Consider the following 115,343-nt stretch of genomic DNA (forward strand, 5'->3'; position numbering starts at 1 on the left):
TATTTTATCGTTTGAGTCAACTTACCAATAGTAACTCATATTTTAAGATTTGTAAACCTCGTTTGATGATTTTCCAAACCAAGTTTTCTGCATAAATCCTAAATTGGCGGCCTTAACGACGTTCAATAATTTCATCAACTGGCAGGCGATAACTTGGCTCAGGTTTATTATCACTGTAACCAACGGTTATCAAAAGCTCTGGACGAAAACGTTTATCAATTTCTAGAATATCATTAGTTAATGACTTATCAAAACCAAGAATGATATTTGAAGAAATATCCTGGTCGGTCAAAGCAAGAACTAAATTCATAGCAACAATACCAGCATTTAAAGCAAGGTATTCACCTTTACGTTTTTCATCAAAATCAGCATAGCGAGCAGGCAAAGTTTCCATGTAATAACCAAGCTTAGTATTATCCAAAGACTTAACACCGATACGCGCGATTTTGCGTGAACGTTGAACCAAATCTGTATCCGTAAAGAGCGCTACAACATACTGAGCTTCTTGGACTTGTTTTTTATTAATCTCTGGAAGATCTTTAGCAAGTTCTTCTTTTTTATCTTGGACAACCACAAACTTCCAAGGTTGAATATTATTTGCACTAGGAGCTAAAGTAGCAATCTCAATAGCTGTGCGCAAATCCTTGTAATCTACAGGTTTGTCATTGAAAGTTTTGACGGCATGGCGCTTTTTGTTCAATTCTAGAAATTTCATTAAGCGACCCTCCTTTTTAAATTTTATGCTTCTTTATTTTATCATTTTTTGAAAGAGTTTACAGCTATTTTGCACGACAGCTACTTTGAAATTTCAAAGTAAAAAGACCAGAACTGTGGCTCTAGTCTTTAATTCTCCTAATCAGAATATAAGCTACTGTTACTATCCATGATAGGATATTAACAACTATCAAGGGTTTGAACCATGCACTGATATGATAAGTAATCGTTAAGGTATTTTTACCTGCTTTTTGCATGACAGTTGGTGTTCCAATACCAGATAGTGTGTAATCTTTATCACTTAATTTCTTACCATTAAGGGTTAATTGGGTATCTTTGTATTTGACTACCGGAATAATTGCCCAGTCACTAACATCTGCAGTCCATGTCAGAGTTAGTTTATTATCACCTTGGGTCTTTTTAAAAGCACCTGTATGACCCAGAACAAACTCTTCATACAAAACATACTTGTTATCTTTATTTGATTTATTGGTTGGCAAGTAATCAGGTGTTGATTTTGACACAATATCTAAGAGTTTAAATTTGTCTGAATCATAGAAACTCGCCCTAACATCTGCTGGATTACCCCAGATAAAGGTATGTTTTTTACGCTGAATCGGATGCTTGGTATTGTAATACTCATCTATTTTTTCCATTTGCAATTGTGATAACTGCGCAAGGCTTAAGACATTAACCACAAGCAATCCTAAAGTTACGAATTTCGACCATTTCTTATCAAAATAGCGATCTAAAACAAGTGCTGTCGCTAAAAGTAAAAGCACAGTAGCTGGTACAAAGAAACGGAAAGGAAATTGGATCAAATTTACCAATGGCAAATTCAACTTATTGACGGTATACCATGGGAAAATACTAGTTGATAGAACTAGAAAAAGGAAAAATGCTCCCGTGACAACACGCAGCAATTGATCAAAATGTCGCCAATGTCTAAATGAAAAGTACAATTGGTATAAAAGTACTAAAACAAGAGCTTTTGGCGTTAATAACCATTCTATACTGCGTTGGTTAACCGTCATAATATATAATTTTGAATTGATGAAAGGTTCTACTAGACTATTATCCTGACCTACATCAATCAGCGCCGCCCATACATTTGCTGTTAACAAGAGACTAAGTAAAACTGCCTGAACTCCTTTAACAAAGACTTCTTTTTTTTCATCAGATTTGAGAAGTCCGTATAAATAAAAGGGCAAGTAAGCAACGATGAGCAAGAAACAGCTGAGCATGTGCACTTGCATCATAACCGCAACTGATATCGCTAAGCGCAGCACTCCTACTTTTTTAGTCCTAATAAAGTCTATAGCTGGAATTAAACACCAAGGCATAAAAGCCGCACCCCAACTTGAAAAACCTTGCCTAAAGGTCCAGTATTGAACAGAGAAGGTCATCATGTAAAAGGCAGCTATTCCTAAGGCAATCTTTGGCTTAACAGAAGCTCTTTTACTCAAGTGATACATTGAAAAGCCAGCAATCACACTCAATAAAAAGCGTGATAACAATTGATAGGTATACCAATTACGACTAAGAAGGACTAAAAGCCCCTGAAAGTAAGCAAAATAAGGGCCATACAAAGCATTGACAATTCGTCCTGAACTGTAAAAGCCATACAACGACATGAAATAACTAAAATTGCCAGTCTTAATTTGCATAGCTGTCTCATAAAATCGATTGTAGTGAAATAAGAAATCACTACCAGCAATAACACCTCGAGACATTAATTGGGGAAGCAATAATAAGACAGCAACCAGGACAATGACTAGACTTGGAAGCCATACATGCTTTTGACTTATCTGAGAGAGGCCTTGCTTCATTTTTTTAAACATGCGTATCTCCTTAAAAAATCCCTATCCATGTTAGCACAGTTTAAAATAGATTACAAACAGAAATAGAAAACTTTCATGAAATTTTCTTATTTATATCCAAGAGTACCCTTCATTTCTTGCGAAAATTATCCCAAAATCTGATATCCTGCTTCTTCTAATACTCGGAGTGCGCTTTGAAAATCCGTTGTTTTCGTTAAAATGTAATCCGTGTTATAAGTCGAAATGGCAAAGATACCAATATTATTTTCTGCTAAAAGACTTGAAATTTTTGATAAAATGCCAATCAAAGAAAAGTCTAAAACACCCTCGATTCGAAAAGCTGACCAAGTCTTATCAACTGTCAAAGCATTTTCAGGGACAAGTGCAATCGGACAAACAAGTGATTTTTCGTCATCTGTTGCCCCAGTAAAAACAAATGGATTTTCCAGATTGACTTGTGAATAATCCTCAACTTGGCAAACAGCAAATTCTTCAGTAATCGGTTTAATGGTTAGCATTGACAGCTTCCTCCTTGTTTAATTTTTCTTTAATCGCAGTTGCGACATTTCGTGGAATGCCACAATTAATGATATCTTCCACGTCTGCTTTTTGAATATTTGGCAAGCTCTTGAAGTGTTTCATGAGTAATTGCTTGCGCTTTGGACCAAGTCCAGCAATGCCATCGAGTTTTGATGAGAATGAATTTTTAGAGCGTAATTGACGGTGGAAGGTAATAGCGAATCGGTGAACTTCATCTTGAATGCGTTGAAGCAAGAAGAATTCTTCAGAATTTCGTGGCAATTCAACCACTTCTAAAGGATCTCCAAAGAGTAATTCGTGCGTTTGGTGTTTGTCATTTTTTTGCAGACCAGCGATTGGAATATCAAGACCAAGTTTATTTTCAATGACATCACGCGCCACATTGACCTGACCTTGACCACCATCGATGATAATCAAATCTGGTGGTGTCAATCCATCTTTCATCACGCGACTGTATCTGCGATAAATGACCTCACGCATACTGGCGTAATCATCTGGCCCCACAACAGTTTTAATCTTAAATTTGCGGTAATCTTTCTTACTTGGTTTCCCATTAACAAAGACAACCATCCCAGCAACAGGGCTTGTTCCTTGAATATTTGAGTTATCAAAAGCCTCAATGCGAACTGGTTTTGGAATATTGAGCAATTCACCGATATTTTCAATGGCACCATGTGTTTTACGGATATCTTTTTCTAGCAAATCAAATTTTTGTTGTAAGCTAACGCGAGCATTCTTGATAGCTAAATTAACCAACTGCTTCTTCTCACCACGTTGTGGTTTGATAATGTTTGTATCAACAACGGCTTTAACCAAATCAGCATCAATATCTTGTGGAATAAAGATTTCTTTTGGAACAAAGTGCTTGCTATCACGGTAAAATTGTCCCACATAGGTCAAGAAATCCTCTTCAGGGTCATTGTAGTAAGGAAACATATTGACGTCACGTTGAATGAGTTTTCCTTGGCGAACAAAGAATACCTGAACACACATCCAACCTTTGTCGACATAATAACCAAAAATATCACGGTCCATCATATCTTGGTTCATGACACGTTGTTTGGTACGAAGTGTTGAGATAGCTTGCAGTAAATCACGGTATTCTGCTGCGCGCTCAAATTCCATAGCATCTGCTGCTTTTTGCATTTTCTCCTTAAGTGCATCAACGATTTTATTATCTTGCCCATTTAAGAAATTCTTGACATCTTGTGCCATATTCACAAAATAATCATGGTCTACACGGCAAATGGTATGGGCTTTACATTGACCAAGATGGTAGTAAAAGCAAACTTTATTAGCTGGGTTTGTACATTTTTTAAACGGAAAAATACGATCCAAAAGTCGCTTAATTTCTGTTGCCGCCCCAGAATCTGGATAAGGACCAAAATACATAGCACCATCTTTTTTGATTTGACGGGTAATCATCAAGCGTGGGTACTGTTCATTCACTGTAATTTTGATAAATGGATAAGATTTATCATCTTTAAGCTTGATGTTGTACTTAGGCATATTTTCTTGAATCAAATTGATTTCAAGAAGAAGAGCTTCCGTATTTGATCCAGTGACGATGTATTCAAAGTCTTCAATTTCAGAAACCAAGAGTTCTGTCTTAGTATTGTGGCTACCATGAAAATAGCTGCGCACTCGATTTTTCAGATTCTTAGCTTTTCCGACATAGATAATCTTGCCATTTTTATCTTTATGGATATAACAACCAGGACTATCTGGTAGTAGCTCTAATTTATGTTTTATCAGTTCATTCATGCCTCTATTATAGCAGAATCACTTTTTCATTGCTTGTTAGGGAATTTTGAGAGCCAAAAACCACCTGAATGAGCTCTACAGGTGGTTTTTGCTGTATTAGGATAATAAAAGGAGAGCTAATTAATTATTTGGGACAAAAACGAGGTGTTCGTTGACAAATGCATCGAAACCAAGTTCACTCAATTCACGACCATAGCCTGAATTTTTAATGCCTCCAAATGGGATTTCTGGGTGTGATGTCCAACCAGAATTGATAAATGACATACCAGTTTCAATTTTGGCAGCCACTTCTTTAGCATGGTCAAGATTTTTAGAAAAGATAGTCCCACCAAGACCATAGCTTGAGTCGTTTGCAAGCTCAATGGCTTCTGCTTCGGTGTCCACTTTATAAATTGAAGCAACTGGACCAAAGATTTCTTGGTTGTAGATTGGATTTTCTTTGGTAATATTTGTTAAAACGGTTGGCATGACAAAGTTTCCTGGGTGGTCAATTGGTTCATCACCATAAACGACTGTCGCACCATTTTCCTTGGCTAGCTTGATTTGATCAAGAACTTCTTCTTTGGCAGCTGCTGATGACAATGGTGCTAAAGTTGTCGCTGGGTCCATTGGGTCACCCCATTTTGCTGACTTAAAGTGTTTAACCACCGTATCGACAAATTTGTCGTAATTTTCTTGTCCGACAACGATAAAGCGTTTTGATGACGTACAAACTTGACCAGCATTGTAAAGACGAGCAAAGAAGACTGTCTCATCAAGCAAGTCAAAATCAGCATCTTCTAGGATAATAAAGGCATCATTACCACCAAGTTCCATAGATGATTTTTTGAGATTAGCCCCTGCTTCTGCCGCAATTGAGGCACCTCCACGTTCAGAACCTGTCAAACAAACACCAACCACACGTGGGTCTGCGATTGCTTTTGAGACTTGGTCGTAAGACAAGAAAAGATTCTTGAAAGCCCCAACTGGAGCTCCTGCTTCCAAGACCAAATCATCAAAAGCTTGAGCTGACGCAGGACAAATTGACGCGTGTTTTAGAATCATTGGATTTCCAATCATGTAATTCGGAGCAAAAACTCGCATGATTTGATAGAATGGGAAATTCCATGGTTCAACAGCTACCAATACACCAGTGGCTTGCTTAATGTAATAAGCATCACCGTTAATATTTTCTAGCGGACGAGGTTTGAGAAATCCCTCAGCCTTGTCAGCGTAGTAATCCGCAATTTCTGCACAAAGTTCGACTTCGCCTTTAGCTTCCGTGAAAAGTTTTCCCATGTCTTTTGTCATGACTTCAGCATATTTATCGACGTCACGGCGAAGCAGATCAGCAATCTTATGCAATTGTGCTTTTCGCTCTGCTAAGCCACCTTCAGCACGCCACATCTTATAAAGCGCATGCCCATTTGCCAAAGCAGCTTCTAAGTCTGCATCAGTCGCATTATCAAAGCTTTTAAGAACTTCGTTTGTGTAAGGATAAGTTGTTTTGTATGCCATAATATCTCCCTTTCTTGCTTTTTTTAGCTAATAGCTTCGCTATTTATTATGAGCTTTAAGCAAGTCCATATGAGTCCATTATAGCACTCTAGGAAACGTTTTCAAGAAATAAGTGCATTTCTCAAAAATAAAAAAACAATGCTTGAAAAATGCTAAACATTGTTTCTTTTTCACCTTTTACCAAATGCCTAAAATATGTTGCATCAAAAGACTTACGCAAGTAATGGCTACCCAGCAGGCTGCACCGACGCCAATTGCTTGTCCACCTGTCTTGATAAGTTTAATAGGATTCGTATTAAGCCCAATAGCTCCCATCGCCATGACAATGAAGAATTTTGATAGTACTTTAAGCTGGTCAAAAATCATAGTATCAAAGCCAAGAGCACTTGCAAGTGTTGTGACAACTGAGGCTAGCAAGAAATAAAGCACAAACATCGGAAAGGCTCTTTTTAGACTGAACGTCTTCTCAGAAGCTCCGCCATTTTTCGACGCTTTATAAGCCTGATAAAACGACAAACCAAGCGTAATTGGAATAATAGCGAGCGTGCGTGTCAACTTAACAATGGTCGCCCCTTCAAGGGTATTCGAGTGATGAATGGCATCCCATGCCGCTGCAGTCGCTGTTACAGATGAAGTGTCATTGACAGCTGTCCCCGCAAAAAGAGCAAAACCATGATTCGTAAGACCAAGCATATCACCCAATGTTGGGAAAATAAGCGCTGCTAAAATGTTAAAGAGGAAGATAACTGAGATACTCTTAGCCACTTCTTCGTCTTTAGCTTTAATAACTGGCGCTGTCGCTGCAATAGCTGAACCACCACAAATCGATGAGCCAACGCCGACCAAGGTTGCTGTATTAACGTCTAACTTCAACCATTTTTGCAAGCAAAAGGCTATAATCAAAGACGTCGCGATTGTCGAGATGATAATCGGCAACGACTGTACACCAACTTTGACAACTTGCATCAAATTAAGCCCAAAACCTAGTAAAACGACTGCTGTTTGCAAAATGTATTTTGAAGTAAAGGCAATGCCTTTAGCTGTTTTATCGCGTTTCTGATAGAAACTTCCCACAAACATGCCCAGTAAAATAGCAAAGACTGGTGCACCGACCAAAGGAAAGGCTTGCCCTAAGAACCAAGCTGGCACAGCTAAAATCGCGCAAAGAATCACTCCTGGCGCTTTTTTCTGAATTGTTAACATAATGAACTCCTTTTCACGTCACTCATTATAGCGCGCTCAATCTATAATGTAAAATTATGATTTATTATGATACAATAACAAATAATGATTGCAAAGGAGATTTGTCATGCTTGATTATCGTGTGTTTACTTTTATGAAAGTCTGCGAAACGCTTAATTTCACCCAAGCCGCAAAAGAACTGCATATCACTCAGCCTGCTGTCACTAAGCATATCAAAGCTTTGGAAACCGAATATCAAACCAAACTCTTCACGTTTTCTGGTAAACAATGCCAGATAACACAAAGTGGCAAAGAACTGCTTGATTTGCTGACTACCATGAATACTGATATTCAGCATTTTAAGACACAGCTCAAGCAAGATTTGCAACCGCTAAATTTTGGGGCTACTTTGACCATTGGCGAGTATGTTTTGACTGATTCTTTAGTGGATATTTTGGCAAATCACCCAAACTTTCAAGTCAAAATGCTGGTGGACAATACCGAGACACTATTGAAGGCTATTGATAATGGGCAGATTGATTTTGCCTTGATTGAAGGTTTCTTTTCAAAAGAAAAGTATGATTTTCTGCCTTATCGCACAGAACCTTTTATCGCTGTCGCTTCTCCCGACTCACCCCTAGCAAGCGGTAGCTATTCTTTAGAAGACCTACTAGCCTATCCTATCATCGTTCGCGAGCAAGGGTCTGGAACACGTGAAATGCTTGAAATCACGCTCAAGGAAGCCAACCTGACTATTTCAGATTTTCGCAAAATCACCGAAATTGGCAGCCTCAATACCATTTGTGAGCTGGTCCAAAAAAATCTAGGGATTAGTTTTGTCTACCAAAGCGTGGTTCAAAAAGAAATTTCAGCAGGCAAACTTAAAAAAATTGCTTTGGATATTCCTGCCATGAGCCATGATTTTACCTTTATTTGGCGCAAAAATAGCCACTTCAAATATCATTATCAAGATGTTTTTAAGCTCTTCTTCTAATTTTTTAGCTTGATAAAAACGCTTTTTTAACGTAAACTATATAGTTATATAGCCTATGTTAATTTTAGAAAGGGCAATTATGCACTCTACACTAGATATTACAGAACTTTATCAATACGGCGAACGTGTGACCTTTAAAAAGGGAGATAATCTCGCACAATCCGTCGCTGGCGAAACAAGCAGTGATATTTATATCCTATCTTCAGGCATTTGTGCTCTTTCATCTATTTCTTGCGATGGTAGAGAAACAACCTACCTTTACTTTAAAAAGCAACAATTTGTCGGCTTCGTGCCATTGATGAACACGCTACATTTGAACTATTACGGGAAAAAATCGTTTTCAATTGTTGCTAAAACGCCTTGCGTGGCTTACCGCATTTCTAATCGTCAATTTCAAGAATTGTTAGGCTTTCCTTCAGTTGTTAGCCTGATGTTAAATACATTGACAGAAAATCATATTTATCTCATGGAACATTTTCACAGTAGTAAAAATGAACCCGCTTTGGTCCAATTTTGCCGCTTCTTACTTGATCAGGCTGAACCGTGTGAAGCTGGTAATCTAGCCTTAAACACATTCTTTACCTATCAAGAAATCGCCTGCTACCTAGGCATGCACTCAGTAACCATTGCACGAATGGTAAAAGCACTTCGCGCTGAAGAAATGATTGAAAAAACAGGCCATCAGATTCATATTATAAATCCTGATCAAATGGCAAAACTAATCACTGAAGAACGCAAAATCGACTATTAAAGATAAAAGCTAGAAGTTTCAAACTTCTAGCTTTTTGTTTTTATCGTAATAATTTTAACAATTCTTGATAGTTGTGGACGGTGTAGGTAGGGTTGGCTGCGGTGTGGTTGGCTTTTTTATCTGGGTTATACCAGACAGTATCGATGCCAGCATTATTGCCACCTTGGATATCCGCCAGCAAATTATCACCAATCATCAGTGCTTTATCCTGATTAAATCGTGAAATGGCTCCAGAAATCGCATCATAAAAACCTTTATCTGGCTTTTGAAAACCAACTTCATCAGAGATAAAGACGTGTTCAAAATAATCTTTAATTCTTGAATTGGCCATACGACCAGTTTGAATCTTGGTAATGCCATTTGTTGCACCAAAAATGCGGTAACCTTCTTGATTTAGCTGGTCTAAAAGCTTATCTGCACCTGGAAGAATCTGACCTTGTTGGCTAAGAAAATCTTGATAGCGCATGGCAAAGGCATGACCATCAACCTCGTGCCCAAAATGGGCAAATAAACGAGAAAAACGCGTGTCAACTAACTCTTTCTTAGTAATCTTTTTCAGACTTAAATCATTCCAAAGTTTACGATTCATGGGAATATAAACTTCTTTATAAGTCTCAACATCACCCACACGCGCTTCTGTCAAAAGCTCTGTCAAAGCAACATCTTCTGCCGCGTTAAAATCAAGCAAAGTATGGTCCAAATCAAACAATAAATCACGATAAATCACAGATCTTCTCTCACTTTCTTCTATCCAATTGACCCAATTTCTTAACAACAACAGCTAGAAAACTCCCCATAACCCCTAATCCGACAACTGAATACGTCATGGTAAAAATCTTTCCAGCCGCTGTGACGGGATAAATATCCCCGTAGCCAATCGTTGTTAAAGTTGTAAATGAAAAGTAAAGGGCATCTAAATAAGTAAAATGTTCTACGTGTGCATAAAAAAGTGTCCCACTAAGCAATAAAACAGCTGTGACACCTGCAATTCCCCTGGTTTCATCATCCTTAAAGAGTGACCATAAGACACGCAATGTCCGACGCATTTGCAAGAAAAAAGTAATCATGACGTCTCCTTTACTAACGACCCTTTTTTAAGTCAGTAAGATTTGACTTCATTATATCACACATCGCATCTCAAGACACATTACTACTGATAAGCAGCAATCTCTTCTTCTCGTAAAACGCCGTCTTCCATGACCAACAATCGGTCACAATAAGCAACTAAGCGTCTGTCGTGTGTAACCATTAAGACTGCTTTATTCTTTTCTTTGGCTTCATCGGCTAGAATTTTGACAACTTCCATAGCTTTTTCGGTGTCTAAACTCGCTGTTGGTTCGTCAGCCAAAATAATAGTCGGATCATTGTACAAAGCTCTGGCAATAGCCACTCGTTGCCTTTGTCCGCCTGAAATTTCCTCAGGGTATTTGTTTGCGATATCAGTGATGCCAAGCTGAGCAAAAAGACTATCAATCGACTCACGTTGCTTTTCCTTATCCACCTTATCAACCAAACGTAGCTGGTCTTTGATTTTTAAAAATGGCACTAAGTTTGAAGCTTGCAGAATAAATCCAATCTGGTCAAAACGCATCTTAGCACGCGCTTTTTCCTTTTTCTGGCTAAAAGCTTGGCCGTTCAATCTCACTTCACCTTGTGACGGTGATTGCAGCCCACCGATAATGGTCAAAAAAGTACTTTTTCCAGAACCTGACGGGCCAATCACTGCGACAAATTCACCTTTGTTAATCGTCAAATTTGTCTCTTTCAAAGCTTCAATTTGCTCTGGGCCATCTTTGAAATATTTTTTGATATTGATTAATTCAATTGCTGTCATAATTATCTCCTAACCGATTGCCTTTAAAGGGTCAACTTTGACAATGCTTACCACTGAGAAAAGGGCACCAAACACAGCGATAAGAATCATCAGCACGCTGATGCCTGCAAAGAAAATGGGATTAATCTGGAAAGGCACACTAGTTGGCAACACTAAAGCGCTAGCCATTGTCACCAAAAGCCCTAACCCAACTGCCAAGAGTGCCAGAATGAAGGTCTGTGCGAAAACCATTCGTGACAGATAGCCGTTAGAAATGCCTTGAGCTTTTAAAACGCCAAAAATTTCTTTCTTCTGAAGGGTCAAAATGTAGATAAAAATCCCAATCACGATAGCAGCGATGACGATTAAAAAGCCAATCATGAAAGAAAAGGTCAGATTTTGAGCTTTATAACCTGGAAGATTCTCGATGAAGCTTGCTGTGGTCATGCTTTCAAGCCCTTTTGGAACTTGATTAACCTTGCCACGAACCACAAGGGCACTGATGGTAGCAGCTTGGCTATTATCACCGAGAATGCTTGTCAGTGTGTCCTTGCTCAGATACAAAACAGGTTGCACATTAAAGCTAGCCTTGTCCGTAAAACCAGTGATGGTCAACTTTTTGCCACTATCTCCAAGAGTAATCTCATCACCAATCTCTAGTTGATAAGCTTTTTTCAAACTACTATCTGCGACAACTTGTCCAGTTTTTGAGAAAATCTTTCCATCACTAAGCTTTGGGCGTAAAAATTCATCTGACTTAATGGCAAATAAATTGACATTCACCTTCGACTTATCATTAGCTTTTATGGTCGCTGAAGCTTGTGTCAATTCAGCAGTTTGGTCTGCCTTGACTTCATCTGCTAAGGCTGTAGAAAAGCGTGACAAACGTAAATTTTTATTAGCTTGTTCGCTTAAGATAACATGGTCAGCTTTCCAAGAATCAACCGCCGAGCGATTGGTCTGGGCTAAACCATTAGCCAAGCCCGTCAGGAAAAAGACCAAGTAAGCAATCAAGAAAATCACTCCAATCACTAATCCATAACGCAACTTCGAGTGTTTCATTTCATTCCAGGCTAAAAACATAACTGCCCTCCTCTATTTCGAATACTGTAAGCTTACTATGATTTTCAAGTAAAGTACATTAATTTGATTGCAAATTTTACCGCTTTCATGAAAACGTAAGCGCAGCAAGGGTTAGGAAAAAAGCACCTCAAAATGAGATGCTTTCTAAATCTTTATTTCCCTTCCAATCGTTCTTTGAGTTTTTCGACAAAGAGGTAGGCCGCAGGGCAGAAAAGGGTGTTTTTAATGGTTAGATTATTGATTTGATAGATTTTTTTGCGGTCTGTGTGTGGGAATTCACGGCATGCTTTTGGTCGGACGTCGTAAATGGTGCAAAGGTTGTCATCGCCTAAAAATGGACAAGGCATTGATTGAAAGACTTTGTCGCCGTCTTCATCCACGCGCAAATACATGTCTTCAAAAACGCCTAGTTTCATGCGAAAGACTTTTGAAATGCGTGTAATATCTGCTTCTGTAAACAGAGGACCTAAGCTTTTGCAGCAGTTAGCACATTTTGTGCAATCAATCTCGTTAAAAACTTCTGTGTGAATTTCTTGAGTGATTTTATCAAGATTTTTAGGAGCTTTTTTCTTGAGTGTTGCTAAAAATTTGCGGTGTTCTTTTTGTTTTTGTTGAGCTAGTTCATGATAACGTTCAATGTCAATATCTGTCATTTTCATACTTTCTAATTTGTCAATTTCAATCAGGGAATATTATAGCACAAATAAAGTCTCCGGTGGAGACTTTATTTGTGAGCCTAGAACCTAAAAAATAAATTGATTGATCAGCGTAGCTTCAACAAAGCCACGCGCTCTTGTTCTTTTATCTCTTGAATAAATCTGTCAAATTCTGCTTTTGCTGCTCTGCTATTTTGCCCAGCACCTTGAAAATCAATAAGCAAATGGTCAAGAAATACGGGATCTGTGCCTTTTTGCCGATAAATATTTCCTTGGAAAAAATATTTGCCAGTCTTTTTATCAATGGCAACTACCGACGAGCGCCAACGCGCTTTGTACTGATTATCTGGTTTCCAGCTGATTTTTAACTGCTGACCAAGATAATACCAGCCCATCACTTGAAGGTTAACCTGCCGCTGTCTTATCGGATCTTTATAAAGACATTGCAGAGCATTAGCACAATTTTCAACGACTGAAAAAGGGTGAAAATCTTGAATGCCTTGATAATCATCGTAAGAGATGGTATTGTCAGAATCATCTGAGTGAAAAAGCGCCGAATGCGCATCACGAAAGGGATCATAAACATCATCTAGGTTGGCTTTCTTGCCAAAGCACAACCAATCAATGCTTGCCTTATCGTAATACATCACGTAATCCTTCAGCAACTTTTTACCGCTTGGCACCTGCAAAATCTGAATTGTCTCACGCGCTTTAATCGGAACAGACATCATGGCATTGTAAAGCTGTGATTTTGTAAATACCTTAATACGTTTTAATTCCTTGCTATAACCTTTTTCCGAGCGATTAAGCACGTAAAAATCAGCCGACTCATCCAATTTAAAAACAATAACAAATTGTAAATTTTTACGTTTTTGATCTATTCTAAAAATCGGTGTGGCAAACTGCGAATCATTTTTAAAAAGCTTTAGAAAATGCCCCGCCTGCACCATTCTGATATGTTTATATTGCGTCATAAAATCTAGTTTAACATGACATAAGGAAATTGTCACATGCAAAAAAACGCCCAAAAATTCTTGGGCATTTCTGTATGAATGAGATTGTTAGTGTTGATAGTATGATAATAAAAATTTTTACAAAGTGTTGTAATCGTCGTCGCTAACGGCTTCTAGCCAAGTATTTGACGTATTTTCGCCAGGAACTTCCACTGAAATATGGCTAAACCATGAGTCTTTCTTAGCACCGTGCCAGTGTTTTGTATTGGCTGGAATCACAATAACTTTACCCGGTTCAAGACTGACAGCTTTCTTACCTTCTTCTTGATACCAACCTTGACCTGCGGTACAAATCAGAATTTGACCGCCACCTTTGTCAGCCTTGTGAATATGCCAGTGATTTCTACATCCCGGCTCAAAGGTTACATTTGCTAAATGAAGAGGTGAGTCAGCATCAACCAAGGGATTGAGGAAAGAATTGCCATCAAAATATTGTGCGTATGCGTCGTTTGCTTGCCCTTTTCCAAAGACATTTTCTCTATCAAAAAGTTCTTTATCTGTCATCGATTTCTCCCTCACTTAATCTTCGTTCCAAACTTCTTTTGCAAGATTGAAGACTGCCCAAGCTTTTGGCCAACCTGCGTAGAAAGCTACGTGTGTGATAACAGCAGCAATCTCAGCTTTGCTAACACCGTTAGCTTTGGCATTTTGAAGATGGTGTTTCATAGAACTATCTGTAATGCCTTGCGCCATCAATGCGACAACTGTAATGATACAGCGTGTTTTTACATCAATATCGCTATTATTCCAGTTCTCACCAAAAAGTACGTCATCATTAAAATGCGCAAAATCTGGTGCAAATTCACCCAATTGGTCACGTCCTGCGGTTTGTTTAATTGTCATTGTTTTTCCTTTCTTAATAGGGTTTATACTGCCATTATACGCTTCTCGTTTTTAATAACAAATACTTATTTGACATAGTGTTTTATGCCTTTTAAGCATAACTTAAATTTTAACTGAACTAATCATTTTAACTGTTTCAGGGTCAGCATGTGAGAAGAATTGGCTTTCTCCCATATCAAGTTTCAAAATTTCTGCCATGTCATCATCTGTTAAGACAAAGTCAAAGACATCAAAATTTTGTTCCATACGATTTTTATGAACTGTTTTAGGAATGACAATAACATCACGTTGAATCAAGTAACGTAGGGCAACTTGCGCAGCTGATTTATGATATTTTTGTCCAATCGCAACAAGTGTTTCATTGGTAAAGAAATCATTGCGCCCTTCCGCAAATGGTCCCCAAGATTCGATTTGAACGCCATATTCGTCCATTGTTTTGCGAGCATTTAATTGTTGATTGAAAACGTGCGTTTCAACTTGGTTAACCATTGGAGTGACATCCGCAAAAATAGCCAAATCTGCTACGCGGTCTGGTGCAAAATTGCTGATACCGATTGCTTTGATTTTACCAGCTTTGTAATATTCTTCCATGGCACGATAAGCACCATAATAATCACCAAACGGTTGATGTAAAAGCACCAAATCAATGTAGTCTGTTTGAAGTTTCGCTAAAGAAGCATCAAGAGAAGCTTTGGCTTTTTCATAGCCATAATTGCTAATCCAAATTTTAGTTGTGATGAAAAACTCTTCACGCGCAATACCAGACTTGCGGATAGCATTTCCAACAGCTTCTTCATTCATATAAGCTTGAGCGGTGTCAATTGAGCGGTAACCAACCGAAATCGCATCACTAACCACGCGCTCACATTCGTCAAGGTCTGGCACTTGATACACACCAAATCCTAAAATCGGCATTTTAACGCCATTTGATAATGTTTTGTATTCCATTTGTTACTCCTCTTTTTTCATACCACTTTGATCCTCAAACAGAGATTTTTCTTTAGTTAAGATTATTTTTTTATAATTTTCAATTTTGTAATTCATGCGTTTAAGGGTTGTTTCAAGTTCTTCAATGCGAGTTGACAACTTTTCACGTTGTTCTTCTAGAAGATGCATACGTGCTTCTTCTGTCCCTTCTCCTTCTTCAACCAAGTTCATATACTCAATCAAAGATTCCACACTCATCCCAGCTCGTCTAAAACAACGAATAAATTCAAGGGCTGCAATATCTTTCTCTGAAAAATCACGAATACCAGATTTATTACGTTTAACACGCGGAAGTAAGCCGATGCGTTCATAATAACGAATCGTATCAGCTGAGACTCCTGTTTGTTCGCTTACTTTTTTAATGTTCATAGGTCATCTCCTTTCTAACTTTACTTCAGTATATACCTTGAAGTTAACTCTAAGTCAAGAAAAAAGATATTGAGAAATGAGATTTTGTCGTTACCGATACAGTCCTAGACTTGTATTGACGTACATCTCAGGTTGATCAATGATTTGTTTAACAAGCGTTACAATGGCTTTGCGGGAAACATCATGACCATAGAACGTTTCACCTTTTTGTGTAATTTGACAAGTTGTATCCTGCCCATTATCAAACCAGCCAGGACGTAAAATCGTGTAGTCTAGATTTGAGTTTTCAACTATATCGGCCGCTTCACGGTATGGGCGTAAAATTGGCGCAACAACTCCTTTGGGTTCGCCGTCTACTTCTCCATAAATCCCCATAGATGTTACAAAAATGAGTCGTTTAACATTGTTATATGTCATACTCGACACAATTTCAAACGCCATTTTTGGTAAGTCACCTGACAGAGCAACAAAAACAATATCTTGATTAGCAAGAGCCTGATCTAAGTCTGTGCTTGACGTCGCTGAGCCAGAAATAGCTTTTTCATTGCTATAAAGTGATAATCTATCAACGTGACGTGAAAATAAAGTCACGTTATAATTTTTGTTGTTTTTCAGTTCCTCACGTAAACTTCTTCCGAGTGAGCCTGTTGCTCCAATAATTGCTACATTTGTCATAAAAATTCCTTCCTTCTAATAAGTGCTTGCTGTCTGTTTGATGATTTTCCACTTACCATCAACATTTTCAAATTCCATTTTAATTTGCAGACGCCAAGTCGATGGACCTGCTCCCCAAATTCGTGCTTTAACACGACTTTGTCCGATAAGACTGGCTGTATTTCCATTTATTTTGATATTTTTTATCGCATCTTCCTGCCAAGAATAGTAAATCATGTCTCCAGTATAAATCTGTTCTAACCACTCAGTAACTGGCTGAACATAGCCTGTCATATGTATTAGTACGGTATCTGGTTCCAAAAGTTCTGCTAGTTTTTTTGTATCTTTTGCAACCATTGCATCGTTAACTTGACGATATAGTTGTTTTAGGATTTCTTCTGTCATTTAACCTCTCCCTTCTGCCATACCTGTTTCTGTATTTGGATTAAGTGGTCCATAAAAGTAAGAAGCTGTTGCGCCACCGTCAATCAAAAATGTTGAACCTGTGATAAACTGCGCACGTTCACTCATGAGTAATTCAGCAACATCAGCCACTTCGTCTGCTGTTCCTGGACGACCAGCTGGGGATTTGGCAAACATATTTTTGTAAAAATTTCTCCGAATGCCATTGAATTCATCGATCGCAAGAGGTGTTACGATAATTCCTGGTGCAATGGCATTCAATCTCGCGCCATGTTCTCCCCAACGAACAGCTTCGTACATGGTACGTTTTTCATTAGCACGTTTGGCAAGTTGATAAGCGTGAAGAGTATTTTTAATCTTATCTTCTTGAAGAAAATCAAGTTTCAACAATTCTTCGCTTGACGTCATAGCAAGTGCTCGGTCCTGCTCGGTAGTCAATGCAGGCATACGATGACCTGATTGGCTAGAAATAGTAACACCAACACCACCTTTTGTGATGACTTTGCCAACTTCTTCCAGTAAAACTGCAGTTCCATAAAGATCAACTTTAAGTACTGTTTCAATCGAAGCTTGCGATGGCGAAACGCCTGCACCATTAACCAAATACTTAATATCACCAAAAGTTTGCGCATAGGTAATCATTTCTTTAATTGACTGACGTGATGACAAATCCATCTCAAATGTTTCGATATCAAATCCAGCTTCAGTCAATGTTTTAGCAATAGCCTTAGCATTATCAAGCGAGCGGTCACCAAGAATAATTTTTTTACCATATCCCATGCGACGTGCAATCGCCATTGAAATTTGTCCTGCTCCGACAACCAACATGACATCGTTTTTCATCATTATTCACCCAGAGCAAATCTCAATTAACTCACTCTGACCTTTCTTATGACTCCATTATAAAGCCTCACTTCTTGCTTAACAATTTTAAAAAGAGGCACTTCGGATAAGTAAAACTTATCTGAAATACCTCTTTGTTTCTATTTATCTTGAAAAGCTTTGACTAGAAACTCTGCCATTGTTTCGACATAATAACCCGAATTATCTTTCTTCCAAAATGCACACATGCGTCGTAAGATTCTTTGACCTTGCTTATCGAGTGATTTATATGTCACTGTCGGCGGAAAGCTAACCCCTTTACCAACTTCAATCGGTAAGTAGCCACGATTACCAACAACAAGCATCTTAGCATCTGTCGGATTAGTGACAAAATGCAAGTCATTCGAAAACCCTAAATAATCATGATAATAAGCACGTTCGGTTTCTTCTTGCTGGCTATCAGCCACCAAAATCAAAGGTTTTTCTACTATATCATCTAATGTTACCTTATCAGATTGAACCAAGGAATTAAACGTTGCCAGCTCAAGACCGAGTGGTAAATCGGCTAAAACAAGATTCATATAGTCATCTGAAAAAGCTCTTCGCTGATCGTTAACCACTAAATCAATTCTGCCAAACCGTAAATCATCATAAAGCTGATCGTGTGTTCCTGTCTTAACCGTTAACTCCACATCAGGAAACTGACTTGCAAATCCTGAAATTGCTTCTTGAATCTCACTGCCTTCATAAGAATACAAATAACCAATTGATAACTTGGCTGACTGCTGATTGGCAATCGACTGCGTTTCTTGACAAAGTTTATCAAAATCAGCAACCAGTGCTAACGATTTTTCATAAAAATAACGCCCTGCCGCTGTCAATTCAAAACCACGATTTTTGCGAACTAGCAGTGTCACACCAAGTTTTTCTTCCAAGTTCTTAATCTGTTGAGAAATTGCTGATTGCGAGATAAAATGTAATTCAGCTGCTTTAGTAAATGATTTTTCTTCAACAACAGATTGAAAGTAGCGAATTTGGCTTAACACATCTATCCTCCCTTTAATATTTAAAGAGGTACCTGATTTCAAATCACTATTTAATCAGGTACCTCAAAAATGTTTTATTTTGATTTTCTATTATTCAAATTAGCTAGCAAACTATTAAAGTCTGGTAAGCTAAAAGGAATACTATCTTTTCCAAAATTACCTAACTTACTGTGTCCGACAAATGCTTCAACAAAGAGCTTTGCGGATTTTGCAAGGAGCATTTTCTTTTCTGTCCCGACTGAGTAGAATGAGGCGATGCTTTTGGCTAATTTTGTAGCAAATTTTCTATCAATGGTCACGTCATTGATGCTATGAATTCCGCTTGACATCAAGGTATCAAAGAGCGTATCAAAAAGCATTTTTAACTCTTGACTTGATAGCTCATCTGTCCATTGTTTAAAGGTTTTTTCAAGATTTTGGCTCAAATCAGTTTGACCTTCGGCTAAAATAAACTGACCCGTTTTTTCATCAAATTGCCAAGTTGTTAAAGCGTGCTGCATAATTCCACTTGCTTGGCTCTTCACTACGATTGGCTTGATATCATTATAAAGCATGACCCCAACAATCGATTCCTCTGGTCGAATAACACAGACACGATCACGAATAGCTAAATAGCCAGGCTCTTTTAAACCAGCCTCTTGCAACCCCGGTGCATCAAGCATGTAGACCTTTTCAATTTGCTGGCGCACGCAATCACTGACATGAGAAACAGCATACAATGCTAAGTTTCCACCCTTAGAATGACCGCTGACGGTAACCTTGCCAGAATGTTCTTCCAAATAACGTTCAAGGTAAGCAACCGCTGCTCGGTGAGCAGGAATTTCTTGAACATAAGTCATCTTGAAATCTTCTTTCCAACCAATCATGGTATCATCTGTCCCACGAAAAACCAGCTGATGATGATTAATCCCAGGTATGCTAAAAACCATGGCTGAAAATTGTCTTTCAAACTCAGAATCAACATCATTGATATAATTTGAAAGACACAGACCTTCAAAACGTCGTGAAGCAACCACTTTTTGAAGCAAACGAATACGATCTGCTGTCACTAAAAAGCTGTGACTAAATTCTTTTTCTCCAGTAACATAAGGCAATAAAACCTCGTGGAGATTAACCATTTTAGAAAAGTCAATCGACTTGTCTAACTCTTCGAAACAAAAGTAACCGAGTTCATTTAAACACAGAATATCTGCTTCATTAAAGGCAAATTCATCAAATGTACGATTGCCGTTATAATCTAAATAATCATTAATTGTTGCCATATTCATCCCCTATACTCTTTTGAATTCTACAGATATTTGCAAAAGGTGTCAAGGAAAAACCAGACCACAATAGCAAGTCATTCTACTTCCGCATGATGCGCTTACGCCATTCCTCGAGCCCAACAATGACAAACGGACACAGTACCAAATATACCCAATGCCAAAAACCTAGACTTGCGGTATTGAATAGATTATGGAAAATTGGTACATAAACCAAAATGACAAAAATAATCAATTCAACAATCAAACCGATATTAATCAAAGGATTACCAAATAATTGTAACTTGCGAATCGATTGATCAGATGTCCGACTATTCATCACCATACCAATTTGACAGAAAATAATAGCACCAAGAGTCATAGTTGTGGCTTCTTGATAAAGTTGACCAGAGCTAGCAAGCTCAGTCAAATGGCCATTATGCAAGAGATAAGTGATAAAGAAGGCACCCATGGCAAGTGCTGATTCAATCAAGCCATACCATAGAAAAGCTTTAATAAGCAATTTTTTATCTAACAAACGATCTGTCAATTTACGAGGAGGTTGATTCATGACACCTAGTTCTGGAGGTTCAACCCCTAAACCAAGCGCGGGAATCATATCTGTTCCCAAATCAACTGCTAGAATTTGCATAACAGTCAAAGGAAGTGGCACAAAACCTCGTGACAAGAGAAAGAAGGCAGATGGCACCGCTTCTGGTGTGTTGGAATTAAAGATGTAGGTCAAGAATTTCTTGATGTTATGGTAAACGGCACGCCCTTCTTCAACCGCATCAACGATGGAAGCAAAGTGGTCGTCTGTTAAAATCATATCCGCAGACTCTTTAGCAACATCAGTACCAGTCAACCCCATGGCAACACCGATATCAGCCTTCTTAAGAGCAGGAGCATCATTGACGCCATCACCTGTTACAGCAACGACTTCGCCCAATTCTTGCAAAGCTGTTACCACACGGTATTTTTGCTCTGGTGCCACACGCGCAAAGACAATCTCACCTTTAAGAGCTTCTTTTAAGGCGTCATCAGACATCTCTTCTAATTCAAGACCTGTTACCACACGCGCATCATCGCCACGCACAATACCGATTTTCTTAGCGATACTAAGAGCTGTCAAACCATAATCACCAGTCACCATGATAATACGGATACTTGCTTTATGGCACTTTTCAATAGCTTCACGAACACCGTCACGTGGTGGGTCACTCATGGCAATCAAACCAAGAAAAATCATATTCTTTTCAAGAGTTTCTTGTGTCCAATCATCTTCTTGACTCAAACGATCACTTTCCAAAGTACGATAAGCTAGCGCCAAAACACGCAAACCATCTCTTGCAAAGGCATCGTTTGCGGCTAAGATACGTGATTGAACGTCTGCAGTCATTTCATGAATACCTGTTTGGTCTTTGTAAAAATGGCAGAGCTCAACCATTTCTTTCGGAGCTCCCTTGGTGATTGACACCAAAGAACTACCATCTACTTGGCTATCAACACGATTAATCGTCGTCATACGCTTGCGCACCGAATCAAAAGGTAATTCTTTCAAACGCGGTGCCCAGTCATTATTTTTCTCTAAGGTTAAGCCAGCTTTTTCCGCCAAGACATTCAAGCAGGCTTCCGTTGGGTCACCAAGTACTGTGTAAGAAGGATTGTCATCATTTGGCGCCAAGACTTGTGCATTGCTACAGAGGTGAGCGAAGCGGACTAAGTATTCCAGCGGTTGATTTTCGACAAGCGCAGCTTTCTTACCATTGCTGTTGCGGATATCACCTTCAGCTGCATAACCAAGGCCAGTCACCTCATATTGACCAGACACTTGCCAGAGGTGATTGACTGTCATGGCATTTTGAGTCAATGTCCCGGTTTTATCCGAGCAAATGACTGAGGTTGCTCCCAAGGTTTCAACTGACGATAATTTTTTAACCAAGGCATTGGACTTAGCCATGCGTTGCACCGCCATTGCCAAAGAAAGGGTTACTGTTGGAAGCAAACCTTCTGGGATAAAAGCAACAATCATCCCAAGGGCAAAAATGAAAGATTTAGCAAAAGGTTCACGAACAAATAAAGTTGCTGCGATAAAGAAGATAACACCTACTGTAATGGCAATGACCGAAATTTGTTTGGTCAAATGGTCCAATTCTTTTTGAAGTGGACTCTTGTCATCAGTCATATTTTGCGTCAAATGAGCGATTTGCCCAAATTGTGTTGACATACCGATTGCAGACACAACCATTTTAGCTGAACCAGATGAAACAGTCGTTCCGGCAAAGACCATATTGTCATACTCGAGAGCTGTTTTTTGCGGGTCAGTATCAGCTTCGCTATTTTTATAAACAGGATTTGATTCACCGGTTAAGGCAGATTGGTTAACCTGCAAATCAGTCGCAAAGATAATACGACCATCAGCTGAGATACGGTCTCCTTCTTCAATCAAGATAAGGTCGCCAGGCACCAATTCTTCAGCTAAGACTTTTTCTTCTTGCCCCTCACGAATAACACGCGCATAAGAAGGCAACATTTTCTTCAACGCCTGGGTTGCTTGACTAGCCCGATATTCTTGAACAAAGCTAAAAACCCCATTGATAATATTAACAAACCAGATAGCAAGCCCTAGTTCAACACTATGAGATAAAATAGCCACCGCTCCACCTACCCAAAGCAAAATCGCCATCAGACTGGTAAAGTTTTTAATAAAGGTCACAATGATAGGTTCTTTTTGAGCTTCTTTTAATCGATTAGGACCATATTGGTTTTGACGTTCTTTAACTTGTTTTCGACTTAGTCCAGAGCTTTGCGTAGCAGCGGCCTGATAAATATCCTTTGCTGCGTAAGTTTCAAGGCCAAGTTGAACATTATTTTTTTGTGTTCTATCAGTCATAACTTGCTCCTCGATTTCTAAAAACGGTTTCACGTTCTTAAGGCCATTATACTACTTTTTAAAAATAAAGAGATAAATGAAGTCAGCTTTTCAAAGCATTTTCAACAGACATTTCATATGTGTACAAAAACATCTTAGACCTATATATCTAAGATGTTTTTGTATTTTAAAAATATACTCTAAATTATTAACGTATCATTCAAAAGATCAAGTAAATTTTCTTCTAAATATAACTCAATGATATGAAAATAAACTTCACCATCATGTATAAATTGGTACTCTTTTACTGGATACTCTGCAGTTGTTAGATTAAAAAAGTTACAGTATTTGCTTATATAAGCCGGTTTTTTTAGGCCAGAAAAAATTATTACTCTCCTGTAATCAATTTTTTCTAAAATTTTACCAATCGGTATTGAACAATTCTGAACATGAAAATCATCCAATTGATTTACTTTATCAGCATCATAAATAACAATACCACCAGCTTTTAATGTTGTAGCTCGCAAGATCAAAGAATCTCCCCAATTATACCGAATAGAATAGTCTCTATCACAAATAATACGTTCTTGAATTATTTCTACTTCAACCTTTTTATTTGTTATTGCTTCTAAAATTGAAGTAGTCGAGCCAGTATTTTGAAATAAAATATCACTAAGAACCTTTTTCAAATTTCTTTTCATTTGCCCACCTTGTTACAACAAAGAACCATTAATTATCAACCTTCTTAAAAGCTCCTGCTTGATAATACAATAGCAACGAAAGAGCAATCATTACTGCTGCAAAAACAGCAATTCCTGAAAATCCTGTAAATTGTTCAAATAAGATACCACCAACAATCCCTGCAATGGTTTCACCCAAATACATCACGGCATTTGATAATGATGAAATCGTACTTCGAGCATTTTCAACAGTACTTTGCAATGTCGTCATAAATAATGGAAAAATAAATCCATTATTCACATAAATAATAGTCAATAATACTTCTGCCATCCAAAAATGATGAACAAATAACAGCGCCACGTAAAGAATAACAAGTGTCATCAGTTCTGTTTTAAATGTTTTTTGTAAACCAAAACATTTAACAATATGACTGCCCAAAAGTGATCCAGCAAGATTACCAGCACCAATAGCAATAATTGCTGTACTAATATTAGCTAAAGACAAACCAAAGCTATGATTAAACCAAGTCGCAATAAAAGTGATTGCTGTAAATGATCCCGTCTGAAACACAAAATAAGCTAAAAGATAAGACACGGATTTTTTATTCGTTAAAACATTTTTATAAGCTACTGTAAAGGAAATTCTGTGTCCTGTTCCAATTTCCAATTTTGGCATATAAAAATTAATAAGAAGTAATAAGACCAAAGAGGCCGCTGAAATGGTAATGAATGGTGCACGCCATGAAATTCCCGCAAGATAACCACCGATTGGAACACCCGCCATTTGAGAAACAGATAAACCAGCAGTTGCATAACCCATCACCTGAACAATATGTTTCTTATCAACCACCACTGGAATCGATGCCCAAACTTGAGGTGTCACAAAAGAGGCACTAATCCCAGCCAAAAAACGAAACAAAAGCATCAAAGTAAATGAATTGGCAAAGCCACACAAAAAAGTTGAAATCGTAAAGGCTAATAGACCATAGACCATCACTTTTTTTCGATCTCTTCCATCTGAAATTGGCCCTGAAACCAAAGCAAATAGAGCATAACCAATAGCATACGCACTAACCATCCAGCCAGAAATTGACGTATCAATATGATAAAGACTAGATAAAGTCGTTAACAATGGAGAAATCAAAAACGTATCTGTTCCAATGATAAACATTGTTAAAAAGAACAAGGAAGCATATTTTTTCATTTTTATAATCACACTTTCTATTAATTGAAAAACAAGCTGATATTATCAGCATCACCCAGCAATCACAATCTCCTCTCACTTTAGTTCAATAGTTCAAAGACTTTTGAAATATTATGTAATATATTACTACTCAAAAGAAATACTGTCAAGATTTATTTTCAGAAAATTAAAAAAGCACTTAATAAATTGACAAATAAAACTTCCGATAGTACAATTTTCGTATGACTATTGAACAATATTCTAACTATAATGATGAAGATTTAATCAAAATTTTTAAAGCCTTAGCTGATCCAGTCAGATTAAATATTCTTCGTATCTTATCGAAGAGAGAAAGTGAGCTTGGCTGTGGTGAAATCGGTGAATTGCTCAATATGAGCAAATCCGCTGTCTCTTACCACTTTAAAACTCTACGCGAGGCTGGCCTAACGATTACCCGAAAAGCTGGGCAAAATAAATTTGTCCGATTAAACCATGACACTCTTGAAAAATACTCATTAACCAATTTAATTAATAATTTATAATAAAAAAACTGGAGTAAACTCCAGCTTTTTTTATGCTTATTCTGCGGCCAAAATTCCTTGTTTTTGAATTTCTCCCAAGAAGAAACGTGCAATTGGACCGACAATGATAAAGTTATAAGGTAAAGCAACAACAAAGTTTGTCAACCAAGTACGACCGTACAAAGCCAAGCTAACATTTGACAAGCCATGACTAAAAATCATTCCATAAAGTGACATGCAAGTTACCATACCAAGAACCATGCAGCCTGACACCGTAAGGATTTTTACTAATTGATGTTTTAAACCACTTGGCAGAATTCCAAATGCGATTTTTTTAGCAATTGGTCCAACAATTAGAGTATCTAAAATAAAAGCAACGATAAATCCTGGAATGAAACCTAAAAAGACATGTTGCCATGAAAAAGCACCTGCAACAACTAAATTCCAAATACTCATTCCAAAAACCATCATTCCACACATCAAACATGTAAACACCATTGCTTCTTTAAAATTACGAGGCATCTTATTCTCCATTCATTTTATATAATCGATTATCGACCCTCAACCTAGGTCGGCGTACAACAATATGTCCTCCGCTAGGATAGTGCCTGAATGGATTTTTTACTCCAACACTTCTCCAATCAACTCCAGTTTACAGTCAACAGGATTCAGTCTACCATAAAAAAATTTTCTTCGTAAGTGATTTTTGCCAAAAAATAAAAGTAAACGTTTTACCTGAAAAATCAATCTAAAAACTAACAAAAACACCTCCTGCAAAAGGGCTGAGCCATTTTACAAAAAGGTGTTTTAAGATGTTATTCACTAATGGCGTTACCTGTGTAGAGTTGGTAGTAACGGCCTTTTTGGGCAATTAATTCGTCGTGGTTACCACGTTCGATGATACGTCCTTGTTCAAGTACCATGATACAATCAGCATTGCGAACTGTTGACAAACGGTGAGCAATGACGAAGGTTGTACGACCTTTCATAAGAGCATCCATACCTTCTTGAACATGAACCTCTGTACGCGTATCGATTGATGAGGTTGCTTCATCAAGAATCAATGCAGGTGGATTTGCGACGGCTGCACGCGCAATCGCAAGTAATTGACGTTGACCTTGAGACAAGTTACTTCCGTCACCAGTTAAAATCGTATCGTAACCATCAGGCAGACGTTTAATAAAGTCATGCGCATTAGCCAATTTTGCAGCATCGATACATTCGTCATCGGTCGCATCCAAACGTCCATAACGAATATTATCCATGACTGTTCCTGTAAAGAGGTGTGTATCTTGAAGTACAATTCCTAAACTGCGACGAAGATCTGCTTTTTTGATTTTACGAATGTTGATACCATCGTAATGAATCTTACCTTCTTGAATATCATAGAAACGGTTAATCAAGTTTGTAATGGTTGTCTTACCAGCACCAGTTGACCCAACAAAGGCAATTTTTTGACCAGGTTCCGCAAAAAGATTGATTTCATGAAGCACCATCTTATCATCATTATAACCGAAAGTTACATCTGAGAAGGTTACACGACCTTCTTGTTTGTGATAAGTGACACTACCATCCTCATGCGGATGTTTCCATGCCCATGTACCAGTTGCTTCTTCAACTTCTTGAAGATTTCCATCAGCATCTTCTTTAGCATTAACCAATTCAACATAGCCTTCATCAACTTCAACTTCAGCGTCAAGCAATTTGAAGACACGGTCTGCACCGGCCATCGCCATAACCACTGAGTTGATTTGTTGGCTGATTTGAGTAATTGGGTTAGTAAATCCACGGTTCAAAGCAAGGAAAGAAACCAAAGTTCCCAAAGTCAAACCAGCATAACCATGAAGTGCCAAAGCCGCACCGAGCATGGCACAAAGAACATATGAAATGTGTCCAATGTTAGCAGATACTGGCATCAAGATATTGGCAAAAATATTGGCATTTGTAGCCGAATGACGAAGTTCTTGATTGAGTTTACGGAAATCTTCTTTGGCACGTTCTTCGTGATTAAAGACTTTAACAACTTTTTGCCCATCCATCATTTCTTCGATGAAACCATTAACGCGACCGAGGTCATTTTGTTGGTCATGGAAATATTTTGATGATTGCGCAGCGATTTTACGAGCTACATAAAGCAAAACAATAACCATAAAAACTGACAAGGCTGACAATGGCACATTCAATACTAACATGCTGACAAAGGTTGTCAAAATAGAAAAGCTAGAGTTCACGACTTGGGGAATACTTTGTCCAATCAATTGACGAAGCGTATCAACGTCGTTGGTATAGATTGACATGATGTCCCCGTGAGCATGCGTATCAAAGTACTTGATTGGCAAGCTTTCCATATGCGTAAAGAGGTCAATACGAATACGACGCATTGTTCCTTGTCCCACATAAACCATCAAACGGTTATAAGTGTAAGTACTTGCTACCCCGATAATTCCAATAATGATTAGTTGGAAAATAGCATGTGCTAAACCAGAAAAGTCAGGATTTTTAGCAGCCAAAAGAGGTGTGACATAACTATCAATCAAGGTTTGCATGAACAAACTAAAACGAACCATACAAAGCGCAGCAATCAAAATCAAGACGAAAACAGCCATGAAACGCCATTTATAATTCTTAATCACATAAGCCAAAACACGTTTTAGTGTGGCTTGTTTGTTCACTTCTTTTTTAGGTTGAGCCATTAGTTATTACCTCCTTCCTCATCAAAATCACCGCTACCTTGTTGTTGAACCTCATTGATTTCACGGTAGATAGCGTTTGTTTGTAGTAATTCATCGTGGCTAGCAAAGCCAGAGATTTTACCATCATCAAGCACCAAAATCTTATCTGCGTGTTGCACACTTGAAATACGTTGTGCAATGATAATTTTTGTTGTTCCTGGAATTGTTTCTTCAAATGAACGACGAATATTGGCATCTGTGGCAGTATCCACGGCACTTGTTGAATCATCCAAAATCAAAACTTTTGGTTTTTTCAGCAAAGCACGAGCGATACAAAGACGTTGTTTTTGTCCACCTGAGACATTACTTCCGCCTTGTTCAATCCAAGTATTGTATTTGTCAGGGAAGCGTTCGATAAATTCATCTGCACAGGCTTGGCGACAAGCTTCCATACATTCTTCGTCAGTCGCATTTTCATTACCCCAACGAAGGTTATCAAGAATTGTTCCTGAGAAAAGGACATTTTTTTGAAGCACTACGGCAACTTGGTCACGAAGAACTTCCAAATCATATTCACGAACATCATGTCCACCAACTTTAATTGACCCAGCATCAACATCGTAAAGGCGAGAAATCAAGTTAGCAAATGATGTTTTCCCTGAACCTGTACCACCGATAACACCGATAATTTCACCTGACTTGATGCTCAAATCAATATCAGAAAGCACTTCTTCACCACCGCCATGTTTGTATGAAAAATGCACGTGGTTAAATTCAATGCTACCATCTGGAACTTCCATCAAAGGAGTTTCTGGATTAACGATGTCAGCTTTTTCATTCAAGACTTCAGCAATACGTTCAGCACTTGCTGTGCTCATTGAGACCATAACCATAATCATTGACAACATCATTAGTGACATCATCATGGCAAAGATGTATGACATTAAGGATGTCAATTCACCTGTTGTCAAACTACCATCAACGATAAACTGTGCCCCAAACCATGACAAGCAAATAATACATGTAAAGATGATAAACATCATGACTGGCACATTGAAGATGATAATTTTTTCAGCTTTTACAAAAAGGCGATAAATATTTTCAGCAGCCTTAGTGAATTTTTTATTTTCATATTTTTCACGAACAAATGCTTTCACCACTCGAATGGCTGAAATATTTTCTTGAACACTAGCATTCAAATCATCATACTTACGAAAGACGTAATTGAAAGTTGTCATAGCCTTACGCATGATAAATAGAAGAGATGCTCCTAAAATCAAAACAGCCGCAAGGAAAATCAAACTCAAGCGGCGATCCACCACAAAACACATAATCATACTAACAATGATTGTTAACGGTGCACGCACAACAATACGAATGATCATTTGATAAGCATTCTGTACATTTGTAACGTCTGTTGTCATACGAGTGACAAGACCAGCTGTACTGTATTTATCAATATTTGAAAAGGCGAAGGTTTGAATATTTTCATACATTCCTTCACGCAAATTAGCAGCAAACCCAGCTGAGGCTTGCGCAGCGAATTTACCAGCCAAGAAACCAGTTGTTAAACCACATGTGGCAAGAACCAACATCAAGATTCCATACTTCATGGCAACAGCCAAGTTCCCAGCTTGTACCCCTTGGTCAATTAACTTAGCAATGACAAAAGGGACTGACATATCGAAGAAAACCTCTAAAGCTGCACACAAAGGAGCAAGTAAAGATGGTGTCTTATACTCCTTGACTTGAGCTAAAAGAGTTTTAATCATTCTCGTCACCTCTTTCTACAACATTATAATAAGCTCGTTCGAGCAATGAATGAAATGTTTCTTGATCTTTATCAAAAAAGCCTCTAATGATATCGTCTTCAGACTCTTCCAAGTGACCACAAACCAGCATAATCAAGTCCAAGCCCTTATCAGAAATACGCACTTTCTTGATACGCTTGTCTTTTTCATCCTGACCTGTAATAACTAATTCCTTTTGTTCCAAACGCGAGATAATCCCAGCCATGGTTGGTTGCGACACTTCAAATTCTCTCTCTAATTCCTTATAAGTACAACAATCCTTGTCATCTTTTAAGTACAACAACACCCAAGCTTGCATAATGGTGATATTATAAGGCTTTAAGAAATTATTCATGTTTTGTTCTAAACGATGCGCAATTCGCTTAACAAGCCAACCATATGGAGCATTTTTAGAATTCATAGTTACCTCCGACAATAAAAAAGCAAGTCCCTAAAAAACATCCGTCAGAATTTGTAGACATTTTTTAAAGTTTGCTAAACATTCCATTTTATTCCATTAATTATTATAAAACTTTAAGTTAAAAAGTCAATAGCCCGCTATTGATTTTTTTAAAATCAAAAAAAGCCTGTTTTGATTCAAAACAGACTATCTTACATTTATCCCTCAACTTTTTCGCTGAGTTCTTCCCATTCTAACATGAGGGTTTCTTGTTGTTCAGTTAATTCATCAAGTTCTTTTTGAAGATCAACAAGTTCTGTTGCGTCATTTGTAGCCAACATGGCTTGATTGATTTCTTCTTCACGCGCCTCAATCTCTTCTAATTGATTTTCGATTTCAGCAATGCGACGTGTGAGTTTGCGAAGTTCTTTTTGATTGGCTTTTTGCGCTTGATAATCATTAGCTGGCGCTTTTTCAACGACTACAGTTGTTTTTTCTTGCGCTTCTTCTTCCTTCATGCGAGCCAATTCTTCCAGCTCTGCTTTTTTCTCAAGGTAATAATCATAATCGCCAAGATAAAGGGTTGAGCCTTCTTCAGAGATTTCAAGCACTTTCGTTGCCACACGGTTAATGAAATAACGGTCGTGACTGACAAATAAAAGTGTCCCGTCAAAATCAATCAAAGCATCTTCCAAAACTTCCTTACTGTCGATATCCAAGTGGTTGGTTGGTTCATCAAGGATAAGGAAGTTATTATTTTGCATTGATAATTTGGCAAGTAAAAGACGAGCGCGCTCACCACCAGAAAGCATGCTAACAGATTTCTTAACATCGTCACCAGAGAAGAGAAAAGCTCCCAGGCGATTGCGGATTTCCACTTCTGGTGTCGTTGAAAAATCATTCCATAGCTCATCAAGGACAGTATTGGTACGTGTTAAATTGGATTGTGTTTGGTCATAGTAACCCACTTCAACGTTAGCGCCATAAGTCGATGAGCCTTTAATAAATGGAATTTGACCCACGATTGATTTAATCAAAGTAGATTTTCCGATACCATTTGGTCCAACAATGGCAATGGCATCAAATTTCTTGACATCAATGTTGATTGGTTCTGACAAGATTTGGTCATCATAGCCAATCGCTGCATCTGCTACTGTCAATACAACATTTCCTGACACTTTATCAGCGTGGAAAGTCATATTAGCTGATTTTTGACCAGCTGTTGGTTTATCCAAACGCTCCATTTTTTCCAATTGCTTACGGCGAGCTTGGGCACGTTTTGTCGTTGAAGCACGAACAATGTTACGTTGAACGAAGTCTTCTAACTTAGCAATTTCTTTCGCTTGTTTTTCATAATTTTTGGCTTCGAGCGCTAATTTTTCAGCCTTCAAATCCATAAATTTAGAATAGTTACCAACGTATCGGTCAAGCGAATGTTTTGTCAAATCAAGCGTCACTGTTGCAACTTTATCAAGGAAGTAACGGTCGTGACTGACAATAATCAAAGCGCCTTGATAGTTGACCAAGTAATTTTCAAGCCAAGCAATGGTTTCAATGTCCAAGTGGTTGGTTGGTTCGTCAAGTACAAGAAGTTCAGGCTTTTCAAGCAACATTTTAGCAAGAGCCAAGCGCGTATTTTGCCCACCAGACAACTCAGAAATCTTCATTTGCCACATCGATTCATCAAATTTGAACCCATTCAAAATGGCTTTGATTTCTGCCTCGTAAGTGAATCCACCTTTAACACGAAATTCTTCTGATAAACGGTCGTAATCCGACATCAATTTATCAAAAGCATCACCTGTTAGCTCTGCCATTTGCATTTCCATCTTACGAAGACGAGATTCCATGCTACGCACATCATCAAAGACATGCAACATTTCATCAAAAATGGTATTTTCTGACTCAAAACGGCTATCTTGCGCCAAATATGACAAACTTAAGTCACGTTTTGTATTGATTTCACCTGATGTTGGTGCTTCTTCACCGACTAAAATTTTAAGCAAAGTTGATTTACCAGCACCATTTCGCCCAACAAGCGCAATACGGTCCTTTTCATCAACTTGAATATTAATATTATCAAATAAGACATCACCCGAAAATGAGCGTTCAATTTTGTTTCCTTGTAAAATAATCATAGTTCTATTTTAACAAATCCTCACTCGTTAAACTAGGATAATATCAAAAAATCTGCCCAAAGAACAGATTTTCGTATGTGTATGCGTTATTGATTATAAATCGATTGAACTTTTTGGATATCGACATCTTGAATGCCATAGTATGAACCTGACGATTGCATGACTGATTCTTCCTTATCATCATGGTCAAGTCCGATAGCGTGGCCCAACTCATGTTCAGCAGTGTAAACAATTCGATTGTGCGTATAACCATAATCATTATCAAGCAAGTAATAGGTATTTAACTTCACATCGACGTGCGTAATCTGATTAGTCAACGCATTTGTCTCAGTTTCAGCTAAACCAGCTGCCTTAGAACTAGCATCCGAATATTCAGTTGCAACAATATCTGCTGAATTCTCATCACTAACCAGAGTAAAAGTAAAAGCCCCCGTTGCATTCCAAGCATTGATGGCTTCTTCATAAGCATTTACCAAAGTTTTATTGGTCGTTTTAATATAAACCGTCGCTGAATTACTTGACCAACGTGCTCCAGAATAATGCGTGAAATCATCAGTCGATAAATCCTTTAAATTCTTAGCAATATCATCTTTATTAGCATCAAAGTACGTAACGACACTATTAGCAATATTTGAAATGGAATTTGCTAACTGAGAACTGCTGTTATTGGCATAATAAAGAAGACCAAAACATAAAATGGCAATCAGAACAATCGTCTTAATAATTGCCCAGAAAAAATTCCAGATAATATTGATTATAAGGCTGGGAATAAAAAAGATAATCTTAAAAATTGTTCTCATACATACCCTTTCTTTCTAGAATTCTAAGCAATAACAAATTACCTCGGGCTTTAGTATAACAAGCCCAGCTTAAAAAAACAAGAAAAAATAAACATTTCGGTACACAACAAAAAAGAAGCTAGTAAAAAAACTAGCTTCAAATTATTTTTATCTCACTTCCATAACGACTGGTAAGATAGCTGGGCGACGTTTGGTTTGGTCGAAGAGGAATTTAGCCACTTCATCGCGGACAGCTCCCTTCAATTCACCCCAGTCAAAACTATCTTGTTCAAGATAGTTTTCAACGGTTTGGTTAACCAGTTCAGCTGATTCACGAAGAATATCACGGCTCTTCTTAACGTAAACAAATCCGCGCGTGTGAATTTTCGCTTTTGATACAATTTTCTTCTCACGTTTATTAACAGTTAGTGCAACAATGAAGATACCATCTTCTGACAAGACTTTACGGTCACGAAGTACGATGTTACCAACATCACCGATGGCATTACCATCAATCATGACATCACCAGCTGGGACGCTTCCTTCATGGTTGAAACCATTTTTACCAAGAACCATGACATCACCACGTTTGACGATGTAGATGTTTTCAGGATACATACCAACTTCTTGGGCCAATTCAGCATGAGCCGCCAAATTGCGGTACTCACCTTGAACTGGGAAAAGGTATTTGGGTTGAAGAAGGTTAAGCATCAACTGCAAATCACGACCGTTGGCATGACCTGAGACATTAAGAGTCTTCGTAATAAGGTTAACTGTACCACCAGCTTTGTAAATCAGATTTTCAACACGCGCAACAGCTGCTTCTTTTGAAAGACTTGGTGTTGTAACGATGTAAACCAAATCACCATCTTTAATTTGAACATAACGGTGACGACCAAGAGCCATTTTGTGCAAACCGTTGATTGGTTCACCCATACGACCAGCTTCTAAGATAATCAATTCGTGATCTTCGTATTTATGCATGTCTTTTGGTTTGATGATTAATTTTTCATCAACCAAACGAAGACGCTTCATGCGGATAGCTGTGCGAACAATATTTTCAGCATCAAATCCAGTCAAGACCACACGACGACCGTATTCAGCAGCTGAGTCAAAGACTTGTTGAATACGCACAAGGTTTGAAGCAACCGCAGCGATAATCACACGGCCTTCAGCGTCAGCAATGGCGCTATCCATTTCAGCAGCAACTTCTGCTTCACTAGCTGTCATTACATGGCTTGTAGCGTTAGCAGAATCAGAAAGAAGGGCAAGAACACCTTCACGTCCAATTTCTGTCAAACGTCCCAAGTCAGTGCGGTAATATTTACGCGCAGCTTGGTCAAATTTGAAGTCACCAGTGTAGACAATATTTCCTTCATCAGTACCAACAACAATCCCCAAACTTTCAGGAACTGAGTGAGTTGTTTTGAAGAATGAAATCGTAGCATCTGCAAATTCAATTTCTGTTTCAGCATCAATAACATGAAAGTTATTGAATTTTTTAACGTTATTGTTTTTCTTAACGAAAAGCTTAGCTAATTCGATAGTCAATGGTGACCCGAATACTGGTGCTTTGAACTCAGATAAAATATAAGGCAAAGCTCCGATGGCATCTGCGTGTCCGTGTGTCAAGAAAATCCCTTGCACACGTTTTTTGTTTTCAATTAGATAATCAAGGTTTGGAATGACTTCATCCACACCAAGTTGCTCATTTTCAGGATACTTCAGTCCAGCATCCAAAACGAAAATTGAGTCATTAACTTCTACCACATAGAGGTTTTTCGCATTTTCACGAACCCCACCTAGGGCAATAATTTTAATATCGCTCATGACGATGTTTTCTCCTCTTTTTTATTTTTTTATACGTGCAACTTAATTGCTTATGAATTTTACTAACGGTCCTTGCCTCCAAAAAGGTTAGCAAGTCGAATTACAGCAATTTAATTGTAACATATTTTCAGAAGATTTTCTTCTTTGTGATTTGGAAAAGTTACTTAAGCACATAAAAAACGCCCGAAGGCGTTTGGTCTATTCGAATAATTGATAGTAATCAGCAATTGCCATTTGTGCTTTTTCCTCTTGATTAAGATCTTTGATGATTTTACCATCTTTCATAACAATCAAGCGATTTCCATATTTAAGAGCATCTTCCATGTGGTGGGTAATCATGAGCGCAGTCAATTGGTCACCCGATACAAATTCATCTGTCAAGTTCATCAAAGACACGCTTGTTTTAGGGTCAAGTGCTGCGGTGTGTTCATCGAGCAATAGCAATTCTGGACGTTTCAGCGTAGCCATCAAAAGGCTGAGCGCTTGACGTTGCCCACCTGATAAAAGACCCGTTGGAGTATCTAAATGTTTTTCAAGACCATTACCAGTTCGTGCCACAAGTGCTTTAAATTCATCTGTGAAAGCATGGATTTTTCGTGGCAAGAGACCACGTTTTTCACCACGGTATTTGGCAATCAAAAGATTTTCTGCCACCGTCATACGCGGTGCTGTCCCCATTTTAGGGTCTTGAAAGACACGCGCAAGATAATTGGCACGTTTTTCAGCAGGCAGATGCGTCACATCTTTTCCAAGGATTGAAATGCTTCCGCTAGTTAACATCAAAGTCCCAGCAATCACATTGAAAAGAGTTGATTTACCAGCACCATTTCCACCTAAAATCGTTAAAAAGTCATGCTCATAAATGGTCAAGTTCACATCATCAAGGATTGTTTTGACCTCATCAAGACCATTATTAACTTGAACAGTTGCATTTTTTAATTCTACAATTTTTTTCATCGTGATAAGGTCACTCCTTTAAAGAATTTATTTTTAAGAACTGGGACCATGAGGCAGATTGCTAGGACTAAGGCGCTGAACAATTTGAGGTAGTTTGTATTGAAACCAAGTGCAATCACACCTGTGATTAAGAATTGATACAAGATTGAACCAACCACAATAGCAATCAAACGTTCAAGAAGGGTTAATCCTGTTGAATAAAGAACTTCACCGATAATAATACTTGCAAGCCCAATAACAATGACACCAATCCCTTTTGACACATCAGCGTAGCCATCTTGTTGGCTAACAAGGGCACCAGACAAAGCAATCAAACCATTTGAAATCGTAAGCCCCATCACTTCCATACGGTCAGTGTTAATTCCGAAACTTTTAGCCATATCACGGTTATCACCTGTTGCAATATAAGCCTGACCAAGTCGTGTACAAAGGAAAAAGATAAGCGCTGAAATCACGATAATCACTGCTAAAAGACCAATAACCAAAAGATTTGTACTATCAGAAAATGGAAGCAATGCTTGCAAAGGTTTGATGTTTAGTAAACCAAGATTGGCGCGTTTCATCACCATAAGCATGATTGAGTTACAAGACGTCATTACCAAAATTCCTGCTAAAAGCGTTGGGATTTTTCCTTTAGTGTAAAGAAGACCAGTAACCAGCCCCGCCACACATCCAGCTAGCATACCAGCTAAAGTGGCTAAAAGCGGATGGGTTCCACCATTCATTAACGTAACGGCAACAGCGCCACCTAATGGGAAAGAACCTTCAGTGGTCATATCTGGGAAATTGAGGATTCGGAAAGTCAGGTAAATTCCTAGACCAAGAATTCCCCACAAAAGACCTTGTGAAACTGACGAAATAATCATATGATGTTTTCTCCTTCTCTCCTAATTTTCATCTGCTTTGACAGCTACTGTTGCTTTTGACAACATGCTATCTGGAATCGTAATGCCAAGTTCTTGGGCTTCTTTCAAGTTAAGGGTTGGGGTACCAGTATTAACGATGTTAACTGGGACGTCTGATACTTTTTTACCAGCAAGTAATTTAACAGCAATCTTAGCTGTTTCAACACCCAAATCATATTGGCTTTGAGCAACTGAAGCGATACTTCCTTGTTCAACCATGGTATCAACGCATGAATAGACTGGAATTTTCGCTGCATTAGCTGAGTTAACAACTGTTGTGAAGGCTGAGGCAATCGTATTATCTTGTGGGACAAAAACAGCATCAACCTTACCAGTCATAACAGACATAGTTGTTTTAATTTCATTCGTTGATGGAACAGCGTATTCAATCACATTGATACCTGCTGCTTTTGCATAGTCTTTAAATTCAGCAACTTGAGATACCGAATTATCTTCACTACTTGCATACAAGACACCGATTGTTTTAGCATTTGGTGTGATTTCTTGAATCATCTCAACAGTTTGTTTGATTGGCACTTGGTTAGAAACGCCTGTAACGTTTCCTTCTGGTTTTTTCAAATTCTTAACCAATTTGGCACCAACTGGGTCTGAAATAGCTCCCATCACAACTGGAATATCTGATGTTGCTGACGCTAAACCTTGTGCAGCTGGTGTGGCAATACCGATAACCACATCGTTTTTTGCATGTACCAATTGTTTACTCATGGTTTGAATCTTGCTTTGATCACCTTCGGCGTTTAAAACAGTGATTTTAGCATTATCTTTGTCATAACCAGCATCAGCTAGACCATCTTCAATCCCTCTTTCAATCTCATCAAGGGCATCATGGGTTACATATTGTAAGATTCCAATTTTAATCTCTCCATTTTTGGCTGACTCATTTTTCGTCTGGTCATAAATCATTGAACCAGCAACTAAAATAACAAGGGCAATAAGTGTTCCAATAAGTGCTTTATTTTTCATCTTTTTCTCCGTTGAATGCTTTATTATTAATTTACTAATGTGTAATCCCGATGAGTCAACTAAAAAGAAAAGCGTCTAGTAAAAACTTACTACACGCTTTTTTATCTTGTAACTAAGATTAGCGCATAGATACTTTTTAGAAGTACTCCAAAAGTCGTATCTATGCCATAACATAAACACAACTTTTACATACGCCAACTTTGCCAACTTGTAAGAGTTTGTGTCATGTTCATATCTTAGCTTCCTCCTGTGTTTTTTAATAATTATAACCTAAATTCTGAAAATTTCAACCTTTTTTCGAAATTTTCTTATTTTTATTCAAAACACAAAAAATTTTTAGTGAAATTCCTAATTAAGATGCTTGATAAAGCTTCTAATAACCTTTGGAAGAGTGTGATAAGAATAAGGTTTATAGAGTCTCTCCTTCCATGTATGAGCACCAATACCGTAGACTCCTAAATCTACAGCAGGAATATCGAGACTCCTGATTGTCTCAACTGGCAAAGGATAAATAGCATCCATCAAAGGAAAATTAGCCTTCAACTTGTCAATGTCTTCTAAGCTTTCTCGCATAGCAAGATAACTTGAATCACTTAAGAATGGGAAAAAGCGTCGCTTCACAAAGTGTTCTTGAGGAAATTCTGCCATCATTTCTTCAAGAGCTCGGTCAACTTCACTACCTAAATCAATATAATTGTGAGGGCAAAACGGTGGTGCTAAAAAGATAATCACCTTTGCTTCATCTGACTGAGTCTTTGCTTCCAAGTAATCAATTAAATCAAAGCCAACTTCTCGTTTATCATAATCTCCAATGCTTTCGAAAAACTTTCTAATCAAAGTTTTGGTATCATACCCTTTTTGTTCTAAGGCATCAAGATATTGGGCAAATGTCATCACATCGATATCATGTGAGATACTGCTGTGAATGCGACTTCTTTCAGAATAGGCTTTAAATCGTTTGCGATAAGTCATTGATAACTCTTGAACCGCTTCTTTGCTTGCTTTCAGCAAAATTTGTAAGACATCATCTGCACTCTTTTCATAAAGAAAAGTATTGAAGTAAAGATTAGCACGCTTGTTAGTTTGTACATTATAGAAGTCTTTACAATCACGTTGAAGCAAGGCAGAACTAGGTAAAATGTCTTCGTTGTCAATTGTTTCAACTAAATCAAGGTTGGTATTGATTTTGAGATTAATAGCACTCGATATTAAAGTCGCATCAATCCCCATCAAGCAACTGCCGACATGTGTTTCTCTCCCTTTAATATAAAAACATGTCAGTATTTTCCCAGCAGCGCCCGTGTAGATATATTTTTTCTCATCACCGTCATATGAAGGAGAAATAAAATCCGTATTAACCGCTGCTTGAAACTCATAACCTGCTTGACGAAGACGTAACAGTTCACTTGAGGCCTGGATGGCACCAGTATGGTCATTTTCCTCAACACAATTTGTCATCAAAAGTAAATTGCAAGGAAGTTCATCTGGATGTTCCATATAGTAGAAAAGTGTCGCAATATTGACTGCATCTCCTGATTTCATATCAAGCATTCCGCGACCAAACAACCAGTCACCAGATTTAGCATGTTCTTGAATAAGTGGGTCTTCGTCATAGTTTTTAAAGAACTCTTGAAGCGCATCTGAATCATTGGCAATAGCTTTTATAGGTCCATAATCTTCAACCCCAACAGTATCCATATGAGAATGCAGAATCACTGTCTTTGATACCTCAGCTTTCTTTAGCAGTGCAAAATTATTCTTACGTTTTAAAGAATCATCTTCTAAAACTTGTTGCCAAACACACTCAGGGTGAGCTGTAAAATACGGCGCTGATTGCACCAATTCATAAATGGCATCAGCCAAATTGACTTCGCCTTTTGTGCCATTAACTGAAAGTATAGACACCAAATATTTAGCAATGGCTTCGATACGTTCTGGCGTGCTCAATTCTTCAATGGTTTCAAATTTCATGATGATACTCTTTCAAAATAGCAACTGCGTTTTTAACCGTTTGAACTTGCAAGGTATTCAGACTATCTTGACTATAAAAGGCAGAATGAGGGGTCAAGATAACATTATCTCGTTTAAGAAATGGATTATCTGAAAGGTCTGGATTTTCACTTTCTAAGACATCAAGCCCCGCTCCAATCACTTTGCCTTCATCTAACGCTTCAATCAGTGCTGCTTCATCCACAAGACTACCACGCGCCACATTGATAAAAATCACTGGTTTTTTCAACTTCTTAAAGAAGTCCCGATTAAAGAAATGCTCATTAGCCGAATTAGCAAACAAATGTAGACTAATCACATCAGCTTCTGCTTGAATAGTCTCAACCGAGACCAATTTGACCCCAATTTCTTCTGCCACTTCTTCTGGCAAAAAAGGATCGTAGGCAATCACAGACATTCCAAAACTTTTTGCACGTTTAGCTACTGCTTGTCCAATTCGACCAAGACCAAAAATAGCTAAGGTTTGCGAGGAAAGCCGCTTAACTTCACCAGCCTTTTGATAACTCCAAAATCCTGCTTCTATGAATTTGCGATGTATAAAGAGTTTTTGATTTAAAGCAAGCAGGAGAGCTATCGTATGATTGGCAACATCTTCTGTTGAATAAGCTCCTAAATTGCGAACAGCAATGCCCAACTTTTCAGCATAGTCAGTATCAATGGTATTTATCCCTGTTGCATTAACTGCAATCCCCTTTAAGTCAGGAAATTTTCCTAAAATATCTTCCTTAAGTGGAAGAAAAGCTGTCAAAAGCACGTCCACACCAGACATTCTTTCAATAAACTCATCTTCATTGATATAAGGATAAACAGTAATTTCGCTATCGGCAGGTAAAAGTTCCTTTAAAAGGTTAACTTCGATACTCAAATCACGCTCCGCCAAAACATTTGGATAATCAGAAATTAACACTTTTAACATGATCTTTCTCCTTTAAAATAGCATCTACCTCACTAACTAAACGGTGCATTTCTTGTTTTGTACCAATGGTGATACGAACAAAGTCTTTGACTTCTTCTGTCTCGTAGTGACGAACCAAGATATGGCGTTCACGTAATTTTTCATATAATTCCTCCCCTGAAATCAAACGTGAAGACGCATAGACAAAATTCGTCTTACTGTTTAAAACTTTAAAGCCTAAAATACGAAGAGCAGATGTCAAGTAATCACGATTGTCGATAATTTCCTTGACATGTCTTTCAAAATGAAATTCATCTTCTAAACTTGCTATCGCCACTTCTTCTTGTAACAGACTCACATTAAATGGATTAACCGCCATCTTTAAATCTTCCATATCTTTGATGAGTTCTTTACAAGCAACCGCGTAACCAATCCGACCGCCAGCTAATTGACGCGATTTTGAAAAAGTACGAACAACAATAACATTTGAAAATTTCTCAACCAACTTAATAGCTGCTTCTGAAGCACCACCAAAATCAATATAAGCCTCATCAACAATAACCAGGCGCTCTGGATGCGAAGCAACCAATTTCTTGATGGCTGATAAAGGTTTTAAAAATCCTGTTGGTGCATCCGGATTAACAACTAAAACGGCATGTGGAAGATCTTCATAATCTGATAAATCAACGCGTAAATCTTTTGTTAAAGGCACTTCTAATGCTTCATATCCATACGTATCTGCATATCCTTTGTAAAACGGATAAGTCACTTTTGGAAAAGCAATTTTGTCCCCACGATCAAAAAATGTCCTAAAAATTAAATCCAAAACATCATCTGCCCCTGTTCCAACAATGATGTTTGCTTGGTCAAGTGAATGTAGCTGAGCTAATTTTTGACGTAATTTATGTTGACATGGATCGTTATAATAATTTAAGGTCTGAGCATTCTTCAAAACCTCTAAAACACGAGGACTAGGTTCCTGTGAACTTTCATTGGCGTTTAATTTAAGATAATCATCCCCAAGTTGTTCACCAGGCTCATAAGCGACAATAGTTTCAAATGATTTAGCTAAAAATGTTGACATAACAAACTTTCTAAATTGTTTTTTACGTGGCAATCCACATCTACAAATAATTCCTGAGCAATTGATTAATAACGTTCAAGTGGGAAAGTCATGCAATGCACGCCACCGCCTGCTTTCAATAACTCTGTAATATCGACCTCAATAACTTCCATACCTTCACTACGAAGTGCTTCGTTAATAAAAGTATTTTGTTTTAAACTCATCACACGATTATCTCCCAAAGTTTCAACGTTATAACCATGTTTAAAAATCATTTCTTGCGTTCCAGAAATAACCTTAATACCTTTTTCCTTAATCAAGGTAATAAAATCATCTGGTAATCCAGCCTCATAAGCAATAGCAAGTTTAGGTGCTACTAAGTTAAAACACATATCCAAATGCAAATAATCTGGATTGGCTTTAACGGCATAAACCTTGTAACCATATGGTTCTAGCTGCTTACGAATTTCATCAACACCCGTGAGATTAGTGCGGTCAATCACACCAATCGCTAACGTTTTGTTATCAATAAAAGCAAAATCACCCCCTTCAAAGTAACCTTCAGTGACTTCGGCAATCTTTGGAATGCCAAGTCCTGACATGATGTCTTCATAATGCTGACGTTCAGCAAAACGAATTTCTTTTTTAAAGCGTCCTAAGATGTAACCTTCCTTAACATCACCTCCAAAGTCTCTTGCAAAAACGGCATTTGGCATTTTCTTACTTGAAGTCACTTCAACCACTTCAACACCATTATCTTGATATGCCTTAACCACCGCTTCATATTCTCGCATCATTTTATCGTGGTCTAAAGGCTCTGTGTACTGCTCTGAAATCACATTAATCGGCGCAGCATTGACCAAAAAATCTGGACGGCACATTAAGACTTTTCGTAAACGACTAGTTCCATCTACTACTGTCATAAGATTCTCCTTCTATTCATTTTCTCCGGTATTCTTTTGAGCAAGATTACTATAAGTTTTCATCCAATTGTCAAAAGTCCCATCTTTTTTATCTTGTTCAATAAGGTCATCAACATAAGCTTTCAATGATTGATTGCCTTTTGTCAAAGCCATAGCTGTTTCAGTTGTTCCAGGCAATTCAATATCAGCATAGGTTAAGTCACTATTACTTGCGATATATTGATCTGCCACTGTATCATCTGCAACAACCGCATCAACCTTTCCTTGTAATAAATTTAGAAAAGCATCTGGCAGACTCGTTAGTGCAACAATCTGTTTTGGCTTGATACTATCTTTAACCACATCCGCTTGCGTTGTTGATTTTTGCACAGCAATTGATGTTGGGGCTAAAGATTTTATCGATGTGTACTGACTAGCAAACTCTTTACGAACAATGACCTTATTGATTTGTTTAACGTAGTTTTTAGTAAAATCAACTGACTTTTCACGTTCCTTTGTCTTAGTCATCCCTGCAATAGCTATATCTGCATTACCTGATGTGATTGTTCCTAAAATTGAATCAAAGTTCATATTTTTAACAACCAATTTCACCTGCAACTTGTCAGCCAATTGTTTAGCAAAAGCTAAGTCAACCCCAACTGCTTTTTTATGACCTGAACTCAAATCGTAAAATTCATACGGCGCATAGCCGATATTTGTCGCAACCACTAGCTGACCTGACTCTTGAATCTTATCAATGCCACTTGCTGCTTGAGTAGCTCTGCTATGATTCAAAGCAAATAAACCAATAATAGCTGCGATGACAGCTGTCGTTACTGTCAGTTTCTTCCAACTTGATTTAACGTTTTGTAAAAACTGACCTACCTTTTCATCAAAACTCAGCTCTTCTTCTGTGCTACGATTCATTTTCTTTTCGTAGTGGGCAACAATGCGAGTCGTTGAAAAAGTAAAAACTAAATATACAATACCAACGGCAATGACGGCTTGAAAGGGTTTATAAGAAATGCCTTGAATAGTACTTGCTGTAAACATCAAATCAGCCACACCAATAACAGACGCTTGAGAACTTGATTTGATATTATTAGCAAATTCATTGCCCAAGGTTGGCAAAATATTTTTAAAAGCTTGTGGAATAATCACATAACGATAAGCTTGAAATTTATTAAAACCAATACTTCGCGCTCCTTCAAACTGACCTGAATCAACAGCTTGAATCCCAGAACGATAAATCTCAGCAACAAATACCGACTCACCCACCGTTAAACCTGTTAAAGCAGCAATCAAACGATCTAAATCAACCCCAAATAAGGTCCCTTTAGGAATATTAAGCCCTAGCTCAGGCAAGCCATAAAAGAAGAGTGACAAAATGACTAGCATTGGCAAACCACGAACCACTTCAATATAAAGTTTTGTCAAACCACTAATCAAAAGATTGTCACTCATTCGAGCTGCTGTGACAAGACCACCTAAAATCAAGGCTAGAATCATCGAAACCACTGATAAAAAGACCGTCATCAGGGCACCATCTAAAATAAAACCACCATAACTTTCCAGAAACCCGCCAAACATAAAACACTCCTACACCTAACTTATAACTTACAAAATTTGTTTTAAGAAACTTGCCACACGTTGATTTGGATAAGAACTATTAACTTCTTCAGGTAACATGTCCGCAATCAACTCACCATTTTCAAGAAAAACAATTCGGTCAGCCACTTCTTTAGCAAAGCCAATTTCATGTGTCACAATAATCATCGTCGTCCCACTTTTAGCGATGGCCTTCATGACCTGTAAAACTTCACCAACCATTTCTGGGTCAAGCGCTGATGTCGGTTCATCAAATAAAATGATATCCGGCTCCATAGCTAAAGCTCTTGCAATCGCTACACGTTGCTTTTGACCACCCGATAGATTTTCAGGGTAAGCATCTTTTTTATCCAGTAAACCAACCGCCATTAACAGCCGAAAAACAACCTCACTCATCTCTTCGCTACTTTTTCGGTGTAATTTTTCTGGACCAATACTAATATTTCTTGCGATGGTCATATTGTTAAAAAGGTTGAAATGCTGGAAAACCATATTGACACGTTCACGAAGTAAATTATCATTCATGTTCATGTCGTAAATGTTTTTCCCCATTACAGCAATTTTCCCACCATTAATTTTCTCTAACTTATTAATCGTTCGAATCAAAGTTGATTTCCCACTACCAGATGGGCCAATTAGAACCACAACTTCACCTTTTTTAACGGAAAGATTGATATTTTTCAAAACTTCTTGCTTACCAAAACTCTTTCGAATCCCCTTCATTTCAATCATATACTTTGCCGTTAAATCAAAACTCGCCAACTCCTCTTCCAAAGCAACCATGCTGCAAACCTCTTTCTCAATTGATGTCAATATTTTATAATTTTCAGAATTTTATTTCAATGGTTTGTGTTAGGTTTTCTGACATATCGACTAAACTTTATGTGTTTTTGGCTATTTTTTTGAAAAAACGTCCCACTTTAGAAGATTTGAATATAACTTTTATTTATGCTAAAATCTAAATTATGAAATCTAGTTATAAATTATCCATTTTTGACTTTAAATTAATCAAAGACATCTATGAAACTCAAAGTTATTCTGAAGCTGCTAAGCTGAACAACATCAGCCAGCCAGCCGTTTCTAAGCGTGTAAAAGAAATTAGCAATAATTTATGTGAGGTTTTCTTACGTAAAAATAAAAAAATCTCCCTTACACCAAAAGGAAGAGAGATTTATCAATTTGCCAATCAGACCTTACTGGCTTATAACACTCTTCTTGATAATTTAGAATCAAACTTTGAAGAAACTATTATTCTTGGTTCTGACACTTCCTACCTCAAGACCTATCTTTCTACTATCCAAGATAATCTACCAGAAAATCGCAAACTAAACGTCCAAACTTATAGTAATTCTCATCAGATTTTCCAAGCACTGTTAGATGAGCAGATTGATCTTGGCATCATGTCTGGTAGCTACACTCAAAAAGGTGTCCTTAAAATCCCACTTCGCGCTGATAAACTGATGATAGTCGGTCAAAAAGACCTCATCAACGCCTTTGATAAAGGGGAGAAAACACTCTTTTTACTCTATCACATGACAAGTAGTTATCATAATTTCTTAAGGGAATTCATTAAAATTAATCAACTACCTACTCAACACCACATCTCTATTGATAACCTTTCACTGATTGAACACGAAGTACTCAAAGGCACAGGGATTACTATTGTTAGCCAAGACATCGCCGAAAGATTATTGGACAACGAAACTATCATTTCAAGTTCAAAAAAATTCAAAGATATCTTTGTCAAAACCTATGCCATCGTCAAAATGGATAACAAACACTATCAGGACCTAATTTCAATCATTCAAAAATTAAAAAAATAGCATTAGCTTAACTTTCCTATTTCACAAGCAAGAGATTTGTCATGGAATATGGTATAATAAAAGAATTGAAAACATGAGATTAGAAAGGAGACGTCGTAAGTTTTCTAGGCATTTTCCTTAGTAACCTTGCGGCAACTTTAATCATGTCATTTGATGGTTTTTTCCTACACCATTTAACAAAAGAATTGCAAGATGAGCTCCTCTATGGACGCATTCAAAAAGTGAATCAACCTTTTGAACACGAGCTTGTTTTAACCATTCGTAATAATCGTAAAAACTATAAACTTTTGCTTTCTGCACACCCTGTTTTTGGTCGTCTGCAAATCACTAAAACGGATTTTCAAAATCCCCAAACCCCAAATACATTTACCATGATTATGCGTAAATACCTTCAAGGGGCTGTGATTGAGAGCATCACTCAAATTGAAAATGACCGCATTTTGGAAATTGCTTTTTCAAATAAAAACGAAATTGGGGACAACATTAAGGTAACCTTAGTCGTTGAAATTATGGGTAAACACAGTAATATCATCTTGATTGATAAAGCTGAAAGCAAAATCATTGAATCCATTAAACATATCGGTTTCTCACAAAACAGTTACCGTACTATCTTACCTGGATCAACTTATCTTGCCCCTCCGCAAACTGGTAGTCAAAATCCATTTACAATTTCAGATGAAAAATTATTTGAAATCCTACAAACGGAAGACTTGGCTCCACGTCATCTTCAAAAACTCTTCCAAGGGTTAGGGCGTGATACTGCAGAAAATTTAGCTGCGCAACTTAGCAATGATAAACTAAAACAATTCCGAGCTTTCTTCAATAGACCAGTTCAGCCAAATATGACTGATAAATCATTTGCAGCTGTGCTATTTGAAAAAAGTGACAAACCATTTGATAGTCTTTCTGAACTTTTGGATGTTTTCTACCAAGACAAAGCAGAACGCGATCGTGTCAACCAACAATCAAGTGATTTGATTCACCGTGTCCAAACAGAATTGGATAAAAATATCAAAAAACTCGGGAAACAAGAAAAAGAACTTGCTGCTACAGAAAACGCTGAAGAATTTCGTCAAAAGGGTGAACTTCTTACAACTTATCTATCAATGGTGCCAAATAATCAAGACCAAGTAGAACTTGATAACTACTACACAAACGAAAAAATCACTATCGCTCTTGATAAAAGTTTGACCCCTAACCAAAATGCTCAGCGTTATTTCAAAAAATATCAGAAGCTTAAAGAAGCTGTTAAACACTTAGCCGGTCTCATTGAAGAAACCAAACACACTATCACTTACCTCGAAAGTGTCGAAACAGCCTTAAGTCATGCTTCAATCTCTGACATTGAAGATATTCGAGAAGAATTGGTTGAGACAGGTTTTGTCAAACGTCGCACGCGCGATAAACGTCACAAACGTAAAAAACCAGAACAATACTTAGCTTCTGATGGTAAGACAATCATCATGGTTGGACGAAATAATCTTCAAAACGATGAATTAACTTTCAAAATGGCTAAAAAAGGTGAACTTTGGTTCCACGCCAAAGATATCCCAGGCAGTCACGTTCTTATCAAGGATAACCTTAATCCAAGTGATGAAGTCAAAACAGATGCCGCAGAGTTAGCTGCTTATTACTCAAAAGCTCGCCTATCAAACCTTATCCAAGTCGATATGATTGAAGCTAAAAAACTCAACAAACCAACAGGTGCGAAACCAGGATTTGTAACCTACACTGGTCAAAAAACACTTCGTGTGACGCCAACCGAAGAAAAAATCAATAGCATGCGCATTGATAAATAAAAAAGAAAACTCATTTTAAATCTTCCACAATGGTTGATTTAAAGTGGGCTTTTCTTTTACTCTTTATACATTGACTTGCTTCTCTATTTTTAGACTGAAGAAAAAGTTTTTTTGATACTTAGCTTAGGTTCATCGCTTTTCAATTTCTAAGCTCAGACCTCAAAACATCCGTTGGATGTTTTGACCCGTCGGCAGGTTCAACAGTCCACTGAACTTGACTCGATTTCTTATTTTTGGGCCCATGAAAAAACTGCCCGCTGGGCATGACTCGCTTTCTTATTTTCTGGCTCATGAAAAAACTGCCCACTGGGCAGTTTTTTTAATCTTTGTTTTCCGCTTTTAACTTAGAATGTCTGTAACCATAACCAAAGTAAATGAGACTTCCGAGTACAAATGAAATGATAAAGCCATACCAAGTAATTGCTTTACATTGTGTCATCAAAGATAAGCAAACCACAATTGACACAATTGGTAAAAATGGAACCCAAGGTGTTCTAAACTCTCCTTCTTTTGGCTCACCATAATCTTTACGAAGTTTCAAAATACCAAAAGCAAGCAAAATAAGGTAAGCAAGAGTTACAATATTAACCAATAAAGCTAAGATTTCAAGTTGTAAAAATCCTGACATAAACATTGTTACCAAACCAACAAAAATCGTTGCTTTCTTCGGTACTTTGCTCTTTGGCGTCAATTCTTGAAATTGTTCTGGTAATAAACCATCGCAACTAATGTTATAAATCACACGTGACAAGGCAAACATCATTGAGATACATACAGTAACCAAGGTCAAAATCACGACAATCGAAACAAAATTACCAACCAATGGGAATCCAATGCTACGTAGTACAAATGGAACCACATCTGCTGTATTTAATTTTGTATAATGAACTGTTCCTGTTAACACCAAGGTTACCAAAACATACAATAAAGTTGTCAAACCAATTGAGAAGAAAATACCTTGTGGAATTTTCTTTTCTGGTTCTTTGGTTTCATCAGCAGCCATTGAAATAGACTCAAAACCAAGGAAAGCAAAGAACATCAAAGAGGCACCTGCCATGATACCAACTTTACCACCATAGATTTGACCAAAACCATAAGGGGCAAAATGACTCCAATTATCCGTGTTAATAGCTGTTAAACCAAGAGCAATGAAAATCAACAAAACAGCTAACTTGAAGATAACCAAGACCGAATTAAAGCGTAATACTGTTTGAACACCCAGAACAACAAGAGCTGTAACAAACAACAATAAGATAACCGGAATAATATCAATGTAAGTTCCTTTATCAGGGTTGAAAGGTCCACTAAGCGCTGTTGGAATGCTAATACCAAAAGTTCTTAGGAAAGCCTTTAGATACTCTCCCCAACCAGAAGCCGCTGTCGAAATCGCACCTGCAAATTCGATAATCATAAACCAACCAGCAATCCAGGCAGGATATTCTCCAAAAACAGTATATAAATAGCGATAAACACCACCTGAGTGTGGTAATCTTGAAGAAAATTCTGCAAAGAATAAGGCTGACATGGTTACACAGATAGCAGCAACAATAATTGAAATGGTAATCGCAGGTCCTGCATATTCAGCTGCTCCTACTCCTGTTATCGTGAAAATCCCAGTCCCAACAATCGAACCTACCCCTAAAAAGATAAGTTCAGCAAGCCCCAGGCGTCTCTGTAAATAGCTTTTCTTTTGCGCCATAGGGGTCTTTCGAAAAATATCCATACATTCTCCTGTTTTTTGTTTAAAATCGTCATACAATTTTTACAATTCTATCAATTCTTGATACAAGACTCGCATGCACAACGTCTTTTATTTTAGGATAAATAGCAGTAAAAATCAACTCTCTACTCCTATTTTATCACGTAAAAAAACACATTACTAAAACAAGAAAACTCGTTTTTAGTAATGCGCCTTTTTCATATGCGATAGCTAGACGATTTATTCGCTTTTTTTGATGTCTTCTTTCAATTCGTCCATGTTAAATTTTGCAAAAAGGTATTTGCGATCTTGTACTGGGAAACGTTGATCCAATTGATCTACCGGTCCCACTTCAACCACACCTTCTGAAATAACAAAATCCATCACATGACCACCAAATGTTAAATCATCCGAAATAAAGTGTAAATGATAACCTGCAACACTCACACCGTGGAACATCTTAGGTGTCCAGATACCTACAATCGTACCCATTACATCCTCACGAGTATACTCTGGTTGACGTGTTGCGACTTCTGCAAACTTAGTATTTGGCGCAGATTTTGGGATCATGCGAACATGCATGTTAGAAAAAGTCCCTTTAATTTTAATCGAACGGAACAAGTTAACCCCATCATAATACGATTCGATGCGTTTTTTAAGCTCAGCGTCTGTCATTTCAAAACGTTGTTTGAAAATCACTTCAGCTTGATGAGGAACAACTGCAGCGTAAGGAACTTTGACATCATCAGAAACCTCAACAATTTCAGGTTTTCCGTTTGAGCCAATAGCTTGATAGGCTTTACCGTCTAGAATAATCAACTCTCCATCAATAGAATCGAGTGTTCCGATTCCTAAATCACCATGCTCCAATAGCTCACCAATGGTTAACGTTCCACCATAAAGGCCAGCCATCAAGGCACTTAAGGTATTATATTGAAAAAGTTTAATTGCTTCTGACATATTCTCCTTCACTTTCGTCATTTAAAATTAACTAACAGTATTATTTTATTGCCAAATGAGCTAAAATGCAAGCTTAATAAAATTCGTCTGGTAAGATTGTTTCACCAAGTTTGATATTATCTTTGTAATCGATTGGAATATCGATAAGCACTGGTCCATTTTCTGCTTCTTGCAAAGCTTTCTTAAGAGTAGCTTCAAATGATTCTTTGCTATCAACACGGTAACCTTTTGCACCAAAGCTTTCAGCATATTTAACAAAATCAACTGGACCAAATTCAACACCAGAAGAACGACCATATTTCATTTCTTCTTGGAATTCAACCATGTTATATTTACCATCATTCCAAATAATGTGAACAATTGGCAAGTTAAGGCGTACAGCAGTTTCCAATTCTTGTGCTGAAAACAAGAAACCACCATCACCAGAAATAGAAATGACTTTTGTATTTGGACGAACAAGCGCTGCAGAAATTGCCCAAGGAAGTGCTACACCAAGTGTTTGCATACCATTTGAGAAGAGCAAATGACGTGCTTCATATGATTTGAAATAACGTGCCATCCAAATGTAATGACTACCAACGTCAACTGTCACTGTCATATCATCAGTCGTATTTTCTTGCAAGACATCGATCACATCAAGCGGGTGAACCAAACCTTCTTTTGAGTTGCGGTCAAATTTCACATCTTCAACCACATTTTTCTTAAGGTTTTGAAGATAATCTACAGATGTTTTTGGTAGTGTATAGCCATTGACAGCAGGCAATAGCAAATCAATAGTGTCGGCAATATCTCCAATCAATTCGCGTTCTGGTTGGAAATAAGTATCAATTTCAGCTTGAGCGACGTCAATAACAATGATACGTGCTGAGATTTCAGCATTCCAGTTGCGTGCTTCGTATTCAATTGGGTCATAACCAATAGCAATGACAAGGTCCGCTTTTTTAAGCAACATATCACCTGGTTGGTTACGGAAAAGTCCAACACGTCCAAAGAAAGTATCTTCTTCAAGCTCACGTGAAACAATACCAGCACCTTGGAAAGTTTCGACTACTGGCAACTTAACAGCTTCAAGCAATTTACGAATTGATTTTGTAACCGCACGTGTTGAAGCACCATTTCCCAAGAGAAGAACAGGCAATTCAGCATTTCGAATAGCTTGAGCAAGGTAATTCACATCATCTACTGATGCTGAACCAAGTTTTGGATCAGTCAATGGTTTAATAGCTTTTACCGATACCAAACTATCAGTAACGTCTTGAGGAATAGAAACAAAGCTAGCGCCACGTTTGCCTGATTTAGCGACACGATAAGCATTGGCAATAGTTTCAGAAAGTGTGTTAGGATCGTGAACTTCAACAGCTGACTTAGTCACCGGCTCCATCATAGCCACGTTTTTCATTGATTGGTGTGAACGTTTCAATAAATCACAGCGTTTTACTTGTCCAGAAATGGCAAGAACTGGGTCACCTTCATCAGTTGCCGTTACAAGACCAGTTGCCAAATTTGATACACCAGGACCACTTGTTGTGATAACTACACCAGGATTGCCAGTGATACGTCCGATACCTTGTGCCATAAAAGCAGCATTTTGTTCGTGACGAGCAACAATCAGTTTTGGCCCCTTATCTTCAAGTGTGTCAAAAATTCGGTCAATCTTTGCACCTGGAATACCAAAGACATAATCAATGTCATGATTGATAAGGCTATCTACGACAAGATCAGCCCCATATTGCTTTTGTTCAGTCATTTTATCTCCTATATGTCTTTAGATGACTAATTAAGAAAGGATTTTTTCCAATCCAAATACATCACAACTACAAGCAGATTTGGTGATAAAATTAGTCAAATCTAAATCACAAATTTTTATTTTTTCACAAATATGAATCAATTATACCATAGTTTTACGAAAAGTTTGTGAAATTTCGCTTGTGAAATTTTTCTTTATCTTTCTTTCGTAAAATGAAAATATCAATGAAAATTACAAGAAAAGAACGTGACAAATCTCACGTTCTTTCTCCCTATTTTTTTCGTCTTGTTCTGACAAAATCATAGGTGGTCATTATGATGAAACCACCAAATACCACAAGAATATTTCGTAGAGGCTCACCACTTTGATCAAAGAATGATAGCAAAACAAAAATGATGATAACCGTTATCAGATTACTAGCCAAGAGACTCTTAAAATTCATCTTCATTTAAAAATTCCACCATATTGACATCATCTGGAACCAAGCTCAAGTAACGTTTAGCGACATCTTTAGCGCGATCTCCATAACCAAACTCACGCAAAATGTAAGCATAATCTTGCAAGAATTCTGGATTATCAGCTAAATCTGTTGCCAAATCATCGTAAATCTTGAGCGCTTTTTTATCAGCCTCAAGCGCTTGATAAGCCTTGGCAATGTTCCATTTTGTAAGCACGTTATCAATATTGTCACGATAAAGCGCAACAACATCATCATAGCGTTCTTCTTCTAAGTACAAGTTTGTCAAACGCATCAAAACATCTTCATCATCAACAGCAACTTCTTTTGCTTTTAAAAGATAACTTTCTGCTTGTTTTGAATCATGCAACTCATATGAGAATTGAGAAGCCGCTAACAAGAGATTTGTATCAAATTCATTTTTAGACAAACCTTTTTGAACCAAGCGAAGCGCTTCTTCTGTTTTGTTTTCCTCGTGAAGAGAATGAGCATAAACGTATTCATACCCTTCAAAATCAGGGTTCATTGTTTCCAATTGTTTGAAATAGATATTAGCTTTTTGGTACTCACCTTGATCATACAAAATAGTCGCTAACTCAAAGACAGTGTTATCATCATACTCAATTTCAACTGCTTTTTCAAGAAATTCGATAGCTGCTTCAAATTTTCCAAGGCTGGCATAAGCACGACCAATACGCTGATATGTTGATACACCTGTTAGCTCTAGCATATCACGGTTGTCTAATTTCGCATATTCTTTGATAGCTTGGTTATAATTTCCAAGCTCCATTTCAATTTCTGCCAAACCAAAAATCACCAAAGGTTCATCACTGATTTCATTTGCTTGCAAAAGTTTTTCGCGCGCAACATCAGCCAAACCTTCCATTTCATAAATATCAGCCATAACTAACAAAGCTGACAAATAACTGTCGCTTTCTGGAGAAATGGCATCAAGATACATAAATGCTCCCTCAATATCGCCATCTTCAGTTGCAATCTGAGCAAGGTTAATATTTACCTCAGGATAATCCTCACGTTCTTGCAGATAAATTTCTTTTGCTTGTGGTAAAAATCCAATACTCTCAAGATACTCTGCCAACTCCAAGAGTGTCTCAGCATCATCTTCTTTCAAAGCACGTTTAAAATATTTATTTGCGTGCTCCAAATCCTGACTCTGGATTGAGGCAACCATTTTTTCACTATTCAACATCTTTTATATTTTCTTCTCCTTCTTTTACAATATAATCTTCGTCATATAAACCACTGACAACTTTATACCAGTCAAAAAGTTCTTTGACAATTACTTTAATTGAAGCGTATACTGGGATTCCTAAAAAAACTCCCCAAATTCCAAACATTGAACCTGACGTTAGCAAAATAAACATGATAGTAATCGGATGAATACTCAATTTGCTTCCCAAAACTAACGGAGCTACAAAACGCCCCTCAATTGTTTGCTCGATAACAAAAGTCACCAAGACTTTAATCAGCATAATCGGCCCTTGAACAATCCCCATAATCACAACTGGAACCATAGCCAAGAAGCTACCAAGATAAGGAATCATATTTAAGAACCCTGCAATAATACCAAAAGTTGCCGCATAACGCAAACCGATGATATTAAAGAAAATTGTAAACATAATACCGACAACAATCGCTACCGTCACTTGACCTTGTACATAACCAGCAAGTTGCTTATTGATATCCCCTAAGATACGTGCTGATGGATGACGCATTCTAGTCGGAAGTGCCTTAATTAACCCCTCTTTCATCTTATGACTATCTCTTAAGAAATAAAAGAGAATGAAAGGTGACATAATGATAGCTACCGTCACACGAGCAATCGCGCTAGCAAAATTCGATGCCCAATCAATAGCATTCTTTGAAAAGCTTTCTGCATAGTCAACAGCCTTATTACTGATATTAGCTAGCATATCTTGCAGTTCTGACTGATAATTAGCTAACCAAGGACTTTTTAGTAACTTAGCCCCTTCTACGTTGACACTTTTGACATAAGACGGCAAATTTTCAACAAATGACATCAATTGCCCTTCAATCATCGGAATAAAACTAGCCAAAGCCCAAATAATCAAAGCAACAATAATGGCATAAACAATAAAAATCGAAGCTGTACGGCTAACACCACGACTCTCAATAAGACCAACTAAAGGCTTGATAAGATAGTAAAGAATTGCCGAAATCACCAAAGGAAGCATAATAATAGCTAAAAATGATAAAATAGGCTTAAACAAGAACGAAATCTTAGTAAATAAATAAAGGGTCAAAAAAACAAGAAAAGTAACCATAACAGTCACAGTAGCTTGACTATTCAATACCCATTTAAAAAACCAAGAATCAGTAAATTTCTTTTCCTGATGTCGATCCATGAAAACTCCTCTCTATAATACACACTACTTATTATCATAAAAAGTAACGCTCTTATCTACAAGACGTTGCTTGTCATCATAAGTAAACTTAGCTGAGAAAAACGGAACATCATCTAAAATCCATTTAAAAATCTCATAATCACCTTCCCAAGTTGGTTTTGACAAGACTTGATCATAAGGTACCCACTCAAGCGTTCCTTCTCGTGATTCTTCATCTGAGATTAATTCACCCTCAAAATCAGTTACTTTGAAAACATAAGTATACCAGTCATGTCCAGGCGTAAATTCTGGAAAAGTAATCACTCCCTTGAAATCCATTTCTTTAACAGTAAAATGAGTTTCTTCAAAAATTTCACGTTTAGCACACTCATCTGGAGTTTCACCAGCTTCAAGTTTACCACCCACTGAAATCCATTTTCCTTCATGAACATCATTTGGCTTTTTATTGCGATGTAAAAGCAAAAGAGCTTCACCGTTGTCAATATAACAAATCGTTGCTAACTTTGTCATTTTTCTCTTCTTTCTCGTTTTCTTCTATTGTACCAGAAAAATAAACACAATTCTGAATCAAAAGTTAAGTTATATGGTATTTGCCATTTTTGAAGGGACAAAAAGCACATAGAAATATCTAAGTGCTTAAAAATATAATGGCATCTTGGTATTTTTTCAGACGTTTGATGTCGTTTCGAGTGACCTGAGCCAGCCTTGATAAATCTGAATTGTGCTTTAAATCCGCCAATTTGACAACACGTGCTAATTCATTTGTTTTAACAAGTTTAAGATATTGCTTGTACGATTGCCCATCTTTTCTAGTCAATAAATCAACTGCTTTTATGATTTCAGACGAGAAACCTGCTTCTTCTAAATCACTCAGCTGATAAGGAGTGTCTTCTATCACATCGTGTAAATAGGCAACAATTTTTTCATCATCTTTCGTGACAAACGATGCCACCGTCTCAGGATGTAAAATATACGGCGCACCAGCTTTGTCAACTTGACCGTAATGTGCTCTTTTAGCAATTTCGTGAGCTAATTTGACATCATCTTTCATCACTGCTCCTCCTTTAACGAAAAAATTAAATTTATTATACCACTTTTCTACCCTTACATTGCCCCCGAAAATGCCCCTTATACACAAAAAAAGCCTGTCGTACAAGCTGTAACCCTTGATACGATAGGCTTTTAAGATTATTTATCAAGAACTTTTTGTGTTTTAGCGTAGTTAGCTTCAACAGCTTCTTTTTCAGCTTTCCACCAATCTTGGTTATCTGTGTACCATTTGATTGTTGCTTCAAGTCCTTCTTCAAAGTTTGTGAATTGAGGTTTCCAACCAAGTTCTTCACGAAGTTTAGTTGAATCAATAGCGTAACGAAGGTCGTGACCAGCACGGTCTGTTACGTGGTCATAAGCATCTTTGGGTTGACCCATTTTTTCAAGGATAAGTTCAAGAACTTCTTTGTTGTTCTTTTCACCATCAGCACCGATAAGGTAAGTTTCACCGATGCGTCCTTTAGTCAAGATAGCCCAAACACCAGTTGAGTGGTCGTTTGTGTGAATCCAGTCACGAACGTTTTTACCGTCACCGTAAAGTTTTGGTTTAATTCCTGACAAAATGTTTGTGATTTGACGAGGAATGAATTTTTCGATGTGTTGGTATGGTCCATAGTTGTTAGAGCAGTTAGAAATAGTTGCTTTAACGCCAAATGAACGTACCCAAGCTTTTACAATCAAATCTGATGCAGCTTTTGTTGATGAATAAGGTGAACTTGGATTGTATTTTGTTTCAGCAGTGAATTTTTCACCTGGTCCTTCACCATGTCCTGGAAGGTCTTCACGAAGTGGAAGGTCTCCGTAAACTTCGTCAGTTGATACGTGGTGGAAACGAATATCGTATTTACGAGCTGCTTCCAAAAGTGTGTACGTTCCAACAAAGTTTGTTTGGATGAATGGGCTTGGATCTTTCAATGAGTTATCGTTGTGGCTTTCAGCAGCGTAGTGAACGATAGCATCAGCTTTAGCAGCTAATTTATCGACCAATTCAGCATCTGCAATGTCACCAACAACCAACTCAACACGGTCACCAAGGATTTCTTCTAAGTTTGCACGGTTACCAGCGTATGTTAATTTATCAAGAACGGTAACGTGTACATCTGGGTGGTTATTGTAAACATAGTGTACGAAGTTTGAACCGATGAAACCTGCACCACCGGTTACAATGATATTTTTGTATTCAGACATAATTAAGATACAAAGGGACGTTTCGCTCGCGAAAAATCTCATAGAAAAATAGGAAATCTGACGCAGGCGACAAGCGTCTGGGAAGATTTATCTTTTTTCTTAGAGATTTAGTCCCGTGTTCAGTTTCTTAAAACTGAACACTCCTTTCTGATTAATTTTTTATTTTTATTACAAATCTTCTTTGCTTAATGGTTTAACATCTTTAAGCATTGGGTGATTTTTATCTGCTTCAGAAACTTCTGCTGCTTCCAAGTTTTCCCATTTGATTCCAAGAGTTGGGTCAGCATAGTTTACAAAAGCGTATTTTGGTTTAAGTTCAAGTGCCCAGTAATCGTTAACCAAGTAGCTGTATGATACTTTATCAGACAATACTTGGAAACCATTAGCGACACCACGTGGGACAAAGATACCTTTTGAAGCATCGATAACAGTTTGGTATACATGACCAAAGCTGTCACCTTCACGCAAGTCAACCCATGAACCTAGGACTTTACCTTCATCAGCAACTGAAATGTATTTATCCCATGGTTCAGCATGAAGTCCACGCAAAACATTTTTATGTGAAAAGCTGACGTTATTTTGCAATTTTCCTTCTGCAAAGAATGATTCCGGGAAACCAAGTGGAAGCATTTTTTCTTTTTGGAAGTTTTCTTTAAACCATCCGCGGTTATCACCATGAACTGGAATATCGAATTCGATCATCCCTGGGATAGCTTCGATTTTACGTGCTGCTAATTCTTTACCAAAAAACTGTTCTGTCATTAGTCTTCTCCAATCAAACGGAGCAAGTATTTTCCGTATTCGTTTTTCTTAAGTGGTTGTGCAAGGTTATACACATCTTCTTTTGTGATGTAACCCATGCGATAAGCAATTTCTTCCAAGTTTGCTACTTGAAGGTTTTGCATACGTTGTACTGTTTCAATATATTGAGCTGCTTCAAGAAGGCTTTCGTGTGTTCCTGTATCAAGCCATGCAAATCCACGACCCATAACTTCTACAGAAAGATCGCCACGTTCAAGATAAGCTTTGTTTACATCTGTGATTTCAAGTTCACCACGTGCACTTGGTTTGATGTTTTTAGCAATTTCTACAACATCGTTATCGTAGAAATAAAGACCTGTTACAGCGTAGTGTGATTTTGGATGTTCTGGTTTCTCTTCGATTGAGATGGCGTTGAAATCTTCGTCGAATTCAACAACACCAAAACGTTCTGGATCTTTTACTTGATAACCAAAGACAGTAGCACCTTTTTCTTTGCTAGCTGCTTTTTGAAGCATTTTACTTAGACCTGCTCCATGGTAAATGTTATCTCCCAATACAAGAGCAACATTGTCATCTCCGATAAATTCTTCACCGATGATAAAGGCTTGTGCCAATCCATCTGGGCTTGGTTGAACAGCGTAAGAAAGTGAAATACCAAATTCTGAACCGTCTCCAAGCAGTTCTTCAAAACGATGAATATCAGTTGGTGTTGAGATAATCAAGATGTCTCGGATACCAGCCAACATCAATGTTGATAGTGGATAATAAATCATTGGTTTATCATACACTGGCATAAGTTGTTTTGAAGCCGCACGAGTCAAAGGATACAAACGTGTTCCTGATCCTCCTGCAAGAATAATACCTTTCATAGTTAGGTCTCCCTCTTTATTATTAAATATCAATATTAACTATCAGAAACTATTTTATCATTTTTTGCAAATGCTGTCACTAAATTTCCTGATTTTACAAGGGTTTAACAAAATTTACTGACAAATGTCAGCAAAAATTTCAAAATACTGACGAACTGCTAAAAATATGATAACTGATATAGCCTTATTTTCTAAGCCTAACCTCAAAAAAAACTGAAGGAAGTTATCCATGCTGGATTCTTCTCCTCAGCCTTAGCTATTTTTTATAAGTGATAAAAAGGATTTGTTTGTGCTTTGCTAGCTAGAAAATCAACCGACCATTGATTTTCCTTCTTCCAATCATTGAATTTTTCAAGTAGTTTATCTACCATGAGCACTTCGATATGGTGCCCCGGATCAATGGCTAACATGCCATTTGTAATCATTTCTTGAGCAGTATGGTAATAAATATCACCCGTAATATAGACTTGAGCTCCTTTTGCCATTGCATCTCGATAGAAACCTTGACCGCTACCACCGCAAATAGCAACACGCTTGATCAGTTTATCCTGATTGCCATAAGCGACCAAACGAACACTATCCAATTGGAAGCTTTCTTTAACTTTAAGAGCAAATTCTGAGAAAGTTTGCTCCTTAATATTTCCAACGCGACCAATGCCGTAACCATCAGCTGTTGGACTTAAAATCTCAGTATCAGTAATTTCCAAAAGGTCACAGAACCAATCATTTAGACCATCAGGGACAATGTCAATATTTGTATGACTCACATAAACGGCAATATCGTGTTTGACCAAGTCAAGGTAAATCTGATTTTGAGGCGTCGCCACAAGATCTTTAAGCGGACGAAAAATTGGTGCGTGTTTGACAATAATCAAATCAACTTGCTTCTCAATAGCTTCAGCAACTGTTGTTTCTCGCACATCTAGAGCAATCATCACGCGCTTAACTTCTTTATCAAGCGTTCCGATTTGTAAGCCAGAAATGTCCCCATCCATTGAAAGCTCGCGTGGGCAATAAGCTTCATAGCGGGCAATAATATCACTTGCCTTCATTGATAGCCTCCTTGATAGCTGTCATTTTTTGTGAAATAGCTGCGCGGTCATCAACACGATTTTCTGGAACATGAGGAAGAGCAATTTCCAATTTTTTCAGTTCTCGTTGCCAACGTGCTTTAAAAACTTCTGATTTTTCTTGGTTCAAGAAAGGTCCAAAACGCAAGTCAGTCGCAGAAAGCTCCATTTGACCGTGCTCAACAACCATGATTTCATAGAACTTATCATTTTCAGTCATGATTTGTTCAGTAATCAATTTAAAGCCATTGTTCATCAACCATGCACGGAGTTCATCTTCACGGTTATTGGGTTGCAAAATAAGACGATCAACAGATGCTAATTTATCAGCGCCTGCAGCTAAAATATCTGCAATTAAGCCTCCACCCATACCACAAATCGTAATAGTTGTCACTTGGTCTGACGCTTCAAATGCTGCCAAACCATCAGCCAAACGGACAGCAATTTTATCGGCCAATCCTGCTCCAGCAACATTATGAAGAGCTGATTCGTATGGTCCTTTGACAACCTCACCAGCAATGGCAAAATCAATTTTCCCATTCTCCATCAAAGCAATCGGCAAGTAAGCATGGTCACTTCCGACATCTAGTAAGCGAGCTCCTTGTGGCACAAATTCAGCCACAGCAGCCAAACGCTGAGATAATACTGTTTGCATAATTCTTCCTTCTAAAATATCATTCTCTTCAATTATATCAAAAACAACTTCTCCTTACAAAAGCATAACAAAAGCAACTCAGGTGAGCTGCTTAGTTGTTTTTCACATTGTCTTTATAATACTTACAATAAGTTTGAACGGGGCAAATATCACATTTGGGCTTCTTAGCTAAACAATGATAACGTCCAAAGAAAATCAAGCGATGGTGTGTCAAAATCCAATCTTTCTTAGGAATTTTCTTCATCAAATCCTGCTCAATTTCTTTAACATCAGCATCTGGTCCTGAAATATTAAGACGTTTAGCAATGCGAGATACATGCGTGTCTACTGCAATCGACGGAATACCATAAACTTCTGCCAAGACAACATTAGCAGTCTTGCGTCCAACTCCAGGCAAAGTTTCAAGCTCTTTATGAGTCTTAGGAACTTGTCCATCAAAATCTTGTAAAATGGCTCTTGCCGTCTTGATAATATTTCTAGCTTTATTTTTATAAAGCCCAATTGTACGAAGACACTCTTCAACATCAGCTAGATTAGCCTTAGCCAGATCTTCAATTTCAGGATAATGTCTCCAAAGATTTGGCGTTACCTTATTAACAGCTTTATCAGTGGTCTGAGCAGACAAAATCACCGCAATAAGTAGTTGAAATGGCGTTTGCCATTCCAACTCACCACGCGCTTCAGGATACATATCACCAATAATAGCTAAGATTTTCTTTAAACGATCACGTCCAACTCTCATTAGTCACTCCACAAATCCATCGCTGCCAAAAAGTCATCTGAAACAGAAACCTTGCCAGCTTTTGAATCTTCATGTTCTTTGCGACGTTCCTCAACTTGACGCATTGTTGTAATACCTTCTCGACGCCAATTACGTAAAATAGCATTAATGTAATTCCAGCTTGTTTTGCCATTAAAGACTGCTTCACGAAGAGCTGCACGTACTAAATCAGGATCTGTTTTATCCTCACGGATTGTTTTTTGCAAGTCTTCTAATTCAAACGGACTAAGCATTCGTCCCAATTCGCGTTCAAAATCTTCAACAAGTTCTTTTACTGGATTCGAAGACTGTTTTTCAGGTGCTTGTTTTGGTTCATCTAACAACTTATCCAAAAGGGCTAAAACAGGACTGGCATCAAAAATCACTTCAATCTCACTGCCAAGCTCAATAGTTTTCATATCAAGCAAACCTTGTGCAGTCAAATCAGAAATAGAGCGATTAACCTCTGCGACTGTTTTATCTAAAGCGCTAGCAATTTGACTAGGCGCCAAATCATCCATTTTAGTTGTATTTTGCAGGTAAATAAACTGCCAAATCAAAAAATCATCAGAACACTTAAAGATGTCTTTATAATGGAAGAGCAAAGCGCTCGGTAATACAAGATTACCTGATTTGTAATTTTCTAAATAACTCATAATATTATTCCTAAAAGATTATCACATCTATAAAATTATACCTGACAAAGATTAAACAAGATCAAACAAGCAAGTCACTGAATCACAAATAACCGTAAAACCAAGGTTCCTTTTCCAACTCTTCTAGCTGGTAAGGTGTCTCTTGGTAAACAGCATAATTAATCCAATTGCTAAAGAAAGTTGTTGCAGCCAAGTTCCATTGCATTGGAACCTCTTGGTTTGGATCATCATTTAAATAGTAATGCGCTGGAACATTAGGATTTTTTCCTACTTTAACATCACGTTTATACTCACGATCCAAAGTTTCACGATCATATTCCAAATGTCCAAAACTATAGACTTCACGCAAATCTTTGCTGGCTACAATGGATAACCCAACTGTCGGCCCTTCTGCGATAACTTCTAGTCTATCAACCTTATCAACATCCTCATGTCTAACTTCAGTGTATCTTGAATGTGGTGCCATGAAACAATCATCAAAGCCACGAACAATCGGATTAGAAGGTTGTTTGACAGTTTGTGAAAAGATACCTGACAGTTTTTCCTCTAGCAAAACTTTTTTAATACCATATTTGTAGTAAAGCCCTGCTTGTGCTCCCCAACATAGGTGCAATGTTGAATAAACATGGGATTTGGCCCAATCAAAGATTTGGCATAATTCTTCCCAATAATCCACTTCTTCGTAAGCCAATGTTTCAACTGGCGCACCAGTAATAATCAGGCCATCATAATATTTATGCTTGACATCGTCAAAAGTTTTATAGAAGGTTTCTAGATGCTCAGCCGTTGTGTTTTTTGACTCATGACTAGTCATATAAAGAAATTCAACATTGATTTGCAAAGGTGTATTAGCTAAAAGACGCAAAAGTTGCATCTCTGTCACTTCTTTAGTCGGCATAAGATTGACGATGAGAAAATCCATCGGTCTAATATCCTGATGTTTTGCTCGTTTATTATCCATGATGAAGACATTCTCTTTGCGCAAAATGTCTAAGGCCGGTAATTCTTTATCAAGTTTTATTGGCATGAAAATATCTCCACTCTATAATATTATATTTAAGTAATATTATAAAAGATGGAGATATAGTTTTCAATTATATAATTTCTTTAAGCAGTTATAGTTTTTAACTATAATTATCCAGGGAAATTCATCAAAACTTTCGTATCATAACCTTCAAGGGCTTTACGTCCGTTTAGTCCGTCCAATTCAACAAGGAAAGCACATCCAGCAACGATACCACCAAGGCGTTCTACCATTTCGATAGTAGCTTTCACAGTACCACCTGTTGCCAAAAGGTCATCAACGATAAGGACACGTTGTCCAGGTTTAATAGCATCAGCATGCATACACAGTGTATCAATACCGTACTCTTTTTCGTAATCTGCTGAGATTACTTCACGTGGTAATTTACCAGGTTTACGAACTGGTGCGAAACCAATTCCAAGCTCGAATGCAACTGGGCAACCTACGATAAATCCGCGAGCCTCAGGACCAACAATCATGTCGATCTTTTTGTCAGTAGCATACTGTACAATTTCGCGAACAGCATAGCTATAAGCATTTCCATCTGCCATCAAAGGAGAAATATCACGGAAAGTGATTCCTTCTTTAGGATAGTTTTCAATTGTAGCGATATAATTTTTTAAATCCATTTTCTTCTTTCTATGGGCTTTTTGCCAAAAAATGTTTTACATTTCATTATAGCATATTTTTTGGAAAAAGGAACAGAATTTAGAAGATAAATTTTATAAAACTCAATTTTGATAATTTACTTGCCATTCTTTAACTAGTGGATAAGTCACTAGCTTACTGTCATCCAAATTTTCTTTATGCATATCTACTGCAGTGATTTGTGAGTTATCATAAGTTGTGTAGTAGTAAATTCCCTTATCAGCATTGATACATGAACTGTAAATAGTGTATTCGTATTTACCACTTTCATCCACATAACACAATCCTTTTTGTTGTTCAACTGATTTCAAGATATGGAAGAATTGATTGACACTACTTGATTCACTATCTTCTGCGACTGAGTTTAATTTAGTAAATGCCACTTTAACATAGCGTGACATTGATGACAAATCACCAGGCAAACCTAACCCTCCCATTCCTCGACTATAGGTATCTAATTGAATTTCTGTAGAGAAAAGATTGTCGGAAACTTTTGGTGAAAGGTGACGGTAGTTGTTCAAGTTAAACAATTGTTTATCAAAAGTTGGATTATTAGTCAAAACACCAGTTGGATTGTCATAAACCTTGAGTCCACTTGCTACTGATTCCAACACAATAGCTTCTTGACGGTCTGCAATCAACCAGTGCAGAGGACTTGGTTGAAAATCCGCACTAAATGCTTCATTAGTGACATTAAGATTTTGACAAAGTTCTTTAACTTGTGCAACAGAATCACACTGAGATAAAAGCCATGGAATCAATTCAAAGGAAGCAACATTATCTTTACCTTTTGCTACTTCTTTATAGTCAGCATTTTCAGGGAAATTCAACCCTGCCATACCAACTCCTTTTTCATTAACAGCTTCATAAAAAAGCGGATAATCGGCCACCACAGTTGCCATACCAATCATAGCATAGTGAGCATCATTTTCTCCTTGATGCTTGAATGAAAATGGGTAATTTCTAGGACAAACGGTCACCGTTTCATTGTATGAAAAATCCAAATCAAGATTACGTCCAAAGTAACTATCTTTAGTTGTATAAGTAATCGCAGTACACATAAGAAACCTCCTTATTACAAGAAAAAATTCAATAAGCCATTTAAATTTTTTGTAGCAAATAATTCCTACATAATCTCATTATAATTCTGTTTCAATAGAAAAACAAATATTTAGCGAGCGCTTACTATGTGTAATAAAAAACTATGATAAGTTAAAGCTTATCATAGTTTTTTAATTCTCGTCCATCAACCAATCGTAAATTTCTTGTGGAGTGCCTAAAGCCATTAACTCTTGGTACTTCACTTCTTTTTTAAGTTGTTGGTAAATTTGACTATCTGAGATGCTGCGTTTTTGAGCATCTTTATTAACGACCATAACACCGTCAGTAATGGTTACAAAATCAAGTTCATCGAAAATTTGAATCATTTTTACCAAAAGAATATCAGGGATATTGAGGTATTGGCTTAGCTCTTTTAATTTATATCGTACGTCAAATTCTGGGAATTGGTAAATGGTTTTATACAATTTAGCAAATTGTTCACGTGTTCCATACCCTGTCAAATAATAGGCGCGTTTGATGTGATTCTTAAAGTACACAGCATCAAATTGGCGTCCCACAAAAAGCGACTTGAGTTCATCAGCATTCTCTGGAATATCTAAAACAACGACTTCACTAGCGCTGGTATCTTGACTCAAAACAGGCACACGTTCTGGAAGGCTCGCATTTTTTGAACGAATATCAATTAGTTGAATACCATCTACACGAGCATCTTCTAACATCAACTGGACAGTTGTCTGACCATTCCATTTGTTTATAGATAAGGTTACTGCTAGGCAAAGATTTTGCGCTTGTTGAAATTCCTGTACTAAATGTCCCTGATTGAAAGCAACAAGATCAACATTTGTTGAGCCTTGAGCAATTTTTAGCTTCAAATGAGCCCCGTTTTGTCCCATAGTACGTGCTTGTTTGACTGTAAAATCCTTGATTTCAAAGACTGGTTTTGCATTATCCATACCAAATGGTGCAATTTTCTCAAGACTTTTTACAGTGTCTAAATCAATTTCTGAAAGTTCCAGTACTTCATCAATGACTAAAGTCTTTTTCTGAGACAAATCAATGTCATTTTCAGCAATATAATCACATAGAACTTGTGACAATTGTTCAAGATTTTCAACTGGCAAGGTCATACCAGCTGCACCAGCATGTCCACCAAAAGCCTTAAACAAATCTCGATGTTCATCAAGAGCATGGAAAATATTGATAGCTTCAATACTTCTTGCTGAACCCTTTGCCATACCATCTTCAATGTTTAAGACAATAACTGGCTGAGCAATGTGCTCCAAAATACGACCAGCGACAATCCCTAGAACACCTGGATGCCAACCTTCTTTAGCTAAAACTTGAACTGGCTTATCTAAATCAACCATACTCATCGCTTCATCGTAAATTTTTTGAACGATTTCTTTACGCTCTTCGTTTTTGGCATTAATCATTTGAGCAATGCTAAGAGCTTCCTCGTCATCAAATCCAGTCAATAATTCAACAGCTGGATTAGGATCATCGAGGCGACCTAGCGCATTTAGTTGAGGAGCGATTTTGAAACCAACGGTTTCTTCGTTAACATCTGAAATTTCAATATCAGATACCCTCATTAACTCCATTAAACCGATGCGTTCTGTCTGTTTGAGCATTTCAAGACCAACTTTAACCATAATTCGGTTTTCATCCGTTAAGCTGACCATATCAGCAATGGTTCCAATTGCTACCAAATCTAACATTTCAGTTGGAATTGACTCAAGCAAGGCGCAAGCCACTTTGAAAGCCACCCCACAGCCAGCTAAGTATTTAAAAGGATAGTTAGCATCTGGATGTTCGGGATGCACAATAGCAAAAGCATCTGGAAGCTCTGCGGGAAGGCCATGGTGGTCAGTTACAATGACATCAACTCCTTGGCTTTGTGCATAGCTAATCGCCTCATGCCCAGCAACACCATTGTCCACCGTGATAATCAAAGAAACCTGTTGCTGTTCAATAAAGTATTTGTAAACAGATTCGTTTGGTCCATAGCCGTCAACGAAACGATTTGGGAGATAAACTTGGGCTTCAGCTCCTAGCATTTCAAGAGCTTCTTTCATAATGCTAGCACTTGTCATGCCATCGGCATCATAGTCACCATAAACCAAAATTTGTTCGTAATTCTCAATCGCTTGACGGATACGAGCAACCGCCTTATCCATATCATGTAAAAGATATGGGTCATGCAGTTGAGATAAATCATTTGATAAAAATTGTGTTAGTTTTTCTTCATTATCAACCCCTCGGCTATAGAGAATCTTACTAGCTAAGGCAGTGATATTTTCCTTTTTTGTCAGTTCAAAAAAGCCATCATCTGGCTCTTTTTCAATATTTTTCCATTGGTATTTACTTGTTATCATTCACTTCTCACTTCTTACGTAGAATTGAAAGTTAGTTATTTGTAATTAAAAACTCTTCGCGCTAAGAAATCTGTAATTTTCGGGAAAAGTGTGTAGAACTTGTGAGCTGCTGCCATTGACAAGGGCATATTCACTTCTCGCTTATTTTTACCTAAGATAGCGACTGTACGTCTAGCCACTTCTTCAGGTTGTAAAACAAAACGTCCAACACTTTTTAGATATTCTCCAGATGGGTCTGCTTTATCAAAAAATGTTGTTGCAATAGGCCCTGGATTAATCGTTGTCACGTAGACCTTGCTACCAGCTAATTCCAAACGAAGAGCGTTTGAAAAGCCAATCACAGCAAATTTTGTCGCAGAATAAACAGATGATTTGGCTGACGCAATCAAACCAGCGATGCTAGCAATATTAACGATATGCCCGTGACCAGCCTCTTTCATCTTGTGCCCAACCAAACGTGAAAATGTCATCGTAGCAAAAGTATTGATATCAAACATGTCACGAATTTGAGCAGTCGTGTAGGCATCAAACTCACTGAAATCACCATAACCAGCATTATTAATAAAGACATCAATATGACCGTGTTCTGCATACAGTTTTTCAACCATCTCAAAAATAGCCAGATCACTTGTCATATCTAGTTCATAACAAGCTGTATTTGGACGACTTGCATAACATTTTTTAAGTTTTTCAGCACTGCGTCCTAAAGCAATAACAAAATCTTCAGCTGGTAACTGTTTAACAATTTCCTGAGCAAGTCCACCGCTTGCTCCCGTAATAGCAATTATTCTCATAAGCTAATTTCTTCCAAATCTTTAACCAAGTGTGTATTTTCAAAGATTGCTTGTGCGTCGTTTTCGATTTGTTTGCATTCGCGTCCCAAAAAACGTGCACTAATGTGATTAAGTAAAAGCATTTTAGCTGATGCTTCTTTAGCAATTTGAGCCGCTTGAGTTCCTGTTGAGTGCCCATGTTTACGAGCAATTTTTTCATCACCCTTACCATAAGTTGACTCATGAACTAGGATATCAGCTCCTAAACCAAGACGGATACTAGCATCAGTCTTACGAGTATCACCTAAAATAGTAATGACTTTCCCTTTTTTCGGTGCTGAAATGTAATCTTTAGCGATAATTTTTGTTCCATCCTCTAAAACAACATCTTGTCCGCTCTTAATTTTGCCGAATAATGGACCAAATGGCACACCAGCAGCCTTCAAAGCTTCTGCATCAAGTGTTCCTTCCAAGTCTTTTTGCATCACACGGTAGCCAATACAGAAAATAGTATGGTCAAGTTTTTCAGCATAAACCACAAATTTATCAGTTTCCATGATTTTGCCCAGACTGTTTTCGTCAAATTCATGAAAATGAATACGGTATGGCAAACGAGCACCAGACAAGCGCAAACTGCTCAAAACGTATGAACGAATACCAACAGGACCATAAATATCAAGGTCAGTTTGTTCTTCATTTGCTTGGAAAGCACGACTTGCCAAAAATCCAGGAAGACCAAAAATATGGTCACCATGCAAGTGCGTGATAAAGATGCGTTTCACTTTACGAGGGCGGATAGTTGTTTCTAAAATCTGACGTTGTGTGCCTTCACCACAGTCAAACATCCAAACTTCGTTAATTTCGTCAAGCAACTTTAACACTAAACTTGACACATTACGTAACTTTGAGGGCTGACCCGCTCCTGTTCCCAAAAATTGTAATTCCATATATACCTATAAAAACCGAGGTTTTTAATTATCCTTCCTAATGCGATACTTTTACATAAGCAATAAATTCACGTTGATCAAACGTGTAATAAACTTGCCCTTGATAATGAGCTAGCAAGTCTGATAATTCATCGCGATTAAAACTTTTTAGCTTAACCATATTTCCTTTTAATTTTGAAACATGGCTGAGCAGACTATTTTCTGGCGTAAGGTCTTCTAGCTCTTGATCATCAAAAGTCATTTTTGACATTTTGATATTTCCTTCTTCAACATAAATCTTATATTGAGGAAAAACCTGTGCCAATTCAAACAAGACATCAGTCGTCAAGGCCTCATTCTTTTCAGAAAAAACGCGAGCGACTTCTTTGTCATTTTCATAGGTAAAACCATATGATTTTCCTGATAAATTCAAGCGAATAAACGGTTTATGTTCATCAAAAGAAGGTTTATCATTTAACAAATGCAATTCTTTTGATAATTCAAAGTAATAATCCGTTGCGGCTTGCGGAGATTGCTTTTGATACATTTCTGCAAAATAAGCATTGATAACACTTGGAGGTGGCGTGATAAAACTTAGTTTTTGTCCATCAGTTAAACCTTCTAAAGTATTTTGCAAATACACTTTATCTAGTGATGTAAAACCACCATATTTTAAAGCTAAGCTTATATAATCAGTCATAGAATTCTTCTAGTCTCCATTTATTTTTAGGATTGATGTAACCTGTAATTGTTTCATATTCTTCTGCAAAATCATAACGGTCAAGCAGAGCCATTTTATTCAAATCGTAAAGCTTGTAAGCTTGACTTTGGTGAACACGAATACTAAAGGGTTCAAAAATCTCACGAATTTCATTGATAATCAAACGACGTAACAGTGAACGAGCTTCTTTATCACGCGCTGAAATACGCACATTTGGAAAAGCTGTCGCTGCAAAATGCTCAGCAACATCCATTTTGTTATAAACAGCTAAACGTGGAATGTCCAACATATCTAACTCTTTTAACAAATTCAAAACCACTTTTTCGTGTTCAGCATGATTTGGATCACTAGCATCAATCACATGCAAAAGTAAATCAACGTGACGACTTTCCTCTAACGTTGATTTAAAGGCAGCAACCAATTCTGTCGGTAAATTTTGAATAAAACCAACAGTATCCGTCAACGTCACCTGAAATTGATTTTGCAGGTAAATTTGCTTGGTTGTGGCATCCAAAGTCGCAAATAACTCATCAGCCTCATACTGCTTATCATTTGTTAACACATTCATAATAGTTGATTTACCAGCGTTGGTGTAACCGATGAGTCCGATTTTAAAGACTTGAGACTCTGTTCGTTTTTCGCGCCCAGTCTCGCGATTTTTTTCAACCACTTTTAATTGACGTTCAATGTCTGCAATTTGATTGCGGATAGAACGACGATTAAGCTCCAATTGACTTTCACCTGGTCCACGACTACCAATTCCACCTGCTTGTCGGCTAAGCATAACCCCTTGTCCGACAAGGCGAGGTAACATATATTTGAGTTGAGCCAGATGAACTTGCAATTTACCTTCATGACTGCGAGCGCGCATGGCAAAAATATCCAAAATTAACTGCATGCGATCAATCACTTTAACACCAAGTTCTGATTCTAAATTAACATTTTGACGTGGAGTCAAACGGTCATTAACAATGACAGTATCAATCTCATCAGCGTCAACAATCGCCTTGATTTCAGCTAATTTTCCTGAACCAATCAATGATTTACTATCATATTTTTCACGTTTTTGACGATATGAAGAGATTACCTCAGCTCCTGCTGTCTTAGCTAGAGAAGCCAGTTCTTCCATAGACATTTCAAAGTTTTCTGTATCTGGCAGTTCAACTCCTAGTAAAATCACGCGCTCTTGATGTTCGCTTGTTTCAATCATGTACTCACCCCTTTTCTTAATTAATCCGTAAAACTCATTATATCATAAATTCTTTTCAAAAGTGAAAGGGAGCGTTTTACTCCCTTACATTTTCTTTTCATTTAAAAAACAATCAACATCGGCACTTACTTTTGCTTTAAAATCCGCTTCTGAAACTTTATAAAATCGAACCACCATACGGTTTCTAAACCATGTTAATTGGCGCTTAGCAAAGCGACGTGTGTTTTGTTTTAATTTTTCAACGCAAGCTTCAAGTGTTTCTTCTCCTGCAAAATACGGGAAAAGTTCTTTATAGCCAATAGCTCGTGCCGCTTGAACATCACGGTAATGATCAAAAAGCCATTTAGCCTCATCCAAAACACCATTTTCAACCATGAGGTCAACACGGTGATTAATGCGATCATACAGAACCTGACGATCATCATTTAAGCCAATCAAAAAAGCATCATAGTTGGTTTCTTTATTTTGCAAATCTTGTCCAAACTTAGCTAACTCCAAGGCACGAATGGCACGACGGCGGTTGATTTGAGGAATCTCGATCTTCTGCTCTGCTATTTTTTCAAAAAGCTCTTCATCACTTAACAAATCCAATTCTTTTCGGTAAGCGAGGACTTTTTCTTGGTCAACCTCACCGCCTAAATGATAACCTTCTAGCAAACTTTGAAGATAAAGTCCAGTTCCTCCAACAATGATAGGCAACTTACCTCGACTAACAATATCATCGATAGCAGCTTTGGCTTCTGTCACAAAGTCATAAACAGAATAAGTTTCATCAACATCACGCACATCAATTAAGTGGTGAGGAGCTGCTGCCTGTTCTTCAGGCGTTGCCTTTGCCGTTCCAATATCTAAATGACGGTAGACTTGCTGACTATCACCGCTGATAATCTCTCCGTTAAATTGTTTTGCTAACTCAATTCCAAGAGCTGTTTTTCCAACAGCCGTTGGTCCTACCACGGCTAGCAATTTTATTTTTTTTGACATCTATTTTTTATCCGTCCTAAGCCTGATTTTTTTAGTAAATATAACGTTTTCACTTGAATTTTTAGGCAATTTTCGTTACCATTATTATAACATAAGGTGGTAGGACAAGAAAACAAATCCTACTGCTATAAAAGAGTATAAAAGTTCTTTATACTCCCTGTTCTTATCAGTGAGGAGGAATTTATTATGGCTAAAAAATTTGCATTCGCTAAAGGTCTTGCTACTGGTGTTGTAGCCACAGCCGCTACTGTTGCCGGTGCTATTTTCGCAGTTAAGAAAAAAATCATTGATCCTGAAGAAGAAAAAGCTGCTTTCATTCAAGAAAATCGTAAAAAAGCAGCCCGCAAACGTATTTCTCACTAATTATTAAATAAAAAGTCCCTTGAGCTTTATGCCCAGGGGACTTTTTTAACATAAAATCCAATTAAAAATTCTACAGAATCTCCCACTCTTCAATGCCAAATTCGTCTAGTAAGTCTTGGATTTTATCAAAGGCTAGTCGAAAATGTTCTAACTTGTGACCATCAGAACCAATCGAATACTTATGACAGCCTAGGTCTTTGACTAAACCTAAAGCATAACGATAAAGGTCTTCTTTACCATACAAGTACATTGACTTACTATTTAGTTCAAAAGCTAAATCATAATCAATCATCTTTTGGAAAATACGTTTTAATTGTGGCTCGTAAGCTTTTAAGTCATCAACAGTCAAATCAAAAATACGAAAACCATAGTCAAAGTGAGCTAAAACATCAGCCTCCACACGACCAATGGCATATTCTAATTTATCCAGATACTCTTGAATAATGGTATCCTTATCCATATCAGCCACTTCGTCATCAAGATAGTCATTAGTTCCATTATGGTGAACAGACAAAAGTTTCAAATCAAACTCCTTATCTGCCAAAAAGGCTAAAATGTCTGCTTCACGCGGTTGGTAATAACCAATTTCAATACCTTTTTTAATGCGATTACCATACTTTTTATTGAGCTCAGCAATTTCTTGTGAATAAGCTTCATAATCTGGAACGTCATCTTGTTTAGTATAAGGATTTGACAAATCATAGTGCTCAGTTGTCACAATATCACCAGTATAATGGTCTAAATAGTCTTCAAACTGTGCATCTGAATCGTAAGAAAAATGTGTATGTAAGTGATTATCTCGCATCCTCAACCTCGCTGTATTTATATTATTAGTCTAAATCATCAATGCCTGCTGCCATACGTTCTTCACCCCACCATAATGGCATAAGTTCCCCCAAAGTGATGGTTTCACGCTTTTCATAGTCCAGCATAAATTCCAAATCTTTGTTTTTAGGCGACAATTGCATCAAAAATTCACGGCAAGCACCACAAGGCATCCCTGAACCTTCACCATAAGGCGGCTTATCCCGAAATGCAATAATGCGTTTGATGGTGGTTTGACCCGATTGTTGAAACATATTGAAGGCAGCTGCACGTTCAGCACACAAGTGAAAAACACCTGATGTTGCTTCAAAGCAATATCCCGTAAAAATCTGACCATCTTCAGCCTCAATTGCTGCGACAACATGATTTGAATAGATAAAAGGTGTCACATAATGAGGATTAAAGTCCTTTTTAGCTGCTTCATACAATTTTTCCCAAATATCCATCACAAATCTCCTTTTAAACCGTCTGTATTTTCTTAGTATATCAAATTTTCAGTTAATTAGACAGAAATTTTGAAAAATTTAGTTATAGTTTAAAACTATACATAGCCCTAAAAAAATAACTATTTTTCAAAATGGAAAAGCTCAGCTACAATAGAAATCACAAAAACAAATGAGGTACATAACATGGCTAAATCAAAATTTCAACTAGTTGGGTCTCTTCTACGCCCAGCTGACTTACGTGAATACAAAACAGCCATCGAACATCGTGATGATATCAAATACCCATTCTACGATGCTTTTGATGGCTATAAAGAAACTGAAACAGCTGATATTAAAAAAGTTATCGCTGAAGAAAAAGCAAACGGCATTGATGTCTTAACCGATGGTGAATATTCAAAATCTATGTGGCACCTTGACTTTGTCTGGGGTCTTAAAGGAATTGAACGCTACATTGCTGACCATGGTTACACATTCCAAGACCACGATGGTGGACACTTTGAAACACGTAAAGATATCGGTATCCGCATCACTGAACCACTTTCAGGTAAAAACCACCACTTCCTTGATATCTATAAACTAGTTAAAGAAGAAGCTGGCGATACCGATACTAAACTAACAATTTGGGGACCTGCACACGCATATACAGAATTCACTGTCTTCAATAAACTTGCTGGTGAAGATCAAGTTTATAAAACAAACGAAGAACTTAAAACTGGTCTTATCAATGCTTACAAAGAATTCTTGAAAGAATACAAAGAAGTCGGTGGTGAAATTATCCAATTTGACGACTGCCTTTGGGAACTTTTTGATGAATCAAACCCTGCTGGATTCTTCGCTGAAGGAAACAGCGCCCTTGCTGATCTTGCTGATGAATTTATCGCAGTTAATAACGAAGTTGCTGACTACGGACACGAACTTGGTTTGAAAGTTTGGACTCATAACTGCCGCGGTAACTACGAAAGCCGTTCTGCTGCTGGTGGTACTTATGAAGCTATCGCTACAAAATTCTTGAAAGACCAACACTATGACCGTTTCTTCCTTGAATGGGATAGTGAAGTAGCTGGTGATCTTAAAGCTCTTGAAAGCTTGAAAGATAAAGACGCTGAAGTTGTTCTTGGACTCCTTTCAAGTAAAACAACTGACCTTGATGATGAAGAACGTGCTCTTAAAATGCTTGAAGAAGCTAGTCACATCATCCCTAAAGATCGTCTTTTCCTTTCTCATCAATGTGGTTTTGCCTCATGTGATTCAGGAAATGAATTGGCTATCCCACAACAATGGGCTAAAATCAAACAAGGGCAAGAAATTGCTGCCAAATTCTGGAACTAATTCGTCCAACTCATCTTTATTTTTTTCAATATACAATAATACAATATACTATACTAAAAGCGACCGCAGGCACAATGCTTACGGTCACTTTTTTATGTTACAGTTTTACAACTTCTAAACGTTCTCCACCAAGTAAAACAAGGTATTTATCAACTTGTTCAATATGATATGACTTGCTAAGAGCCTCAGCATATAATGCCATTTGCCCTTGATAACGTTCCTTGATTTCTTGGCTATTTGTGTATTTATCAGTTTTATAATCCAAAAGAATGATACGATCTTCTAGAACTAGATAAGCATCGACAATCCCACGGACAACGAAGCTTTCGCCACTTTCAGGGTCTTCTTTTAACATGGCAAAAGGCGCTTCACGATAAATCTTATCGACATTTTCTTGAATCAACTGACCAAGTTCAGAGGTTTCAAAGAAATCTAGAACATTTTCAAGATGAATGCGTGATTTCACCTCATCATCAGCTGAGACCTGTGTCAAAGCCGTCGTAATGTCCTCTAAAGTCACTTGAGAAGACAAGGCAATGCGCTGCATGAGTTCGTGCATGGCAGAACCAATCGCTGTCGCTTCTACTTTTGTTTTCTTTGAAAAGTCTGGAAGATCAAATGTAAGTTTAGCCTGATAAGATTTTGTCATGACATCAATACCATCTGCATCCATAACTGGCTCGTATAGCTTCTTAACCTGACTTGGTGTTCTCAAACTTGGAAGATTAATCGCCGCTTGATATTTAGTATTTAGCTTTTCAACAGCCTCTAACCTATCCAAAGCTTCAATAATATCTTCAGACTGACGGTTATCTTTCAAATCATCTGGTGTGATAGCTGACTGGACTTCAATCCGACCAATTTTTTCCTCGGTAAGATCGTCATCTGTGACAAATTCAACCGTAAATGGTAATTCCTTATAGGCCTCATGAATGGCTAGCATCCAATCTTGGAAAGTCATAAAGGCTTCGCGCTCTGCTACTGGTAAGTGGTTATTTTCGGATTTGCCGCTGTATTTATCAACCAGTTTTTCAGAGCTAGCTTTACCAACCAGATAAAGTTTCTTTTCTGCACGCGTCATGGCAACATAGAAAAGTCGCATTTGCTCAGACAAAGTCGCTAAGCGAAGCTCACGTTTATTGAGTTGATAAGGTAGCGTATCCATACTAACTTTAACAGTTGGAAAAGCATCGGTATCCAATTCCTCTTTCATGTCTGCTAGGTATTTGATACCGGCACCATTTTGACGTGACAAAATCAAAGGTGACATCATATCTTGAATGCTGAATTTCTTATCAATATTCAAAATAAAGACATACTTAAACTCAAGACCTTTACTTTTATGGATGGTCATCAAATTAACCGCATGCTTAGGAAGTGCCACTTCAACATCAGCAAGATCATTTTCACTTTCTAAGACGCGATCAATCATGCGAATAAAGCGTGATAGACCTTTAAAGCCTGTCTTTTCAAAATTATTGGCACGAAGTGCTAGGGCATATAAGTTAGCTTGACGCTGTTCAGCGCGTGGTAAATTCCCCACATAATCATAATAAAAACGTTCATTATAAATCTTCCAGATTAAATCATAAAGCGAATGCCATTTGGCAAAATCACGCCACTTGCTAAAGCAAGTCATGAAATCTTTTAATTTTTCACGTAAAGCTGGTGTTACCAATTCTGCATGCTGACCTTGATTAGCTAAAGCATATTTCAATTTTTGGTACAAATTAGCTTTGTGCTCATCTTCTATCGTTTGAAGTGCCAGACGAGCAAGGTCATCTTCGTTGAAAGAAAACATCGGTGAGCGCATAAGAGCTACCAAAGCATAGTCATTGAGCGGATTATCCAATGCTCTAAGCGTATCAAGCATCACCATTACTTCAACTGATTTGAGGTAATTTTGCTCACCGCCATCAGTTACCAAAGGGATACCATAATGCTCAAAGGTCTGTAAAATGCCATCATTACGCGTACGTGATGATACTAATAAGGTGATATCTTCAAAGGCAACACCTTCCTCATTATGCAAACGAATGATTTCTTTAGCCACCAATTTCACTTCATTGGGATTGATTTGGTCATCTTCAGCATTTTCTGGTAAATCGCTACTATCATCAGTATCGTAAATCAGAACCTTAGTCTCATTTTCTGGATGAACTTCTTTTTGTGCGGGGCTACCAGCCACCAATTGATGCATGCCATCATACAAAATTTCCCCAACAGCTTCGTCCATTAAATGTGTGAAAACACTATTTGTCGCATCTAAAACCTCTGATTGACTACGGAAATTTTCTTTAAGTAAAATCAGTTGCCCGTGTTCAGGATGTTCTTGGAAATCCTTGAATTTTTGGTTAAAAATTTGCGGATCAGCCTGGCGAAAACGATAGATAGATTGCTTGATATCTCCCACCATGAATCGATTATGACCATTTGACAACAATTCAAGCATGCGTTCTTGCGTGTGGTTGTTATCTTGGTACTCATCGACCATGACTTCGTGGTATTTATCTTGGTAGAGCTCACGAATATCTGGATTTTCTTCCAAAATCTGGATAGCAAAATGCGCGATATCTGAAAACTCAAAAGCATTTTCTTGGATTTTAGCTTGCAAATATTGCTCAGAAAAATCCTGCATAAACGCTTGTAAAAGTTCTAACAAAGGCAGACTTTCCGATTGGTATTTGAAGATAGTTTCTAAATGCTTCAATCCAGTCAAACGTCCCTGAAGAGTTTTAAAAACGGGATATTTCACTCCTGCCACAGTCACTGCTGGACCTGACGGAATTAAATCAGCTACGTCAGCAGCCAAACGACCAAGACCATCACGACCATACAAAGTCTCAAAATGCATAGCCCATTCATGCAAATGCTCAATCATGTTCAAATGCTTTTTATAAGCTGCCGTAGGCGTCCCCTTAGCTGTTTTTTGCTTGTAATCTTCTAAATCAGTCACGTCTTGCAACTGATTAGCTGTGTCATGTAAGCAAGTTAAAAAATCTGAAACTTCTTGATCAGGAATAGCTGAAAAGTCTGTGTAAGTTTTAGCACCCTTTAAAAAGACTTCTGCTAACCATTTTTTCGGATTGTCAGTTGCTTGACTGAAATCATAAATCTTGTAGACAATTCCTCGAAAAGCTGAACTGTCTTTGCGATTGCCTGAAAAATTACGAACTAATTTACGGAAAACATCCTTATTCTTTCCTGTCATGTAATCAGAGAAAAGATCTGAAAAGACGTCATTTTTAACAATATCTTGTTCACTTTTATCCGTCATGATGCGAAAAGTTGGTGAAATTCCCAAAGTGTAACCATACTGGTTGACCAACTTCTGCGTAAAAGCATCCATGGTACCAATATCAGCTGTTTGCAAGCCTAGCAACTGCTCATTAAGATAGGTTTTTAAATCATTATCCTTTGTTGCTTGTAGCGCTTGGCTAATTTTTTTCTCAAGACGCTCTTTCAATTCTCCTGCAGCCTTAACTGTAAAGGTTGAGATGAACAATTGATCTACGGTAATGCCACGCAAAATTTTATCGATAATGCGCTCTACCATAACAAAGGTTTTCCCTGAACCAGCAGACGCTGATACTAGAATATTGTTGCCATAGCTATAAATGGCTTCAATTTGTTCAGGAGTTCGTTTTTGTGTTTTGGACGACTGAGCCTCTTCTTGTTGTAGAGAAGAAATGTCTTCAGCCGTTAAAAAAGGTTTAAAGGTCATCTTTCTCCTCCTCTTCTTGCATCAAGTTCAAAAAGCCTTGACGTCTGTCTTTTCTTGGTAATTTAAACCACTTGCGAGCATATGGCATATGACGATCAGCTTCAAAACGAGTAATAGCTTTTAATTGATCACCCTTAACCGTCTTACCGTCCTCACTGTATGGGTTAATCAAAAAATGTCCTTTTTTAATGTCTTTCGCAGCTTGAATGAATAATTTTTTGTTATAAGCTAGTAAAATATCTAATTCTTCTTGCGTATAAACGGAGTCATTAAGGTGATAATTACCATTAGCCAAATAGCCCTTTTCCTCTTCTAAGAACAAACCACGGTAACGCAATTCTTTAGATAAATTCTCCAAAATTTTCTCTGTCGTCGCCACCGATGACAAATCCACCTTAGGCTCTTGCATGTGTAAATACATGGCCCCGAAAATCTTATCAGACTCACTTCTCTCTTTCTTATCGCGAAGGGCTTGCATGTAAGTCACTAATTGCGGATTAAGGCCATTGTAGAATTTCTGAATGTCAAATGTATTATGACTTGACTTGTAATCAACGACACCAAGACTACCATCTGACAAACGGTCAACACGGTCAATAATACCTCGGATGCGAATAGCATTTGCAATCATTAATTCAAATGGTTCTTCTTCACTTTCCACCTGAATCTGAGCATCTTGCTGTAAAACTGTCGCGGTACTTCTTGCGATATCTTCCAAGACTGTCAATGAGTAACGACTTTCCTCATCTTCTTCATAGACGAACTTGAAAGCATCTTCTGAATTCGTTGCTTGGATAGCACGATTGAGTTTATGATCAAATGGTTGATTTGAACCGTCTTTCATGACCACTTCAAAGACACGGTGAAGATAAGTTCCGTGATTTCTAGCATCAGGATGGATTGTCTCAACTTCCTGTAACCCAAGAACATACTGCAAGAAATACTTGTATTGGTTATTATAAAAAGTTGTCACCGCAGAAGAAGATAAATTAATCGGTTGATCACTTGGAAAACGTGTCTCAATCACTTCAGCGGAAACAGGCTTAGTTCGCATATTATCCTTAATTAGTGGCAATTCAATTCCTTCTGTAGCAAGTCTTCTACGCAGGTAACGAACAGCCACAGACCAAAATGTCTGTTCTTCTTTACTAAGCTCACGTTCTTCTTCAATTGCCAAACGATTAACTTCAATCACACGAGATAAGAGAGCTTTATAATTTCCAATATCTTCAACATCAGTAGATAGGCGATTACGTCCCTTCATCAAGACTGGAACACCAAAGCTAGCTAATTCCGCAAGATAAGAAGATTCCTTATCTTCAGATTCGTTAACAATTTGAGGTAAACTCAAAACCAATTCGTCAGTTGCTGAATTAAACAGTGACAAAGCAGCAAAATGATTTTTCTTAATATTCTCGCGACTGATGATATCAAAATGCTGGTGTTCATTTGTGCTTTCATTGACCTTAGCGCGCTCTTCATCAGAGATCAAACTACGGTTTTGAGCAATTTTTGGAAAATGAGACTGTGTCATCCCCAAAGCAAAGACAAATTTATTGGTATGCGGTTCTACCAAATCATATGATTTCACCGAAACCACATCAACGCTTGCTGGTACCACACGGTATTGCGCAGCCAACATACCGCTTCTTAGAAGCGATAAAAATTCATCTAAAGATAATTTTTCTTGGCCAAAAATAGTTTGAAACTGCCTTAAAATCCCTGTAAATGTACGCCACACTTGCTCGTGCTTTTCTTGCTCATTTTCTGAGAAAGTAGCTACCATACTTTCCAAATTATTTGGCAAAGAAATCGCACGCAAGAAGGTCATCAGCTTTTCAAGCAAACTTGAACCAAGCTGCTTTTGCGCCTTAAAAAAGGTTAACAAAGGTGTCATGATTTGCTCGCGCATGCTGTTAACAAAAGCTAAATGCTCCTCACCTTTATAAGCAATGGTAAACTCTTTAGCAAATTTACTTTGCCCCTTGATATCTGCATAAATCAAATACTGCTCAAAAAGGTCCAAATCATCTTGCTTGAAGGAACCATAAAGACCAGTTTTCAGGAGGTTGACGACATCTTCAGTACGAAAACGATAACGCTTCACGCGCTCCAAAGAATCAATAAAATGCACCAAAGGATGATCACTCATTGACTCAGCTTTACCAAAATAATAAGGAATATCGTATTTATCAAAAATTTTGCCGATTTGCAGACGATAGCTATCCACATCACCCAAAAGTACCAAAATATCCTTATAACGATAGCCTTGGTGAAGCTTATGACGAATTGCCTTTGCCACATGCTCAACTTCTTCTTTTTGATTAATGACATCCCAAATCGCATAATGTTTTTTATCATCATCTGTCAATGTAATGTCTGATGTTGTAAAGTCGTGCTTCGCTTCAAAGAGTTTTGACAATTTAGCAAAAGCTTCTTGAGATTTTTGCGAACTCTCAACATACTGTGGTTGTGTTTGAAATTTTGCTGCCAAGGAACGCAGAAAATCCAAACTGGCTTGATAGACATTGCCCGTTGAAAAATTAGCCTTATAAGCCTTCTGACTACTGTAAGTCCCGATAATCACTTGAGCACATTTTTCCTCTAATAGGCTCACTAAGTGCTCTTCTTCTGCTGAAAAACGGGTAAAGCCATCAATAACAAGAACCACATTCTCAAGCGCAGCATCTAAATGCCCAGCAGCCAGCTGTTTAGCAAAAAAAGCAATCTTAGTTTGATTATCGTATTGATTAGCCAGCAAAATATCATTCACAGCCAAAAAGATTTTCACCAAATCTTCCTGTTTCTCAGCTGAATGCAATTCCGTCAAATCAAGCACGGTCATATTGGCCGTTTTTAATTCTTTATACAAATCAACCAATTGCTTGATAAAATTAGTATCCTGCTTCAAACGCCCAAAAACTTTCAAATCCGTATCTGAAAAATGAGACAGTGCACGGTAAAAAATCATGGCTAAGCCATTGTCATCAATAGATTCTTTCGTCTGTGATTCATTAAAAACAAAATAGCGAGCCATTTGAGCAAAACGGGTAATCGTAATCGCAAAAGATGCCTGATCAGGCAAAAGCTCTAAAACAGCCCTTTCTTTTTCAAAAGACAAAGAGTTTGGAGCAATATAGAAGACACGCTTGCCAGCTTCAGCTTGAAGAGCAGCTTCTCTTGCCAAAATTTCAGTCATATCAAACTGAATATCTGTATATAATAATTTCATAATAATCCTTCGTCAAGTCAATAGATAATCTTATTATACCAAATTCTGGTATAGGTTTGGACTTTTGATAGACATCTAAAAACCACCACTACTTTCGTAGCGGTGGTTTTATCTATATTAACCCAAATAGCCAAATTAAAAATCTACTGATTAACGAACTTCTGCTCCAAGTTGTTCAACAAGGACTTTAGTGATTTTATCCATGTATTTTGTAACTTCTTCATCAGTCAAGTTATCATTTGGATTTTGGAATGTTAGGCTGTAAGCCATTGATTTCATTCCTTCAGCAATGTTTGCACCAGCGTATACGTCGAAGAGTTTGATATCTGTCAAACGTTTCACTTTAGCTGCTTCGATTGCAGTAACAATATCATTGTGAGTAGTTGCTTTTGGCAATAGCAAAGCAATATCACGAGAAACTGCTGGGAATTTTGTAATTTCAACAAATGCTTTATCAGCTTGAAGAGCAGCTTCGATAACATCCAAGTTCAACTCAGCAACATAAGTTTCTGGAACATTGTAGTTTTTAGCAGTTTGTGGGTGAACTTGACCAACAAAACCAACTAATTGACCGTCCAAGTAAATACTTGCTGTGCGACCTGGGTGCATGCTTTCAAGACCTTTTTCGGCAACATAATCAACTGTCAAATCAAGTTTTGCAAAGATTGCTTCAACGATACCTTTAGCATAGAAGAAATCAACTGGAGTTGCTTTTGTTTGGAAATCTTTTTCAGCTACCAAACCTGAAATAGCAAAGGCAAATGTGCTGATTTCGTTTGGTAATTCTTCTTTTGGATTACCTTTTTGTTCAAAGACTTTACCAATTTCATAGATTGCCATGTTACTGTTTTTACGAGCAACGTTATACGCAATCGTATCAAGCATACCAGAAACAACGTTTTGACGAAGAACTGAACGTTCTACTGACATTGGCCACATCAATTCAGTCAAGTTGCTTGGTTGCAATGTGAATTCAGTTGCTTTTTCAGGTGTTGTCAAAGCATATGATACGATTTCAGTCAATCCAGCACCTTCAGCGATAGAACGCATTTTACGACGTAATTTTTGTGTTGCTGTCAATTCACCTGCAGTACCAGCAGCTTCTGGAAGTGTTGTTGGAAGGTTTTCGTAACCGTAAATACGAGCAATTTCTTCAACCAAGTCAGCTTGGATAGCAATATCCCAACGACGACGTGGTACTGAAACTGTGAATTTATCAGCATTTCCTGACAATCCAAAGCCAAGTTTAGCAAAGACGTCTTCAATATCAGCATATGTCAATTCAGTTCCCAAGCGAACGTTAACATAATCAAGAGTTGTTGATACTTCAACATCATCAGTTGGAACTGAACCAGCTTCAACACGACCTGAAAGAACATCGCCTTCAGCTAATTCTGTAAGCATTGCAGCTGCAAAATCAAGAGCTTCATCAACAGTAGCGTAGTCAATTCCTTTTTCAAAACGAGCTGAGCTTTCAGAACGAAGGTTCAAACGAGATCCAGTACGACGGATAGCTGTACCATCAAAGACAGCAGCTTCAAGAACAACATTTTTAGAGTTGTTATCAATTTCAGTGGCTTGTCCCCCCATCACACCAGCAAGAGCAACTGGTTTGTCAGCAACTGTAATAACAAGATCTTCTTCTGTTAATTCACGTTCTTCACCGTCAAGTGTAACCAATTTTTCACCAGCACGCGCATTGCGGGCAACAATTTTATTGTCTTCGAATTTGTTCAAATCAAAGGCATGCATTGGTTGACCAAAGTACAACAAGACATAGTTTGTCACGTCGACAACGTTGTTGATTGGACGGATACCAGCATTCATCAAAAGGTTTTGCAACCATTGTGGACTTGGTTTAACAGTCACATTTTCAATAACACGTGCTTTGTAAGTTAATACTTTATCAGATTCGATAGCAACATCGATAACATCTTTAGCAGCTTTAGAAACTTCTTTAAGTTCTTTTTCTGGGAAATGAACTTCTTTACCGTAAATAGCTGCTACTTCATGAGCAACCCCACGCATTGAAAGAGCATCTGCACGGTTTGGTGTGATTGACAATTCAACGATTTCGTCATCCAAATCAAGGTATGGGAAAATGCTGTCACCTGGTTTAGCATCTTCTGGCAAGATTTGAATACCATCTGAGAATTCTTTTGGAATGATTGATTCTGGCAATCCCAATTCTTGGAGTGAGCAAATCATACCAAGTGATTCCATACCGCGGATTTTACCTTTTTTAATTTTGTAGTTGTCAGCAATACGTGCACCTGGAACTGCAACGATAACTTTAATACCTGCAGTCACGTTTGGAGCACCACAGACGATTTGACGCAATTCTTCATCACCAGTATCGACTTGGCAAAGGTGCAAATGAGTTTCTGGAACATCTTCACAAGAAACAACGTGACCAACAACCAATTTTGTCAAACCTTCAGATGGTGTTGAAACTCCTTCAACCTCAATCCCTGTTGTTGACATTTTTTCAGAAAGCTCATGTGTTGTAACATCAACATCAACAAGCTCTTTTAACCATTTATAACTTACTAACATAATAATGTGTTAAAAGCTTTTCGCAGTCAAAATACCTTTGACAGGCAAGCTTCTTTATCCCTTTCTACTGTTATTCTTTTAATGCTTTTCTTAAAAGCCAATCTGTATCTACTTTATCGCCAACTTTAAAAGAGTGCTCTGAAAATTTCTCAAAACCATATTTGCGGTAAAACCCTTGAGCCTTAACATTGCCTTCCCAGACACCTAACCAAGCCCAATCAAATCCACCTGCTTTAGCCATATCAAGCGCAAGCTCAAATAATTTCTTGCCTAATCCGAGCCCTTGACACTCGCTAAGAATATAGATGCGTTGAATTTCAAAAGCATTATCAAGTTTGTGTTCTGTCTGTGCAGCGCCCCAATTGACCTTCAAAAAGCCAACCTCACGCCCATCAACTAAGACAAATCGAACATCAGATTCTGAATCTGTAACTTCTTTTTCAAGTTGCTCTAAAGTGTAATTGTCATTGAAAAACTGTTGAAGTTCTTCTTCGGTATTATCAAAAGCAAAGGTTTCACGAAAAGTCTGGATACTAAGTTCTCGTAAGATTGCTAATTTATCCAAAGTTACTTTTTCAACTTTTATTTCTGACATATCTTTCCTCCAAGCGTTTTTCATTAATCAGTTATTATTTAAATTGATCTGAGAAACGGACATCGCCTTGATAGAAGCCACGGATATCATTGATACCATAACGAAGCATTGCAATACGTTCTTGACCAAGACCAAAAGCAAAGCCAGAATATTTTTCTGAGTCAACGCCAGACATTTCCAAGACGCGTGGGTGTACCATACCGGCACCAAGGATTTCAATCCAACCAGTTTTCTTACATACGTTACATCCTTTACCACCACATTTGAAGCATGAAACGTCAACTTCTACTGATGGTTCAGTGAATGGGAAGTATGATGGACGAAGACGGATTTTACGATCTTCACCAAACATTTTCTTGATAATCATTTCAAGCGTTCCTTTTAGGTCACCCATAGAAATGTTTTCACCGACAACAAGACCTTCAATTTGGTGGAATTGGTGGCTGTGAGTCGCATCATCTGTGTCACGACGGAAAACACGTCCTGGTGAGATCATTTTCAAAGGACCTTTAGAAAAGTCGTGTTTATCAAGTGTACGTGCTTGTACTGGACTTGTGTGAGTACGAAGCAAGATTTCTTCAGTAATGTAGAAAGTATCTTGCATATCACGTGCTGGGTGGTCTTTTGGCAAGTTCATGCGTTCAAAGTTGTAGTAGTCAGATTCAACTTCATAACCATCAACAACTTGGAACCCCATACCAAGGAAAATATCTTCAATTTCTTCGCTTGTTTGTGTCAATACGTGGCGGTTACCAAGGTTTACTTGACGTCCTGGAAGAGTGACATCCAAGCTTTCTGATTCCAATTGTGCTTTGATTTTAGCAGCTTCAACAATTTTAGCTTGTTCTTCGAAAGCTTTTGTCAAAACATCACGCACTTCGTTAACTTGTTTTCCGACAACTGGACGCATTTCTTTAGAAAGATCTTTCAAACCTTTCAACAATTCTGTCAATGATCCTTTTTTACCAAGAACTTGCACACGTAATTCTTGAAGTTCTTTTGCATTGTTTCCACGCATTTCAGCTAATTTAGCTTGCGTAGATGATTTCAATTCCTCTAACTGCGCTTGTAAATCCATTAAAATTCCTTCCTTGGGTAAAACCCTAATGTTTTTAAACGAAAAAAGCGTGCCACACTCCTATAGCGGAGCGTTGACACGCGGTACCATCCGTTTTTTATCTGACTAGCAGACCTTAATTCATCGTCTTTAACATGAGTGAATTCGCCAAACTTTCATCTAGGAAGCTTCCAGTCACGACTTCCATTCCCTGTTAAACTGCCATAAGGTTACTAGTCTCATAAGACACTATTCAATTTACAACCCATTCTAGCAAATTTTTTGACATTTGACAAGGTTGAATATCACTGACTAATTCACACTAATCTGACCTGAATAGTAATCAATGGTTAAGCCACTTTGCACATTTGGAATAAAGACATTAAACTCTAAACTGCCATCAGATGACTTGGCTTCCAAATGCGTTCCACTTGAGAGAATATTGTCTCCATCATAGATTAATGTCACACGGTAGCGAACACGCTTATTCTGATCAAGTGCTCTTCTGACAAGACCTTCATAATAGTTTTGCCCTGTTGAATCTTCAGAACTCGCTTCATTTGCCCAAGCTGTTTGTGTGGCTACATTATCAGGGTTACTTGTTGAAGCATCAAAACTTTTTAATCCCCCAACTAGAGCATAGCCAAGCAAATGTCCACGATCTACCGCATGACTATATGTCCCTGAAAGATTTTGCACTTGATGCCAGCCTGCTGGTGTCCAAGACGTTGAGCCATTCCCAGTTTCCTCACGGCTACGATATTGTCGTGTTGACTTGCTTAATAAAGCATTTGCGACGGTCGGAACTGTCTGCCCTTGAACAAGTTTTGTCTTATTATTGGCATAAGGCTTACTTGATACTCTTGCATTCAAAGACGTTTTGTTTCCATTAACTAAATAAGCACCTGCCCCATTCCATTCTAAATTTGAACCAAGCTGAGCTTTAACATTATCTGTCAAAACTGTTTCAGCCAATTCTTGACTTGGCGTTGCTTGATTCGAACTAGAATGATTTGATGATACTTTTGTAGCTGATTCGCCTGTAATCATGGAAACCAGCTGATTAACCGGATCACTTGAATCCGATGTTGTCAGCCAACCAGCGCCAATACTAATTAATAAAACGATTAAAGAAATAAATGATTTCGTCTGTTTAGACAGTTTTGATTTTTTTGCCATAAAATCCTTTCACCAAAAAAGTGGAACATCGTGCTTTATCAAAATCATAAAGTCGATTATCCCACTTCGATATTCACACACCTTCAAAGGTGCCATAAAGCTGCTCTAAAATACTATATCTTATTGCCCTGTAAACTTACCAATAATGGATTGCCATTTATCAAGCGATAAAATAGAAAGTGGATTTTTACCATCACCGATGACGCCATACCCAACTATCAAGCCAATTGCTAAGAATAAACAAGCCAAAAGAGCAACCACTAGAACTAATCCTAATTGTTTTGCTACGTATTTCCAGCCACTTGTCATTTTTACGCCTCACTTACACGTTTAATATTTGCTCCGAGTTTAGCTAATTTTTCATGGAATTTGTAGTAACCACGATCAAGGTGATTCAAACGACCAACCGTTGTTGTTCCTTTAGCAACCATTCCTGTTAAAATTAAAGCTGCACTTGCACGAAGGTCTGTTGACATCACAGGCGCACCTTGCAATTCATAACCACCGTGAATCATTGCTGTATCACGCATAATTTCTGATTGCAATCCCATACGACGCATTTCTTCCAAATGTTGGAAACGATTCTCAAAAACAGTTTCAATCATTGTTGACTCACCATTAACAACTGCCATCAAAGCTGTAAATTGAGCTTGCATATCTGTAGGGAATCCTGGGTGAGGAAGTGTTTTAACCGTCACTGGTTTTAATTTTGCCGTATCAGCAATTACACGGATTCCTTCAGGTTCATCAATAACCGTAACACCCATTTCAATCAATTTAGAAATCAAAGGACGATTGTGTTCCCAGATTGCATCTCTAACAAGAACATTTCCTGATGTCATCGCTGCTGCTACCATAAATGTCCCAGCTTCGATACGGTCTTGAACAACATCGTGTTCAACACCGTGAAGACTATCAACACCAGTAATTGTTAGGGTTTCAGTACCGGCACCTTTGACAATAGCTCCCATCTTGTTAAGCAACATTGCCAAATCAACAATTTCTGGTTCACGTGCAACATTTTCAATAACGGTCACACCATCTGCCAAAGTTGCTGCCATCATCAAGTTTTGTGTCGCACCAACTGATGGGAAATCCATATAAATTGTTGTCCCTTTAAGTTTGCCATCAACTGTGGCTGTAATATCACCACCAGCTTGTGTGATTTTTGCCCCCATAGCTTCCAAACCTTTAAGGTGAAGGTCGATTGGACGACTTCCAATAGTGCAACCACCAGGCATTGAAACTTTGGCATGACCTTTACGCGCTAAAATTGGTCCTAAAACAACGATTGAAGCACGCATCTTGCTAACATATTCATATGGGGCAATATCCAAAATATCTCCAGAAGCATCAACTTCAATAGTATTGTTAGCTTCATCAAAATCGACTTGAATATCTAAACCACGGACAACATTATTCATCGTAAAGACATCTGAAAGGATTGGAACATTTGTTAAAACTGTTTTTCCTTCCTTCGGTAAAATTGTCGCTGCAAGAAGAGGAAGAACCGCATTCTTAGCTCCTTCAATGATTACTTCTCCTTCTAGGCGTGTATTACCGCCTTCAATAATAATTTTATCCAAAATGAACTCCATTCTTATATTGTAATATCAAAATTATATCATAGTTTATCAATTATTGCTTTTATTGAAAACCAAAGAAAAAACTCTGACTAACAGTAATAATTTCTAAAATAAAATGGCTGACCATGTAACCAATCGCAATACTCACTAAGAGAATAAATACTTTGAGTCGACCAATATTTTCAGGTGTATTCTTAATAAGTTTTGACCAATCAAATAACTGACGAAGAATTTGATGCGTCATCGCAATAAAAACAAGATGACTAATTAAAGTCACTGAACTATTTAAAATTTCCATAAGACTATTATATCAGATTTCATTTTTGACAACAAAAAAGTTAACAAGTCTAAAACTTCTTCACCAAACTATCATCAAAAAAACATCAAAATAACTAGTTACAAAACAAAAAAGTCTGAAATCAAATCTCAGACTTTTTATGTTTATTTGTTACCAACACTGATACGGTTCAAAGCACGGCGAAGTGCAACTTGTGCACGACGTACTTCGTCGATATCGTGAGTACTTTGAGCTTGTTCCAATTTACGTTCTGCACGAAGTTTAGCACGTTCTGCACGGCTAACATCGATATCGCGTTCACGTTCTGCAGAATCTGCAACAATTGTCACAAGATTGTCTTTAATCTCAATAATACCACCGTTGATAGCTACCCAATCCACGTGATTGTCATCATCTGTACGACGGATTTTCATTTCGTGAACTGTTAGCGGAGCAATGAGGTTAATGTGTTCTGGCAAAATCCCCATCTCACCATCCGGTGTTTTTACTGAAATAAAATTAGCATGGTGATCATAGCGAATACCATCTGGTGTTACTACCTGAACAGTCATAAATGTCATGGTATCACCTCATTAGTAATTCATTTTCTTAGCTTTTTCAACTACATCCTCGATTGGACCTACGTTACGGAAAGCATCTTCTGGAAGATCATCGTATTTACCTTCCAAGATTTCTTTAAAGCCACGAACAGTTTCAGCAACTGGTACGTATGAACCAGGCATACCTGTAAATTGTTCAGCAACGTTGAAGTTTTGTGACAAGAAGAATTGGATACGACGAGCACGTCCAACCAATGTTTTTTCTTCGTCTGACAATTCATCCATACCAAGGATGGCAATAATATCTTGCAATTCACGGTAACGTTGAAGAACACGTTGAACTTCTGTTGCAACTTCATAGTGTTCTTGACCAACAATTTCTGGTGCAAGAGCACGTGAACTTGAAGCAAGAGGGTCAACGGCTGGGTAGATACCCATTTGAGTCAATTTACGTTCAAGGTTAGTTGTTGAATCCAAGTGAGCAAATGCTGTTGCTGGCGCTGGGTCAGTATAGTCATCGGCTGGCACATAGATGGCTTGGATTGATGTAACAGAACCTTTTTTAGTTGATGTGATACGTTCTTGCAATTGACCCATTTCAGTTGCCAATGTTGGTTGGTAACCAACGGCTGATGGCATACGACCAAGAAGGGCTGATACTTCAGAACCTGCTTGAGTGAAACGGAAGATGTTATCGATGAAAAGAAGCACGTCTTGTCCTTCAACATCACGGAAGTATTCAGCGATAGTCAAACCAGTAAGGGCAACACGCATACGTGCTCCAGGTGGTTCATTCATTTGACCGAAGACCATGGCTGTTTTTTCGATAACGCCGGATTCTTTCATTTCCCAGTAAAGGTCATTACCTTCACGTGTACGTTCCCCAACACCGGTAAATACTGAGATACCACCGTGTTCTTGGGCAATATTGTGAATCAATTCTTGGATAAGAACGGTTTTACCAACACCGGCACCACCGAATAGTCCGACTTTACCACCTTTAAGGTAAGGGGCAAGAAGGTCAATAACTTTGATACCTGTTTCAAGGATTTCTGATGATGTTGATAATTCATCAAAAGCTGGTGCTTTTTTGTGAATTGGTTCGCGTGGTGCATCTTCTGCAAATGGTTCGTCAAGGTCAATTGTATCCCCGAGAACGTTAAACACACGACCCAAAGTTTCTTTACCAACTGGTACACTGATTGGACGACCAGTATCAAAAACTTCTAATCCACGTGTAAGCCCATCAGTTGATTCCATAGCGATAGTACGTACAAGACCGTCTCCAAGTTCAAGAGCAACTTCGAGCACGATTTTTTGAGATTTATCGCCATCTTTATAAACAATCAATGCATTATTAATCTCAGGTAGTTTGTCGCCAGCTGCAAACGCAACGTCAACGACAGGACCAACAACCTGAGCAATTTTGCCTGAGCTCATGTTTTTCTCCTTTTAGATTTTTTAGGGATTTTCTCCCTTTTTATGAGGCTAAGAAGCTCTCACATTATTCTAGTGCGTTAGCACCTGCTACAATTTCAGTGATTTCTTGCGTAATAGCAGCTTGACGCGCACGGTTGTACTGAATAGTCAAATCGTTAATAACGTTTTTGGCATTATCAGTAGCTGTTTGCATAGCTGTCATACCTGCGGCATGTTCAGCAGTTTTCGCATCAACAATAGCACCATAAATAAGACTTTCAGTATATTGTGGCAAAAGTTGTTCCAAAATCAATTCACGATTTGGTTCCAATTCAAAGCCAGATACACCTTCTTCTGCTGCTTCATCAGCGTCCAATTCAGCGATTGGAAGCATTTGTTGAACACGAACTTGACTAGTCAAGCTATTCACGTGGTGATTGTAACATACATATAATTCATCGAACAGTTCGTTTTTGTACATCTCAACTGATTTTGCGATGATATTTCCAACTTGTTCGTATGATGGCTGATCTTCCAAACCACGCAATTCAAAGACAACGTTCATTCCACGAGCTTTAAAGAAATCAGCACCAATACCACCAATAGCGATGATGGCATAACTATCATCTTTAGCATGATATTCTTCAATAAGATCCATCATAGCTTTAAGAATTTTTGAATTATATCCACCAACAAGCCCTTTATCAGACGTGATTACAATATAACCAGTCTTTTTAACAGGACGAGCGGCTAGCATTGGATTTTTTGAACCATTAACAAGTTCTGATTTCAATAAGTCAGTTGTGATTTGACGAATTTTTGAAGCGTAAACTTGGAAATCTTTTGCTGCTTGCTCAGATTTAGTCAATTTTGCAGCTGATACCATTTGCATGGCACCAGTAATATGACTTGTTTTCTGAGTTGAAATAATTTTCCCTTTGATTTCACTAAGAGAGCCTGCCATATGCTACCTCCCTCTTATTTGAATTCTGACTGATCTTTAAAGGCTTTAATAGCTGCATCTAAGACAGATTCTTCAGGTAAATCTTTTGTTGTACGGATAGTTTCAAAGATTGATTCGTAGTGTGCATCAAAGTATTCATACAAAGCTTCTTCGAATGCTAGGATGTCATTTACTGGCACATCATCCAAGAAACCATGAGTAAGTGCGTACAAAATCACAACTTGTTTTTCAACTGGAAGTGGTTTGTGAACTGGTTGTTTAAGTACTTCAACTGTACGACGTCCACGGTTAAGTTTAGCTTGAGTTGCAGCATCCAAATCAGAACCGAATTGAGTGAAGGCTTCAAGTTCACGGTAAGAAGCCAAGTCAAGACGAAGTGTACCAGCAACTTTCTTCATTGCTTTGATTTGTGCAGAACCACCAACACGAGATACTGATGAACCAGCATCAATCGCAGGACGAATACCTGAGTTGAAAAGATTTTCTTGCAAGAAGATTTGTCCGTCAGTGATTGAAATCACGTTTGTGGCGATATAAGCTGAGATATCACCTGCTTGTGTTTCGATAAATGGAAGAGCTGTAATAGAACCTCCACCAAGTGCATCTGAAACTTTCGCAGAACGTTCAAGCAAACGACTGTGAAGATAGAAGACATCACCTGGATAAGCTTCACGTCCTGGTGGACGACGAAGAAGAAGTGACAGTTCACGGTAAGCTACCGCTTGTTTTGACAAATCATCATATACAATCAATACGTGTTTACCGTTATACATGAATTCTTCAGCCATTGCAACACCAGCATATGGAGCGATGTAAAGTAATGGAGAAGGTTGTGAAGCTGAGGCTGTCACAACGATTGTGTAATCAAGGGCACCGTATTTACGAAGTGTTTCAACTTGTGTACGAACAGTTGATTCTTTTTGACCAATCGCAACATAGATACAAATCATATCTTGTCCTTTTTGGTTCAAAATTGCGTCAATCGCAACAGATGTTTTACCTGTTTGACGGTCACCGATAATTAATTCACGTTGACCACGTCCAATTGGAACCAAAGCGTCAATCGCTTTAAGACCTGTTTGGAGTGGTTCAGAAACTGATTTACGTTGCATAACGCCTGGTGCAGGTGTTTCAACTGGACGTGTAGCAGTTGTCTTGATATCACCAAGACCATCTACTGGTTGACCAAGTGGGTTAACAACACGACCGATAAGAGCTTCACCTACTGGTACTTCCATGATTTTACCAGTACGTTTTACTTCATCACCTTCACGAATTGTAGAGAAGTCTCCAAGAATGATGATACCAACGTCATTTGACTCAAGGTTTTGAGCCATACCGAAGGCACCATTTGAAAATTCAAGAAGTTCTCCACTCATGGCATTATCAAGACCACGAGCACGAGCGATACCATCACCGATATAAGTGACAACACCAGTTTCTGTGACGTCAAAATTTGGCTGGAAGTTTTCAATTTGCTTTTTAATTAAAGCGCTAATTTCTTGTGCATTAATTGCCAAAAGTCACACCACTTTCTATTTCAAATTCATTTTAAATTCTTGCAATTGACGACGAATACTTGTGTCAATTACTTTATTATTAACATTGATGACAAAACCACCAAGGATTGATTCATCAATGTTTTCAACGAGTTTTCCTGCTTTAACGCCAAATTTATTAGCTACCAAAGCTAGGATACGTTCTTTTTGTTCATCAGTTAAAGCTACCGCAGTTGTTACAACAATATCGTGTTGGTTTGTTGCGATAACAAAATCTTTTTGAACACCTTCTAAGATGGCTTTCAAGAACGCTTCTCGTTCATTCTGTAAAATTACCTCAAGAAAATTGTTCATGTAAACTGAACTAGACTCTTGAAGCAACCTAACAAGTTTTACTTTTTCATCACGTGAAACGACTAAACTTGACAAGAAGTCAGCTAAGTTTGTCTCTTCAAAAACAGACAACAAAGCTTCTGTTTCTGATTGGAGTTCAGCTAAACTGTCTTTTTCAATAGCAATTTCTACGAGACTTTTCGCATATTGCTCAACAAGAGCTTGTGTCTTTTTATCCATTAGGCATCTCCTAGCTTGTCAAGATAGCTATCAATGAGATTGCTTTGAGCTTCTTTATCAAGGTTTGTTGTCATGATTTTTTCTGCCAAAAGAACAGTCAAATCAGCAACATCACTTTTAACACTTGAAAGAGCTTCTGCTTTACTTTGTTCGATATCTTGATTAGCTTTAGCTTTCAAGCGACCTGCTTCTTCGCGTGCTTCAGCGACAATTTTAGCCTCTTGATTTTTACCAGTTTCTTTGGCATCATCAATAATTTGTGTTGCCTCAGTACGAGCGCCAGCTAACTCTTCTTGGCGTTTAGCAGCAAGAGCTTCTGCTTCTTTACGTGCTGCTTCTGCACCATCAATATCATTAGCAATTTTTTCTTCACGAGCGGTAAAGATCCCTGTCAATTGTTCCCAAGCAAAAAGTTTGATGAGAACCAACAAAAGGATCACTGAACCAGCAGTAATAATAATATTACCAATACTTGTACTATTGATTAGTGTTTCCATTGATTATTCCTTTCTTAAGATTCATCCTCATCTTCTGGGAGTTTTTCTGAGATATATTTAGATGACAAAATAGTAAATACATATGCTTGAATGCATCCGATAAAGGCTGAGAAAGCAACCCAAGCCAAGTTAAGAGCAAATGCAAATGGTGCAAAAACTAAGCTTTTTGTACCAAAGCCTACAATCAAAGCAGTAACGACTTCACCAGCATAAATGTTACCAAATAAACGTAGAGCAAGTGACAATACGTTAGTAAGTTGCTCTAAGATGTTCATTGGGAGCATCATTGGGAAAGGACTTAGATAACCTTTCAAATATGCTTTAACACCTTTCTTTCGAATACCTTCAACATGTACAACAATCGCGATGATTAAAGATAGTGTAAAATCGACCATAAAAGTTGATGTTGGAGATGTCCAAAAGTTATAATCATCAGACTCCAATTTAACTACCAACCCAAGGTTGTTAGCAATCAGAATGAAAAAGAAGAACGTAAACATCAACAAGCTGTACTTAGGAGTGTATTCTCCTAGATTAGGCTTAATCGTATTTTGTACAAACTCGTAGATATACTCAATGAAATTTTGCTTTCCTTTAGGTTTTAAAGTCATTTTTCGAGTTGCCCAAAAAATGATACCGAAGGAAATAATCACCGTCAAGAGAGACATCGCTAAAATGGTTAAGTCAAACTCAATACCAAAGACATGCGCTGTTGGATTTACAGATGTTTCCAACTTTATCCCTCCTTCTTTTTAAAAGTTCTTAGTTAGAATTATCCAACGAAGAATGTAGATGCAAGAAGGACGAAGAATGTACCTTCGATGAAGGCTACTCCAAGGAACATAAGTGTTTGCAATTTGCTGAACATTTCAGGTTGACGTGCTGCAGATTTTGCAATGTTGGCAACGAGGATACCTTCACCAAGACTAACTCCTAGTACGGCAAGACCAAGTGCTAAGATTTTTAAATTCAACATGATATGAATCTCCTTTTAAAATTTTTTACTTCGTTATTTTAGTCCTATTTTAAGGAATTGTCAACGAAATCACCGTTTTCGGAAACGTTTTCCCAGACTATACTTAACCTTTGTTTAGTTTTTTTGCAATACAAAAAGGAAAACGGCTAAATCCGCTTCCCTTTAGGCTTTTTGAGCATTATTTACTAACATTTTATGGTAGATTTTCTATACAAATCATGTTGGAAAACACAAAATTAGACAGAATGTCCAAAAACTGTTTTTATGCTTGTTTGAGCATAGTAAAATAAAACCTCATTCTAATATTAAAATAGCAAGTTATACTTTTCAATCACTTATCCATTGAATCATCTAAATCTTCAACTTCATGAGCGAATTTTTGAGCAATCGCTTCTAGTGCCAAATCTTCTTGATCCCAAACCAAGGCATCATCTGAAATTTCATCTGTATTAGCAAAGAAAGTAATGTGATTTTTAAGGTTACGAAGTTTGATTGGAGCGTCTCCACCGTATTCACCATCCAAATTAATCATCATCTTCTTATCTGATAATGGTTCAATTTCCAAGGAATCTGTCTTGATATATTCAATACGTTTATCACCAATATGTTTACCACCATCAAGTACCAAACGAATCAAGTGTAAAATCTCAATCAAGTTGGCTGTTTTCACTAAAATCAATGTAAACTTACCATCATCAAGCTTGGCATCAGGCGCAATTTGTTCAAAGCCACCAACAGAATTAGTAATGGCAGCAAAAATCATTGACACATCGCCTTCAAAAACACCTTTTTCGTGTTTGATACGAACTGGAACAGTTCGAATACCTGGTAAAAGCTCAACACCTTTTGCTAAGTAGGCTAAATATCCAAACATTGTTTTTAGCTGACTTGGCACACTGTAAGTTAATTCTGTAAATGAGCCAGCCGCAGCAATATTAATGAAATAAGTATCCTCACGCGCTTGACCAATATCCATATGGATGAGTTGGTTTTTACCAATAATTTTTGCAGCTTCAACTGGATTTCCGCGAGGAATTTTTAGGGCACGCGCAAAGTCATTTGTCGTACCAGTTGGAATAATTGCCATTTTTGGTCGTTTAGGTAGCGGAGCAATTCCGTTAACAACTTCATTAATCGTTCCATCACCACCAGCCGCAATAACCAAATCAAAACCTGCTTTAGCAGCTCTATTTGCCTCATCGCGAGCTGAATTTTCTTCTGGTGTAGTTTGAAAGGCTGATGTTTCATAACCAAAGCCTTCCAAAATATCTAGCACTTCGGCAACATTTTTCTTCATAATTTCCTGGCCAGAGGTCGGATTATAGATTAAACGTGCTCGTTTTTGTTTTTTGACCATTTTAATACCTCAAAAAGATTATAAACTTTCTAACCAAGCTTCATCACGAACTTCAATTCCAAGGGCTTGGGCTTTTGTCAATTTTGAACCAGCATCTGCTCCTGCAACGACAATATCAGTCTTTTTAGAAACACTGCCTGTAACTTTAGCTCCTAAATCTTGCAACTTTTCTTTAGCTTCATTTCGCGTTAAGCGTTGGAGTTTTCCTGTTAAAACTACTGTTAATCCTGCCAATTGAGCATCCTTAGAAACTTTCTTTCCAAGATAAGCAAAATTAACACCAGCATTTTTTAATTCTGCCAAAAGGTCTTCTGCTTCTTTTTTGGCAAAATAGCTGCGCAATGACTTAGCAATAACTGTTCCAAGACCATCAATATTAGCGATAGCATCTTCATCTGCCGCTACTAGATTTTCAATACTTTCAAAAACTTCTAAAAGCTGACGACTTGCTTTAGCACCAACATGACGGATTCCTAAACCAAATAATAATTTTTCAGCTGAATTAGCTTTAGAGGCTTGAATAGCATTATAAAGTTTTTCAGCAGATTTTTCTTTAAAACCATCAAGCGTTAATAAATCTTCAACAGTCAGTTGATAGATATCCGCAACATCATGTACCAAATCCGCAGCAAATAGTTTTTTTACAATCGAAGGACCTAAACCAGTAATATTCATGGCATCACGACTAGCAAAATGTGTTAGGCGTTCTTGAATCTGGCTTGGACAAAGAGGATTAATACAACGAAGGGCCACCTCATCTTCATAATGAATAAGCTCACTACCACAAGATGGACACACCTTAGGAATTGGCATTGGCACTTGTTTATCGCGCTTGCTCTCAACAACATGAAGAACCGCTGGAATAATATCTCCCGCTTTGTAAACAATAACAGTATCTCCAATGCGGATATCTTTTTCAGCAATATAATCAACATTGTGCAAAGTTGCACGACTAACTGTTGTTCCTGCTAGTTGAACTGGAGTCAAATTAGCTGTCGGTGTTACAACCCCTGTTCGTCCAACCGTCCAATCAACTGATAAAATCTCAGCTTCCTTTTCTTCAGCTGGAAACTTATAAGCAATGGCCCAGCGTGGTGCTTTTACGGTAAAGCCAAGTTCCTCTTGCATAGCTAAGCTGTTAACCTTAATAACAATCCCGTCAATATCATACGGCAAATTGTCACGCTCAGCTGCTACTTCTTGAATGAAATCCCAAATGTCATCCATAGAAGAAGTCGTGATGCGCCTTGGGTTAACAGAAAAACCATAACGAGAAAGTTCTTCCAAAACATCATTTTGAGTTGTCATGCTTGTTGAGGCCACTTCTTGGTAAAGAAATGTTGCTAGATTACGCTTGGCAACAACTGCTGTATTTAACTGACGAAGAGTCCCTGCTGCTGCATTACGAGGATTAGCAAATTCAGACTGACCACTTTCACGGCGTTCTTCGTTAATCTTATCAAAAGATTCTCTTGGCAGGTAAGCCTCACCACGTACAGTAAGCGTTAATGGCTGCTCTAATTTGTGAGGAATATCTTTAATACGTTTAACATTTTCAGTGATATTTTCACCAACTGAACCATCGCCACGTGTGGCCCCTACTTGCAAAACACCATCAACATAAACTAAAGAAACTGAAAGACCATCAATCTTGAGTTCAGCCATGTATGAAGCGTTTGGAAATTCTGCTTTCACACGACGATCAAAATCATTTAATTCCTCACGTGAAAAAGCATCTTGTAAACTGTACAAGGGTGTTTCATGTTGATATTTTTCAAATCCATCTAAAATAAGGCCACCAACTGCCTGTGTCGGACTATCCGGTAAAATCAATTCTGGATTAGCCTTTTCAAGCTCTACCAATTCACGATAGAGCTTGTCATACTCACTATCAGAGACCGTTGGTTGGTCTTGTGTATAATACTCTTTTCTATACTGGTTGAGTTCATCAACCAACTGTTGAATACGTTCTTTCATATATACTATTTTATCACATCTGTAAAAAAATACCTTTTAAAACTTATCATTTTTTTGAATTATATTTTTTATTATGTATAGAAAAAAACTTCCAAAAATGGAAGCTCCTTTTTTCTATTATGCTGTTAAATCAAGGCGTTTTCCTAATTTATCCATGATAAGTGAGCCAATGAGAAGAGAGGCAAGTTCTCCTACTGCTGACGTAAACCATGTCATCAAGAATGGCGCATCAGCAACAACATACAATTCTAAAGCGATTGTAAACATTGATGCTGCAAATAAGAGTGAAAAATAGAAAAATGCTTTGTTAAACAAACCATTAAACACATATTGATCTTTGTAACGACTAAATAGCATAACCCCTAAAGTCAAAAAGATAAATGTTTGACTACCACCAACAAGAACATCAATCAAACCAAAACTATAAAGGTTAGCAATCATACAACCAGCTGTCAAACCAATGATATATTTTCGATTGTAAAAGGCTAAAAAGGCCAACATTTCTGACACTCGAAATTGATAAGCACCATAAGAAATAGCATTTAATGGCGGTGTGATTGTTAAAACAATATAAAGAGCTGCGACAAGAGCAACTTGGACAAAATCACGAATCGTGAAATTTTTCATAATCAATTTTCTCCTTTAACGTTAGAAGTCCCCTTCTACGTTTATAATATGCTTGGCGAAAGGGAAATAAGCGCCAAGGGTTGTCTAGACAACGCTTAAAAGTATAGCACAAATTCATAAAATTTGATATAGTAGACCTATGAAAAAATTAATCACTAGCGAAATTTTTAAGTATCTTTTTTTCGGTGTCCTAGCAACACTTGTTTACATGGGAACACGCTTAGCTATCTTTTCATTAACCACATCGGCAACATTTTCTGCTGTGGTTGCCAACGTTACAGCCATTATATTTGCCTTCTTTACTAACGATTACTTTGTCTTTAATCAAGTTCGTAAAGGTTGGTTTGAACGTTTGGTCAAATTCACTATTGCTCGCTTATCAACGCTTGTACTCGATTTAGCTTTGGCTTACTTCTTGGTAACAAAATTCCCACACATCATTGGACAATTTGTTAATGATAACATCTCAATGGTCAATGCTATCGAGACACTCTTTTCACAAGTATTAATCATCGTTTTAAACTATGTTTTTAGTAAATTACTTGTTTTCAAAGATAAAAAATAACACCTAAAAAGGTGTTATTTTTTTTTGCCTCGTTGTGTTAAGATAGACAGCAAATCACCTCGTCTACTTTCCATTTTACCTTGACGAAGTTCTTGATAAGTTGCATTGAAAATAGCTCCCAAAATCAAGATATGCGCAAGAAAAATAAACCACAACATTAAAACAAAGATAACGACAGATCCAAATGTTTTAATATCTACCATTCGTTCAAATGTTCGTAGAATATAGCTACTAAACAAATTATTCAAGAACACAATGACGATTGATGTAAAAATCGTTCCAGGTAAAATATAACGGAAACGACGAATTTTTACATTAGGTAGAATAAAATACAGTAACATCAATCCAATAACAATAGTTATAACCGTCACCGGTTGTGATAGATGCAAAATTACAGTAGCTATCGTATCACTTAAATCATAATATGAATTGATGATTTGCAAAACAGCTTTCGAAAAAGTTGAGAAGATTAAAACGAAAGTTAGCAAGAATAGAATCAAAAGGCTTCCGATAACTCCCACCAATCGCCCAATAACAAAATCTCTGTGTTGCGCAACACCATATGCTTTATTAATTGCTTTTTGAAGAGAGGTCAATGATTTAGACATAGTCCAAAATGCTGTTAAAGTGGCAACTCCCAAAATACCACCTGAAGGTTTTGAGAAAATATCAACCGTGATAGCTGATACAGAAGGATAAAGATTTGTTGGCAAATTCTTTTTCATAAACGCCAACAAAACATCAATATCAATGTTCAGATAAGGGAAAATATTAGCTGCTATGACAATCAAAGGAAAGGCTGTTAGCAGTAAATAATAAGCTACAGCAATTGCTGATAAGTCAATCTCAGCACTGCGATAATGTTTTAAATAAACTTGTAGCGGTTGCCACTCTAATTTAGACCATAATTTGTCTAAGAATTGCTTTCGCTGCATCTTAGTAAGTTCTTTCTTCTCCTTGGCTTGTTAGAATAACAGGACCGTCTTTTGTAATCACAAATTGGTGTTCGTATTGACATGAGAGACCACCATCAAGGGTTTTATGAGCCCAGCCAGTTTCCATGTCAGTATCAATTTCCCATGTTCCTGTATTAATCATTGGCTCAACAGTCAACACCATACCTTCACGTAAACGAAGACCGCGACCAGCTTTACCGTAGTGAGGTACCATTGGTTCTTCGTGCATTGTAGGACCAACTCCATGGCCTACCAAATCACGAACAACACCGTATCCACGGCTTTCAGCATATTCTTGAATAGCTGCACCGATATCACCGATACGGTTACCAACAACAGCTTTTTCAATACCAATATAAAGGCATTCTTTGGTAACATCCATCAGATTTTTAACTTCTTCTGAAACTTCACCAACAGCGTATGCCCAACATGAGTCAGCCAAACCACCAGAATATGATTCAGTATATTTTTTAACTTGGGCAACATTATCAAAGTCTAATTTTGATACATCAACAACTGACTTATCAAGCGGCTCACTTAAAACCATATCAACTTTAAGCAGATCGCCTTCTTTTAGAATGTAATGACGTGGGAAAGCATGTGCTACCTCGTCATTAAGCCCACAACAAGTTGCATATGGATAATCCATGATTGAACCATCAACACCAATTTGAAGCGGGAGAGCATTTGCCTCTTTACAACGACGACGGACATATTCTTCAACTTCCCACATATCTAGACCTGGTTTAATCAATTCACGCAAACCAATGTGAACAGATGCAAGAAAATCCCCTGCTCGATCCATTGCTTCAATTTCACGAGCTGATTTCAATGTAATCATATAAATATATACTCCTATAATAAACTCTGTAAAAAGTATTTCGGTATCCTTAATTATACACCGATAGTTACTAAACTGTCAAAAAGGTAACGTTCTAGTCACTTTTTGATAGAAAAAATTAATTGATTTTTGTCGTTACCAGAGCTTTGGCGACAATTTGATCATCTAAAAGAATTTCAAAATCAATCACCGAGCTACGACGTTTTTCTGTAATAATACTTGGTTGAATCACCAAACGATCATCAATCTGAACAGCTTGCAAGAAATAAAGCATTAATTGTTCAATAATGATATTCTTTTGATGTTTTTTAGTTAAAACACGAACACTGATTTCCTTAATAAATTCTGTCAGAACACCCTGCGCAAAATTCCCTGCATGATCAATCATAGCTGGCTCAACAATAAACTGGTAAACACCATCTTCTTGCTTCAAATTAGACAACATCTGGTCGCTATATGTATATGGACTAGAATGCTGTAGATTTTGTAAATTCTCAACAGCTTGTCGTCTTGTAATCACTCCAAGCAAGGTCAAATCTTCTGCCACAACAGGAAGCATATTAAGATCTTCAAAAATCATCTTTTGACTAATATTAGCTAAGCTTGCTTGTGGCTTTGCAACAATTAGATTTCGAGACATGATGCTCTTAATATCAACGTTATTATCTTTATCGACGACATCTAGCATACTAACAACGCCGATAACCACATTTTTACTATTAACAACTGGGAAACGCACGTTCTTTGTTTGTTTAATCAAGGTATTGAAATCACGCACAGTATCACCTTCGCGTAAAAAACCATAATCTGCTTTAACTTGATAAACTTGTTCAACTGTTGTTAAATCTGTTTTAATACGAAGGTTAGACAAAGCATGGTTAATCATTGTCGCAACAGTAAAAGTGTCATAGTTAGTTACCATAACAGGAATACCAAGTTCATCAGCTAAGCGAATAACAGCTTCAGAAACTGAAAATCCTCCAGTTACTAAAATAGCGTTGTGCTTTTCAAGCGCTAGTAACTGAATGTTTTCTCGGTCCCCAACAATTAAAAGACCACCTTTAACTAAATAGCGCAAAATATTTTCTTGTGTCATCGCTCCAATTGAAAACTTGCTAAATTCTCGACTAAGCCCAGCTTTACCAGCCAGAACTTCTGAATCACTGATGCGAGCAATTTCTGAATAGGTTAGTCGCTCGATATGAACCGCTGGCTTTTTCTCAATGCGAACCGTACCACTTCGAGGCCTTGTCTCAACAATTCCTCGATTTTCAGCTTCTTTGATAGCGCGATAGGCTGTCCCATCACTAACATTTAAATGATTCGAGATACTGCGCACACTCACGCGCTTTCCAACAGCTAAATTCTCCAGATAGTCTAATATTTTCTGATGTTTACTCATAACGATAGTCACCTTTACTCAACTGATAATCAACATAATCGCGCATTTTTCGACTATAGCGGTCACTTCCCTTAAATTGATGTTTCAAAGTGAAACCTGATTTTTGCGCTACTCGCTGACTCGCTATATTTTCTGCATGAGCAATCACATGCAACTCCTTCAAGCCTAACTCATGAAAACTCAAAAAGGCAAGTGTTTTTAAACTTTCAGTCATTAGCCCTTTTCCCCAGAATGCTTGGTTCATAAAATAACCAATTTCTGTCGTTAAATGATTGGCATCTAATTTTTCAAAACGAATACAACCAATCATTTTACGAGTTTTTTTATCTTCAATCGCCCAAACTCCAAGTGGTTCCTTCATAAAATAATGAACCATGAGAAAGTCACTTTCTTCACGCGTCGCGCGACTTGGGAAAATAAAGCGAAGATTATCAGGATTGCTACAGATTTCAAAAAAATCCTGACTATCCTTATATGTAAAAGGACGTAAATACATGCGTTCTGTTTCAAAAAAAGCATATCGTCCTAAACGCGTCCAAATATCCATGACTTTATTATAACACACGGCTTTTAAAATTGGTTTGATACACTTTAGAGAGTCTAAACAAAAAAGAAGCCCCTAAGGCTCCTTTTTACTCTTCGATTAATTTAATATCAGCACCTAAGGCTGTTAATTTTTCAATAATATTTGAGTAACCACGTAAAATAAATTCAACGTTGGTAATTTCTGTTTGACCTTCTGCCATCAAACCAGCTGTTACAAGCGCTGCACCAGCACGCAAGTCTGATGCTTTAACAGGTGCACCTGTTAATTTATTAGGGCCTTGGTAAGCAATACGTCCACCAACAATAGAAATATCCGCACCCATTCTTGCCAATTCAGCAACGTGGTTTGTACGTTTTTCATAGATTGTATCTAAAATCGTACCACGACCTTCAGCTGCTAGCAACAATGGTGTAATTGGTTGTTGTAAATCAGTCGCAAAACCAGGATAAGGTGATGTTTTAACTGATACAGCTTTCAATACTGATTGTTTTTCAACGAAGATAGCATCTTCTTCAACTGTCATACGAACACCCATTTCTTCGAGTTTTGCAATATAACTCTCTAAGTGTTCATAAAGAACGTTTGTGATACGAACACCTTCACCAATCGCTGCAGCCATAGCAATATAAGTACCAGCTTCAATACGGTCAGGAATAACTTGATGACGTGTTCCATGAAGGCTGTCAACACCTTCAATCGTAATCATATCAGTACCTGCACCTCGGACGTGAGCACCCATATTATTTAATAATGTCGCAACATCAATGATTTCTGGTTCACGAGCTGCATTTTCAATGATTGTACGCCCTTTTGCTTTTGCAGCTGCAAGCATTGTGTTGATCGTTGCACCAACACTAACAGTATCCATATAAATGTGAGCACCATGAATTGGGTCACCTTCTGTTGCCAAGCGCATAGCTTCGCCTTCATAAGATACTTTAGCTCCCATTGCCTCAAAAGCTTTTAAGTGAAGGTCAATCGGACGAGGTCCAAGGTCACAACCACCTGGAAGACCTACAGTTGCTTCACCAAAACGGCTAAGTAAACTACCATAGAAATAGTAAGAAGCACGCAAGCTATTGATTTTACCATATGGCATTGGTTGATTTTTAACACCACGTGGATCGATTTCAAGCGTTTCGCCTTCTCGTTTAATCTTAGCTCCCATCACTTCCATAATCTCAATCAAACTATCAACATCGGAAATGGCAGGAACACCATCCAAAATAACAATATCATCAGATAGAATAGCTGCAGGAATCAATGCTACAACACTATTCTTAGCACCTGAAATAGCAACCTCTCCCTTTAAAGGTTTGCCACCATTAATAACAATTTTACGCATACATTCAAAACTTTCTGCTAGAATTCAACCTTTTCATTTTATCATAGATTATGCAATTTGACAAACTGATTATGGTAAATATTTTGACACTTTGTTAAGATTTTGTCATATTTTTTTAGATTTGAATATTATAGCTTCAAAGTATTACTTTTATTTCTCAAACTTTTTCAGTAAAAATCCCTTGAAATCAGTAACTCTGACTAGTTTAATGTCGATTTTGTGGCAAATATAACAGATTTATAGATTTTATTAAAAATAAGTAGTCCTCAACAAAATTTATGATTAGTCTTCTTTTACAATTGGTATCCATAATGCCATTTCATAGTCATCAGCATGGATATCGCCTTCAGCATAAACTTCGAAATCAGGAGCACCTGAATGACGATAACCATTTTCTGGAAAGAAAACTTCAAGGACATACTTCCACGCTTTATGAATAGAATCAGGCACATTCCCTCGTACTGGTATAACAGCGTACTCTGCTTCTTCAACTTCTAAAATGGTCAAACCCAATTTTTGCGCTTGTTTTTTATCCGTAACATCAACTCCAGCCAAATAACTAATTCCTTTACCTGCTGAGAGTTCTGAACAAACTCCAAATAGCTGAGCGTTTCCCAATTTTTTCAAGCAGTCAGAATCATAAGTAGCATACAATTTATCCCAAACCTTCGGACAATCCTCGCTTTTAATTCCTGCTTCCAGTACACCTGCAACAGCAAAAGCTGCTTTCTTTTCAATAGTAACATTCATCTTCTTTCCTCCGCTAATTTTTAGGGATAGCTGAATTTTTGGAAAAACCTTATAGGGCACACCATTTCTAACCTCAGATGGCGTTGCTCCATGAAATTTTTTAAAAGCTGTACTAAAACTATCAGCTGAATCATAACCATATTTCATTGCAATATCAATAATTTTACCAGAATTTTGTTTTAAATCATGCACCGCTTCTGATAATCTACGCTTGCGTAAATACTCCGACAAAGTCATCTCCGCTAAAACAGAGAACAAGCGAGAAAACATAGAATAGGAATAGCCAGACAGCTGTTGAATTTTCTTCTTATCAATTTCTGAGTCCAGAACACTTTCAAGGTAAGTCAAGGTTTGGTTAAATCGATTGATCATGGAAGTCACCTCCTATTTATAGTTTATCAAAATTGAGGAAAACTCACCCTAGATTTTAGAAACAAAAAATCTAAGATAAAAAAATCGCTGTACCAATAGTACAACGATTCAATTTCTATTTTACAGCTTCTTTCAAAGCATCAACTTTATCAAGTTTTTCCCATGGGAGATCAATATCTGTACGTCCCATGTGTCCGTATGCAGCTGTTTGACGATAAATTGGACGTTTCAAATCAAGCATTTGAATGATACCTGCTGGGCGTAGGTCAAAGACTTGACGTACAGCAGCTTCCAATTTACTTTCTGGTACAGTATTTGTCCCAAAAGTATCAACACGAACTGATACAGGATGTGCTACACCAATTGCGTAAGCCAATTGAACTTCGGCTTTTGTTGCAAAACCAGCAGCAACAATATTTTTAGCGATGTAACGTGCAGCGTATGATGCAGAACGGTCAACTTTTGTAGCGTCTTTACCAGAGAAAGCACCACCACCATGACGTGCATAACCACCGTAAGTATCAACGATGATTTTACGTCCTGTTAGACCAGAATCCCCTTGAGGACCACCGATAACAAAACGTCCAGTTGGATTGATAAAGAATTTAGTCTTGTCATCAAGATATTTAGCAGGGATAACTGCTTTGATAACTTTTTCAATCACATCATGGTGAATTTGTTCATTTGTCGCTTCTGGATCATGTTGTGTTGAAATAACAACAGTATCTACACGAGCTGGTTTATCATTTTCATCGTATTCAACAGTTACTTGCGATTTGGCATCTGGACGAAGATATGAAATTTCACCAGACTTACGCAAATCTGCCAATTTTTTAACCAATTTATGAGAAAGTGAAATTGGTAACGGCATCAATTCAGGTGTTTCATCAACTGCAAAACCAAACATCAATCCTTGGTCACCAGCACCAATCAAGTCAAGTGGATCTTGATCAGCATTTCCACGAACCTCTAATGCTTCGTTAACCCCTTGTGCAATATCAGGTGATTGTTCAACCAATGATGGATGAACCCCAACTGATTCAGCAGCGAAGCCATACTCAGCATTTGTATAACCGATTTCTGCGATAGTATCGCGAACAATACGGTTAATATCAACATAAGCTGTTGTTGAAATTTCTCCAAAAACATGGACTGACCCAGTGTATACAGCTGTTTCTGCTGCAACGTGTGCATCAGGATCTTGTTCCAACACAGCATCTAAAATAGCATCTGAAATTTGGTCTGCAATCTTATCTGGATGCCCCTCAGAAACTGATTCAGACGTGAAAAGTTTACGTTCTGACATAAAAATGTCCCCCCATATCATTAATTTTTCATTTCAATACCTCTAAGCATTAAAATGTCGGGAATTTTCCCTCTCGAAATCCCTGCATCAAAAACAGACATTTCTAATGAGTTACAAAGTACCAATCTAAATCATCTAAAAAGAGATGGCGCGGTTAATAGCGTGTTAGTCAAGGCAGCGAAATCGCAAATAATACTGAAGAATATCAAGATGAGCTAACGAAGATGAACACACTATTAAACCGCCAGATTGTCTTATCGGGACTCATTGACTAGAATAGTGTATCACATTTTGCCTAAATTGCCTATAGAAAATATCTTACCATTTCGTAACAAATTCATTTTTCATTAAGAATATTTAGAAAAAATATATTATACTATTGGTATGAAAACCTACGAAAAAATTTATCATTATTTACAAAACCAAAATGATTATATTAGCGGAGAAACTTTGGCAAATGAATTCGAACTGTCACGCACCGCAATTTGGAAAGCCATCAAGACTTTAGAAGAAAAAGGCGTTCAGATTGATTCTGTTAAAAAACGTGGCTATAAAATTCTCTCAGGTGACTTGCTACTTCCAGAAATCATTTCTAAAGATTTAAAGATAGCTGTTAGTCTCAACGAAAAAAGTCAATCAACTCAATTAGATGCTAAAAATCATTTAGATGAAGATAAAGAAGCGCACCTCTACTTAGCTCCAAGCCAAGAACAAGCTAAAGGGCGCTTTGGGAGACAATTTTTTGCTTCAAAACAAGGTGGCATTTACATGTCCCTCCACCTCAAACCAAATGTTCCATTTGAAGACGTCAAACCATATACTCTCATGGTTGCTTCAAGTATCGTAAAAGCCATTTCTCGACTAACAGGCATCGAAACAGAAATCAAGTGGGTTAACGATATCTACTATAATGGTAAAAAAATCGCTGGCATTTTAACTGAAGCTATTTCATCTGTTGAAACAGGATTAATTACCGATGTTATTATTGGAGTTGGCATCAATTTCCACATCACAGACTTTCCAGCTGATATTTCTGAAAAAGCCGGCTCACTTTTTTCTACTCAACCAAGTATTACACGCAACCAACTCATTACCGAAATCTGGAATCTCTTCTTTACCATTCCAGAAAAGGATTTAATCAAAGTCTATAAAGAAAAATCACTTGTTCTCAACAAACAAGTGACCTTTATGGAAAATGATTGTCTATATACAGGCCTTGCCCAAGATATTACTAATCAAGGGCACCTGATTGTTAAACTTGACGATGGTCAAGAGAAATTGCTCCGCAGTGGTGAGATTAGTCTTTCTTCTTGGTAGTTGAGGTCAAGGTCTGCAACAGTTTATCAACTGTGTAAGCACGCTGAATATCACGAAGTAACAATAGCCCCCAAAAGAAAGCAAAGAAATAGTCACCATCAAATAAACATTCATTAAAAAAGTAAGTTTCAAAAGCACACATCAGTGCCATTAATATAAAACGTCTCTTAGTCATAGGTTTATTATAGCATAGATACTTGCTTTTATCAGTTATTATCCTGTTTTCAGTAGCAAAAGAATCCGAGTCATGGAGTCATGACTCGGATTCTTTTTAATCTTCTACTTTATTAATTTTATCTGCTAGAAAGTCAAACCCTTCTGGAATAAAGGAATCATCTTTAACTTCTTCTTGAACGGGTGCTTGTTTTTGTTTTTTCAAATTTTGAGCAAATTCTGTTCGGATACTGTTAAAGTCTTTTCGCGGGACAGCCAAAATATTTGGTGAAAAGCCAGCAGCTTTACTCATGATGTTCCCAAACATATCATTTAAATCAGTGCGCTTCATAGCTTGCTCAGCATTGAAAGCTGCATCAAAGGCCAAAATTGCATTCTCACTATTGGCAAGAACAGGTTCTGAACCAAGTAAAAGAGCACGATCTTGAGCAGAAATACTATCTAAGATTTCGTTCCAAGCTCCTTTAAGAGCTTCAAGATACTCTCTTGATTTCTGACTATCTACGATCGTCTCTTCCATAATCGTCAAAATCTTAACGCGATCAACCTTGTATTGATAACTTGCCCTAGATTTTTTACGGTTTGGCGCCTTTTGTGAAATTGCAGAGCTATCTAGTTTAGCTAGTTCATCTTTCAAGTCCTTGATTTCTGACTGTAGTCTTGCAAGTTCATCTGATAAACCTTCTGGTACTTGGGCTAGAGCTGCTTGTTTACCTGATTCTGATAATTGAATGGTTAACATTTCAGCATAAATTTTAGGCTGAACACCATTTTTAATTTCAGGTAAGGCTTTAGTCACAAGGTCAATCATAGCAAAAATGCGTTCTTGTTGAAGTCCAGCTAGATTTTCTTGGAAGGTTTGACTAGTGTGAGCATTTTCACCACCACTTTGAACAACCAATAAATCACGAAGATAATTCAATAAATCCGTTGCAAAACGACTCATACTCTTACCGCTATCGAAAATCGTTTCAAGATTTGCCAATGCTTGACTAGTTTGATTCGCTAAAACATTTGCCACAAAATCATCTAAAGCCGTCATTGAAATGCTGCCAGTGATTTCTTCTGCAATAGCTAATGATACGTGATTATCAGCTGTCAAGCTCAATGCTTGATCAAGAATAGAAAGTGCATCACGCATTCCACCTTCTGCACAGCGTGCAATCAAGGTCAAGGCGTCTTCTTCATAAGAAATACCTTCTTTGTCTAAAATGCTAGCCAAATGCTCACGGATAGCTGCTAATTTAATAGCTTTAAACTCAAAACGTTGAACACGTGACAAAATTGTCGCAGGAATTTTGTGAAGTTCTGTCGTTGCTAAAATAAAGACAACATTTTCAGTTGGCTCTTCCAAAGTTTTCAAAAGTGCATTAAAAGCTCCAGTTGATAACATATGCACTTCATCAATGATGTAAACTTTATAGGTAGCACGACTTGGGGCATAGGTTGATTTATCACGAATTTCACGAATTTCATCAACACCATTATTAGAGGCCGCATCAATTTCAATGACGTCTTCAAGACTACCATTAGTGATATCACGACAAATATCACATTGATTACATGGTTCGCCATTAACTTGGTGAGGACAGTTCATAGCCTTAGCAAAAATTTTAGCGGCACTGGTTTTACCAGTTCCTCGTGGACCTGAAAACAAGTAAGCGTGACTAATTTTTCCAGAAGATACAGCTTGCTTTAAGGTCGTTGAAATAACCGTTTGCCCAACCATTTCATCAAAGGTTTGACTACGGTATTTTCGATAGAGGGCTTGATACATTATTTTTCAACTCCAAACATATCTAAATTCCAATATGATTTTTCAACAAGAATCGCTGCAAATTTTTCAAGGTATTCTTGGTCAATAGCATCGTAATCATCTGTTAAACGTGAATCCAAATCTAAAACACCAACCAATTTACCGTCTTTGACCATAGGAACAACAATTTCACTCATGGCAGCTGAATCACAAGCGATATAATTAGCGTGTTTTGTGACATCTGCGACAATCATTGTTTCACGATTAGCAGCTGATTCCCCACAAACACCTTTACCAAGCTTAATGTGCACACAAGATACACCACCTTGGAATGGTCCTAAAAGCAACTCTTCACCATTGTAAAGATAAAATCCTGTAAAAACAGAATTTGGCAAAGTCATTTTCAAGAGCGCACTGGCATTTGAAAGGTTTGACAACAAGTTCTTCTCGTTAGCAAATAAAGCATTTGCTTGCGCTAACATGATTTCATAATTCTCAATTTTCTTAGTATTTTCCATAAGGTTAATTATAGCAAAAAAACGCCACTTCGTCATACTTTGAAAAATGATATTTGAGTAAAAAAGAGCTGAGACAATGGCATCTCAACTCAATTTATATTAAAATGACTGCTTCGTTTGTTTACCTACTGATTTTTAACTTATTGCCAGTAACTTGGTCGATTGTTTTCGTAGGCTGAAATTAAATCTTCGTATTGAAGGGTAATTCCAATATCATCAAGGCCAAGAACCAACTTACGTTTCCACTCACTATCAATATCAAATGGAAATTCTCCAGCTGAAGATTTGATGACTTGATTTGGCAAATCAATGGTGATTTCTTCACCAGCTGGTAGCGCAGCTAATTTCTGACGAACTTCCAAAGGTTGAACAATTGGAAGCATTCCATTTTTCAATTCGTTATTATAATGAATATCTGAAAATGACCCAGCAATGACACAGCGAAAACCATAATCTTCCAAAGCCCAAGCCGCATGCTCACGCGATGACCCTGACCCAAAGTTATCTCCAGAAATTAGGATAGTTGCATCACGATATTCAGGTTGATTAAAGATAAAGTCAGGATTTTCATCATAATTATCATTAAGATAACGCCACTCAAACAAAAGATTCTTACCAAAACCTTTTTTATCAACTGCTTTTAGGAATTGCTTAGGAATGAGTTGGTCAGTATCAATGTTATCATTCATCAAAGGGACAGATTTCCCTGTGTAAACAGTAAATTTTTCCATTATCTCTCTCCTTTACTGAACTTCAGATAGTTGACGAACATCAACGAACTTACCTGCAATAGCTGCCGCTGCTGCCATAGCTGGGCTACAAAGGTGAGTTCTTGCTCCAAAACCTTGACGACCTTCAAAGTTACGGTTACTTGTTGAGGCACAATGAACCCCCTCTGGCACGTGGTCTGGGTTCATTCCAAGACACATTGAGCATCCTGGCTCACGCCATTCAAAACCAGCATCCATAAAAATTTTATCAAGGCCAAGACGCTCTGCCTCTTTCTTAACTGGACGCGAACCTGGAACAACAATTGCTGTTAGATTCGGTGAAATATGTTTGCCCTTGACAATCTTAGCTGCTAACTCAAGGTCTGATAGGCGCGCATTGGTACAAGAACCAATGAAAACATAACCCAAATCAATATCTTCAGCTTTATCACCAGGCTTAATGTCCATATAATGATAAGCGCGCTCGTCATTCATGTCTTTAATTTCTGGGAACGGTTTACCAAACTCAACACCCATTTCTGGGTTTGTTCCCCAAGTCACCATCGGTGCTAATTCAGAAACATCAATGGTAATGACTTTGTCATATTCAGCATCAGGATCAGAAACCAATGTCTTCCAATCTTCTACAGCTTGCTCAAATTTGTCACCTTTTGGTGCAGCTTCACGACCTTTAACATAATCAAAAGTCTTTTGGTCTGGATTCATCAAGCCCATCTTGGCACCAAATTCGATAGACATATTAGCAATAGTCATGCGTTCATCCATTGAAAGAGCATCAATAGCTTCACCACAATACTCAACCGCATAACCAACACCAGCATCAACGCCATATTGAGCAATCAGAGCAAGGATAAAGTCTTTTGAGTACACACCTTTTTGTGGTTTTCCGACAAATTCAACCTTCATTTTTTTCGGTTTAACTTGCCAAATACATTGTGTAGCAAATACATGTTCAACTTCCGATGTTCCAATACCAAAAGCAATCGCTCCAAAAGCGCCGTGTGTTGCTGTATGGCTGTCCCCGCAGACAATAAATTTACCGGGTTGACTGCGTCCTGTTTCTGGACCAACCATATGAACAATTCCTTGACGTTCTGTACCATGTGTTGCTGCATCAATGCCAAACTCCTCAACATTTCGTGCAAGAGTATCAATTTGATTTTTTGAAATCAAGTCACGAATGTTGAAAATATCAACCGTTGGAACATTATGGTCAGTTGTTCCGAATGTTAACTCTGGACGACGCACCTTGCGACCAGCATCTCTAAGGCCTTGAAAAGCCTGCGGACTTGTTACTTCATGAATATAATGCTGATCCACATACATAAGCTGAGGTTCGCCTTCTTCACCAGTAATCACGTGACGTTCCCAAAGCTTATCAAAAATTGATTTTCCGCTCATATTTTCCTCCACTGTCTTCTTATTTATTCCTTAACCATCAATGCCACATGACTAAAAGCCAATAAACAAAAGCAATGTCAATAATAATCCCTAAATACCAACATACTTTAAAATACCATTTTAAGGTTTTATGGTGAAAAAATTTACCGCCAAGTAAAGCTCCCACTCCACCAAGTAAAATACTTTCCCACAATAATGTCTTTTCTGGAATTCGCCAATGGCCAGACTTAGCCTTTTGTTTATCAACACCATAAGTGATAAAGACAAAGACATTCCATAGAATAAAAACAAGGACTGTATAATCTTTTAAACTCATAGATTTGCAATAATTGCTGCTGTCATTTCTGCTGTTGAGGCTTGACCACCTAAATCACGTGTCAAGATACCTTGATTAAAGGTTTTATCAACAGCTTCTTCAATCATTTCGGCTCCAGCAAGCTCACCAAAACTTTCACGAAGCATCATAGCAACTGACAAAATCATACTAACTGGGTTAGCAATCCCTTTTCCAGCAATATCAGGCGCTGAACCATGAATTGGTTCATACAAACTTGGTCCATTTTCTGAATGACTAGCTGAAGGCATAACCCCAAGAGTACCAGGAAGAACACTTGACTCATCAGAGAGAATATCACCAAATAGATTTTCAGTCACCACAACATCAAAACGTGATGGATTTGTAATCATAATCATAGCTGCACTATCCACTAATTGGTGCTCCAAAGTGACATCTGGAAATTCTAGAGCTACTTCTTCAGCCACTTTTCGCCACAATTTTGAAGTTGCTAGAACATTTTGTTTATCAATACTAGTTACTTTTTTACCACGAACTTGAGCCAATTCAAAGGCTTTACGAATGATACGACGAATTTCTTGAGCTGAATAATCATTAATATCACGCGCCGCTTCGTCTTCCAGCTTATGTTCACCAAAATAGATACCGCCAGTTAATTCACGAACCACCACAAAATCAACCCCTTCAATACGTTCAGGTTTCAATGGTGATAGGTGTTTAAGGGCATCAAAGATACGAACTGGACGAATATTAGCAAATAAGTTCAATTCTTTACGAATAGCAAGCAACCCTTGTTCAGGACGAACTGTTGCATTATCGTATTTCGGTCCACCAATAGCTGCTAGCAAAATAGCATCTGCAGCTTTAGCAGCATCTAAAGTATCTTTTGGTAGTGGATGTCCACAAGCGTCAATCCCTGCCCCACCAAAAGGTTTAGCATCAATATCATAATCAAATCCAATTTTATCAGCAACAGCTTCAAGAACTTCTAAGCCTGCTGCCATAATTTCTGGTCCAATACCATCACCAGCTAAGGTCACAATCTTTTTAGTCATAGTCATCACTTGCGGGAAAACAAACTGTTCTTCACGCTCTATCCTTTCTTAATCATTTGTAGGCACATCGCGGAATGAAACAGCTTTTCCAATTTCTCCCGCATTTTCTTTTTGTACTAAAGCATTGGCATTAACATACGCAATGGCACCAGCTTTTAGAACATCAAAATCAATACCTGATGCATTGAAAATAGTACCAGTATCAATATTTTCAATAGAAACTGATACACGAGCTTGTGAATCAATACCATCTGTTACAGCATCCATAGTGTAGCTGAGAAGACGAACCTTTTGATTGAAGAATTTATCAACTGCATTATAAATAGCCTCCACAGAACCCTTACCATCTGCTGTTACATCAACTTCTTCATCCTCAGCATTAATCATC

General features: G+C 37.7%; 109 protein-coding genes and 1 riboswitch (1 of these 110 only partly in view). Of the genes, 9 read left to right on the top strand and 100 right to left on the bottom strand.

The features are described 5' to 3' along the window. Window positions 1-112: 112 nt before the first annotated feature. From JG537_RS05580 to JG537_RS05605, 6 genes are all read right to left on the bottom strand, one after another. Complete coding sequence (locus JG537_RS05580) at window positions 113-715, bottom strand: nitroreductase family protein (protein ID WP_132868789.1); 603 nt, start codon at window positions 713-715, stop codon at window positions 113-115. Between the two features lie 121 nt (window positions 716-836). Next, a complete protein-coding gene (locus JG537_RS05585) occupies window positions 837-2,555 on the bottom strand; it encodes a hypothetical protein (RefSeq protein ID WP_199544232.1) in 1,719 nt (572 codons plus the stop codon). Window positions 2,556-2,680: 125 nt separating this feature from the next. Next, the gene (locus tag JG537_RS05590; protein WP_012961858.1) at window positions 2,681-3,052 is read right to left on the bottom strand and encodes an ACT domain-containing protein; all 372 of its coding nucleotides are present in this window, start codon (window positions 3,050-3,052) and stop codon (window positions 2,681-2,683) included. After that, window positions 3,039-4,838, bottom strand: a complete 1,800-nt coding sequence (uvrC, locus tag JG537_RS05595; RefSeq protein ID WP_199544234.1) for an excinuclease ABC subunit UvrC — start codon at window positions 4,836-4,838, stop codon at window positions 3,039-3,041. The genes JG537_RS05590 and uvrC overlap by 14 nt, the downstream gene beginning before the upstream one ends. Window positions 4,839-4,958: 120 nt before the next feature. Continuing rightward, window positions 4,959-6,335 (bottom strand): NAD-dependent succinate-semialdehyde dehydrogenase, encoded by a 1,377-nt coding sequence (locus JG537_RS05600; protein ID WP_132868786.1) that lies wholly within the window; start codon window positions 6,333-6,335, stop codon window positions 4,959-4,961. A 177-nt stretch (window positions 6,336-6,512) separates the two neighbouring features. Further along, the gene (locus tag JG537_RS05605) at window positions 6,513-7,538 is read right to left on the bottom strand and encodes a YeiH family protein (RefSeq protein WP_132868785.1); all 1,026 of its coding nucleotides are present in this window, start codon (window positions 7,536-7,538) and stop codon (window positions 6,513-6,515) included. 106 nt (window positions 7,539-7,644) lie between these two features. Here JG537_RS05605 and JG537_RS05610 point away from each other — a divergent pair, with 106 nt between their 5' ends. Then, the gene (locus JG537_RS05610; RefSeq protein WP_132868784.1) at window positions 7,645-8,511 is read left to right on the top strand and encodes a LysR family transcriptional regulator; all 867 of its coding nucleotides are present in this window, start codon (window positions 7,645-7,647) and stop codon (window positions 8,509-8,511) included. A 79-nt stretch (window positions 8,512-8,590) separates the two neighbouring features. Then, window positions 8,591-9,262 carry a helix-turn-helix domain-containing protein gene (locus JG537_RS05615; protein WP_199544548.1) on the top strand — a complete coding sequence of 224 codons (672 nt, stop codon included), beginning with the start codon at window positions 8,591-8,593 and terminating at the stop codon, window positions 9,260-9,262. A gap of 40 nt (window positions 9,263-9,302) precedes the next feature. Here the strand turns inward: JG537_RS05615 and pynA are convergent, their stop codons facing one another. The 18 genes from pynA to JG537_RS05700 form a co-directional block, all read right to left on the bottom strand. Next, window positions 9,303-9,989: a pyrimidine 5'-nucleotidase PynA gene (gene pynA, locus JG537_RS05620; protein ID WP_132868783.1), complete on the bottom strand. Its 687-nt coding sequence runs from the start codon at window positions 9,987-9,989 to the stop codon at window positions 9,303-9,305. Between the two features lie 10 nt (window positions 9,990-9,999). Then, window positions 10,000-10,329, bottom strand: a complete 330-nt coding sequence (locus JG537_RS05625) for a potassium channel family protein (RefSeq protein WP_074482063.1) — start codon at window positions 10,327-10,329, stop codon at window positions 10,000-10,002. A gap of 83 nt (window positions 10,330-10,412) precedes the next feature. After that, window positions 10,413-11,096 (bottom strand): ABC transporter ATP-binding protein, encoded by a 684-nt coding sequence (locus JG537_RS05630; protein WP_132868782.1) that lies wholly within the window; start codon window positions 11,094-11,096, stop codon window positions 10,413-10,415. 9 nt (window positions 11,097-11,105) lie between these two features. Further along, complete coding sequence (locus tag JG537_RS05635; RefSeq protein ID WP_074964758.1) at window positions 11,106-12,158, bottom strand: ABC transporter permease; 1,053 nt, start codon at window positions 12,156-12,158, stop codon at window positions 11,106-11,108. 152 nt (window positions 12,159-12,310) lie between these two features. Continuing rightward, window positions 12,311-12,811: a YkgJ family cysteine cluster protein gene (locus JG537_RS05640; protein WP_021142109.1), complete on the bottom strand. Its 501-nt coding sequence runs from the start codon at window positions 12,809-12,811 to the stop codon at window positions 12,311-12,313. 110 nt (window positions 12,812-12,921) lie between these two features. Continuing rightward, window positions 12,922-13,788, bottom strand: coding sequence for a hypothetical protein (locus JG537_RS05645; RefSeq protein WP_199544236.1), 867 nt, complete (start codon window positions 13,786-13,788; stop codon window positions 12,922-12,924). Window positions 13,789-13,905: 117 nt separating this feature from the next. Beyond that, window positions 13,906-14,331, bottom strand: a complete 426-nt coding sequence (locus JG537_RS09755; RefSeq protein ID WP_246454326.1) for a cupin domain-containing protein — start codon at window positions 14,329-14,331, stop codon at window positions 13,906-13,908. Between the two features lie 15 nt (window positions 14,332-14,346). Beyond that, complete coding sequence (locus JG537_RS09760) at window positions 14,347-14,670, bottom strand: carboxymuconolactone decarboxylase family protein (protein ID WP_246454328.1); 324 nt, start codon at window positions 14,668-14,670, stop codon at window positions 14,347-14,349. Between the two features lie 102 nt (window positions 14,671-14,772). Then, window positions 14,773-15,618, bottom strand: coding sequence for an aldo/keto reductase (locus JG537_RS05655; protein WP_199544237.1), 846 nt, complete (start codon window positions 15,616-15,618; stop codon window positions 14,773-14,775). Window positions 15,619-15,621: 3 nt separating this feature from the next. Next, window positions 15,622-16,026, bottom strand: a complete 405-nt coding sequence (nmlR, locus tag JG537_RS05660) for a stress response transcriptional regulator NmlR (protein WP_199544238.1) — start codon at window positions 16,024-16,026, stop codon at window positions 15,622-15,624. Between the two features lie 90 nt (window positions 16,027-16,116). Beyond that, window positions 16,117-16,701 carry an NAD(P)H-binding protein gene (locus JG537_RS05665; RefSeq protein WP_045798031.1) on the bottom strand — a complete coding sequence of 195 codons (585 nt, stop codon included), beginning with the start codon at window positions 16,699-16,701 and terminating at the stop codon, window positions 16,117-16,119. 15 nt (window positions 16,702-16,716) lie between these two features. Further along, the gene (locus JG537_RS05670; protein ID WP_199544239.1) at window positions 16,717-17,085 is read right to left on the bottom strand and encodes a nuclear transport factor 2 family protein; all 369 of its coding nucleotides are present in this window, start codon (window positions 17,083-17,085) and stop codon (window positions 16,717-16,719) included. Then, window positions 17,086-17,946 (bottom strand): SDR family oxidoreductase, encoded by an 861-nt coding sequence (locus JG537_RS05675; protein ID WP_199544550.1) that lies wholly within the window; start codon window positions 17,944-17,946, stop codon window positions 17,086-17,088. Between the two features lie 140 nt (window positions 17,947-18,086). Next, complete coding sequence (locus JG537_RS05680) at window positions 18,087-18,971, bottom strand: LysR family transcriptional regulator (RefSeq protein WP_199544240.1); 885 nt, start codon at window positions 18,969-18,971, stop codon at window positions 18,087-18,089. 74 nt (window positions 18,972-19,045) lie between these two features. Further along, window positions 19,046-20,233: an Mbeg1-like protein gene (locus JG537_RS05685; protein WP_199544241.1), complete on the bottom strand. Its 1,188-nt coding sequence runs from the start codon at window positions 20,231-20,233 to the stop codon at window positions 19,046-19,048. Window positions 20,234-20,315: 82 nt separating this feature from the next. Next, a complete protein-coding gene (locus JG537_RS05690) occupies window positions 20,316-23,105 on the bottom strand; it encodes a cation-translocating P-type ATPase (RefSeq protein WP_199544242.1) in 2,790 nt (929 codons plus the stop codon). A 179-nt stretch (window positions 23,106-23,284) separates the two neighbouring features. Continuing rightward, window positions 23,285-23,785 carry a chorismate pyruvate-lyase family protein gene (locus JG537_RS05695; protein ID WP_199544246.1) on the bottom strand — a complete coding sequence of 167 codons (501 nt, stop codon included), beginning with the start codon at window positions 23,783-23,785 and terminating at the stop codon, window positions 23,285-23,287. Window positions 23,786-23,813: 28 nt separating this feature from the next. Next, a complete protein-coding gene (locus JG537_RS05700; RefSeq protein WP_199544247.1) occupies window positions 23,814-24,968 on the bottom strand; it encodes an MFS transporter in 1,155 nt (384 codons plus the stop codon). Between the two features lie 221 nt (window positions 24,969-25,189). On the opposite strand from JG537_RS05700, the gene JG537_RS05705 reads away from it, so the two are divergent. Continuing rightward, on the top strand, window positions 25,190-25,489 hold the full coding sequence (locus JG537_RS05705; protein ID WP_132869617.1) for an ArsR/SmtB family transcription factor: 300 nt from the start codon (window positions 25,190-25,192) through the stop codon (window positions 25,487-25,489). Between the two features lie 36 nt (window positions 25,490-25,525). On the opposite strand, the gene JG537_RS05710 is transcribed toward JG537_RS05705, so the two are convergent. The 16 genes from JG537_RS05710 to JG537_RS05785 form a co-directional block, all read right to left on the bottom strand. Continuing rightward, complete coding sequence (locus JG537_RS05710) at window positions 25,526-25,990, bottom strand: DUF2798 domain-containing protein (RefSeq protein ID WP_074625900.1); 465 nt, start codon at window positions 25,988-25,990, stop codon at window positions 25,526-25,528. 293 nt (window positions 25,991-26,283) lie between these two features. Then, window positions 26,284-28,161: an ABC transporter ATP-binding protein gene (locus JG537_RS05715; RefSeq protein ID WP_199544248.1), complete on the bottom strand. Its 1,878-nt coding sequence runs from the start codon at window positions 28,159-28,161 to the stop codon at window positions 26,284-26,286. Beyond that, complete coding sequence (locus JG537_RS05720; RefSeq protein ID WP_199544250.1) at window positions 28,161-29,912, bottom strand: ABC transporter ATP-binding protein; 1,752 nt, start codon at window positions 29,910-29,912, stop codon at window positions 28,161-28,163. Before JG537_RS05720 ends, JG537_RS05715 begins: the two co-directional genes overlap by 1 nt. Next, entirely contained in the window at window positions 29,905-30,351 is a 447-nt protein-coding gene (locus JG537_RS05725) for a MarR family winged helix-turn-helix transcriptional regulator (protein WP_132869620.1), read from the bottom strand. Before JG537_RS05725 ends, JG537_RS05720 begins: the two co-directional genes overlap by 8 nt. Window positions 30,352-30,548: 197 nt before the next feature. Further along, window positions 30,549-32,468: a ribosomal protection-like ABC-F family protein gene (gene abc-f / locus JG537_RS05730; RefSeq protein WP_132869872.1), complete on the bottom strand. Its 1,920-nt coding sequence runs from the start codon at window positions 32,466-32,468 to the stop codon at window positions 30,549-30,551. Between the two features lie 86 nt (window positions 32,469-32,554). After that, window positions 32,555-33,268 carry a matrixin family metalloprotease gene (locus tag JG537_RS05735; protein ID WP_199544253.1) on the bottom strand — a complete coding sequence of 238 codons (714 nt, stop codon included), beginning with the start codon at window positions 33,266-33,268 and terminating at the stop codon, window positions 32,555-32,557. A 147-nt stretch (window positions 33,269-33,415) separates the two neighbouring features. Next, window positions 33,416-35,077 (bottom strand): ribonuclease J, encoded by a 1,662-nt coding sequence (locus JG537_RS05740; protein ID WP_132869060.1) that lies wholly within the window; start codon window positions 35,075-35,077, stop codon window positions 33,416-33,418. Window positions 35,078-35,275: 198 nt separating this feature from the next. Next, window positions 35,276-36,034: an ABC transporter ATP-binding protein gene (locus JG537_RS05745; RefSeq protein ID WP_132869061.1), complete on the bottom strand. Its 759-nt coding sequence runs from the start codon at window positions 36,032-36,034 to the stop codon at window positions 35,276-35,278. Next, entirely contained in the window at window positions 36,031-36,900 is an 870-nt protein-coding gene (locus JG537_RS05750) for an ABC transporter permease (RefSeq protein WP_199544255.1), read from the bottom strand. Before JG537_RS05750 ends, JG537_RS05745 begins: the two co-directional genes overlap by 4 nt. A gap of 21 nt (window positions 36,901-36,921) precedes the next feature. Next, on the bottom strand, window positions 36,922-37,923 hold the full coding sequence (trpX, locus tag JG537_RS05755; protein ID WP_132869063.1) for a tryptophan ABC transporter substrate-binding protein: 1,002 nt from the start codon (window positions 37,921-37,923) through the stop codon (window positions 36,922-36,924). A 348-nt stretch (window positions 37,924-38,271) separates the two neighbouring features. Then, window positions 38,272-39,894: a zinc-binding metallopeptidase family protein gene (locus JG537_RS05760; protein WP_199544257.1), complete on the bottom strand. Its 1,623-nt coding sequence runs from the start codon at window positions 39,892-39,894 to the stop codon at window positions 38,272-38,274. Then, entirely contained in the window at window positions 39,884-40,849 is a 966-nt protein-coding gene (locus tag JG537_RS05765; RefSeq protein WP_199544259.1) for an NAD(P)-dependent oxidoreductase, read from the bottom strand. Before JG537_RS05765 ends, JG537_RS05760 begins: the two co-directional genes overlap by 11 nt. Continuing rightward, window positions 40,827-41,912, bottom strand: a complete 1,086-nt coding sequence (gene hisC / locus JG537_RS05770; RefSeq protein WP_199544261.1) for a histidinol-phosphate transaminase — start codon at window positions 41,910-41,912, stop codon at window positions 40,827-40,829. Before hisC ends, JG537_RS05765 begins: the two co-directional genes overlap by 23 nt. 65 nt (window positions 41,913-41,977) lie before the next feature. Then, window positions 41,978-42,814 (bottom strand): dimethylarginine dimethylaminohydrolase family protein, encoded by an 837-nt coding sequence (locus JG537_RS05775; RefSeq protein WP_199544262.1) that lies wholly within the window; start codon window positions 42,812-42,814, stop codon window positions 41,978-41,980. A gap of 12 nt (window positions 42,815-42,826) precedes the next feature. After that, window positions 42,827-44,383: an ABC transporter permease subunit gene (locus tag JG537_RS05780; protein WP_199544263.1), complete on the bottom strand. Its 1,557-nt coding sequence runs from the start codon at window positions 44,381-44,383 to the stop codon at window positions 42,827-42,829. 27 nt (window positions 44,384-44,410) lie between these two features. After that, window positions 44,411-45,184, bottom strand: a complete 774-nt coding sequence (locus tag JG537_RS05785; RefSeq protein ID WP_281402428.1) for an amino acid ABC transporter ATP-binding protein — start codon at window positions 45,182-45,184, stop codon at window positions 44,411-44,413. Window positions 45,185-45,366: 182 nt separating this feature from the next. On the opposite strand from JG537_RS05785, the gene JG537_RS05790 reads away from it, so the two are divergent. Further along, window positions 45,367-46,224 carry a LysR family transcriptional regulator gene (locus tag JG537_RS05790; protein WP_199544264.1) on the top strand — a complete coding sequence of 286 codons (858 nt, stop codon included), beginning with the start codon at window positions 45,367-45,369 and terminating at the stop codon, window positions 46,222-46,224. 143 nt (window positions 46,225-46,367) lie between these two features. Beyond that, window positions 46,368-48,023: an Rqc2 family fibronectin-binding protein gene (locus tag JG537_RS05795; RefSeq protein WP_199544265.1), complete on the top strand. Its 1,656-nt coding sequence runs from the start codon at window positions 46,368-46,370 to the stop codon at window positions 48,021-48,023. A 319-nt stretch (window positions 48,024-48,342) separates the two neighbouring features. On the opposite strand, the gene JG537_RS05800 is transcribed toward JG537_RS05795, so the two are convergent. The 23 genes from JG537_RS05800 to miaA all read right to left on the bottom strand — a co-directional run bounded on the left by JG537_RS05800 (window position 48,343) and on the right by miaA (window position 72,006). Further along, window positions 48,343-49,746: an APC family permease gene (locus JG537_RS05800; protein ID WP_199544266.1), complete on the bottom strand. Its 1,404-nt coding sequence runs from the start codon at window positions 49,744-49,746 to the stop codon at window positions 48,343-48,345. A gap of 216 nt (window positions 49,747-49,962) precedes the next feature. Beyond that, entirely contained in the window at window positions 49,963-50,682 is a 720-nt protein-coding gene (budA, locus tag JG537_RS05805; protein ID WP_199544267.1) for an acetolactate decarboxylase, read from the bottom strand. Between the two features lie 73 nt (window positions 50,683-50,755). Further along, window positions 50,756-52,429, bottom strand: coding sequence for an acetolactate synthase AlsS (gene alsS / locus JG537_RS05810; RefSeq protein ID WP_199544269.1), 1,674 nt, complete (start codon window positions 52,427-52,429; stop codon window positions 50,756-50,758). Window positions 52,430-52,860: 431 nt separating this feature from the next. Continuing rightward, window positions 52,861-54,096 carry a tetratricopeptide repeat protein gene (locus JG537_RS05815; RefSeq protein ID WP_199544280.1) on the bottom strand — a complete coding sequence of 412 codons (1,236 nt, stop codon included), beginning with the start codon at window positions 54,094-54,096 and terminating at the stop codon, window positions 52,861-52,863. After that, on the bottom strand, window positions 54,086-55,273 hold the full coding sequence (locus tag JG537_RS05820) for an AI-2E family transporter (RefSeq protein WP_199544281.1): 1,188 nt from the start codon (window positions 55,271-55,273) through the stop codon (window positions 54,086-54,088). The genes JG537_RS05815 and JG537_RS05820 overlap by 11 nt, the downstream gene beginning before the upstream one ends. A gap of 24 nt (window positions 55,274-55,297) precedes the next feature. Continuing rightward, window positions 55,298-55,783 (bottom strand): NUDIX hydrolase, encoded by a 486-nt coding sequence (locus JG537_RS05825; protein ID WP_074482012.1) that lies wholly within the window; start codon window positions 55,781-55,783, stop codon window positions 55,298-55,300. Between the two features lie 118 nt (window positions 55,784-55,901). Beyond that, the gene (locus JG537_RS05830; RefSeq protein WP_199544282.1) at window positions 55,902-56,324 is read right to left on the bottom strand and encodes an HD domain-containing protein; all 423 of its coding nucleotides are present in this window, start codon (window positions 56,322-56,324) and stop codon (window positions 55,902-55,904) included. 137 nt (window positions 56,325-56,461) lie between these two features. After that, window positions 56,462-57,511, bottom strand: a complete 1,050-nt coding sequence (rfbB, locus tag JG537_RS05835) for a dTDP-glucose 4,6-dehydratase (RefSeq protein WP_003064218.1) — start codon at window positions 57,509-57,511, stop codon at window positions 56,462-56,464. A 168-nt stretch (window positions 57,512-57,679) separates the two neighbouring features. Continuing rightward, a complete protein-coding gene (locus JG537_RS05840) occupies window positions 57,680-58,273 on the bottom strand; it encodes a dTDP-4-dehydrorhamnose 3,5-epimerase family protein (protein ID WP_074482011.1) in 594 nt (197 codons plus the stop codon). Further along, a complete protein-coding gene (rfbA, locus tag JG537_RS05845) occupies window positions 58,273-59,142 on the bottom strand; it encodes a glucose-1-phosphate thymidylyltransferase RfbA (protein WP_074482010.1) in 870 nt (289 codons plus the stop codon). Before rfbA ends, JG537_RS05840 begins: the two co-directional genes overlap by 1 nt. 263 nt (window positions 59,143-59,405) lie before the next feature. Next, window positions 59,406-60,194 (bottom strand): Nif3-like dinuclear metal center hexameric protein, encoded by a 789-nt coding sequence (locus tag JG537_RS05850; protein ID WP_132869650.1) that lies wholly within the window; start codon window positions 60,192-60,194, stop codon window positions 59,406-59,408. Then, on the bottom strand, window positions 60,181-60,867 hold the full coding sequence (locus JG537_RS05855) for a tRNA (adenine(22)-N(1))-methyltransferase (protein ID WP_132869649.1): 687 nt from the start codon (window positions 60,865-60,867) through the stop codon (window positions 60,181-60,183). The genes JG537_RS05850 and JG537_RS05855 overlap by 14 nt, the downstream gene beginning before the upstream one ends. Before the next feature lie 91 nt (window positions 60,868-60,958). Next, complete coding sequence (gene nth / locus JG537_RS05860) at window positions 60,959-61,609, bottom strand: endonuclease III (RefSeq protein WP_132869648.1); 651 nt, start codon at window positions 61,607-61,609, stop codon at window positions 60,959-60,961. Next, window positions 61,609-62,283 carry a DnaD domain-containing protein gene (locus JG537_RS05865; protein WP_132869647.1) on the bottom strand — a complete coding sequence of 225 codons (675 nt, stop codon included), beginning with the start codon at window positions 62,281-62,283 and terminating at the stop codon, window positions 61,609-61,611. Before JG537_RS05865 ends, nth begins: the two co-directional genes overlap by 1 nt. Window positions 62,284-62,365: 82 nt before the next feature. Further along, on the bottom strand, window positions 62,366-63,310 hold the full coding sequence (gene metA / locus JG537_RS05870; RefSeq protein WP_132869646.1) for a homoserine O-acetyltransferase MetA: 945 nt from the start codon (window positions 63,308-63,310) through the stop codon (window positions 62,366-62,368). 107 nt (window positions 63,311-63,417) lie between these two features. Next, entirely contained in the window at window positions 63,418-63,936 is a 519-nt protein-coding gene (locus JG537_RS05875; RefSeq protein WP_132869645.1) for an adenine phosphoribosyltransferase, read from the bottom strand. A gap of 102 nt (window positions 63,937-64,038) precedes the next feature. After that, complete coding sequence (bsh, locus tag JG537_RS05880; RefSeq protein ID WP_199544285.1) at window positions 64,039-65,016, bottom strand: choloylglycine hydrolase; 978 nt, start codon at window positions 65,014-65,016, stop codon at window positions 64,039-64,041. Between the two features lie 171 nt (window positions 65,017-65,187). After that, on the bottom strand, window positions 65,188-67,392 hold the full coding sequence (gene recJ, locus JG537_RS05885; protein WP_199544286.1) for a single-stranded-DNA-specific exonuclease RecJ: 2,205 nt from the start codon (window positions 67,390-67,392) through the stop codon (window positions 65,188-65,190). 35 nt (window positions 67,393-67,427) lie between these two features. Next, a complete protein-coding gene (locus JG537_RS05890) occupies window positions 67,428-68,186 on the bottom strand; it encodes an SDR family NAD(P)-dependent oxidoreductase (protein ID WP_132869623.1) in 759 nt (252 codons plus the stop codon). Next, window positions 68,183-69,112 (bottom strand): ribonuclease Z, encoded by a 930-nt coding sequence (gene rnz, locus JG537_RS05895; RefSeq protein ID WP_132869624.1) that lies wholly within the window; start codon window positions 69,110-69,112, stop codon window positions 68,183-68,185. The genes JG537_RS05890 and rnz overlap by 4 nt, the downstream gene beginning before the upstream one ends. A 37-nt stretch (window positions 69,113-69,149) precedes the next feature. Next, window positions 69,150-69,791, bottom strand: a complete 642-nt coding sequence (locus JG537_RS05900) for a cystathionine beta-lyase (protein ID WP_199544287.1) — start codon at window positions 69,789-69,791, stop codon at window positions 69,150-69,152. Next, window positions 69,784-71,022 carry a GTPase HflX gene (hflX, locus tag JG537_RS05905; protein WP_199544290.1) on the bottom strand — a complete coding sequence of 413 codons (1,239 nt, stop codon included), beginning with the start codon at window positions 71,020-71,022 and terminating at the stop codon, window positions 69,784-69,786. Before hflX ends, JG537_RS05900 begins: the two co-directional genes overlap by 8 nt. Before the next feature lie 84 nt (window positions 71,023-71,106). Next, window positions 71,107-72,006 carry a tRNA (adenosine(37)-N6)-dimethylallyltransferase MiaA gene (miaA, locus tag JG537_RS05910; protein WP_199544292.1) on the bottom strand — a complete coding sequence of 300 codons (900 nt, stop codon included), beginning with the start codon at window positions 72,004-72,006 and terminating at the stop codon, window positions 71,107-71,109. A gap of 186 nt (window positions 72,007-72,192) precedes the next feature. Between miaA and JG537_RS05915 the strand changes: the two genes are divergently transcribed. Further along, complete coding sequence (locus JG537_RS05915) at window positions 72,193-72,369, top strand: DUF3042 family protein (protein WP_074481996.1); 177 nt, start codon at window positions 72,193-72,195, stop codon at window positions 72,367-72,369. Between the two features lie 70 nt (window positions 72,370-72,439). Here the strand turns inward: JG537_RS05915 and JG537_RS05920 are convergent, their stop codons facing one another. Both JG537_RS05920 and JG537_RS05925 read right to left on the bottom strand, forming a co-directional pair. Beyond that, window positions 72,440-73,174, bottom strand: coding sequence for a PHP domain-containing protein (locus JG537_RS05920; protein WP_199544299.1), 735 nt, complete (start codon window positions 73,172-73,174; stop codon window positions 72,440-72,442). A gap of 25 nt (window positions 73,175-73,199) precedes the next feature. After that, window positions 73,200-73,640, bottom strand: a complete 441-nt coding sequence (locus JG537_RS05925; protein WP_199544552.1) for a cytidine deaminase family protein — start codon at window positions 73,638-73,640, stop codon at window positions 73,200-73,202. 183 nt (window positions 73,641-73,823) lie between these two features. On the opposite strand from JG537_RS05925, the gene JG537_RS05930 reads away from it, so the two are divergent. Next, the gene (locus tag JG537_RS05930; protein WP_132869162.1) at window positions 73,824-74,969 is read left to right on the top strand and encodes a cobalamin-independent methionine synthase II family protein; all 1,146 of its coding nucleotides are present in this window, start codon (window positions 73,824-73,826) and stop codon (window positions 74,967-74,969) included. 97 nt (window positions 74,970-75,066) lie between these two features. Here JG537_RS05930 and addA read toward each other — a convergent pair whose 3' ends face one another. The 20 genes from addA to JG537_RS06030 form a co-directional block, all read right to left on the bottom strand. Further along, a complete protein-coding gene (gene addA / locus JG537_RS05935; protein WP_199544301.1) occupies window positions 75,067-78,693 on the bottom strand; it encodes a helicase-exonuclease AddAB subunit AddA in 3,627 nt (1,208 codons plus the stop codon). Continuing rightward, window positions 78,683-81,925 carry an ATP-dependent nuclease subunit B gene (gene rexB, locus JG537_RS05940; protein ID WP_199544309.1) on the bottom strand — a complete coding sequence of 1,081 codons (3,243 nt, stop codon included), beginning with the start codon at window positions 81,923-81,925 and terminating at the stop codon, window positions 78,683-78,685. The genes addA and rexB overlap by 11 nt, the downstream gene beginning before the upstream one ends. A 150-nt stretch (window positions 81,926-82,075) precedes the next feature. Further along, window positions 82,076-84,481 carry a phenylalanine--tRNA ligase subunit beta gene (gene pheT, locus JG537_RS05945; RefSeq protein WP_199544312.1) on the bottom strand — a complete coding sequence of 802 codons (2,406 nt, stop codon included), beginning with the start codon at window positions 84,479-84,481 and terminating at the stop codon, window positions 82,076-82,078. Between the two features lie 70 nt (window positions 84,482-84,551). Continuing rightward, the gene (locus JG537_RS05950; RefSeq protein ID WP_074869087.1) at window positions 84,552-85,076 is read right to left on the bottom strand and encodes a GNAT family N-acetyltransferase; all 525 of its coding nucleotides are present in this window, start codon (window positions 85,074-85,076) and stop codon (window positions 84,552-84,554) included. Window positions 85,077-85,110: 34 nt separating this feature from the next. Then, window positions 85,111-86,154 carry a phenylalanine--tRNA ligase subunit alpha gene (gene pheS, locus JG537_RS05955; protein WP_014334511.1) on the bottom strand — a complete coding sequence of 348 codons (1,044 nt, stop codon included), beginning with the start codon at window positions 86,152-86,154 and terminating at the stop codon, window positions 85,111-85,113. Window positions 86,155-86,445: 291 nt separating this feature from the next. Continuing rightward, entirely contained in the window at window positions 86,446-87,312 is an 867-nt protein-coding gene (locus JG537_RS05960; protein WP_199544314.1) for a DNA/RNA non-specific endonuclease, read from the bottom strand. Window positions 87,313-87,432: 120 nt separating this feature from the next. Continuing rightward, entirely contained in the window at window positions 87,433-87,621 is a 189-nt protein-coding gene (locus tag JG537_RS05965) for a DNA-directed RNA polymerase subunit beta (protein WP_199544316.1), read from the bottom strand. A 2-nt stretch (window positions 87,622-87,623) separates the two neighbouring features. After that, window positions 87,624-88,898 (bottom strand): UDP-N-acetylglucosamine 1-carboxyvinyltransferase, encoded by a 1,275-nt coding sequence (murA, locus tag JG537_RS05970; RefSeq protein ID WP_281402429.1) that lies wholly within the window; start codon window positions 88,896-88,898, stop codon window positions 87,624-87,626. A 61-nt stretch (window positions 88,899-88,959) separates the two neighbouring features. After that, entirely contained in the window at window positions 88,960-89,196 is a 237-nt protein-coding gene (locus JG537_RS05975) for a DUF1146 family protein (protein ID WP_199544318.1), read from the bottom strand. Between the two features lie 143 nt (window positions 89,197-89,339). Then, window positions 89,340-89,756 carry a F0F1 ATP synthase subunit epsilon gene (locus JG537_RS05980; RefSeq protein ID WP_074481984.1) on the bottom strand — a complete coding sequence of 139 codons (417 nt, stop codon included), beginning with the start codon at window positions 89,754-89,756 and terminating at the stop codon, window positions 89,340-89,342. 12 nt (window positions 89,757-89,768) lie between these two features. Further along, on the bottom strand, window positions 89,769-91,175 hold the full coding sequence (atpD, locus tag JG537_RS05985; protein ID WP_039697146.1) for a F0F1 ATP synthase subunit beta: 1,407 nt from the start codon (window positions 91,173-91,175) through the stop codon (window positions 89,769-89,771). A gap of 64 nt (window positions 91,176-91,239) precedes the next feature. Beyond that, on the bottom strand, window positions 91,240-92,118 hold the full coding sequence (locus JG537_RS05990; RefSeq protein ID WP_132869446.1) for a F0F1 ATP synthase subunit gamma: 879 nt from the start codon (window positions 92,116-92,118) through the stop codon (window positions 91,240-91,242). A gap of 14 nt (window positions 92,119-92,132) precedes the next feature. Continuing rightward, on the bottom strand, window positions 92,133-93,638 hold the full coding sequence (gene atpA / locus JG537_RS05995) for a F0F1 ATP synthase subunit alpha (protein ID WP_132869447.1): 1,506 nt from the start codon (window positions 93,636-93,638) through the stop codon (window positions 92,133-92,135). A 15-nt stretch (window positions 93,639-93,653) separates the two neighbouring features. Continuing rightward, complete coding sequence (locus JG537_RS06000) at window positions 93,654-94,190, bottom strand: F0F1 ATP synthase subunit delta (RefSeq protein WP_132869448.1); 537 nt, start codon at window positions 94,188-94,190, stop codon at window positions 93,654-93,656. Beyond that, the gene (gene atpF, locus JG537_RS06005; RefSeq protein WP_074481980.1) at window positions 94,190-94,687 is read right to left on the bottom strand and encodes a F0F1 ATP synthase subunit B; all 498 of its coding nucleotides are present in this window, start codon (window positions 94,685-94,687) and stop codon (window positions 94,190-94,192) included. Before atpF ends, JG537_RS06000 begins: the two co-directional genes overlap by 1 nt. Before the next feature lie 14 nt (window positions 94,688-94,701). After that, entirely contained in the window at window positions 94,702-95,421 is a 720-nt protein-coding gene (gene atpB / locus JG537_RS06010) for a F0F1 ATP synthase subunit A (RefSeq protein ID WP_132869449.1), read from the bottom strand. Window positions 95,422-95,459: 38 nt separating this feature from the next. Continuing rightward, complete coding sequence (locus tag JG537_RS06015; protein ID WP_039697151.1) at window positions 95,460-95,663, bottom strand: F0F1 ATP synthase subunit C; 204 nt, start codon at window positions 95,661-95,663, stop codon at window positions 95,460-95,462. 331 nt (window positions 95,664-95,994) lie between these two features. Then, window positions 95,995-97,020 (bottom strand): diacylglycerol kinase family lipid kinase, encoded by a 1,026-nt coding sequence (locus JG537_RS06020; RefSeq protein WP_199544320.1) that lies wholly within the window; start codon window positions 97,018-97,020, stop codon window positions 95,995-95,997. Window positions 97,021-97,038: 18 nt separating this feature from the next. After that, window positions 97,039-98,997 (bottom strand): NAD-dependent DNA ligase LigA, encoded by a 1,959-nt coding sequence (ligA, locus tag JG537_RS06025; RefSeq protein WP_132869823.1) that lies wholly within the window; start codon window positions 98,995-98,997, stop codon window positions 97,039-97,041. Window positions 98,998-99,114: 117 nt separating this feature from the next. Then, entirely contained in the window at window positions 99,115-99,624 is a 510-nt protein-coding gene (locus tag JG537_RS06030; protein WP_199544323.1) for a QueT transporter family protein, read from the bottom strand. 3 nt (window positions 99,625-99,627) lie between these two features. Then, window positions 99,628-99,735, bottom strand: a riboswitch (PreQ1 riboswitch). 28 nt (window positions 99,736-99,763) lie between these two features. Here JG537_RS06030 and JG537_RS06035 point away from each other — a divergent pair. After that, window positions 99,764-100,189: a GtrA family protein gene (locus JG537_RS06035; RefSeq protein WP_132869849.1), complete on the top strand. Its 426-nt coding sequence runs from the start codon at window positions 99,764-99,766 to the stop codon at window positions 100,187-100,189. Window positions 100,190-100,203: 14 nt separating this feature from the next. Here the strand turns inward: JG537_RS06035 and JG537_RS06040 are convergent, their stop codons facing one another. The 7 genes from JG537_RS06040 to metK all read right to left on the bottom strand — a co-directional run bounded on the left by JG537_RS06040 (window position 100,204) and on the right by metK (window position 107,708). Then, window positions 100,204-101,124 (bottom strand): YihY/virulence factor BrkB family protein, encoded by a 921-nt coding sequence (locus JG537_RS06040; RefSeq protein ID WP_132869850.1) that lies wholly within the window; start codon window positions 101,122-101,124, stop codon window positions 100,204-100,206. A 1-nt stretch (window position 101,125) separates the two neighbouring features. Beyond that, the gene (locus JG537_RS06045) at window positions 101,126-101,986 is read right to left on the bottom strand and encodes a methionyl aminopeptidase (protein WP_004231028.1); all 861 of its coding nucleotides are present in this window, start codon (window positions 101,984-101,986) and stop codon (window positions 101,126-101,128) included. A 118-nt stretch (window positions 101,987-102,104) separates the two neighbouring features. Then, window positions 102,105-103,388: a CBS-HotDog domain-containing transcription factor SpxR gene (gene spxR, locus JG537_RS06050; RefSeq protein ID WP_199544327.1), complete on the bottom strand. Its 1,284-nt coding sequence runs from the start codon at window positions 103,386-103,388 to the stop codon at window positions 102,105-102,107. Further along, the gene (locus JG537_RS06055) at window positions 103,381-103,935 is read right to left on the bottom strand and encodes a GNAT family N-acetyltransferase (protein WP_132869892.1); all 555 of its coding nucleotides are present in this window, start codon (window positions 103,933-103,935) and stop codon (window positions 103,381-103,383) included. The genes spxR and JG537_RS06055 overlap by 8 nt, the downstream gene beginning before the upstream one ends. Before the next feature lie 85 nt (window positions 103,936-104,020). Then, the gene (locus JG537_RS06060) at window positions 104,021-105,280 is read right to left on the bottom strand and encodes a UDP-N-acetylglucosamine 1-carboxyvinyltransferase (RefSeq protein WP_132869893.1); all 1,260 of its coding nucleotides are present in this window, start codon (window positions 105,278-105,280) and stop codon (window positions 104,021-104,023) included. Window positions 105,281-105,562: 282 nt separating this feature from the next. Continuing rightward, window positions 105,563-106,402, bottom strand: coding sequence for an AraC family transcriptional regulator (locus tag JG537_RS06065; RefSeq protein ID WP_199544328.1), 840 nt, complete (start codon window positions 106,400-106,402; stop codon window positions 105,563-105,565). A 115-nt stretch (window positions 106,403-106,517) separates the two neighbouring features. Beyond that, window positions 106,518-107,708 (bottom strand): methionine adenosyltransferase, encoded by a 1,191-nt coding sequence (metK, locus tag JG537_RS06070; protein WP_074481968.1) that lies wholly within the window; start codon window positions 107,706-107,708, stop codon window positions 106,518-106,520. A gap of 384 nt (window positions 107,709-108,092) precedes the next feature. Here metK and birA point away from each other — a divergent pair, with 384 nt between their 5' ends. Further along, window positions 108,093-109,025 (top strand): bifunctional biotin--[acetyl-CoA-carboxylase] ligase/biotin operon repressor BirA, encoded by a 933-nt coding sequence (gene birA / locus JG537_RS06075; RefSeq protein ID WP_132868965.1) that lies wholly within the window; start codon window positions 108,093-108,095, stop codon window positions 109,023-109,025. Here birA and JG537_RS06080 read toward each other — a convergent pair. The 8 genes from JG537_RS06080 to JG537_RS06115 form a co-directional block, all read right to left on the bottom strand. After that, window positions 109,006-109,200, bottom strand: coding sequence for a DUF3272 family protein (locus JG537_RS06080; RefSeq protein WP_074481966.1), 195 nt, complete (start codon window positions 109,198-109,200; stop codon window positions 109,006-109,008). The genes birA and JG537_RS06080 overlap by 20 nt on opposite strands. A 96-nt stretch (window positions 109,201-109,296) precedes the next feature. Beyond that, the gene (gene dnaX, locus JG537_RS06085) at window positions 109,297-110,976 is read right to left on the bottom strand and encodes a DNA polymerase III subunit gamma/tau (RefSeq protein WP_199544329.1); all 1,680 of its coding nucleotides are present in this window, start codon (window positions 110,974-110,976) and stop codon (window positions 109,297-109,299) included. Then, window positions 110,976-111,473, bottom strand: a complete 498-nt coding sequence (locus JG537_RS06090; RefSeq protein ID WP_132868969.1) for a GAF domain-containing protein — start codon at window positions 111,471-111,473, stop codon at window positions 110,976-110,978. Before JG537_RS06090 ends, dnaX begins: the two co-directional genes overlap by 1 nt. 140 nt (window positions 111,474-111,613) lie before the next feature. Next, window positions 111,614-112,204, bottom strand: a complete 591-nt coding sequence (gene leuD, locus JG537_RS06095) for a 3-isopropylmalate dehydratase small subunit (RefSeq protein WP_132868963.1) — start codon at window positions 112,202-112,204, stop codon at window positions 111,614-111,616. A gap of 12 nt (window positions 112,205-112,216) precedes the next feature. Continuing rightward, window positions 112,217-113,605 (bottom strand): 3-isopropylmalate dehydratase large subunit, encoded by a 1,389-nt coding sequence (gene leuC / locus JG537_RS06100; RefSeq protein ID WP_132868962.1) that lies wholly within the window; start codon window positions 113,603-113,605, stop codon window positions 112,217-112,219. A 37-nt stretch (window positions 113,606-113,642) separates the two neighbouring features. After that, entirely contained in the window at window positions 113,643-113,921 is a 279-nt protein-coding gene (locus JG537_RS06105; RefSeq protein ID WP_074481961.1) for a DUF1294 domain-containing protein, read from the bottom strand. After that, the gene (leuB, locus tag JG537_RS06110) at window positions 113,918-114,955 is read right to left on the bottom strand and encodes a 3-isopropylmalate dehydrogenase (protein ID WP_132868960.1); all 1,038 of its coding nucleotides are present in this window, start codon (window positions 114,953-114,955) and stop codon (window positions 113,918-113,920) included. Before leuB ends, JG537_RS06105 begins: the two co-directional genes overlap by 4 nt. A 48-nt stretch (window positions 114,956-115,003) precedes the next feature. Next, a protein-coding gene (locus JG537_RS06115; RefSeq protein WP_132868959.1) for a 2-isopropylmalate synthase crosses the window boundary here: on the bottom strand, window positions 115,004-115,343 show its final stretch. It continues 1,226 nt past the right edge of the window; 340 of the gene's 1,566 nt are visible here — the last part of the coding sequence; the start codon falls outside the window, past its right edge; it ends in the stop codon at window positions 115,004-115,006.

The sequence above is a fragment of the Streptococcus vicugnae genome, from assembly GCF_016461705.1.
Lineage (GTDB): Bacteria > Bacillota > Bacilli > Lactobacillales > Streptococcaceae > Streptococcus > Streptococcus vicugnae.

Coding starts and splice junctions, on each gene's coding strand:
- JG537_RS05830 (WP_199544282.1), bottom strand. CDS start 56,324: ATGAAAGATGATGTCAAATTAGCTCACGAAATTGCTAAAAGAGCACAT.
- leuC (WP_132868962.1), bottom strand. CDS start 113,605: ATGAGCGGAAAATCAATTTTTGATAAGCTTTGGGAACGTCACGTGATT.
- JG537_RS05915 (WP_074481996.1), top strand. CDS start 72,193: ATGGCTAAAAAATTTGCATTCGCTAAAGGTCTTGCTACTGGTGTTGTA.
- dnaX (WP_199544329.1), bottom strand. CDS start 110,976: ATGTATCAAGCCCTCTATCGAAAATACCGTAGTCAAACCTTTGATGAA.
- JG537_RS05625 (WP_074482063.1), bottom strand. CDS start 10,329: ATGATTACTTTTTTCTTGCAAATGCGTCGGACATTGCGTGTCTTATGG.
- JG537_RS05725 (WP_132869620.1), bottom strand. CDS start 30,351: ATGAATTCTAAAAATGCTCCATATGGTTGGCTTGTTAAGCGAATTGCG.
- JG537_RS05930 (WP_132869162.1), top strand. CDS start 73,824: ATGGCTAAATCAAAATTTCAACTAGTTGGGTCTCTTCTACGCCCAGCT.
- JG537_RS05705 (WP_132869617.1), top strand. CDS start 25,190: ATGACTATTGAACAATATTCTAACTATAATGATGAAGATTTAATCAAA.
- JG537_RS05675 (WP_199544550.1), bottom strand. CDS start 17,946: ATGAAAAACGATGTCATGTTGGTTGTCGGAGCAGGACAAATTTCAATG.
- JG537_RS05960 (WP_199544314.1), bottom strand. CDS start 87,312: ATGGCAAAAAAATCAAAACTGTCTAAACAGACGAAATCATTTATTTCT.
- JG537_RS05920 (WP_199544299.1), bottom strand. CDS start 73,174: ATGCGAGATAATCACTTACATACACATTTTTCTTACGATTCAGATGCA.
- JG537_RS05670 (WP_199544239.1), bottom strand. CDS start 17,085: ATGACAGAAGAAATCCTAAAACAACTATATCGTCAAGTTAACGATGCA.
- JG537_RS05855 (WP_132869649.1), bottom strand. CDS start 60,867: ATGCAAACAGTATTATCTCAGCGTTTGGCTGCTGTGGCTGAATTTGTG.
- JG537_RS05775 (WP_199544262.1), bottom strand. CDS start 42,814: ATGACAGTAGTAGATGGAACTAGTCGTTTACGAAAAGTCTTAATGTGC.
- hisC (WP_199544261.1), bottom strand. CDS start 41,912: ATGTCAACATTTTTAGCTAAATCATTTGAAACTATTGTCGCTTATGAG.
- JG537_RS05580 (WP_132868789.1), bottom strand. CDS start 715: ATGAAATTTCTAGAATTGAACAAAAAGCGCCATGCCGTCAAAACTTTC.
- JG537_RS06000 (WP_132869448.1), bottom strand. CDS start 94,190: ATGGATAAAAAGACACAAGCTCTTGTTGAGCAATATGCGAAAAGTCTC.
- JG537_RS06040 (WP_132869850.1), bottom strand. CDS start 101,124: ATGCAGCGAAAGCAATTCTTAGACAAATTATGGTCTAAATTAGAGTGG.
- JG537_RS05585 (WP_199544232.1), bottom strand. CDS start 2,555: ATGTTTAAAAAAATGAAGCAAGGCCTCTCTCAGATAAGTCAAAAGCAT.
- JG537_RS05975 (WP_199544318.1), bottom strand. CDS start 89,196: ATGGAAATTTTAAATAGTTCAGTGACTTTAATTAGTCATCTTGTTTTT.
- pheT (WP_199544312.1), bottom strand. CDS start 84,481: ATGTTAGTAAGTTATAAATGGTTAAAAGAGCTTGTTGATGTTGATGTT.
- pheS (WP_014334511.1), bottom strand. CDS start 86,154: ATGGATTTACAAGCGCAGTTAGAGGAATTGAAATCATCTACGCAAGCT.
- JG537_RS06080 (WP_074481966.1), bottom strand. CDS start 109,200: ATGACTAAGAGACGTTTTATATTAATGGCACTGATGTGTGCTTTTGAA.
- JG537_RS09755 (WP_246454326.1), bottom strand. CDS start 14,331: ATGACAGATAAAGAACTTTTTGATAGAGAAAATGTCTTTGGAAAAGGG.
- birA (WP_132868965.1), top strand. CDS start 108,093: ATGAAAACCTACGAAAAAATTTATCATTATTTACAAAACCAAAATGAT.
- miaA (WP_199544292.1), bottom strand. CDS start 72,006: ATGTCAAAAAAAATAAAATTGCTAGCCGTGGTAGGACCAACGGCTGTT.
- atpD (WP_039697146.1), bottom strand. CDS start 91,175: ATGAGCTCAGGCAAAATTGCTCAGGTTGTTGGTCCTGTCGTTGACGTT.
- JG537_RS05605 (WP_132868785.1), bottom strand. CDS start 7,538: ATGTTAACAATTCAGAAAAAAGCGCCAGGAGTGATTCTTTGCGCGATT.
- JG537_RS05950 (WP_074869087.1), bottom strand. CDS start 85,076: ATGTCAGAAATAAAAGTTGAAAAAGTAACTTTGGATAAATTAGCAATC.
- JG537_RS05925 (WP_199544552.1), bottom strand. CDS start 73,640: ATGGATATTTGGGAAAAATTGTATGAAGCAGCTAAAAAGGACTTTAAT.
- JG537_RS05665 (WP_045798031.1), bottom strand. CDS start 16,701: ATGACAAATGTAGCAATTATTGGAGCAACAGGCTCACTCGGAAGAAGT.
- JG537_RS05720 (WP_199544250.1), bottom strand. CDS start 29,912: ATGATTAAAACTCTTTTAGCTCAAGTCAAGGAGTATAAGACACCATCT.
- JG537_RS05645 (WP_199544236.1), bottom strand. CDS start 13,788: ATGACGCAATATAAACATATCAGAATGGTGCAGGCGGGGCATTTTCTA.
- nth (WP_132869648.1), bottom strand. CDS start 61,609: ATGAGAGTTGGACGTGATCGTTTAAAGAAAATCTTAGCTATTATTGGT.
- JG537_RS05890 (WP_132869623.1), bottom strand. CDS start 68,186: ATGAGAATAATTGCTATTACGGGAGCAAGCGGTGGACTTGCTCAGGAA.
- JG537_RS05795 (WP_199544265.1), top strand. CDS start 46,368: ATGTCATTTGATGGTTTTTTCCTACACCATTTAACAAAAGAATTGCAA.
- JG537_RS05800 (WP_199544266.1), bottom strand. CDS start 49,746: ATGGATATTTTTCGAAAGACCCCTATGGCGCAAAAGAAAAGCTATTTA.
- JG537_RS06015 (WP_039697151.1), bottom strand. CDS start 95,663: ATGTTGAATTTAAAAATCTTAGCACTTGGTCTTGCCGTACTAGGAGTT.
- JG537_RS06060 (WP_132869893.1), bottom strand. CDS start 105,280: ATGCGTAAAATTGTTATTAATGGTGGCAAACCTTTAAAGGGAGAGGTT.
- JG537_RS05765 (WP_199544259.1), bottom strand. CDS start 40,849: ATGTTAAAAGTGTTAATTTCTGATTATCCAAATGTTTTGGCGGAGCGT.
- rfbA (WP_074482010.1), bottom strand. CDS start 59,142: ATGAAAGGTATTATTCTTGCAGGAGGATCAGGAACACGTTTGTATCCT.
- JG537_RS05760 (WP_199544257.1), bottom strand. CDS start 39,894: ATGAAATTTGAAACCATTGAAGAATTGAGCACGCCAGAACGTATCGAA.
- JG537_RS05630 (WP_132868782.1), bottom strand. CDS start 11,096: ATGACAGCAATTGAATTAATCAATATCAAAAAATATTTCAAAGATGGC.
- JG537_RS06090 (WP_132868969.1), bottom strand. CDS start 111,473: ATGGAAAATACTAAGAAAATTGAGAATTATGAAATCATGTTAGCGCAA.
- JG537_RS05695 (WP_199544246.1), bottom strand. CDS start 23,785: ATGAAAAGAAATTTGAAAAAGGTTCTTAGTGATATTTTATTTCAAAAT.
- JG537_RS05635 (WP_074964758.1), bottom strand. CDS start 12,158: ATGTTTTTAGCCTGGAATGAAATGAAACACTCGAAGTTGCGTTATGGA.
- spxR (WP_199544327.1), bottom strand. CDS start 103,388: ATGAGTAAACATCAGAAAATATTAGACTATCTGGAGAATTTAGCTGTT.
- rexB (WP_199544309.1), bottom strand. CDS start 81,925: ATGAAATTATTATATACAGATATTCAGTTTGATATGACTGAAATTTTG.
- JG537_RS05900 (WP_199544287.1), bottom strand. CDS start 69,791: ATGACTGATTATATAAGCTTAGCTTTAAAATATGGTGGTTTTACATCA.
- JG537_RS05740 (WP_132869060.1), bottom strand. CDS start 35,077: ATGAGCGATATTAAAATTATTGCCCTAGGTGGGGTTCGTGAAAATGCG.
- hflX (WP_199544290.1), bottom strand. CDS start 71,022: ATGATTGAAACAAGCGAACATCAAGAGCGCGTGATTTTACTAGGAGTT.
- JG537_RS05875 (WP_132869645.1), bottom strand. CDS start 63,936: ATGGATTTAAAAAATTATATCGCTACAATTGAAAACTATCCTAAAGAA.
- abc-f (WP_132869872.1), bottom strand. CDS start 32,468: ATGATTATTTTACAAGGAAACAAAATTGAACGCTCATTTTCGGGTGAT.
- JG537_RS06030 (WP_199544323.1), bottom strand. CDS start 99,624: ATGAAAAATTTCACGATTCGTGATTTTGTCCAAGTTGCTCTTGTCGCA.
- JG537_RS05780 (WP_199544263.1), bottom strand. CDS start 44,383: ATGTTTGGCGGGTTTCTGGAAAGTTATGGTGGTTTTATTTTAGATGGT.
- JG537_RS05615 (WP_199544548.1), top strand. CDS start 8,591: ATGCACTCTACACTAGATATTACAGAACTTTATCAATACGGCGAACGT.
- JG537_RS05600 (WP_132868786.1), bottom strand. CDS start 6,335: ATGGCATACAAAACAACTTATCCTTACACAAACGAAGTTCTTAAAAGC.
- JG537_RS06045 (WP_004231028.1), bottom strand. CDS start 101,986: ATGATTACATTGAAATCAGCTCGTGAAATTGAAGCAATGGATCGAGCA.
- budA (WP_199544267.1), bottom strand. CDS start 50,682: ATGTCAGAAGCAATTAAACTTTTTCAATATAATACCTTAAGTGCCTTG.
- JG537_RS05655 (WP_199544237.1), bottom strand. CDS start 15,618: ATGGAATACAAAACATTATCAAATGGCGTTAAAATGCCGATTTTAGGA.
- JG537_RS05990 (WP_132869446.1), bottom strand. CDS start 92,118: ATGGCAGGCTCTCTTAGTGAAATCAAAGGGAAAATTATTTCAACTCAG.
- JG537_RS05785 (WP_281402428.1), bottom strand. CDS start 45,184: ATGGTTGCTTTGGAAGAGGAGTTGGCGAGTTTTGATTTAACGGCAAAG.
- JG537_RS05685 (WP_199544241.1), bottom strand. CDS start 20,233: ATGGCAACAATTAATGATTATTTAGATTATAACGGCAATCGTACATTT.
- leuD (WP_132868963.1), bottom strand. CDS start 112,204: ATGGAAAAATTTACTGTTTACACAGGGAAATCTGTCCCTTTGATGAAT.
- JG537_RS05820 (WP_199544281.1), bottom strand. CDS start 55,273: ATGGATCGACATCAGGAAAAGAAATTTACTGATTCTTGGTTTTTTAAA.
- JG537_RS06105 (WP_074481961.1), bottom strand. CDS start 113,921: ATGAGTTTAAAAGATTATACAGTCCTTGTTTTTATTCTATGGAATGTC.
- bsh (WP_199544285.1), bottom strand. CDS start 65,016: ATGTGTACTGCGATTACTTATACAACTAAAGATAGTTACTTTGGACGT.
- JG537_RS05710 (WP_074625900.1), bottom strand. CDS start 25,990: ATGCCTCGTAATTTTAAAGAAGCAATGGTGTTTACATGTTTGATGTGT.
- JG537_RS05865 (WP_132869647.1), bottom strand. CDS start 62,283: ATGAGTTATTTAGAAAATTACAAATCAGGTAATCTTGTATTACCGAGC.
- JG537_RS05715 (WP_199544248.1), bottom strand. CDS start 28,161: ATGGCTCAACCTAAAAAAGAAGTGAACAAACAAGCCACACTAAAACGT.
- JG537_RS06035 (WP_132869849.1), top strand. CDS start 99,764: ATGAAAAAATTAATCACTAGCGAAATTTTTAAGTATCTTTTTTTCGGT.
- JG537_RS09760 (WP_246454328.1), bottom strand. CDS start 14,670: ATGACAATTAAACAAACCGCAGGACGTGACCAATTGGGTGAATTTGCA.
- JG537_RS05980 (WP_074481984.1), bottom strand. CDS start 89,756: ATGACATTTATGACTGTTCAGGTAGTAACACCAGATGGTATTCGCTAT.
- JG537_RS05640 (WP_021142109.1), bottom strand. CDS start 12,811: ATGACAGATATTGACATTGAACGTTATCATGAACTAGCTCAACAAAAA.
- addA (WP_199544301.1), bottom strand. CDS start 78,693: ATGACCTTTAAACCTTTTTTAACGGCTGAAGACATTTCTTCTCTACAA.
- JG537_RS05750 (WP_199544255.1), bottom strand. CDS start 36,900: ATGATTATTTCGTCAGTTTCACAAGGTCTTTTGTGGGGAATTCTTGGT.
- metK (WP_074481968.1), bottom strand. CDS start 107,708: ATGTCAGAACGTAAACTTTTCACGTCTGAATCAGTTTCTGAGGGGCAT.
- metA (WP_132869646.1), bottom strand. CDS start 63,310: ATGCCAATAAAACTTGATAAAGAATTACCGGCCTTAGACATTTTGCGC.
- rfbB (WP_003064218.1), bottom strand. CDS start 57,511: ATGTCTGAATACAAAAATATCATTGTAACCGGTGGTGCAGGTTTCATC.
- recJ (WP_199544286.1), bottom strand. CDS start 67,392: ATGATAACAAGTAAATACCAATGGAAAAATATTGAAAAAGAGCCAGAT.
- JG537_RS06020 (WP_199544320.1), bottom strand. CDS start 97,020: ATGGTCAAAAAACAAAAACGAGCACGTTTAATCTATAATCCGACCTCT.
- uvrC (WP_199544234.1), bottom strand. CDS start 4,838: ATGAATGAACTGATAAAACATAAATTAGAGCTACTACCAGATAGTCCT.
- JG537_RS05610 (WP_132868784.1), top strand. CDS start 7,645: ATGCTTGATTATCGTGTGTTTACTTTTATGAAAGTCTGCGAAACGCTT.
- nmlR (WP_199544238.1), bottom strand. CDS start 16,026: ATGAACATTAAAAAAGTAAGCGAACAAACAGGAGTCTCAGCTGATACG.
- JG537_RS05825 (WP_074482012.1), bottom strand. CDS start 55,783: ATGACAAAGTTAGCAACGATTTGTTATATTGACAACGGTGAAGCTCTT.
- atpF (WP_074481980.1), bottom strand. CDS start 94,687: ATGGAAACACTAATCAATAGTACAAGTATTGGTAATATTATTATTACT.
- JG537_RS05850 (WP_132869650.1), bottom strand. CDS start 60,194: ATGAAGGCAAGTGATATTATTGCCCGCTATGAAGCTTATTGCCCACGC.
- JG537_RS05690 (WP_199544242.1), bottom strand. CDS start 23,105: ATGACTGATAGAACACAAAAAAATAATGTTCAACTTGGCCTTGAAACT.
- ligA (WP_132869823.1), bottom strand. CDS start 98,997: ATGAAAGAACGTATTCAACAGTTGGTTGATGAACTCAACCAGTATAGA.
- alsS (WP_199544269.1), bottom strand. CDS start 52,429: ATGACTGAACAAAAGCAATATGGGGCTGATCTTGTCGTAGATAGCCTT.
- JG537_RS05815 (WP_199544280.1), bottom strand. CDS start 54,096: ATGTTGAATAGTGAAAAAATGGTTGCCTCAATCCAGAGTCAGGATTTG.
- JG537_RS05840 (WP_074482011.1), bottom strand. CDS start 58,273: ATGACAGAACAGTTTTTTGGTAAAGAATTAGCAGCACGTAAAATCGAA.
- JG537_RS05700 (WP_199544247.1), bottom strand. CDS start 24,968: ATGAAAAAATATGCTTCCTTGTTCTTTTTAACAATGTTTATCATTGGA.
- JG537_RS05745 (WP_132869061.1), bottom strand. CDS start 36,034: ATGAAAAAAATTGTAGAATTAAAAAATGCAACTGTTCAAGTTAATAAT.
- JG537_RS05735 (WP_199544253.1), bottom strand. CDS start 33,268: ATGAGAACAATTTTTAAGATTATCTTTTTTATTCCCAGCCTTATAATC.
- rnz (WP_132869624.1), bottom strand. CDS start 69,112: ATGGAATTACAATTTTTGGGAACAGGAGCGGGTCAGCCCTCAAAGTTA.
- trpX (WP_132869063.1), bottom strand. CDS start 37,923: ATGAAAAATAAAGCACTTATTGGAACACTTATTGCCCTTGTTATTTTA.
- JG537_RS05590 (WP_012961858.1), bottom strand. CDS start 3,052: ATGCTAACCATTAAACCGATTACTGAAGAATTTGCTGTTTGCCAAGTT.
- JG537_RS05790 (WP_199544264.1), top strand. CDS start 45,367: ATGAAATCTAGTTATAAATTATCCATTTTTGACTTTAAATTAATCAAA.
- JG537_RS06055 (WP_132869892.1), bottom strand. CDS start 103,935: ATGGATATTTGGACGCGTTTAGGACGATATGCTTTTTTTGAAACAGAA.
- JG537_RS06065 (WP_199544328.1), bottom strand. CDS start 106,402: ATGATCAATCGATTTAACCAAACCTTGACTTACCTTGAAAGTGTTCTG.
- JG537_RS05965 (WP_199544316.1), bottom strand. CDS start 87,621: ATGACAAGTGGCTGGAAATACGTAGCAAAACAATTAGGATTAGTTCTA.
- leuB (WP_132868960.1), bottom strand. CDS start 114,955: ATGACTAAAAAGATTGTGACCTTAGCTGGTGATGGTATTGGACCAGAA.